The 114,256-nt window shown below is 71.4% G+C and carries 107 protein-coding genes and 1 riboswitch (2 of these 108 running past the window's edge); of the genes, 45 read left to right on the top strand and 62 right to left on the bottom strand.

Going from position 1 to position 114,256, the window contains the following annotated elements:
• Together SOM35_RS01090 and nudC are read right to left on the bottom strand one after the other, a co-directional pair.
• Positions 1–1,684: the 5' portion of an ATP-dependent helicase gene (locus SOM35_RS01090; RefSeq protein ID WP_320514024.1), read on the bottom strand. The gene continues 62 nt to the left of window position 1, outside the view; 1,684 of the gene's 1,746 nt are visible here — the first part of the coding sequence; it begins with the start codon at positions 1,682–1,684; its stop codon lies off the left edge, out of view.
• Entirely contained in the window at positions 1,681–2,616 is a 936-nt protein-coding gene (gene nudC / locus SOM35_RS01085) for an NAD(+) diphosphatase (protein ID WP_320514023.1), read from the bottom strand. Before nudC ends, SOM35_RS01090 begins: the two co-directional genes overlap by 4 nt.
• An 81-nt stretch (positions 2,617–2,697) precedes the next feature.
• Between nudC and SOM35_RS01080 the strand changes: the two genes are divergently transcribed.
• The gene (locus tag SOM35_RS01080) at positions 2,698–3,696 is read left to right on the top strand and encodes a phosphotransferase (RefSeq protein WP_111075724.1); all 999 of its coding nucleotides are present in this window, start codon (positions 2,698–2,700) and stop codon (positions 3,694–3,696) included.
• Positions 3,697–3,838: 142 nt separating this feature from the next.
• Here SOM35_RS01080 and SOM35_RS01075 read toward each other — a convergent pair whose 3' ends face one another.
• Complete coding sequence (locus tag SOM35_RS01075) at positions 3,839–7,186, bottom strand: ATP-dependent DNA helicase (protein ID WP_320514021.1); 3,348 nt, start codon at positions 7,184–7,186, stop codon at positions 3,839–3,841.
• Positions 7,183–10,359, bottom strand: coding sequence for an ATP-dependent helicase (locus SOM35_RS01070; RefSeq protein ID WP_320514020.1), 3,177 nt, complete (start codon positions 10,357–10,359; stop codon positions 7,183–7,185). Before SOM35_RS01070 ends, SOM35_RS01075 begins: the two co-directional genes overlap by 4 nt.
• A 119-nt stretch (positions 10,360–10,478) precedes the next feature.
• Here SOM35_RS01070 and SOM35_RS01065 point away from each other — a divergent pair, with 119 nt between their 5' ends.
• Complete coding sequence (locus SOM35_RS01065) at positions 10,479–10,703, top strand: DUF3107 domain-containing protein (RefSeq protein ID WP_111075648.1); 225 nt, start codon at positions 10,479–10,481, stop codon at positions 10,701–10,703.
• Positions 10,704–10,713: 10 nt separating this feature from the next.
• Entirely contained in the window at positions 10,714–11,010 is a 297-nt protein-coding gene (locus SOM35_RS01060) for a hypothetical protein (RefSeq protein ID WP_320514018.1), read from the top strand.
• Between the two features lie 53 nt (positions 11,011–11,063).
• On the opposite strand, the gene SOM35_RS01055 is transcribed toward SOM35_RS01060, so the two are convergent.
• Positions 11,064–11,774, bottom strand: coding sequence for a ferritin-like fold-containing protein (locus SOM35_RS01055; protein WP_253467774.1), 711 nt, complete (start codon positions 11,772–11,774; stop codon positions 11,064–11,066).
• 88 nt (positions 11,775–11,862) lie between these two features.
• Here SOM35_RS01055 and SOM35_RS01050 point away from each other — a divergent pair, with 88 nt between their 5' ends.
• Positions 11,863–13,443, top strand: a complete 1,581-nt coding sequence (locus SOM35_RS01050; RefSeq protein WP_320514015.1) for a DEAD/DEAH box helicase — start codon at positions 11,863–11,865, stop codon at positions 13,441–13,443.
• Between the two features lie 120 nt (positions 13,444–13,563).
• Here SOM35_RS01050 and SOM35_RS01045 read toward each other — a convergent pair whose 3' ends face one another.
• Positions 13,564–14,436, bottom strand: a complete 873-nt coding sequence (locus SOM35_RS01045) for a PHP domain-containing protein (RefSeq protein ID WP_320514014.1) — start codon at positions 14,434–14,436, stop codon at positions 13,564–13,566.
• A gap of 42 nt (positions 14,437–14,478) precedes the next feature.
• Complete coding sequence (locus SOM35_RS01040; RefSeq protein ID WP_320514013.1) at positions 14,479–14,910, bottom strand: hypothetical protein; 432 nt, start codon at positions 14,908–14,910, stop codon at positions 14,479–14,481.
• A gap of 233 nt (positions 14,911–15,143) precedes the next feature.
• On the opposite strand from SOM35_RS01040, the gene SOM35_RS01035 reads away from it, so the two are divergent.
• From SOM35_RS01035 to SOM35_RS01020, 4 genes are all read left to right on the top strand, one after another.
• A complete protein-coding gene (locus SOM35_RS01035; protein WP_320514012.1) occupies positions 15,144–15,371 on the top strand; it encodes a hypothetical protein in 228 nt (75 codons plus the stop codon).
• A gap of 110 nt (positions 15,372–15,481) precedes the next feature.
• Positions 15,482–15,946: a hypothetical protein gene (locus SOM35_RS01030; protein ID WP_320514010.1), complete on the top strand. Its 465-nt coding sequence runs from the start codon at positions 15,482–15,484 to the stop codon at positions 15,944–15,946.
• A 49-nt stretch (positions 15,947–15,995) separates the two neighbouring features.
• On the top strand, positions 15,996–17,480 hold the full coding sequence (locus SOM35_RS01025; RefSeq protein WP_320514009.1) for an aminopeptidase P family protein: 1,485 nt from the start codon (positions 15,996–15,998) through the stop codon (positions 17,478–17,480).
• A gap of 10 nt (positions 17,481–17,490) precedes the next feature.
• Positions 17,491–17,964 (top strand): GNAT family N-acetyltransferase, encoded by a 474-nt coding sequence (locus tag SOM35_RS01020; RefSeq protein WP_220039231.1) that lies wholly within the window; start codon positions 17,491–17,493, stop codon positions 17,962–17,964.
• Between the two features lie 80 nt (positions 17,965–18,044).
• Here SOM35_RS01020 and SOM35_RS01015 read toward each other — a convergent pair whose 3' ends face one another.
• Positions 18,045–19,340 (bottom strand): general stress protein, encoded by a 1,296-nt coding sequence (locus SOM35_RS01015; RefSeq protein ID WP_320514007.1) that lies wholly within the window; start codon positions 19,338–19,340, stop codon positions 18,045–18,047.
• A 92-nt stretch (positions 19,341–19,432) separates the two neighbouring features.
• On the opposite strand from SOM35_RS01015, the gene SOM35_RS01010 reads away from it, so the two are divergent.
• The 3 genes from SOM35_RS01010 to SOM35_RS01000 are packed head-to-tail and all read left to right on the top strand — an operon-like array spanning position 19,433 to position 22,524.
• Positions 19,433–20,764: a magnesium transporter MgtE N-terminal domain-containing protein gene (locus tag SOM35_RS01010; protein ID WP_320514005.1), complete on the top strand. Its 1,332-nt coding sequence runs from the start codon at positions 19,433–19,435 to the stop codon at positions 20,762–20,764.
• 46 nt (positions 20,765–20,810) lie between these two features.
• Positions 20,811–21,371 (top strand): DUF1003 domain-containing protein, encoded by a 561-nt coding sequence (locus SOM35_RS01005; protein WP_260497432.1) that lies wholly within the window; start codon positions 20,811–20,813, stop codon positions 21,369–21,371.
• A complete protein-coding gene (locus SOM35_RS01000; protein ID WP_320514003.1) occupies positions 21,364–22,524 on the top strand; it encodes an Mrp/NBP35 family ATP-binding protein in 1,161 nt (386 codons plus the stop codon). The genes SOM35_RS01005 and SOM35_RS01000 overlap by 8 nt, the downstream gene beginning before the upstream one ends.
• A 45-nt stretch (positions 22,525–22,569) precedes the next feature.
• On the opposite strand, the gene SOM35_RS00995 is transcribed toward SOM35_RS01000, so the two are convergent.
• Positions 22,570–22,944, bottom strand: a complete 375-nt coding sequence (locus SOM35_RS00995; RefSeq protein WP_166779649.1) for a twin-arginine translocase TatA/TatE family subunit — start codon at positions 22,942–22,944, stop codon at positions 22,570–22,572.
• Between the two features lie 63 nt (positions 22,945–23,007).
• On the opposite strand from SOM35_RS00995, the gene SOM35_RS00990 reads away from it, so the two are divergent.
• A complete protein-coding gene (locus SOM35_RS00990; RefSeq protein WP_111075728.1) occupies positions 23,008–23,640 on the top strand; it encodes an O-methyltransferase in 633 nt (210 codons plus the stop codon).
• Positions 23,641–23,676: 36 nt separating this feature from the next.
• Here the strand turns inward: SOM35_RS00990 and SOM35_RS00985 are convergent, their stop codons facing one another.
• From SOM35_RS00985 to dapE, 4 genes are all read right to left on the bottom strand, one after another.
• Positions 23,677–24,348 carry an AAA family ATPase gene (locus SOM35_RS00985; protein ID WP_320514513.1) on the bottom strand — a complete coding sequence of 224 codons (672 nt, stop codon included), beginning with the start codon at positions 24,346–24,348 and terminating at the stop codon, positions 23,677–23,679.
• Positions 24,349–24,577: 229 nt separating this feature from the next.
• Positions 24,578–24,748 (bottom strand): DUF3117 domain-containing protein, encoded by a 171-nt coding sequence (locus tag SOM35_RS00980; protein ID WP_017887054.1) that lies wholly within the window; start codon positions 24,746–24,748, stop codon positions 24,578–24,580.
• A gap of 106 nt (positions 24,749–24,854) precedes the next feature.
• Positions 24,855–26,102 (bottom strand): mannosyltransferase family protein, encoded by a 1,248-nt coding sequence (locus SOM35_RS00975; RefSeq protein ID WP_320513968.1) that lies wholly within the window; start codon positions 26,100–26,102, stop codon positions 24,855–24,857.
• Positions 26,099–27,181: a succinyl-diaminopimelate desuccinylase gene (gene dapE, locus SOM35_RS00970; RefSeq protein WP_221849965.1), complete on the bottom strand. Its 1,083-nt coding sequence runs from the start codon at positions 27,179–27,181 to the stop codon at positions 26,099–26,101. The genes SOM35_RS00975 and dapE overlap by 4 nt, the downstream gene beginning before the upstream one ends.
• A 160-nt stretch (positions 27,182–27,341) precedes the next feature.
• Here dapE and dapD point away from each other — a divergent pair, with 160 nt between their 5' ends.
• Positions 27,342–28,316 (top strand): 2,3,4,5-tetrahydropyridine-2,6-dicarboxylate N-succinyltransferase, encoded by a 975-nt coding sequence (dapD, locus tag SOM35_RS00965; protein WP_320513965.1) that lies wholly within the window; start codon positions 27,342–27,344, stop codon positions 28,314–28,316.
• 633 nt (positions 28,317–28,949) lie between these two features.
• Positions 28,950–30,827, top strand: coding sequence for a M60 family metallopeptidase (locus SOM35_RS00960; protein ID WP_320513964.1), 1,878 nt, complete (start codon positions 28,950–28,952; stop codon positions 30,825–30,827).
• Between the two features lie 85 nt (positions 30,828–30,912).
• Here SOM35_RS00960 and SOM35_RS00955 read toward each other — a convergent pair whose 3' ends face one another.
• The 7 genes from SOM35_RS00955 to typA all read right to left on the bottom strand — a co-directional run bounded on the left by SOM35_RS00955 (position 30,913) and on the right by typA (position 39,084).
• The gene (locus SOM35_RS00955; RefSeq protein WP_320514512.1) at positions 30,913–32,211 is read right to left on the bottom strand and encodes a citrate synthase; all 1,299 of its coding nucleotides are present in this window, start codon (positions 32,209–32,211) and stop codon (positions 30,913–30,915) included.
• A 179-nt stretch (positions 32,212–32,390) separates the two neighbouring features.
• On the bottom strand, positions 32,391–33,509 hold the full coding sequence (gene dapC, locus SOM35_RS00950) for a succinyldiaminopimelate transaminase (protein WP_253467741.1): 1,119 nt from the start codon (positions 33,507–33,509) through the stop codon (positions 32,391–32,393).
• 3 nt (positions 33,510–33,512) lie between these two features.
• The gene (gene fdxA, locus SOM35_RS00945) at positions 33,513–33,827 is read right to left on the bottom strand and encodes a ferredoxin (protein ID WP_110903275.1); all 315 of its coding nucleotides are present in this window, start codon (positions 33,825–33,827) and stop codon (positions 33,513–33,515) included.
• Between the two features lie 39 nt (positions 33,828–33,866).
• Complete coding sequence (locus tag SOM35_RS00940; protein WP_320513960.1) at positions 33,867–35,123, bottom strand: PIG-L family deacetylase; 1,257 nt, start codon at positions 35,121–35,123, stop codon at positions 33,867–33,869.
• Between the two features lie 75 nt (positions 35,124–35,198).
• Complete coding sequence (locus SOM35_RS00935; protein ID WP_221849960.1) at positions 35,199–35,747, bottom strand: hypothetical protein; 549 nt, start codon at positions 35,745–35,747, stop codon at positions 35,199–35,201.
• Between the two features lie 117 nt (positions 35,748–35,864).
• Positions 35,865–37,058 (bottom strand): amidohydrolase, encoded by a 1,194-nt coding sequence (locus SOM35_RS00930; protein ID WP_111075668.1) that lies wholly within the window; start codon positions 37,056–37,058, stop codon positions 35,865–35,867.
• Between the two features lie 103 nt (positions 37,059–37,161).
• Positions 37,162–39,084 carry a translational GTPase TypA gene (gene typA / locus SOM35_RS00925; protein WP_111075669.1) on the bottom strand — a complete coding sequence of 641 codons (1,923 nt, stop codon included), beginning with the start codon at positions 39,082–39,084 and terminating at the stop codon, positions 37,162–37,164.
• A gap of 192 nt (positions 39,085–39,276) precedes the next feature.
• Between typA and SOM35_RS00920 the strand changes: the two genes are divergently transcribed.
• The 3 genes from SOM35_RS00920 (at position 39,277) to SOM35_RS00910 (ending at position 42,682) form a co-directional block, all read left to right on the top strand.
• Complete coding sequence (locus SOM35_RS00920; RefSeq protein WP_221849958.1) at positions 39,277–40,026, top strand: CPBP family intramembrane glutamic endopeptidase; 750 nt, start codon at positions 39,277–39,279, stop codon at positions 40,024–40,026.
• A 98-nt stretch (positions 40,027–40,124) separates the two neighbouring features.
• Complete coding sequence (locus tag SOM35_RS00915) at positions 40,125–42,008, top strand: alpha/beta hydrolase (RefSeq protein ID WP_320513956.1); 1,884 nt, start codon at positions 40,125–40,127, stop codon at positions 42,006–42,008.
• Between the two features lie 86 nt (positions 42,009–42,094).
• A complete protein-coding gene (locus SOM35_RS00910; protein ID WP_320513955.1) occupies positions 42,095–42,682 on the top strand; it encodes a hypothetical protein in 588 nt (195 codons plus the stop codon).
• 87 nt (positions 42,683–42,769) lie between these two features.
• On the opposite strand, the gene SOM35_RS00905 is transcribed toward SOM35_RS00910, so the two are convergent.
• The 3 genes from SOM35_RS00905 to SOM35_RS00895 are packed head-to-tail and all read right to left on the bottom strand — an operon-like array spanning position 42,770 to position 47,025.
• Positions 42,770–45,001 carry an ABC transporter ATP-binding protein gene (locus tag SOM35_RS00905; RefSeq protein WP_320513954.1) on the bottom strand — a complete coding sequence of 744 codons (2,232 nt, stop codon included), beginning with the start codon at positions 44,999–45,001 and terminating at the stop codon, positions 42,770–42,772.
• A gap of 28 nt (positions 45,002–45,029) precedes the next feature.
• Complete coding sequence (locus SOM35_RS00900; protein WP_111075674.1) at positions 45,030–46,040, bottom strand: ABC transporter permease; 1,011 nt, start codon at positions 46,038–46,040, stop codon at positions 45,030–45,032.
• A 1-nt stretch (position 46,041) separates the two neighbouring features.
• Positions 46,042–47,025, bottom strand: a complete 984-nt coding sequence (locus SOM35_RS00895) for an ABC transporter permease (protein ID WP_111075731.1) — start codon at positions 47,023–47,025, stop codon at positions 46,042–46,044.
• 144 nt (positions 47,026–47,169) lie between these two features.
• Here SOM35_RS00895 and SOM35_RS00890 point away from each other — a divergent pair, with 144 nt between their 5' ends.
• The 3 genes from SOM35_RS00890 (at position 47,170) to SOM35_RS00880 (ending at position 50,263) form a co-directional block, all read left to right on the top strand.
• Positions 47,170–48,852 (top strand): ABC transporter family substrate-binding protein, encoded by a 1,683-nt coding sequence (locus tag SOM35_RS00890; protein WP_290157233.1) that lies wholly within the window; start codon positions 47,170–47,172, stop codon positions 48,850–48,852.
• A gap of 153 nt (positions 48,853–49,005) precedes the next feature.
• Positions 49,006–49,485 (top strand): peroxiredoxin, encoded by a 480-nt coding sequence (locus SOM35_RS00885; protein ID WP_111075676.1) that lies wholly within the window; start codon positions 49,006–49,008, stop codon positions 49,483–49,485.
• Between the two features lie 178 nt (positions 49,486–49,663).
• Positions 49,664–50,263, top strand: a complete 600-nt coding sequence (locus SOM35_RS00880) for a hypothetical protein (protein WP_320513950.1) — start codon at positions 49,664–49,666, stop codon at positions 50,261–50,263.
• A 170-nt stretch (positions 50,264–50,433) separates the two neighbouring features.
• On the opposite strand, the gene SOM35_RS00875 is transcribed toward SOM35_RS00880, so the two are convergent.
• From SOM35_RS00875 to gcvT, 7 genes are all read right to left on the bottom strand, one after another.
• A complete protein-coding gene (locus tag SOM35_RS00875) occupies positions 50,434–52,176 on the bottom strand; it encodes a dipeptide ABC transporter ATP-binding protein (protein WP_221851185.1) in 1,743 nt (580 codons plus the stop codon).
• Positions 52,173–53,123, bottom strand: coding sequence for an ABC transporter permease (locus SOM35_RS00870; protein WP_221851183.1), 951 nt, complete (start codon positions 53,121–53,123; stop codon positions 52,173–52,175). The genes SOM35_RS00875 and SOM35_RS00870 overlap by 4 nt, the downstream gene beginning before the upstream one ends.
• Positions 53,113–54,042 carry an ABC transporter permease gene (locus SOM35_RS00865; protein ID WP_204608988.1) on the bottom strand — a complete coding sequence of 310 codons (930 nt, stop codon included), beginning with the start codon at positions 54,040–54,042 and terminating at the stop codon, positions 53,113–53,115. Before SOM35_RS00865 ends, SOM35_RS00870 begins: the two co-directional genes overlap by 11 nt.
• A gap of 230 nt (positions 54,043–54,272) precedes the next feature.
• Positions 54,273–55,907: a peptide ABC transporter substrate-binding protein gene (locus tag SOM35_RS00860; protein ID WP_320513949.1), complete on the bottom strand. Its 1,635-nt coding sequence runs from the start codon at positions 55,905–55,907 to the stop codon at positions 54,273–54,275.
• Between the two features lie 430 nt (positions 55,908–56,337).
• Positions 56,338–59,271, bottom strand: coding sequence for an aminomethyl-transferring glycine dehydrogenase (gene gcvP, locus SOM35_RS00855; RefSeq protein ID WP_320513947.1), 2,934 nt, complete (start codon positions 59,269–59,271; stop codon positions 56,338–56,340).
• Positions 59,268–59,645, bottom strand: a complete 378-nt coding sequence (gcvH, locus tag SOM35_RS00850) for a glycine cleavage system protein GcvH (RefSeq protein ID WP_111075682.1) — start codon at positions 59,643–59,645, stop codon at positions 59,268–59,270. Before gcvH ends, gcvP begins: the two co-directional genes overlap by 4 nt.
• 5 nt (positions 59,646–59,650) lie before the next feature.
• Positions 59,651–60,766 carry a glycine cleavage system aminomethyltransferase GcvT gene (gene gcvT, locus SOM35_RS00845; protein ID WP_253467712.1) on the bottom strand — a complete coding sequence of 372 codons (1,116 nt, stop codon included), beginning with the start codon at positions 60,764–60,766 and terminating at the stop codon, positions 59,651–59,653.
• Between the two features lie 177 nt (positions 60,767–60,943).
• A riboswitch (glycine riboswitch) is annotated at positions 60,944–61,051 on the bottom strand.
• 112 nt (positions 61,052–61,163) lie between these two features.
• Between gcvT and SOM35_RS00840 the strand changes: the two genes are divergently transcribed.
• The 4 genes from SOM35_RS00840 to SOM35_RS00825 all read left to right on the top strand — a co-directional run bounded on the left by SOM35_RS00840 (position 61,164) and on the right by SOM35_RS00825 (position 63,118).
• Positions 61,164–61,538 (top strand): BlaI/MecI/CopY family transcriptional regulator, encoded by a 375-nt coding sequence (locus SOM35_RS00840; RefSeq protein ID WP_166779676.1) that lies wholly within the window; start codon positions 61,164–61,166, stop codon positions 61,536–61,538.
• A 13-nt stretch (positions 61,539–61,551) separates the two neighbouring features.
• Positions 61,552–62,289 carry a M56 family metallopeptidase gene (locus SOM35_RS00835; protein WP_181439315.1) on the top strand — a complete coding sequence of 246 codons (738 nt, stop codon included), beginning with the start codon at positions 61,552–61,554 and terminating at the stop codon, positions 62,287–62,289.
• An 80-nt stretch (positions 62,290–62,369) separates the two neighbouring features.
• Positions 62,370–62,852 carry an FBP domain-containing protein gene (locus SOM35_RS00830; protein WP_111075686.1) on the top strand — a complete coding sequence of 161 codons (483 nt, stop codon included), beginning with the start codon at positions 62,370–62,372 and terminating at the stop codon, positions 62,850–62,852.
• Entirely contained in the window at positions 62,849–63,118 is a 270-nt protein-coding gene (locus tag SOM35_RS00825) for a hypothetical protein (protein ID WP_320513946.1), read from the top strand. The genes SOM35_RS00830 and SOM35_RS00825 overlap by 4 nt, the downstream gene beginning before the upstream one ends.
• A 32-nt stretch (positions 63,119–63,150) precedes the next feature.
• Here SOM35_RS00825 and SOM35_RS00820 read toward each other — a convergent pair whose 3' ends face one another.
• On the bottom strand, positions 63,151–64,035 hold the full coding sequence (locus SOM35_RS00820) for a LysR substrate-binding domain-containing protein (RefSeq protein ID WP_320513945.1): 885 nt from the start codon (positions 64,033–64,035) through the stop codon (positions 63,151–63,153).
• A 69-nt stretch (positions 64,036–64,104) separates the two neighbouring features.
• Between SOM35_RS00820 and SOM35_RS00815 the strand changes: the two genes are divergently transcribed.
• The 3 genes from SOM35_RS00815 (at position 64,105) to SOM35_RS00805 (ending at position 65,833) form a co-directional block, all read left to right on the top strand.
• Entirely contained in the window at positions 64,105–64,602 is a 498-nt protein-coding gene (locus tag SOM35_RS00815) for a GNAT family N-acetyltransferase (protein WP_320513944.1), read from the top strand.
• Positions 64,603–64,682: 80 nt separating this feature from the next.
• On the top strand, positions 64,683–65,582 hold the full coding sequence (locus SOM35_RS00810; protein WP_320513943.1) for an SDR family oxidoreductase: 900 nt from the start codon (positions 64,683–64,685) through the stop codon (positions 65,580–65,582).
• 44 nt (positions 65,583–65,626) lie between these two features.
• A complete protein-coding gene (locus SOM35_RS00805) occupies positions 65,627–65,833 on the top strand; it encodes a hypothetical protein (RefSeq protein ID WP_110823655.1) in 207 nt (68 codons plus the stop codon).
• A 38-nt stretch (positions 65,834–65,871) separates the two neighbouring features.
• Here the strand turns inward: SOM35_RS00805 and SOM35_RS00800 are convergent, their stop codons facing one another.
• The 3 genes from SOM35_RS00800 to SOM35_RS00790 form a co-directional block, all read right to left on the bottom strand.
• A complete protein-coding gene (locus SOM35_RS00800; protein WP_320513934.1) occupies positions 65,872–66,252 on the bottom strand; it encodes a hypothetical protein in 381 nt (126 codons plus the stop codon).
• Positions 66,253–66,254: 2 nt separating this feature from the next.
• On the bottom strand, positions 66,255–66,452 hold the full coding sequence (locus SOM35_RS00795) for a hypothetical protein (RefSeq protein ID WP_320513933.1): 198 nt from the start codon (positions 66,450–66,452) through the stop codon (positions 66,255–66,257).
• Between the two features lie 206 nt (positions 66,453–66,658).
• On the bottom strand, positions 66,659–67,846 hold the full coding sequence (locus SOM35_RS00790) for a MalY/PatB family protein (RefSeq protein ID WP_320513932.1): 1,188 nt from the start codon (positions 67,844–67,846) through the stop codon (positions 66,659–66,661).
• Between the two features lie 189 nt (positions 67,847–68,035).
• Between SOM35_RS00790 and SOM35_RS00785 the strand changes: the two genes are divergently transcribed.
• Both SOM35_RS00785 and SOM35_RS00780 read left to right on the top strand, forming a co-directional pair.
• A complete protein-coding gene (locus tag SOM35_RS00785) occupies positions 68,036–68,812 on the top strand; it encodes an isocitrate lyase/PEP mutase family protein (RefSeq protein WP_290157211.1) in 777 nt (258 codons plus the stop codon).
• A gap of 345 nt (positions 68,813–69,157) precedes the next feature.
• Positions 69,158–69,445: a hypothetical protein gene (locus tag SOM35_RS00780; RefSeq protein ID WP_111075694.1), complete on the top strand. Its 288-nt coding sequence runs from the start codon at positions 69,158–69,160 to the stop codon at positions 69,443–69,445.
• A 63-nt stretch (positions 69,446–69,508) separates the two neighbouring features.
• Here the strand turns inward: SOM35_RS00780 and SOM35_RS00775 are convergent, their stop codons facing one another.
• From SOM35_RS00775 to SOM35_RS00760, 4 genes are all read right to left on the bottom strand, one after another.
• Positions 69,509–69,946, bottom strand: coding sequence for a hypothetical protein (locus tag SOM35_RS00775; protein WP_320513929.1), 438 nt, complete (start codon positions 69,944–69,946; stop codon positions 69,509–69,511).
• Between the two features lie 290 nt (positions 69,947–70,236).
• On the bottom strand, positions 70,237–70,530 hold the full coding sequence (locus SOM35_RS00770; RefSeq protein ID WP_320513927.1) for a hypothetical protein: 294 nt from the start codon (positions 70,528–70,530) through the stop codon (positions 70,237–70,239).
• A 36-nt stretch (positions 70,531–70,566) separates the two neighbouring features.
• Entirely contained in the window at positions 70,567–71,640 is a 1,074-nt protein-coding gene (ychF, locus tag SOM35_RS00765) for a redox-regulated ATPase YchF (protein WP_320513926.1), read from the bottom strand.
• A gap of 61 nt (positions 71,641–71,701) precedes the next feature.
• Positions 71,702–71,935 carry a hypothetical protein gene (locus SOM35_RS00760; RefSeq protein ID WP_320513925.1) on the bottom strand — a complete coding sequence of 78 codons (234 nt, stop codon included), beginning with the start codon at positions 71,933–71,935 and terminating at the stop codon, positions 71,702–71,704.
• A 47-nt stretch (positions 71,936–71,982) separates the two neighbouring features.
• On the opposite strand from SOM35_RS00760, the gene SOM35_RS00755 reads away from it, so the two are divergent.
• Both SOM35_RS00755 and SOM35_RS00750 read left to right on the top strand, forming a co-directional pair.
• A complete protein-coding gene (locus SOM35_RS00755; RefSeq protein WP_111075698.1) occupies positions 71,983–72,645 on the top strand; it encodes an exonuclease domain-containing protein in 663 nt (220 codons plus the stop codon).
• Positions 72,646–72,831: 186 nt separating this feature from the next.
• A complete protein-coding gene (locus SOM35_RS00750) occupies positions 72,832–73,590 on the top strand; it encodes a GntR family transcriptional regulator (RefSeq protein WP_111075699.1) in 759 nt (252 codons plus the stop codon).
• Between the two features lie 80 nt (positions 73,591–73,670).
• Here the strand turns inward: SOM35_RS00750 and SOM35_RS00745 are convergent, their stop codons facing one another.
• The 11 genes from SOM35_RS00745 to iolC all read right to left on the bottom strand — a co-directional run bounded on the left by SOM35_RS00745 (position 73,671) and on the right by iolC (position 85,929).
• Positions 73,671–74,078: a tautomerase family protein gene (locus SOM35_RS00745; protein WP_253467653.1), complete on the bottom strand. Its 408-nt coding sequence runs from the start codon at positions 74,076–74,078 to the stop codon at positions 73,671–73,673.
• 105 nt (positions 74,079–74,183) lie between these two features.
• Positions 74,184–75,377 carry a Gfo/Idh/MocA family protein gene (locus SOM35_RS00740; protein WP_320514511.1) on the bottom strand — a complete coding sequence of 398 codons (1,194 nt, stop codon included), beginning with the start codon at positions 75,375–75,377 and terminating at the stop codon, positions 74,184–74,186.
• Positions 75,378–75,393: 16 nt separating this feature from the next.
• On the bottom strand, positions 75,394–76,506 hold the full coding sequence (locus SOM35_RS00735; RefSeq protein ID WP_320513921.1) for a transaldolase family protein: 1,113 nt from the start codon (positions 76,504–76,506) through the stop codon (positions 75,394–75,396).
• Positions 76,503–77,372, bottom strand: coding sequence for a sugar phosphate isomerase/epimerase family protein (locus SOM35_RS00730; protein WP_320513920.1), 870 nt, complete (start codon positions 77,370–77,372; stop codon positions 76,503–76,505). Before SOM35_RS00730 ends, SOM35_RS00735 begins: the two co-directional genes overlap by 4 nt.
• A 3-nt stretch (positions 77,373–77,375) precedes the next feature.
• Complete coding sequence (locus SOM35_RS00725) at positions 77,376–78,464, bottom strand: Gfo/Idh/MocA family protein (RefSeq protein ID WP_320513919.1); 1,089 nt, start codon at positions 78,462–78,464, stop codon at positions 77,376–77,378.
• Between the two features lie 43 nt (positions 78,465–78,507).
• Complete coding sequence (locus tag SOM35_RS00720) at positions 78,508–79,461, bottom strand: sugar phosphate isomerase/epimerase family protein (RefSeq protein WP_320513918.1); 954 nt, start codon at positions 79,459–79,461, stop codon at positions 78,508–78,510.
• Positions 79,462–79,494: 33 nt separating this feature from the next.
• Entirely contained in the window at positions 79,495–81,384 is a 1,890-nt protein-coding gene (iolD, locus tag SOM35_RS00715; protein ID WP_320514510.1) for a 3D-(3,5/4)-trihydroxycyclohexane-1,2-dione acylhydrolase (decyclizing), read from the bottom strand.
• A gap of 20 nt (positions 81,385–81,404) precedes the next feature.
• A complete protein-coding gene (gene iolB, locus SOM35_RS00710; protein ID WP_320513917.1) occupies positions 81,405–82,352 on the bottom strand; it encodes a 5-deoxy-glucuronate isomerase in 948 nt (315 codons plus the stop codon).
• Between the two features lie 7 nt (positions 82,353–82,359).
• Positions 82,360–83,898 carry a CoA-acylating methylmalonate-semialdehyde dehydrogenase gene (locus tag SOM35_RS00705; protein WP_320513916.1) on the bottom strand — a complete coding sequence of 513 codons (1,539 nt, stop codon included), beginning with the start codon at positions 83,896–83,898 and terminating at the stop codon, positions 82,360–82,362.
• Positions 83,895–84,884: a class I fructose-bisphosphate aldolase gene (locus SOM35_RS00700; RefSeq protein WP_320513915.1), complete on the bottom strand. Its 990-nt coding sequence runs from the start codon at positions 84,882–84,884 to the stop codon at positions 83,895–83,897. Before SOM35_RS00700 ends, SOM35_RS00705 begins: the two co-directional genes overlap by 4 nt.
• Entirely contained in the window at positions 84,877–85,929 is a 1,053-nt protein-coding gene (iolC, locus tag SOM35_RS00695; protein WP_320513914.1) for a 5-dehydro-2-deoxygluconokinase, read from the bottom strand. Before iolC ends, SOM35_RS00700 begins: the two co-directional genes overlap by 8 nt.
• A gap of 174 nt (positions 85,930–86,103) precedes the next feature.
• On the opposite strand from iolC, the gene SOM35_RS00690 reads away from it, so the two are divergent.
• A complete protein-coding gene (locus tag SOM35_RS00690; protein WP_320513912.1) occupies positions 86,104–87,363 on the top strand; it encodes a DNA recombination protein RmuC in 1,260 nt (419 codons plus the stop codon).
• A gap of 138 nt (positions 87,364–87,501) precedes the next feature.
• Here the strand turns inward: SOM35_RS00690 and glpX are convergent, their stop codons facing one another.
• Positions 87,502–88,491, bottom strand: coding sequence for a class II fructose-bisphosphatase (gene glpX / locus SOM35_RS00685; RefSeq protein WP_111075711.1), 990 nt, complete (start codon positions 88,489–88,491; stop codon positions 87,502–87,504).
• A gap of 156 nt (positions 88,492–88,647) precedes the next feature.
• On the opposite strand from glpX, the gene fbaA reads away from it, so the two are divergent.
• The 3 genes from fbaA (at position 88,648) to SOM35_RS00670 (ending at position 91,786) form a co-directional block, all read left to right on the top strand.
• Positions 88,648–89,676: a class II fructose-bisphosphate aldolase gene (fbaA, locus tag SOM35_RS00680; RefSeq protein WP_111075712.1), complete on the top strand. Its 1,029-nt coding sequence runs from the start codon at positions 88,648–88,650 to the stop codon at positions 89,674–89,676.
• Between the two features lie 163 nt (positions 89,677–89,839).
• Positions 89,840–91,111: a M18 family aminopeptidase gene (locus tag SOM35_RS00675; protein ID WP_320513911.1), complete on the top strand. Its 1,272-nt coding sequence runs from the start codon at positions 89,840–89,842 to the stop codon at positions 91,109–91,111.
• Positions 91,112–91,138: 27 nt separating this feature from the next.
• Positions 91,139–91,786 (top strand): GNAT family N-acetyltransferase, encoded by a 648-nt coding sequence (locus tag SOM35_RS00670; protein WP_320513910.1) that lies wholly within the window; start codon positions 91,139–91,141, stop codon positions 91,784–91,786.
• Here SOM35_RS00670 and SOM35_RS00665 read toward each other — a convergent pair.
• Entirely contained in the window at positions 91,768–92,493 is a 726-nt protein-coding gene (locus SOM35_RS00665; protein ID WP_320513909.1) for a DUF6264 family protein, read from the bottom strand. The genes SOM35_RS00670 and SOM35_RS00665 overlap by 19 nt on opposite strands.
• Positions 92,494–92,591: 98 nt before the next feature.
• Positions 92,592–93,656 (bottom strand): 4-hydroxy-3-methylbut-2-enyl diphosphate reductase, encoded by a 1,065-nt coding sequence (locus tag SOM35_RS00660; protein WP_221851113.1) that lies wholly within the window; start codon positions 93,654–93,656, stop codon positions 92,592–92,594.
• Between the two features lie 124 nt (positions 93,657–93,780).
• Here SOM35_RS00660 and xseA point away from each other — a divergent pair, with 124 nt between their 5' ends.
• From xseA to SOM35_RS00635, 5 genes are all read left to right on the top strand, one after another.
• Positions 93,781–95,037 carry an exodeoxyribonuclease VII large subunit gene (gene xseA / locus SOM35_RS00655; RefSeq protein ID WP_301286602.1) on the top strand — a complete coding sequence of 419 codons (1,257 nt, stop codon included), beginning with the start codon at positions 93,781–93,783 and terminating at the stop codon, positions 95,035–95,037.
• Between the two features lie 127 nt (positions 95,038–95,164).
• Positions 95,165–95,428, top strand: a complete 264-nt coding sequence (locus SOM35_RS00650; RefSeq protein WP_320513904.1) for an exodeoxyribonuclease VII small subunit — start codon at positions 95,165–95,167, stop codon at positions 95,426–95,428.
• Positions 95,425–96,063 (top strand): DUF4245 domain-containing protein, encoded by a 639-nt coding sequence (locus SOM35_RS00645; RefSeq protein WP_320513903.1) that lies wholly within the window; start codon positions 95,425–95,427, stop codon positions 96,061–96,063. Before SOM35_RS00650 ends, SOM35_RS00645 begins: the two co-directional genes overlap by 4 nt.
• 69 nt (positions 96,064–96,132) lie before the next feature.
• Positions 96,133–96,747 (top strand): carbonic anhydrase, encoded by a 615-nt coding sequence (locus SOM35_RS00640; protein WP_111075720.1) that lies wholly within the window; start codon positions 96,133–96,135, stop codon positions 96,745–96,747.
• A gap of 103 nt (positions 96,748–96,850) precedes the next feature.
• A complete protein-coding gene (locus tag SOM35_RS00635; RefSeq protein ID WP_320513900.1) occupies positions 96,851–98,263 on the top strand; it encodes a class II fumarate hydratase in 1,413 nt (470 codons plus the stop codon).
• A 343-nt stretch (positions 98,264–98,606) separates the two neighbouring features.
• Here SOM35_RS00635 and SOM35_RS00630 read toward each other — a convergent pair whose 3' ends face one another.
• From SOM35_RS00630 to SOM35_RS00620, 3 genes are all read right to left on the bottom strand, one after another.
• The gene (locus SOM35_RS00630; RefSeq protein WP_374610550.1) at positions 98,607–99,995 is read right to left on the bottom strand and encodes a PhoH family protein; all 1,389 of its coding nucleotides are present in this window, start codon (positions 99,993–99,995) and stop codon (positions 98,607–98,609) included.
• 755 nt (positions 99,996–100,750) lie between these two features.
• The gene (locus SOM35_RS00625; RefSeq protein ID WP_320513899.1) at positions 100,751–101,863 is read right to left on the bottom strand and encodes an aminotransferase class V-fold PLP-dependent enzyme; all 1,113 of its coding nucleotides are present in this window, start codon (positions 101,861–101,863) and stop codon (positions 100,751–100,753) included.
• A 209-nt stretch (positions 101,864–102,072) separates the two neighbouring features.
• Complete coding sequence (locus SOM35_RS00620; protein WP_253467611.1) at positions 102,073–102,858, bottom strand: isoprenyl transferase; 786 nt, start codon at positions 102,856–102,858, stop codon at positions 102,073–102,075.
• A gap of 76 nt (positions 102,859–102,934) precedes the next feature.
• Here SOM35_RS00620 and trhA point away from each other — a divergent pair, with 76 nt between their 5' ends.
• Positions 102,935–103,657, top strand: a complete 723-nt coding sequence (gene trhA, locus SOM35_RS00615; protein ID WP_320513897.1) for a PAQR family membrane homeostasis protein TrhA — start codon at positions 102,935–102,937, stop codon at positions 103,655–103,657.
• 121 nt (positions 103,658–103,778) lie between these two features.
• Here trhA and SOM35_RS00610 read toward each other — a convergent pair whose 3' ends face one another.
• Both SOM35_RS00610 and mca read right to left on the bottom strand, forming a co-directional pair.
• Complete coding sequence (locus SOM35_RS00610; RefSeq protein ID WP_320513895.1) at positions 103,779–104,087, bottom strand: hypothetical protein; 309 nt, start codon at positions 104,085–104,087, stop codon at positions 103,779–103,781.
• Positions 104,084–104,974 carry a mycothiol conjugate amidase Mca gene (mca, locus tag SOM35_RS00605; RefSeq protein ID WP_181439380.1) on the bottom strand — a complete coding sequence of 297 codons (891 nt, stop codon included), beginning with the start codon at positions 104,972–104,974 and terminating at the stop codon, positions 104,084–104,086. The genes SOM35_RS00610 and mca overlap by 4 nt, the downstream gene beginning before the upstream one ends.
• Positions 104,975–105,205: 231 nt before the next feature.
• Here mca and SOM35_RS00600 point away from each other — a divergent pair, with 231 nt between their 5' ends.
• Entirely contained in the window at positions 105,206–105,529 is a 324-nt protein-coding gene (locus tag SOM35_RS00600; RefSeq protein ID WP_320513894.1) for a DUF4307 domain-containing protein, read from the top strand.
• A gap of 102 nt (positions 105,530–105,631) precedes the next feature.
• The gene (gene greA, locus SOM35_RS00595) at positions 105,632–106,120 is read left to right on the top strand and encodes a transcription elongation factor GreA (RefSeq protein ID WP_320513893.1); all 489 of its coding nucleotides are present in this window, start codon (positions 105,632–105,634) and stop codon (positions 106,118–106,120) included.
• Positions 106,121–106,798: 678 nt separating this feature from the next.
• On the opposite strand, the gene SOM35_RS00590 is transcribed toward greA, so the two are convergent.
• The 4 genes from SOM35_RS00590 to SOM35_RS00575 form a co-directional block, all read right to left on the bottom strand.
• Entirely contained in the window at positions 106,799–107,299 is a 501-nt protein-coding gene (locus tag SOM35_RS00590) for a DUF6611 family protein (RefSeq protein WP_320513892.1), read from the bottom strand.
• Complete coding sequence (locus tag SOM35_RS00585; protein ID WP_320513891.1) at positions 107,296–107,880, bottom strand: hypothetical protein; 585 nt, start codon at positions 107,878–107,880, stop codon at positions 107,296–107,298. Before SOM35_RS00585 ends, SOM35_RS00590 begins: the two co-directional genes overlap by 4 nt.
• A 274-nt stretch (positions 107,881–108,154) precedes the next feature.
• Positions 108,155–109,399 (bottom strand): threonine ammonia-lyase, encoded by a 1,245-nt coding sequence (ilvA, locus tag SOM35_RS00580; RefSeq protein WP_320513890.1) that lies wholly within the window; start codon positions 109,397–109,399, stop codon positions 108,155–108,157.
• A gap of 46 nt (positions 109,400–109,445) precedes the next feature.
• Positions 109,446–110,699, bottom strand: coding sequence for an AI-2E family transporter (locus SOM35_RS00575; RefSeq protein WP_253467593.1), 1,254 nt, complete (start codon positions 110,697–110,699; stop codon positions 109,446–109,448).
• Positions 110,700–110,805: 106 nt separating this feature from the next.
• Here SOM35_RS00575 and SOM35_RS00570 point away from each other — a divergent pair, with 106 nt between their 5' ends.
• Complete coding sequence (locus tag SOM35_RS00570) at positions 110,806–112,029, top strand: winged helix-turn-helix domain-containing protein (RefSeq protein ID WP_320513889.1); 1,224 nt, start codon at positions 110,806–110,808, stop codon at positions 112,027–112,029.
• Positions 112,030–112,074: 45 nt separating this feature from the next.
• Here SOM35_RS00570 and SOM35_RS00565 read toward each other — a convergent pair whose 3' ends face one another.
• On the bottom strand, positions 112,075–112,656 hold the full coding sequence (locus tag SOM35_RS00565) for a LemA family protein (RefSeq protein ID WP_111076449.1): 582 nt from the start codon (positions 112,654–112,656) through the stop codon (positions 112,075–112,077).
• Between the two features lie 282 nt (positions 112,657–112,938).
• Here SOM35_RS00565 and SOM35_RS00560 point away from each other — a divergent pair, with 282 nt between their 5' ends.
• On the top strand, positions 112,939–114,256 hold the 5' portion of the coding sequence (locus SOM35_RS00560; RefSeq protein WP_320513887.1) for an Ig-like domain-containing protein. The gene runs 1,151 nt beyond the window's last position; only the first 1,318 of its 2,469 coding nucleotides appear in the window; the start codon lies at positions 112,939–112,941; the stop codon falls past the right edge of the window.

Raw genomic sequence — 114,256 nt, 5'->3', positions numbered from 1 at the left:
TCGCCACCCGGGGTCCGCCCCGTGACGAGCCCTGCGCCGACCACGTCATGGTCAGGGAACGACGGGCACGGGTGATGCCGACGTAGAACAGGCGGCGCTCTTCGTCGATGCCGTCGTCGGTGGTGGCGTACGAGATCGGCAGCAGCCCTTCGGCGACGCCGGCGAGCACCACGTGCGGCCACTCCAGGCCCTTCGACGAGTGCAGCGTCGCGAGGGTGACGGCGTCGAGCTCCGGCTCGTGGTGGGTGGCCGCGCGGTCGACCAGGTCCGCGGTGAACTGCTGCATCGTCGTGTCGGCGGGTGCGTTCTCGGCGAGCTGCATGATCGCCTGCAGCGCCTCCCACTGTTCGCGGACGGCGCCGGTGCCCTCGGGGGCGGTGCGGGTCCACCCGCTGATCTGCAGGACGAGCTCCACGCGGCGCAGCAGTTCGTCGTCGGTCTGCCGGACCGCCTCGCCGCGCATGTGGTGCACGGCGAGCTTGACCTCCGGCCGGTCGAAGAACCGCTTGCCGCCCTGCACCCGGTACGGGATCCCGTTGCGGGCGAGCGCCGACTCGATCGCGGCGGACTGCGCGCCGACGCGGAACAGCACCGCGCAGTCGCCGTACGCGGCACCGCCCGTGACGAGCTCGGCGATGCGTCGGGCGATGGTCGCCGCCTCGTCACCGTCGTGGACGCAGGGCAGCACGACCGGTTCGGGGCCGGGGGTGGTCTCCTGCGCGACGAGGTCCAGCGCCCCCGGCTGCCCGCGCATCAGGGCGTTGGCCGCGAGCACGACCTCCCGGGTGGACCGGTAGTTCCGTTCCAGCCGGAGCACCGACGCGCGCGGGAACTCCGAACCGAACCCGAGCAGGTAGCGACTCGAGGCACCGGTGAACGAGTAGATCGTCTGACTGGCGTCCCCGACGACGCACAGGTCGTCCCGTCCGCCGAGCCACGCCCGGAGCAGGTCGTGCTGCACGGGCGAGACGTCCTGGTACTCGTCCACCACGAAGAAGCGGTACTGCTGCCGCACGAAGGACGCCACCCGGGGCTCGGACTCCACCATGCCGAGCGTCAGCAGCAGCACGTCCTCGAAGTCCATCTGCCGACGGTCGTCCTTGAGCCGTTCGTAGGCGCGCATCAGGTCGACGACCCGCGACGGCGAGGTGTCCCGCGGCATGGTGCGCTCGGACGCCGCGGCCTCGTACTCGTCGTAGGTGAGGCGCTGCACCTTCCGCCACTCGACCTCGCCGGCCAGGTCGCGCAGCACCGGGGTGTCCACCCGTAGCCCGATCGTGTCGGCCGCGTGCGCGATCACCCGCCCCTTCGACTCCACCAGGCCGGGCGCATGGCCGCCGACGGTGTCCGGCCAGAAGTACCCGAGCTGCGACATCGCCGCCGCGTGGAAGGTCCGGGCCTGTACGGCTCCGGCGCCCAGGGCACGCAGCCGGGAGCGCAGCTCACCGGCGGCGCGGGTGGTGAAGGTCAGCGCCAGGACGTGGTTCGGCGAGTACGTGCCGGTGGCCACGCCGTACGCGATCCGGTGGGTGATCGCCCGGGTCTTGCCGGTGCCGGCGCCGGCCAGGACCGCGACCGGGCCGAGGAGCGTCCGGGCGACGGTGCGCTGCTCGGCGTCGAGCGCGGCGAGCAGCGCGTCCGGCGACGGGGTCGACGGGTCGACGGGTCCGGCTGTGGGGCTCACGGCAGGTCGAGCGGCCCGCCGTACCACTCCTCGATGATCACGCGGGCGATGGAGGTCCGGCCGGGCAGCAGCACCGTGTCGCCGGCCTGCTCGCGGATCTCGTCCCGCGAGAACCAGCGGACGTCGATGATCTCCACACCGTCCGGGCGGGCGGAGGAGGGGTCGCCGTCGACCGCGCGGGCTCGGAAGCCGACCATCAGCGACGCCGGGAACGGCCAGGGCTGCGAGCCGAGGTACTCGGGCTCCTCGATGGTGACGCCGGCTTCCTCGAAGACCTCGCGCCGGACGGCGTCCTCGAGGGACTCCCCCGGCTCGACGAACCCGGCGAGCAGCGAGTAGCGGTTCGCGTCCCAGGCGGCGTTCGAACCGAGCAGGATCCGGTCCTGCCCGTCGGTGATGCCGACGATGATCGCGGCGTCGGTGCGCGGGAAGTGCTGGTGGCCCTCGGGGTCGCGGCGGACCCAGCCGCCGACGGTGGACGCGGTCGGCGAACCGGTGCGCGGCGAGAACCCGTGCACGGCGTGCCAGTTCGCCATCGCCACGGCCTCGACCGCCAGGCCCTGGTCACGCGCGGAGAGCTCGGTGCCGAACATGCGGAGGTTCTCCCACGCGTCGGTGTCCGGCTCGATCCGGGCGGCCGCGGCGTCGTCGACGAGGGCCGCGACGAAGCGGGTGCCCGCCGGGGCGTCCGGGGCGTCGCTGACCGCGCGGCCGAGGTAGAGCAGGGTGGCGTCGTCCGGCACCTGGTCGGCGTCGACGAAGCGCAGCGTGCCGTCGGCGTTCCGCAGCATCGCGCCGCCGTGGACCGGCAGGAACCGGGTGGCCGGGTCGTCGCGCAGCACCCGCTCGAGGTCGGGCGTGGAACGGTGCTCCGCGTCGCGGTCGAGCTCGTTGCGGGCGAGCGGCAGCCGGGCGGCGAACTCCACGGTCACACGGATCTCCTGGTGGTCGACACGTCCCGGGTCAGCGTGGCGCGCACCGATCGGATGCGCCGCGGACCTACCCTGTTGGGCATGGCGGGATCGCAGTTCACTCTAGCCGCGTTGGCGACCACGGCCGTGCCCGGGCTGGTCCTGACCGGCACACGCACGCTCGGCTCGGTGGCCGGCGGCGACTACGAGTCGGCTGTCGTCCGCGACGCCGACGGCCGCTCCTCGGCGATCCGTCGTCCCCGGAACCAGCGCGCGGAAGCGCGCCAGTCCGCCGACCTCGTCGCGATCCGCGCCCTGAGCGCCGGGATCCGCACGCGCCTCCCGTTCGCCGTGCCGGAGTACCGCGGACAGGCGCCGATCGGGTCGACGCGCGCCATCCTGACGTCCTACGTCGAGGGCGCGCACCCCGCGCTCCGCGACCTGACCGACCGGCCCGAGCTGGCCACCAGCGTCGGTCGCGCGATCGCCGCACTGCACGCCCTGCCGACCAGCTTCGTGACCGACGCCGGCCTGCCGTCCCTGACGCCCTTCGAGGTGCTCCGCTCGGCCGTGTCCGTGATGGACCGCGCCGTCGCGACGAAGCTCGTGCCGGACGCACTGCAGGAACGCTGGGAGGGCGCCGCTCGCGACCAGCAGCTCTGGCAGTTCACGCCGACCGTCGTGCACGGCTCGCTCGGTCTCGACTCGGTCCTCGTCCAGGGGGACGACGTCACGGGCGTCCTCGGCTGGGGCGAACTGCGGCTCGGCGACCCGGCCAAGGACCTGGCGTGGGTGCTCGCCGGCCGCCGCGAGGCGTTCGACACCGTGCTCAGCGCCTACACCGCGGGCGGCGGCGGTCGTGACCGTCAGCTCGGACAGCGCGCCCGCGTGCACCACGAACTCGAGACCGCGCAGTGGCTGCTGCACGGCGTCCAGGTGAAGAGCACCGAGGTCGTCGACGACGCGGTCGCGATGATGCACCGGCTCGCCGAGGCCGTGCACGCCCCGACGGCCGCGCCGCTGCAGGCGGTGTCGCCGGAGACGATGGAGATCGGCGAGGTCGAGCAGCTGCTCTCCTCGACCGAGCGCCGCCACAGCTGACAGGCCGGCACGGCCGGGCCCGCGGGACACCGGTGTTCGTCCGATACATCGCGGGAACACGCGGCGCGTTCGACGAACACCGGTGTTCCGCGGAATCGACGCGTGCGCGCGGCGGCCCGCCGGCCGGGAGGCACGACCCGCGTCAGCCGATCGCCTCGCGCCAGGCGCGCTCGAGTCCGGCCCGGTCGAGCAGCGTCGACGGTCGGACCTCCAGGTCGTCGGCGACGAAGTAGAACACCGCGTCGACGTCCGTGATCGGCCGCCCGGTGAACTCGGCGTACGCGACCCGGTACAGCGCGAGCTGCAACTGCCGCCGGTCGAGGTCGTCGGCACCGCTCGGGGCCTTGCCGGTCTTCCAGTCGACGACCTCGATGCGACCGTCGATCTCGTACACGGCGTCGAGCTTGCAGACCACGCTGTGGCCGAGGAACGGGATGTGGATCTCGCGCTCGACCTCGACCGGGGTGAGCCCCGCCCACCGTGAGCGGGCGAAGGTGTCCTGGAAGTCGGCCAGCCGTCGGGCGTCGTCGTCACTGACCGGGACCTCGCCGGCCGCGGCCGGACCACCCTCGGTCGTCTCGTCGGGATCCAGGTCGAGCTCGCCGGCCCACGCGTCGAACCCGCCGTCCCAGCCGCCGAGCGCCGCCAGGGCCTCGCCGCGGGCGCGCTGCTCGACCCACTGGTGGAACAGCGTGCCGAGACGCGTCGCCCGGTAGGGGCGTTCCGGCATCGGTCGGCGCAACCGCTCGGCCACCTTGTCCGGCTCACCGAGGTAGTCCTTGAAGCCGGACGCCGGCACCCGGTGCGGGACGACGACCTGGTGCGCGGGCGACCGGGAGGCCCGACGTTCCGCGAGCAGCAGGTCGATGTCGGCGGCGTACCGTCCGGCGGCACCGGGGTTCGCGTTCCGGACCCGGTCCGCCGCGGCGAGCACCCGCGGCCCGCGGGAGCCGAAGGGCACGTGCGGCCAGGTCTGCGACGCTCCCTGGTCGCCGAGCGGGTTCGACTCGTGGGTCGTGCCGTCCGGGATCCGGTCCGCGGCGAGCACCCCGGCCTCGACCAGGTCGTGCAGGTACCGGCTCGGCGCGGTGGGCTTCACGCCGGTCGACCACGACGATCCGCTGACGAGCAGTTCGTGCTTCGACCGGGTCAGCGCGACGTAGGTCAGCCGACGTTCCTCGTCCTCGTTGCGCGCCTTGACCTCGTCCTTGAAGGCGTCGATCGCGTCGACGACGTCCTTCTGGGTCTCCTGTCCCCGCCAGGCCAGGCGTGGCAGCTCGTCGGCGTCACCGCGGAACTCGTACGGCAGCCGGCCGAAGCCGAGCCAGCCGGTCGAGCCCTCCTGCGGCCGGGCCGGCAGTCCGCCCTCGACCATCCGGGGCACGGCGACCGCGTCCCACTCGAGCCCCTTCGACCCGTGGATGGTGAGGATCTGGACGGTGCCGCCCTCGGGTTCCTCGGAGCGCGGCCCCATGTCGTCGCGGCGCGCAGCGGCGTCGATCCAGCCGAGGAAGGCGCCGAGGTCGGCCCGGTCGTCGGTCTGCACGAAGCCGCTCAGCTCGTCGACGAAGGCGTCGAGGTACGCGGAGCCGCCCTGCTCGTGCGCGCTGACCTCGATGTCGAGCCGCATCTCCTGCACCACGAGTGTGACGAAGTCGACCAGGTCGCCGCCGGCACGGGACCGCAACGAGGACAGCTGCGCACCGAGTGCCCGCATGCGCTCCCGGCCGGCCGGGCTGATCGCGTCGAGCGCCGAGTGGTCGTCGGGCGCGGTCGTGACGAAGTCGAGCGCGTCGACGACGGAACCGTGCTCCCCCGCGGCGACCGAGGCCCGGAACGCCGCGGTGACCTCGTCGTCGAGGCGTCGGTGCGTGTGGTCGCGGCCGAACAGCCAGCGGGCCAGGCCGTGCAGCGCGACGATGTCGGCCGCGCCGATCCGCCACCGTGCCCCGGCGAGCAGACGGATGAGGTCGTTGCCCGCGGCGGGGTCGTGCAGCACGCAGAGGCACGCCACCAGGTCGACGATCTCCGGCCGCTGCAGCAGGCCCCCGGTACCGAGCACGTGGTAGGGCACCGCCCGGGCACCGAGCGCCGCCGTGAACGCGGAGAGGTCCTTCCGGGCGCGGAGCAGCAGCGCCATCGACCCGCCGGGGTTCCGGGTCCGATGGTCGGCGAACCAGGCGGCCACCGCGTCGGCTTCTTCGGGCAGGGTCTCCGGGAACACCACGCCGACGGTCCCGCGGTCGGCGCCGGGGCGTGGTTCGAGGCGTTCCACCTGGACCTCGGACGCGCTCGAGAGCGGCTCGACGACGGCGTTCGCGGCGGCGAGCACGTCGATCGGGTTCCGCCAGCTGGTCGACAGGGCGTAGGTGACGACGGGATCGCCACCCGCATCGCCGAAGTCGGCCGGGAAGCGTGCGAGGTTCGCGGCGCTCGCCCCGCGGAAGCCGTAGATGGACTGGTGCGGGTCGCCGACCGCCATCACCGGGTGGTCGTGGAACAGCCGTGCCAGGAAGCGGGTCTGCACGACCGAGGTGTCCTGGTACTCGTCGAGCAGCACCACGGCGAACCGGGAGCGCAGGTCGTCGGCCACCCGCGGTGCTGCGTCCGCGGCGGCGAGCGCCAGGGCGATCTGGTCCGAGAACTCGACGAAGCCGCGGTCGACCTTCTGGCGGCGGAACTCCTCGACCAGGTCGGCGAGCGGTTCGAGGGACCCGATCGCGGCGACGGCGTCGGTGACGGCCCTGTAGGGCGTGCCGCGGCTGGACCCCGGCAGTTCGAGCAGGTCGCCGAAGTCGATCGCGAACCGGCGGAGGTCGGCCGGGTCGACGAGGTGCTCGGAGGCGGCCCCGGCGAGCGCGACGACCGCGGCGGTGATGGTGTCGACGTTCCGGTCGAGGCCCGCGAGCCGGTCGTCCCGTGCGGCGACGACGACCCGTCTGGCGAGCTGCCACGCCGAGGGTTCGGTGAGCACCTGGGACTCGCCGTCCCGCCCGACGAGCAGGGCGTTCTCGCGGAAGACGGCGTTCGCGAACGCGTTGTAGGTGGACACGGTGGGTGCGAGGAAGGCGTCGCCGGTCTCGATCAACCCGACGTCCTCGAGCGCGCCGATCCGGTCGTTGATGCGGACGCCGAGCTCACCGGCGGCCTTGCGGGTGAAGGTCAGACCGAGCACCTGGTCCGGCTGCACGAAGCCGTTCGCCAGCAGCCAGACGACCCGGGAGGCCATCGTCTCGGTCTTCCCGCTGCCGGCGCCCGCGACCACCAGGGCCGGGGCGAGCGGGGACTCGATGACGGCCCGCTGCTGCGCGGTCGGTCGGGGCTTGCCCAGGGCATCGGCGATCTCGTCGGCCCCGTACCGGCGGCGGGCCGGACGCTCGTCCGGCACCGCGCCTCCCGTCGGGGCGACGGTCGGGGCCGCAGCCGCAGCCGCAACCGCAGTCGTCACCGCGGACGCGGCGGTCTGGTCCACCGTGGTCTCGTCGCTCACCAGGTCACCTCGCCCACCACGTGGATGCGGCACTCGGTGCCGGTGCGGGCCCGGTCGCAGTGGTCGTCCACGTTCGCCAGGAACGTCCGCCCGGCCATGCCGCGTGCGACGGTGTGCAGGCGTTCGCGGTAGGCCTCGCGCGACTCCGGGTCGAGGGCCCGCTGCGTCCGCTCGGAGTACGCGTGCGCGCCCTTGGGGTTCTGCACGAAGACGAGTCGGGCGTCGGTGGTCTCCGCACCCTCCGGCACGCCCTCGACCGCTCCGTCCGCCACGGCGAGCTGGTACGCGGCGAGCTGCGGGTGTCCGGGCATGTCGTTCTTCTCGCTCGGCATGACGCGGCCGGTCTTCAGGTCGACGATGCTGATCCGGCCCTCGGAGTCGACCTCGATGCGGTCGATGCTCCCCCGCACCCGCGCCGGGCCGGTCACGAGGGCGAACGAGGCCTCGGCGCCGAGCACCCGTCGGCCGGCGCTGGCGAAGGTCCGCAGGTAGTCACTGAGCCCCTCGATCATCCGCCGGGTGCGGGCACGCTCACGGTCCGCGACCCACGGCGACTCGAAGGTCAGCTCGTCCCACCGTTCCTCGACCCGGTGCCACAGCGACTCGACGTCGACGTCGGTCGCGTGTTCCATCGCCTCGTGCACGATCGTCCCGATGCCCATCGCCGGGCTCGGGGCACCGCCGCCGAACGTCTGCGCGAACCAGTGCACCGGACACTCCTCGAACGTGCCGATCCGGGAGGGCGACACCGCCACCGTCGGCGGCACCGGCTCGGCGGCGGCCCCGTCCTCGTCCTCGCCGACGTCGGGCACGACCGGTTCCGCGTCGAGGTCGACCAGGGGCGCGTCGGTCGTCGGTTCCACGATGCCGTACCAGTCGTCGGGCGACGCACCGGGGACGTCCTCGGCCGCCAGACGGGCCAGCGCCGAGGCCGCCTCGTGGTCCCCGGTCGCCACCACCCGACGGCGCAGCGACCCGGCCAGCCCGCGCAACGACAGCGGGTGCGCAGACGTCTGCCGGTCCGGCGGCACCGGCACCAGCCGCACGAACGGCGACGGTGACTCGTCGTCGTTCGCGACGGTCGCGATCACCACCTGGGTCGTCGCGCGGGACACCGCCCGCACGAACAGCCGGAGCTCGTCACCGATCACCGCCGCCCGGTCGTCGGTGGGCGAGTGCGGGATCCCCGCCGCCGCCCGGACCAGCCCGTCCGGGTCGAGCAGGCTGCCGCGCACCCGCGTGTTCGGCCAGACGCCGTCCTGGAGGCCCGTGACCACCACGACGTCACACTCCAGCCCGACCGTGGCCGAGGGGGTCAGCACGCGGACCCGTCCGGCGGTCCGGTCCGGCCCGATCGAGTCCTCCGGCAGGTCGGCGCCGAGGAGGTCGTCGACGAACACCCGCGCCGGCGCGTCCGGAGTCCGCTCGACGAAGCGCTTCGCGGCGGTGAACAGCCCGACCACGGCGTCGAGGTGCCGGTCCGCCTCGGCCGCACCCACCCCGCCGGCGACGGACTGCGAGCGCCAGACCCCGGCCAGGCCGCTGCGTTCCCAGAGGCCCCAGAGGATCTCCTCGATGCTCGCCCCCGACTCGGCGTCCTGCCGGGCGGTCATGAAGCTCGTGGCCAGCCGCATCGCACGGCGGGCGAAGGCGGCGTCGATCGTGGCCAGGCGTTCCGGGGCGCCGAGCGCGTCGACGAGCAGCTCGTCAGCCGTCCGGGTGCCGCCGCCGGCCAGCTCTTCCCGGCGGAGCGCCAGCCGCAGCCGACGGATCGCCAGGGTGTCCAGCCCACCGAGCGGCCCGGTAGCGAACGACGTCGCCAGGTCGGCGTCGAGCGGGAGCACCCCGAGCGCGACGGCCGCCGCGTCGACCAGGGTCCGGGAAGCCGTGTCGTCCCGCGGGCGGGTCGGTGCGGCCCCGGCGGTCGCGGGGACCTCGGCCACCGAGAGCGCCCGGACCAGTTCGGGGATCGCGGCACCGCTGCGGGTGACGACGACCATGCGGTGCCACGGGACGCCGTCGAGCAGCCGGTGTTCGCGGAGACGTCTCGCCACGGCGGCCACCATCGCGGAACGGCTGGGGGCTTCCAGGTGCAGGACGGCGTCGGAGCGGCCACGGGCCTCCCGGGCGAGGGCCGCCCGCTGTCGACCGGCAGCCGCGGTGCCGATGCGCCCGGTGATGCCGGTGACGAGCGCGCGGATCGGGGCCGCGTGCCGGTGCACGGTGCCGAGGACGATCTCCTGGACGTGTGGGACGCCGAGCCGTGGCCCGAGGCGGCCGAGGACGTCCGGGACGCCGCCGCGGAAGGCGGAGGCGGCGATGTCCGGGTCCCCGAACGCGACGACCTGCACGCCGGAGCGGGCCAGGGCGCCGAGCAGGGCGATCTCGCCCTCGACGAGTTCCTGCACGTCGTCGACGACCACCAGACGGAGTGCGGCGACGGCGGGCGGCAGGTCCCCCCGGAGCACTGCCGCGGTGGCGAAGGCGACGAGTTCGGCGGCGTCGAGGCTGGTCGACCGGAAGGCGGTGACGGCCGCGCGGTACTCGTCGACGAAGTCGCCGACCGCTCGCCACTCGGGGTGTCCGGTGTCGTCGCCGAGCTCGCGCATGTCGTCGGGTTCGATGCCGGCGGCGACCGCCCGCATCATCAGGTCACGGAGCGCCGTGCGGAAGCCGGCCCGCTCGCGGACCACGTCGGTGATCGGCGCCGGCCAGTCCGGTCCGGTGCCGTCGAGTTCGTGCCCGTCCAGGAGGTCCGCGATGATCCGGTCCTGTTCGCCGCCGGTCAGCAGGGTCGGTGCCTCCTGCCCCTGGACCGAGGCCGCGTGCGCCACCACCTGGAAGGCGAGGGAGTTGACCGTGCGTGCGAGGGCGCCCGGCGTGACCCGGTCGACGGCGGCCGCCAGACGGTCGCGGAGTGCGGTCGCGGCGACACGCGCCGAGGTCAGCGCGAGGACGGTGCCGTGCCCGGAGGGGTCGATCGCGCCGGGGCGGGCGGACCGGTCGGCCACGAGCCGCGTCAACGTGCTCGTCTTGCCGGTCCCCGGAGCGCCGATGACCGCCGCGTGCACCCCGTCGGGCAGGGCGAGCACCGCCTGCTGCGCCGGGTCGTCGACCAGTGCGCGCGCGACCGAGCCGAGGTCCGGCGCGGGCGTCAGGGTGGTCGGTGGCACGGTCGTACGGTACCCACCGCAGCCGACATCCCGGGCCGCCCGCGCCGGGGTGCGGGCGCGGCCGTGCGCCCGCGGCGAACGCTCCGGGCCGCCCGGGGACGCTCGACTAGGGTGAGGTCGTGGACATCAAGATCGGCATCATCAACAGCCCCCGCGAGATCAGTTTCGAGACGGCGCAGACCGCCGACGAGATCGAGACCGCCGTGGCTGACGCGCTCGCGGCCAAGGCGACGCACATCTCCCTCACCGACGACAAGGGCCGCCGGTTCATCGTGCCGGTCGGATCGCTCGCGTACGTCGAGGTGGGCGCCGAAGAGTCGCGCCGCATCGGCTTCTTCGCCTGACGCTCCCCGCATGGAGCTCCTCTTCGCCGTGCTCGGCGGGATCCTCCTCGGGGCGGTCGCCCACGTCGTCGTGCCCTGGCGCACGACCCGTGGGGTGCTGATCGGCCCCGTGGTCGGCGGCATCGTCGCGGCCGTCCTGTGGGAGGCCCTGACCTGGGCCGGCTGGTCGTACGGCGGGACCTGGATCTGGGTCGTCGCCCTGGTGGCTGCTGCCGCCGCCGCGCTCGTCGTCGAGGTGGTGCTCGGCCGACGCCGCACCGCAGCGGACGACGCGCACTACGAGCGGATGGTCAAGCAGGGCGCCTAGCGCAGCTGCGGACCACGCCGCCGGCGTCGGCGCTCGCTCAGGCGGCCAGGCCGTCAGGCGGTCAAGCCGAGGGCGTCCATCCGGCGGGTGTGCGCCGCGATGAGTTCGGTCCAGACCGGCTCGAGCCGCTCCTGGTCCTCCCGGGCGTGGGACGCCAGCGCCGACCGGGCCACGAGCAGCGTGTCGCCCACGAGCCGTCGGCCCCACATCGCCAGACGGGACGCCACGACCGGGTCCTCGTCGATCCGGGCGGTCAGTTCCTCGACCACCGCGGGCTCTTCGCGGGTGTCGAACACCGTGCGCAGGCGCTGCCGCACGTCGATCGGCAGCGACCGCAGCAGGTTGGCGAACAGGTCGTTGAGGATGCCGGCGGTGACGTACCCGGTGAGCATCGACTCGTACCAGTCGGCACCGCTCGTACGCTCGAGGAAACGGTCGATCGCGTCCCGGTGCGGGGCCATCAGATCGGCTGGCTCCTTGCCGCCACGCTCGATCTCGGCCACGATGGCACGGTGCCGCTCGAGAGCGGTCGTCGCGAGCACCCCGGTGACCAGACGGCCCGAGAGCGTCGGCGCACCGGCGCCGGCACGGCCCATGGTCTCGTACAGCGACAGCTGCAGGTAGGCCGCCTGGCCGAGGTAGACGTCCAGCTCAGGGCTGACGTCGTCCAACTGCAGACGCTCGACGGTCCCGCTGCGCGGGTTCCGCGACGCGAGCCAGGTTGCAGCGAGTTGCCCAGCACGCTTCCGGTTCCACCACGACACCACCCGCCCAGCATACGGGTCGGGTGATACCCCTCCGGCACGTCGGTAGACTGGCCCGGACTCCTCCCCACGAACAGGGTGAACTTCTTTGACTTTCTCAGAACTCCAGATCGAGCAGGACATCGTCGATGCGCTCGCGAGCAAGGGCATCATCGAGCCCTTCCCGATCCAGCAGCAGACGATCCCGCTCGCCCTGACCGGCCAGGACATCATCGGTCAGGCCAAGACCGGCACCGGCAAGACCTTCGGGTTCGGCCTGCCGCTGATCCAGCGCATCGGCGCTGACCCCGCACCGGGTGTGAAGGCGCTCGTCGTCGTCCCCACCCGCGAGCTCGCCGTGCAGGTGAGCGAGGACCTCGAGTCCGCGATGGTGAACCGTCCGACCAAGCTCGTCTCGATCTACGGCGGCAAGGCGTACGAGGGCCAGGTCGAGCAGCTCAAGGCCGGCGCGCAGATCGTCGTCGGGACGCCCGGTCGTCTCATCGACCTGCAGCGTCAGCGTCTCCTCGACCTCTCGCACGTGCAGGAGATCGTCCTCGACGAGGCCGACCGGATGCTCGACCTCGGGTTCCTCTCCGACATCGAGCGGATCTTCCAGGCCGTGCCCGAGGTGCGGCACACGATGCTGTTCTCGGCGACGATGCCGGCACCGATCGTCGCGCTCGCCCGCCGCTTCATGTCGCGACCGGTGCACATCCGCGCGACGGACCCCGACGAGGGTCTGATGCAGGCGAACATCAAGCACGTCATCTACCGCGCGCACTCCCTGGACAAGGACGAGGTCATCGCCCGCATCCTCCAGGCCGAGGGTCGCGGCAAGACCGTCATCTTCACGCGCACCAAGCGTGCCGCCGCCCGCATCGTCGAGGAGCTGAAGGACCGCGGCTTCAACGCCGCCGCCGTCCACGGTGACCTCAACCAGGAGCAGCGCGAGCGTGCGATGGCCGCCTTCAAGGCCGGCAAGCGCGACGTCCTCATCGCGACCGACGTCGCCGCCCGTGGCATCGACGTGGACGACGTCACGCACGTCATCAACCACACGATCCCGGACGACCCGGACACGTACCTGCACCGCGCCGGTCGCACCGGCCGCGCCGGCAAGACCGGCATCGCGGTCACGTTCGTCGACTGGGACGACCTGCACAAGTGGACGCTGATCGACAAGGCGCTCGAGTTCGGCATCCCCGAGCCCGTCGAGACGTACTCGTCGTCCCCGCACCTCTTCACCGACCTGGACATCCCGGTCGGCACCAAGGGCCGCCTGCCCGGCACGACCTCGCACGCCGCCACCGCCGGCACCGAGAAGTCGTCGGCCGGTTCGCGATCGGGCTCGCGCTCGGGCTCCGACTCGCGCTCCGACTCCGGCTCGCGTTCCGGCAGCGCCGGCGAGTCCCGGTCGCGGAACCGCACCCGGTCCGCCGGGTCGGAGTCGTCCGGCTCGCGTCGCGGCTCCGGTGACCGTCCGGCAGCGGAGCGCACCGCGCCCGCCGAGGACGCGCAGGACGTCACCACCGCCGCTGGCACGGTCGAGGGTGCTCCGGCCCCCGCCGCCGGTGACGAGTCGGGTGACGGCACGCAGAAGCGTCGTCGCCGCCGTCGCCGTCGTGGCGGCAGCGGACCGTCGGAGGCGACCGCCTCGGCACCGCAGGGTTCCTCGGACGGCGAGTAGCGCCTCCAGGTCGATCGGCCCCGTCACCTCGGTGACGGGGCCGTCGTCGTCCCACGGTCCGGAGAGGTCCGGTCCGCGTCGTGCGGACGGGAGGCCCGTGGCCGGCCATGCAGGACGGCGTCAGGCTAGGCGGGACCCCGGCCCGACCACCGGCTCGCTGCCGGTGGCCTGCTCGACGATCGCGTCGAACGACCGGCGGCACGTGCGGTGCTCGCCGAGGCGGTTCGGCTTGCCCTCGCCGTGGTAGTCGCTCGACCCGGTGACGAAGAGCCCGAACTGCTGGGTCCAGTCCAGCAGGGTGCGCTTGCCGTGCGCCTGGTTCTCGCGGTGGTCGACCTCGAGGCCGGCGAGACCCGCGTCGACGAGTTCGCGGAGCATCGGCTCGTCGATCACGATCCCCCGGGACGAGGCTGCCGGGTGGGCGATCACGGGCACCCCACCGGCGGCACGGATGAGCTCGACGCCGCGCAGGGGCGACGGGGCGTCGTGCGGCTGGTAGTAGCCGGAGGACGGGTGGAGGATGCCGCGGAACGCCGCACTGCGGTCGGACTCGAGGCCGAGCCGCACCAGCGCGTCGGCGATGTGCGGGCGGCCGATGGTCGCCCCCTCGCTCGACTCGGCCAGGACGTCGTCCCAGGTGATCGGGTGGTCGCGGCCGATCGCGTCGACCATGCTGCGGGCCCGGGTGAGGCGGCCGTCACGGATCGCGGTGGTCTCGGCGACGAGACCCGGGTCCTCCGGGTCGACCAGGTAGCCGAGGACGTGCACGCTCCGCCAGCCGATCCGGGTGCTGAGCTCGAGCCCCGGCACCAGCGTCATCGGCAGCTGCCGGACGGCTTCGGCGGCCTCGTGCCAGCCCGCGGTGGTGTCGTGGTCGGTCAGGGCAACGCCGTCGAGGCCACTGGCCGCGGCGGCCCGGACCAGCTCCCCCGGGCGCTCGGTGCCGTCGGAGACGCTCGAGTGAGCGTGCAGGTCGATGAACGGATCAGGCACCCCGTCATGCTACCGACAGGTCACCAGCCGGTCGGACGCCGTTCACAGACGCGGTTCGCCGGCCGTGCGCTCGGCCGCTGCGGACCAGCCGTGCCCCGCGGACCAGGAGAGCGTCACCCAGCATCCGGGGGCTCCACGTGTGACGGGGTGGACGATGACGCCGATGGTCTCCGGGACGACGACGGCGTCGAACGTCACCCGCGCCTCCGCGTCCGGCCGCACGGCGAGTGCCGGAGCACACGTGCGCCACGCCGTCGCCGCGGTCGCCCGCTGTCCCCGGCTGACCGCCGCGTCGAAGCGACGCTCGTCGTGGTGCCGGAGCCCGTCGACGGCAGCGCGCCGGGCGTGCAGCCCGGACGCCGTCGACGGCTCGCCGCCGACGTCGGCCGGCGTGCTGTGGACGGCGCACCCGGCCAGGAGGACCGTGGCCACGCCCGCCACGAGGGCCGCGGTGACGCCTCGGTCTCGTCCCACGTGTGTCCTCGTCACCGCACGTCCCGTGTGCGGCGGAGCGGCGGGAGCAGGTGCATCGACGCGAAGGCGAACACGCCGAGTGCGGGCAGGAGGGCGACAGCGTGGGCGGAGGTGTGCCAGGCGATGCCGGTTGACGCTGCGCAGGTGGCCCGAGGTCGGGCCCACCGGTCGCCAGGGACGTCCCCGTCACCGCGGTGTGGACTGCGTGCCGTCGAGGTGGGATGATCCGACCCATGCAGCGGGGACAGGTCATCTGGGGTTGGGTCACGAGCATGGTGGGCTCGGTCATCGTCCTGCTGATGGCGTGGCAAGTGCTCATCGAGGGCATGTGGCTCGGCAGACAGGTCGACGTCGCCGGAAGCTACTCGTACGGGCCCATGTACGTGTCGGCCGCACTCGGTCTGGTGCTCGTGATCGGCGGAGTCGCCACCGCGATCTCCGCACGACGACTCGAGCACTGACGCGGGCGACGCCGGGGGCGACGCGCCCGCCGGTACGCTGGGCGCGCGGTGATCTCACGAGGCCGGGGCCGGCCGGATCGCCCACCATCGAGCAACCAGGGGGAACGGTCATGTCCACAGCACAGCGCGCAGCGGTACTCGCTCTCGGGATCGTCGTCCTCACCGGACTGACCGGTTGCAGCGGTGGCGGCAGCGGCGACACCGCGACGACCGCGGCCCAGCCCGAGATGTCCCAGTCCGAGCGGAAGGCGACGATCCCGGACCTCGAGAAGGAGGCCACCACCGTCGCCGAGGGCATGGTCGACGCCATGGCCGACGGCGGGACGGAGACCGGCTCGGAGTACGTGGCGGCGCACCCGCTCGCCGACCACCACTTCCTCGGCAAGTGGGAGATCGGCAAGCCGGACGCCACCGGTGCGAGCATCGGCACGGTCTGCATCGAGTACCGGCCGACGAAGGACGCCGACCCCGTCGCGATGGCGACCGCGACCGCCCAGTACGCACCAGCGAACGGCAGCGTGCGCGAGCTGCGCTACACCTCTCCGGGCGGGAACGGTCTCAACGTCGGCTGCTGAGCCCACAGCGCGCGGTGACCGGAAGCTGCACGGTGCGATGATGGGACGCATGGCCGACACCACTCCCCGCGCGACGAGCAACCGCTCCACCACTCCCGGCTCGTCCGTGTTCAAGGACCACATCGCGTCGAACTGGGCGGAGCGCGAGCGTCCGCTCCCGGCGCCCCGCGAGCAGTCCGCCTTCGCTGCCGAGCGTCGGGCGCGGCTCTCGGAGCTGCACACCGGTCGGACGCTCGTCGTCCCCGCCGGGCAGGCGAAGGTGCGCTCGAATGACTGCGACTACCCGTTCCGCCCGCACTCCACGTTCGCGCACCTCACCGGCTGGGGCACGGACACCGTCGTCGGGTCCGTCCTGGTCCTGACGCCGAACGGCAGCGGGCACGACGCCACGCTGTACTTCCGTGCGACCGCCGGCCGTGACTCCGAGGAGTTCTACGCAAACCCCGAGATCGGTGAGTTCTGGGTGGGACCGCGGCCCTCGCTGGCCGAGGTGTCCGCCGACCTGGGCCTCGCGACCGCCGACCTGGGCGAGCTCGACCGGGTCCTCGACGGCCTCGACGCCTCGGTGCTGGTCGTCCGCGACGCCGACACCGACTTCACCCGCGCCCTCGACGAGCGGCTCGGTACGACCGTCGGTGGCGCCGAGGAGCAGGACGACACCCCGGCGACGGCGGACGTGCTCTCCCGCGACCTGTCCGAGCTGCGCCTGGTGAAGGACGCGTTCGAGGTCAGCGAACTCCGCAAGGCCGTCGACGCGACCCAGCACGGGTTCGACGACGTGATCGCCGACTTCGACGCGGTCCTCGCCCACCCCCGTGGCGAGCGCATCGTCGAGGGCACCTTCAACCGCCGTGCCCGTGCGGACGGCAACACGGTCGGGTACGACACGATCGCGGCCGCCGGCCACCACGCCTGCATCCTGCACTGGACCCGGAACGACGGTGCCGTGCAGCCGGGCGACCTCATCCTCATCGACGCCGGGGTCGAGGTCGACTCGTTCTACACGGCCGACATCACCCGGACGCTGCCGGTCAGCGGCACGTTCTCCCCCGTCCAGCGGATGGTCTACGAGGCCGTCCTGGAGGCTGCCGATGCGGCGTTCGCGATCGTCAAGCCCGGCATCACCTTCCGTGAGGTCCACGCGACCGCCATGCAGGTCATCGCCCGCAAGACGGCCGAGTGGGGCTTCCTGCCGGTCTCGGCCGACGAGTCGCTCCAGCCGGAGAACCAGTTCCACCGCCGGTACATGGTGCACGGCACCAGCCACCACCTCGGGCTCGACGTGCACGACTGCGCGAAGGCCCGCCGTGAGATGTACCTCGACGGCATCGTGCAGCCCGGCATGGTCTTCACCATCGAGCCCGGACTGTACTTCCAGCAGGACGACCTGACCGTGCCGGAGGAGTTCCGCGGCATCGGCGTCCGCATCGAGGACGACATCCTGGTGACCGAGGACGGCGCCGAGAACCTGTCCGTGCACATCCCCCGGACCCCCTCGGAAGTGGAGGGGTGGATCGCCCGCACTCAGCGCTAGCCTGGGCCTCGTGAGCGCTGAAGCCCCCTCGAGCACCTTCCTGATCGACGTCGAGCACTTCGACTCGCCCGATGCCCAGCGGCTGCGTGCCGCCCAGCGCATCGAGATCGACAGCACGTACGGCGCGGACACCGAGCCCGGACCGAAGCCCACGGCCGACTCGATCGCGGTGTTCTTCGTGGCGCGGGACGGCGACGGCACCCCGGTCGGCTGCGGTGGTCTGCGGATCGTCGACGACGGCATCGCCGAGGTCAAGCGGATGTACGTCCGGACGGAGTCCCGCGGGTCGGGTGTGGCCGCGGCGATGCTGCGTCGACTCGAGGAGGCCGCGCTCGACCTCGGTTCGCCGGCCCTCGTCCTCGAGACGGGCACGGAGCAGAAGCGAGCGATCGCGTTCTACGAGCGCGAGGGCTTCAGCCGCATCGCCAACTTCGGCCCGTACGTGGGCGCCGACCGCTCGGTCTGCTACTCGAAGATCCTCTGACCAGCAGAGCGGACGACGACGGGGGCTCCTGGACCATCCGGTCCGGGAGCCCCCGTCGTCGTCAGTGTCGCCGGCCGCGCTCAGTCGCGGTGTCCGTCCTCCCGGCGAGGCGTCTCGGGTCCGTCCGTCGTCGAGTCGTCCCTGGGCTGCTGCTCGGGTTCGGGGCTGGTCGCCCGTTCCCCGTAGCGGGGGCCGTCGGTCGTGCCGAAGCGCGGCGGGGCGTCCGGCCGCTCGGGCGTCGACCCGGCGCCGTCCGTGGTCGACGCGGTACGCGGGCCGCCCTCGTTCGTGCCGTAGCGCGGTGTCGTGCCCTCGGGACGCTGGGGCGGGTTCGCACCGCGGTCACCGGAGGCGTCGCGGGCCGCACCGTCGTTCGTGCCGTACCGCGGGCCTCCCGTCGTGTCGCGGCGAGCAGTGTCCTCGGGAGTCCGACGGGTGGAGTCGTCGTCGGCGCCGTAGCGGGGGCCGTCGTTCGTGCCGTAGCGGGGGCGGCCGTCCGGTGTCGGCGCCGCCGGTGAGCCGGAGCCCGGCTGCTGGTGCGGGGTGGCATGCCCGCCGTACGGCGAGCCCTGCGGCGGCTGACCGTACTGGCCCGGCTGACCCTGCGGCGCCTGACCATACTGGCCCGGCTGACCCTGCGGCGCCTGACCGTACTGGCCCGGCTGACCCTGCGGCGGCTGGCCCTGCTGGCCGTACTCCCCGTACTGCGGCGGACGCCCCGGATTCGCACCGCCCTGGCCCGGGCCGCCCTGCGGGGAGTTCGGACGCCACGGCTGCTGGCCGACCTGGCTCTGCTGGCCGTACTGCCCGGGCTGCTGGCCGTACTGCCCCGGCTGGCCGCCCTGCTTCGCGCTGCCCGCACCCGGCTGGTCCCACGACGTGTGCTGGATCGCGCCGGCCTGCCCGAGGATGCGCTGGGCCTGCCCGGAGAGCTGCGGCTCGACGACGATCTGGTAGTTCGTGGCGAGGACCTGGTGGACGCTCGTGAAGTCCCGCTGACGCTTCGTGATGGCGAACGAGACGATGCCGTACAGCATGCCGAAGCCGGCACCGATGACCGCGGCGGCAGCGAAGAGGCCACCGGCCGAAGGTGAGAACAGGGTCAGGACGATGCCGAAGAAGAACCCGAGCCAGAGGCCGGACAGGGCGCCGGCGAGGGCCGCGCGACCGTAGGTCATCTTGCCGGTGACGCGTTCGACGGTCTTCAGGTCGTTGCCGACGATCGCCAGCTTCGCGACCGGGAAGTCCGCCTCGGCGAGCTTCGCGACCACGCGCTGTGCTTCGGGGTAGCTGTCGTAGGTGCCGAGGACGTCACCGCGGGGCAGCGTGGGGAACGCCTGTGCCGTGCGGCCGCCGAAGGGGCTCTGAGTGCTCACACAGTCATCATCCACCGGGCTCCTTGCGATCACACGAGAACCACCAGGGAAGGCGCGGCGAGTGCGCCGGGGCGAACGACTACGCTGGACGGGTGAGCGCCTCGAAGGTCTTCGTCGCCCGCTTGGCCGGGTGCTCCGTCTTCGACCCCGCGGGCGATCGGGTGGGTCGGGTCCGCGACGTCCTGGTCGTCTACCGCCGGGTCGATGCCCCACAGGTCGTCGGGTTGATCGTCGAGGTCCCCGGCAAGCGCCGCATCTTCGTCAGCATCGGCCGGATCACCTCGATCGGTGCCGGGCAGGTCATCACGACGGGCCTGGTCAACATGCGCCGCTTCGAGCAGCGCGGTGGCGAGGTCCGGGTGATCGCGGAGATCCTCGGCCGCAAGGTGCTCATCAAGAAGGAGCAGATCCGCGCGACCATCGAGGACGTCGCGATCGAGGACCACGGCCAGGGCGACTGGTCCGTCGCGCAGCTCTTCCTCCGCAAGCCGAAGACCACGCCGTCCCCGTTCGGCAAGGGCCCGACGACGTTCGCCGCCTGGAACGAGGTCACCGAGGACGAACTGCCCGGTGAGTCCCAGTCCGCCGAGCACGTGATCGCCGCCTACTCGGACCTGCTGCCCGCCGACCTCGCCTCGACCCTGCTCGACCTGCCGTCCGAGCGTCGGTTCGAGGTCGCCGAGGAACTGCCCGACAACCGCCTCGCCGACGTGCTCGAGGAGATGCCGGACCAGGAGCGGATCGAGATCCTCTCGGCGCTCCGCGACTCCCGCGCCGCCGACGTCCTCGACCAGATGCAGCCCGACGACGCCGCCGACCTCCTGGCACAGCTGCCGGACGAGCGCAGTGAGGCCCTCCTCGAGCTCATGGAGCCGGAAGAGGCGCAGGACGTCCGGATGCTGCTCGAGTACGAGCCGGACACCGCCGGTGGCCTGATGACGACCGAACCGGTGATCCTCTCGGCGGACTCGACCGTCGCCGAGGGCCTCGCACTGATCCGCCGCCACGAACTCGCCCCGGTGCTCGGCGCCGCGGTCTGCGTGACGCTGCCGCCGTACGAGCCGCCGACCGGACGCTTCCTCGGCCTGGTGCACTTCCAGCGGATGCTGCGGTACCCGCCGAACGAGCGCCTCGGTACCTTGATCGACCAGCAGACGGAACCGGTGAAGGTTGACGCGAGTGCCGCCGAGGTGACGCGCGTGATGGCGACCTACAACCTCCTGTCCGTCCCCGTGGTCGACGACGCCCACCGACTCGTCGGGGTGGTGACCATCGACGACGTCCTCGATCACGTCCTGCCGGACGACTGGCGCAGTCAGGACGAGGCCGACGCCAACCCCGGCGCGGTCTCGCGCCCACGCTCACTGACTCGCAGAGCACCGGTCACCCCGGGAAGGAGGACGACTCGTGGCACGCACGGATGAGAACCGCAGGGAACGACCCGAGGAACGTCTCGACTCCCCCAAGGGCATGCGCACCCGCGTCCTGCCGACCCGACGCCGGGGTCGTGGCGACGCGTTCGGTCGTGCGACCGAGGGCATCGCACGCGCGATGGGCACCCCCTGGTTCCTCATCGGTCTGACGCTCTTCTGCGTGCTCTGGATGGGCTGGAACATCCTGACGCCGAAGTCGTGGCAGTTCGACTCCGCCGCGATCGGCTTCACCGCGCTGACCCTCGTGCTGTCGCTGCAGGCCTCGTACGCGGCGCCGCTGATCCTGCTCGCGCAGAACCGGCAGGACGACCGTGACCGCGTGCAGTTCGAGCAGGACCGGCAGCGCGCCGAGCGGAACCTCGCCGACACCGAGTACCTCGCCCGCGAGGTCGTCGCCCTCCGCCTGGCGATGCGCGACATGGCGTCGAAGGACTTCATCCGCGCCGAACTGCGGTCCCTGCTCGAGGAACTCGACCGCCGTGACGGCGACCCCGAGGACCTCGACGAACTTGACGACCGCGAGCGGGACCGCGCGCGCAGCCAGGTGCACGACCGCGGTCGTGACCGCGGCCACGACCGTTCGGTGACGCGTGGCTGACGCCTCCCACCCGGAGGACGCGCTCGGCACGGCGGTCCTCGCTGCGCTCGGCCGCGTCATCGACCCGGAGATCCGCCGCCCCGTCACCGAGCTCGACATGATCCGTGGCGTCGACGTCCAGCCGGGAGGCACGGTGCGCGTCGACCTGCAGCTCACGATCGTGGGGTGCCCGGCCGCCGACACCATCGAACGGGACGTCCGGGCCGCCGCAGGTTCCGTCGCGGGTGTCGCGGCGGTCGACGTCGACGTGTCCGTGATGGACCCCGCCGTGCGTCGTGCCCTCACGGAGCGGCTGCGCGAGGGCCGGCCGAAGGGCGTCCAGTTCACCCCGGACTCGCTGACCCGCGTGATCGCGGTGACGAGCGGCAAGGGCGGCGTCGGCAAGTCCACGGTGACCGCGAACCTGGCGGTCGCCCTCGCCCGCCGCGGGCAGCGCGTCGGCATCGTCGACGTCGACGTGCACGGCTTCAGCATCCCGGGCCTGATGGGCCTGACCGACGAGCACGGTGTGGCGCCACGCCCGACCCGCGTCGACAGCATGATCCTGCCGCCGGTCGCCCACGAGGTGAAGGTCGTCTCGATCGGCATGTTCGTCGACGACGTCTCCACGGCGGTGTCCTGGCGCGGGCCGATGCTGCACCGCACCGTCAACCAGTTCCTGTCCGACGTGTGGTTCGGCGACCTCGACGTGCTCCTGCTCGACATGCCGCCCGGCACCGGTGACGTGGCGATCTCCGTCGGCCAGCTGCTGCCGCACGCCGAGGTCCTCGTCGTCACCACCCCGCAGGCGGCTGCGGCGGACGTGGCCGAGCGGAGCGGGATCGTCGCCCGGCAGACCGGTCAGCGGGTGATCGGCGTCGTCGAGAACATGGCGGGGCTCGTGCAGCCGGACGGCACCGTGCTGCACCTCTTCGGCGAGGGCGGCGGGGACGAGACGGCCCGGCGGCTCTCCCGCGGGCAGGACTCCCCCGTGCCGGTGCTCGGCCGGGTGCCGCTCTCGGTGCCGCTGCGTACCGGGGGCGATGCGGGCCTCCCGGTCGTCCTGGGTGACCCGACGGACGCCGCAGCGGTCGCACTCGACGCGGTGGCGGACCGACTCACCGCGATGGGTCGCGGGCTGGCCGGCCGGAAGCTCGGACTGTCGCTGTCCTGACGGTCGGCGTCTGTCGCCTCGGCGTCGGGTCCGGTCGGGTCGGCGTCAGGTCGCTTCGGCGTCGTACGGTGCGGCTTCGCCGGCGGCCAGCGGCACGATCGGCGCGGGCGCCCGGACCTTCGCCGCCGTCACGGTCGCGGCGGCCGCAGCCGCCTCGGCACCGGAGGACGGGGAGTCCAGCAGGGCGTCCCGGATGATCCGACGCGGGTCGTACTGCCGCGGGTCCAGCTTCTGCCAGTCCACGTCGTCGAAGTCGGGGCCCATCTCCTCGCGCATCCGGTCCTTCGCGGTGTCCGCGAACCGGCGGACGGCCTTGACGAAGTCGGCGAGCTTCTGGGCGTACACGGGCAGCCGCTGCGGCCCGAGCAACAGCACGGCGATGATCCCGATGAGCAGGATCTTGTCGAGCTGGATGTTCACGGGAGCGAGCCTAACGCGTGGAGTCGACGAGTCACCCGTAGAGTTGACCGACGAGGAGTGTGCGTGTCAGAGAAAGACTCGAACTGGAAGTTCGCGGAGGACATCGTCTCCGAACCCGATGGTGTCGCCCGTGCCCGTGAGCGCTCCCTCGAACTCGGGGTCGAAGCCGTCTCACCCGCGATCGGTGCGCAGATGAGCGTGATCGCCGCCGCCTCGCGCGCGACGAGCATCATCGAGATCGGCACCGGACTGGGCGTCTCCGGCCTGTACCTCCTGGCAGGTGCACCGGATGCGACCCTGACGACGATCGACGTCGAGATCGACCACCAGCAGGACGCCCGCGACGCCTTCCTCGCCGCCGGCACCGCACCCGGACGGGTCCGCCTGATCCCGGGCCGTGCGGCGCAGGTCCTGCCGCGGATGAACGACGCCTCGTACGACGTCGTCCTCATCGACGCCGACCCGGAGCACGTCATCGAGTACGTCGAGCACGGGCTGCGGCTCGCGAAGACCGGCGGCACCGTCCTCGTCCCGCACGCCCTGTGGCGCGGCAAGGTCGCGGACCCGGTCAAGCGAGACCGGGCGACGACGGACTTCCGGCTGCTCCTGACCGAGGTGTCGACCTCCGGTGCGGTCCGCAGCGCCCTGTCCCCCGCCGGCGACGGGTTGCTGCAGATGACGAAGCTCACCGACTGACACTGGTCCCCCGGCGTGCCGGCCGGGAGGCGCGACTCACCCCAGGTGGCGCAGGTACCGTTCCGGGGCCTCCAAGAACGCCCGCTGGTTCCGCACGAGGTCCAGGTCTGCCCAGTCGCTCCGCCGGATGCCCCACTCGCCGACCTCCAGCACGGTGGCGTCCGGGAACGCGGCGAGCACCGGCGAGTGCGTCGACAGGATCACCTGCCCGACGCCGTCCTCGACGATGGACTGCAGGAGCGCGATCAGCGCCAGACAGCCCGAGAACGACAGCGCCGACTCGGGTTCGTCGAGCAGCCACAGCCCGGGCCACCGCGCCCGGTCGATGACGAAGTCCAGGAACGACTCCCCGTGACTGCGCTCGTGGAACTGCGGCTCGGCACGCTTGGGGTTCGGGTTCTGCTCCAGGTAGGTGAAGAAGCCGTGCATGGTCTCCGCGCGCAGGAAGAACCCGCTGCGTGCTGCGCCGAAGTCGCGGACCAGTCGGATGTGTCGCCAGAGATCCGACTCGGACGGGCGTGTCGTGTGCCCGGACCCGGTCGATCCGCCCTCCGGAGCCATGCCGAACGCCAGCGCGATCGCCTCGACCAGCGTCGACTTCCCGACGCCGTTCTCGCCCACCAGGACCGTGACCGCGCCGAGTTCGAGGCCGTCGTCGAGGAGCTGCCGCACCGGGGCGAGCGTCGCCGGCCACTCGTCGCGCGGCATCGGGTCCGGGTCGAGGTACTCCTCGATGCGGCGGACCGGCTGGTTGCGGACGCGGTCGCGGGGCACGTGACCCATCATGCCGGGTGGGACCGACAGCCTCCAGTCCGCCGTGCGACGCGACCACCCTGCGGACGGAACGGGCCTGCAGGCGCACGGGGACGGGCCTGCAGGCGCACGGAAGGCCCGGGACGTACGCGTCCCGGGCCTTCCGTGGTGGTGCGTCGACGAACTAGGCCGAGACGACCTCAGCCAGTGCGTCGTGGAGTTCCTTGGCCTCGGCGTCGTTGACCGAGACCACCAGGCGGCCTCCACCTTCGAGCGGAACCCGCACGATGATGAGTCGACCCTCCTTGACAGCCTCCATCGGCCCGTCGCCGGTCCTCGGCTTCATTGCTGCCATCAGATGTCCCCTTTCGTGCAGTACGAACAGGGGCCATTATCCCGTAGACAGGCGTGACTGCGAAACCGCCCAGCTCGGGGGTGTTCGCCGTGGGCAGCCGGACGGGTCACGGCGGGGTCCAGTCGTACCCGTCCACCCACCAGCAGTAGTACAGCCAGGTCCACTGCAGGACGACCGCCAGGACCACCATCGCAACCCGGTAGACCCGCGATCGGGGCAGGGCGACGACGCCGAGCAGCGGGGCGATCGGCAGCAGGATCCGCCACGTGCTGGACTGCGGGAAGAACACCGCCAGCAGGTAGACCAGGTAGGCGAGACCCCAGAGCCGCAGCTCGAGTCCGATGCGCCGAGCAGCCGGCTGGAACACCACGGCCACGAAGCCGACGAGCACCACGACCAGCAGGATCGTGCCTGCCGGCTGGTGGAACCACCAGCCGAAGCCCTGCACCCAGGGGGCGAACGGCACGAGCTCACCCCAGCCGATGTACGACGACCGCCAGGCGAGTTCGGTGTCGGTGTACGCGCGGGGCACACCGGTGGCGGCCCAGGCGATGGCGGGCCAGGCCAGGCCGACCAGCCCGGACACCACCGCGACGACCGCCGGGGCCACCGCCGTCCGCAGCGTCAGTCGCTCGGGCATCCGCAGCCAGGCCGGGCGGAGCACCCCGACGACCACGAACAGCCCCATCAGCAGGGCGAACGCCAGACCGGTCGGACGAGTGATGCCGAGCAGCAGGACCACGGGCAGCATCGCCCAGTACCGCCGCTGCACCAGGAGCAGCAGCGCCACCAGCAGGAGCAGCAGCCCCATCGCCTCGGCGTAGGCCACCTGGAACATCACCGAGACCGGCGCGAAGCAGAACAGCACCGTGGCGAAGGTCGCCCGCGCCGGATCGAGGAAGCGCCCCATCAGCCGGCGGAAGACCAGCGCCGCACCCCAGCCGGCGAGCAACGACACCGCGACGGCGACCAACTCGAACGAGGCACCCGTGACCGTCATGAGCGCCCGCACCGTGAACGGGTACGCGGGCATGAACGCCCACGCGTTCTCGGTCACGTGCCCGGCCGCGTCCACCGGCAGCGTCGACGGGTAGCCGGACGCTGCGATCACCCGGTACCAGGCGCCGTCCCAGATCGACGCGAACGACAGGTACGACGGGCGCTGCACCGTGAACGAGTTCGCGGTCTGGATCTGGGCGAAGCCGGTCATCAGCACCGTCGTCACGACGCGGGAGAGCGTGTAGACGACTGTGATCCGCAACCACCAGGGCAGCAGCCGCCACCGGACGACCACCCACGTCAACGCCGCTCCTGACGACCGTGCACGCTGCGCGGCCCAGGAGGCGGTGGTCACGCCGTCAGCCACCGCCGCAGTCCGTCCTCGACGGCCGTGATCTGGGCGACGGGCACCTGCTCGTCGTCGTGGTGCGCGAACACCGGCTCGCCGGGACCGTAGTTGACCGCCGGCACACCGAGCGCCGAGAAGCGGGCGACGTCGGTCCAGCCGTACTTCGGGCGGGGTTCGGGGCCGCCGACAGCGGCGACGAACTGCTGCGCGAGCGGGGCGTCGAGGCCCGGGCGGGCACCGGCGGCCAGGTCGACGATCGTCACGTCGTAACCGTCGAACAGCTCGCGGATGTGCGCCACCGCTTCGTCGGCGGAGCGCGAGGGTGCGAAGCGGTAGTTGACGTGGACCATCGCCTCGTCCGGGATCACGTTGCCGGCGATGCCGCCCGAGATGCCGACGGCGTTGAGTCCTTCGCGGTACTCGAGGCCGTCCACCGTCACGGTGCGCGGCTCGTACGCGGCGAGGGTGGCCAGGATCGGGGCGGTCTTGTGGATCGCGTTGTCGCCGATCCAGCTGCGCGCACTGTGGCTGCGCTTGCCGGACGTGCGGACCTCGGCGCGGAGGTTGCCGTTGCAGCCGCCCTCGATCTGCGCTCCCGACGGCTCCCCCAGGATCGCGAAGTCACCGGCGAGCAGCTCCGGCCGTGTGCGGGCCAGACGCCCCAGGCCGTTCAGTGCGTCGCTGACCTCTTCGTGGTCGTAGAAGACCCAGGTCACGTCGACGTTCGGCGCGACCAGGTCCACGGCGAGCTTGAGCTGCACCGCGCAACCGGCCTTCATGTCGACCGTCCCGCGGCCCCAGAGGATCTCGGTGCCGTCGTCGGCGGTGCGGAACTCGGTCGGCAGGTTGTCGTTGAGCGGCACCGTGTCGATGTGACCCGCGATGACCACCCGGCGGTCACGGCCGAGCTGCGTGCGGGCGACGATGGCGTCCCCGTCGCGGACCACGTCGAGGTGGTCGAGCGGGGCGAGGGCGGCCTCGATCGCGTCGGCGAGCGCGCCTTCGTTGCCGGACACCGATTCGATGTCGCAGATCGCGCGGGTGATGTCGATGGACGAGGCAGAGAGGTCGAGCGGCTGCGGCATGCGGGCAGCCTACCGATCGTTCCCCGCAGGTCGGCGGTTCTGCACAGGCCCACAGGTCAGTTCCCGTCATCCGTTCTCCTCCTGTCGCGCTCTGGTCGGAGTTCTCCACAGGAGTCCGGGTGGACGGTCTCCCGGACGGGCCGCTCGGTACCCTCGGAGGGTGACCGAGACGACTCCGCAGCCTGCCCCGCCCCGCCCCACGCACGCCTGGGGTCACGGCCTCGCGACGATCGCCGCCGACGGCACCGTGCTCGACACCTGGTTCCCCGCGACCTCCCTCGGGTCGCTGCCGTCCGATGCCGCGGTCCCGGCCGAGCTCACGGCGGCTGCCGGCGACGACCCCCGCCGCGACGTCCGCATCGAGACGACCACCGTCGAGATCGTCATCGACGACGCTCCCGCCAGCACGCCGGACGCGTACCTGCGCCTGCACCTGCTGAGCCACCTGCACGTGCGCCCGAACGAGATCTCGCTCGACGGCGTCTTCGGACACCTGCCGATCGTCGCGTGGACGAACGCCGGCCCGGTGCACCCCGACTCCTTGACACGGCTTCGTCCGGGCCTGCAGCGCGCCGGCATCGCCGTGCACGCGATCGACAAGTTCCCACGCCTGCTCGACTACGTCGTCCCGGACCGGGTCCGGATCGGTGACGCCAACCGCGTCCGCCTCGGCGCCCACCTGGCACCGGGCACCACGGTCATGCACGAGGGGTTCGTCAACTTCAACGCGGGCACCCTGGGCGACGCGATGATCGAGGGCCGTGTCTCGCAGGGCGTCGTCGTCGGCGCGGGCACCGACGTCGGCGGCGGCGCCTCGATCATGGGGACGCTCTCCGGCGGCGGCACCCACCGCGTCCGACTCGGCGCGCGGGCCCTGCTCGGGGCGAACGCCGGACTCGGCATCTCCCTCGGCGACGACTCCGTGGTCGAGGCCGGGCTGTACGTCACCGCGGGCACCAAGGTCGTCCTGGTCGGTGCGGCCCCGAACCCCGCCGGCACCCCGCGCACTGTGAAGGCCGCCGAGCTGTCGGACGCGCCGAACGTCCTGTTCCGTCGCAACTCCCTGACCGGTGCGGTCGAGGCGCTGCAGCGGAAGGGCGAGGGGATCCAGCTCAACACGGCGCTGCACGCCTGACCGGGGGCGCCCAGCAGGACCGCACGTCGGTCTCGGGCGTACCAGCGCGACCGACGGGAGGCCCGTCACACGTCCGACGGGCGGGTGACGGGCCTCCCGTCCGTCCGCGCACCTGACGCGCGCCGAGCGGGAGCCGCGCGCCCTCCCGCGAGCGGGCGGAATGCCAAGGCACCGCACGAACGGACGCCTTCCGGAGCGCGAGCGGGCGAAACACCAGGGCAGCGCGCCGCCGACCCCTGGTGCTCCGCCCGCTCGTACCCACCCGCACACTCACGAACGGGACGCCCCCCACCCCGGAGCGCGAGTGGGCGAGATGCCAGGGCACCGCGCCGCCGAGCCCTGGTGTTCCGCCCGCTCGCGCACCCACCAACCCGACCAGCCCATGAGCGGCCGACCGCTGGCAGCGCGGGCAGCGCTGGCAGCGCCGGCAGCGCGGGCGGGCCTCTCGGAGCGCGAGCGGGCGGAATGCCAGGGCACCACGCCTCCGGACCCTGGCATTCCGCCCGCTCGCGCGGTCCGAAGCTCCGGCACGCCCCCACCCCAGGACCACGCAGTGTCACCGATCGGAGACGTCCCGCGGCCGACGGCCCGTGACAGGCTCCCGACGGCCCTGTCCCGACCGAAGGAGTCGTCATGACCCCGCTCTCCCCCATCTCCCGCCGCGCCGCTCGCATCGGCACCTGTGGACTCGTCCTCGCCTCGACCGTGTTCGGCACGGTCCTCGTCCCGGCAGCCGCGCAGGCCGCACCCTCCCCTGACGTCACCGCGTCCCTCCGCACCACGGTCGTCTCCGCCGCCGTCACGGACGCGGTGTTCACCTTCCACAACGCCGGGGCGACTCCGGCCACCCCGTCCGTCGAGTTCGACCTGGCGACGGGGATGGTGCACAACCGCCTCGGTGCCCGGGTCGACATGGCGACTGACGGCACCCACGTGCGGATCGCGCCCTCGGGAACGCTCGAACCGGGCTCGACGGTCGAGGTGCCGCTGTACCTGCTCAACGCCGCCGGTGCCCTGCCGGAGCGCTGCTCCGTCGACGGTGCCGCCGTGACCGGGTGCTCGGCCGACGACGCGAGCGAGACGCCCGGAACCGAAACGCCCGAAACCGAAACCCCCGGCACCGAAACCCCGGGCACAGAAACGCCCGAAACCGAAACCCCCGAAACCGAAGCCCCCAGCCCCGAAACCCCCGGCACCGAAACCCCCGCCGAACCCGAGGACGGCGACACCCAGCTCCCCACCCCCGAGCACACCTGGCCCACCGTCACGAGCGGCCACACCGACGTCCCCGTCATCCCCCTCGGCAGCGCCGCCGCCGCACAGGAACGTGACGGCACCCAGGCGGCACGGAGCGACCTCCGCCAGGCCGGCCGCTGGATCCGCGCACACCAGACGTTCGTCGTCGAGGTCCCCGAGGGCGTCACCGACGCCGAGGTCGCGATCGGGCAGCACGGAACCTACTTCGGCGTCAACGGCTGCCGCGACCTGGGCGTCGCCACCCAGGCGCTGCACCCGGGCCAGAACCTGATCACCGCGCCGCACGACGGCCTGGTCGGCATCATCGACCGGAGCACCAGCGACCGGGGCACGATCGTGGTCCGTGGCGGGGCGCCCGTCCCGACCTTCGTCGCCGGGGTCACCGCCCGCGCGGACTTCGACACGCAGCTGCAGAACTGGGACCGTTCGCCGTTCTTCTCCCTGATCGGCGAGCGCGTGCAGGCGGACGTCCTCCGTGCCGACGCGACCTCGCCGAGGAGCGACCAGAACGAGGAGCTCATCGCCGGCGACGACCTGGACGTCCGGATGGCCCGCTGGGACGCGACGGTCCGAGCGAACGAGCGGTTCTGGGGCGTCGAGGACACCGGTCACCGCGTGCACATCGAGACCCCGAGTTACGGCGTCGCCGGTGCGAACGCGCCGACCGACGTCCACCCGGGCTGGGTGGCGTTCCCGACCGACTCCGCGTCGCCGCACCACCTGTTCACGAGCGACGGCTCCGCGGCCGGCGAGCAGGCGCTCCGGAACGCGTTCGGTCGGGTCTTCCAGCAGGACGCCCTGCGGTGGACGAACGACCGGGGGCAGACCGACGGAACGATCTCCCAGGACCTGGCGAGCGTCGTCCTCGAAGAGCAGGTGCACCAGCGCAACCCGCTGGACTCGTGGCGCGCGAAGGTCGAGCAGTTCCGTCAGCAGCCGGTCGCCGAGCGTGACTTCTGGTCGAACCAGATGAACGGGATGACCCGGCACCTGGTCTTCGACCAACTCCGCCGCGCCTACGGCGAGGACTTCATCGCCACCGTCTCCGCGCGCGTGCGTTCGGACGTCGCGGCGGGCAGCGACCGGGAGGCACGCCGCGCCTTCGTCCTGCAGGCCACGCACGTCGCGGGGCACGACCTCACCCCGTTCTTCGAGCAGTGGGGCGTCCAGGTGGAGGACGACCTCCGCCCGCACCTCGCGGAGTACCCGGCGCTCGAGACGCCGATCTGGGACGACTTCGACGCCCTGGACTGAACGGACGGGAGGCCCGTGGCCGGTCATGCAGACCGGCCCCGGGCCTCCCGTCCGTCAGCGCGCGGCGACACGCACGGTGACCGCCTCAGCGCTGCGGCAGGTCCCGCTCCGGGTACCCCACGTACAGCTGCTGCGGGCGGCCGATCTTGTTGAGCGGGTCGTTGTTGAGCTCGCGCCACTGGGCGATCCACCCGGGCAGCCGGCCGATGGCGAACAGCACCGTGAACATCCGCGGCGGGAAGCCCATCGCCTTGTAGATGATGCCCGTGTAGAAGTCGACGTTCGGGTAGAGCTTGCGGCTGACGAAGTACTCGTCCTCGAGCGCGATCTGCTCGAGCTCCTTCGCGATGTCGAGCAGGTCGTCCTGCACGCCGAGGGCCTCGAGGACCTCGTCCGCGGACTCCTTCACGAGCTTCGCGCGGGGGTCGTAGTTCTTGTAGACGCGGTGTCCGAAGCCCATGAGCTTCACCCCACGCTCCTTGTTCTTCACCCGCTCGACGAAGCGCGTGACGGGCTCGCCGGAGTCCTTGATCTGCTGCAGCATCTCGAGCACGGCCTCGTTCGCGCCGCCGTGCAGCGGGCCGTAGAGGGCGTTGATGCCGGCGGAGATCGAGGCGAACATGTTCGCCTTCGTCGACCCGACCAGGCGCACGGTGGCGGTCGAGGCGTTCTGCTCGTGGTCCTCGTGCAGGATGAGCAGCCGGTCGAGCGCCTTCGAGAGCACCGGGTTCGGCTGGTACGGCTCGGCCATCGTGCCGAAGTTGAGCCGGAGGAAGTTGTCGACGAAGGACAGCGAGTTGTCCGGGTACAGGAACGCCTGCCCGATGGCCTTCTTGTGGGCGTACGCGGCGATGACCGGCAGCTTGGCGAGGAGCCGGACGGTCTGCAGCTCGACCTTTTCCGGGTCGTCGACGTCCATGTCGTCCTCGTAGTACGTCGACAGGGCGCTGACCGCGCTGGACAGGACGGACATCGGGTGCGCCGAGTGCGGGAGCGCGTCGAACAAGCGGCGCAGGTCCTCGTGCAGCAGCGTGTGCCGGCGGATGCGGCTGTCGAACGCGTCGAGCTCGCTCGCGCTGGGCAGCTCGCCGTAGATGAGGAGCCATGCGACCTCGAGGAAGGTGCAGTTCGAGGCGACCTGGTCGATCGGGTAGCCGCGGTACCGCAGGATGCCCTGGTCGCCGTCGATGTACGTGATGGCGCTCTTCGTCGAGCCGGTGTTCACGAAGCCGTAGTCGAGCGTGTTCAGCCCGGTCTGCTTCTTGAGCGTCGAGATGTCGATCGTGGAGGCGCCGTCGACGCTCTGCAGGATCGGGAACTCCGCCGTTCCCCCCGGGTACGTCAGCGTGGCCGTCTCGGTCGCCTGTTCGGCGCCGGGGCTCACGGGGACGGGCGTCGTGGGCGGTGTGGCCGTCTTCTGAGCGTCGTTGGCAGTGTCAGTCACGCTGGACAGCCTAATCGCGGCGACTGTCGGTCCGGTACATGCAGCTGCTCATAAGTTTGGGGGGAACCGCTGTTGTGCACAGGCGTCGCCGGTGGGCGGGTGGCCGGACGGGAGGCCCGTCAGCCGTTGGCGACTCGGCCTGCGCTGGCGAGACGCTGGGCTGCGGCGGCGATCCGGTCGTCCGTCGCGGTCAGCGCGACGCGCACGTGGCGGGCGCCGGCGGCCCCGTAGAACGTGCCCGGGGCGACGAGGATGCCGTGCTCGGCCAGCCAGGCGACGGTGTCGAGCGCGGGCTCGTCGCGGGTCGCCCAGAGGTACAGGCCGGCACCGCTGGCGTCGATGCGGAAGCCGGCGCGTTCGAATGCCGTCCGGAGCACGTTCCGTCGGTTGCGGTACCGGGTCTTCTGCTGGTGGACGTGGGCGGTGTCCTCGAGCGCGACGATCATCGCGTGCTGGACGGGCAGCGGCGGCATCATGCCGGTGTGCTTGCGGATCGCCAGGACGTCGGCGAGCAGCGCCGGGTCGCCGGCGACGAACGCGGCGCGGTAGCCGGCCAGGTTCGACTGCTTCGACAGCGAGTAGACGCTGAGGACGCCGTCGAACGAGTCGCCCACGACACGGGGGTCGAGGATCGTCGGGGTCGGCGTGGTGTCGTACGGGGCGTCCCAGCCGAGTTCGGCGTAGCACTCGTCGCCCACGATCACGGCGCCGAGTTCGCGGGCGCGGACGACGGCGGCGCGCAGCTGCTCGATCGAGAGCACGCGTCCGTCGGGGTTGCCCGGCGAGTTCAGCCAGACGAGCTTCGTGCTCGACGGCCACGCGGCGGGGTCGTCGGCGGCCAGGGCGTCGGCGCGCACCAGGGCGGCGCCGAGTTCGTAGGTCGGGTACGCCGCTTCCGGGAACACGACCGTGTCACCTGGGCCGAGGCCCATCCAGAGCGCCAGGCCCGCGATGAACTCCTTCGACCCGATCGTCGGCAGCACGTGGTCGGCGGTGAGCTCGACGCCCTGTCGCCGGCCGTACCAGGCGGCGATCGCTTCACGGAGGGCCGGGGTGCCGGCGACCTGCGGGTAGGCGTGCGCGTCGGTGGCGTCGGCCAGGGCGCGTCGGACGACGTCCGGGGTGGGGTCGACCGGCGACCCGACACTGAGGTCGACGATGCCGCCGTCGTACGCCGCGGCGCGCTGCTTGTACGGGGCGAGCTGGTCCCAGGGGAAGTCGGGCAGGTCGAGCGGCACGGGTCAGGCCCGCGGCTGCGCCATGACGACCGGGTGGTCCGCGTGGATCACGCCGACCTTTGCTGCGCCACCGGGCGAACCGATCTCGGAGAAGAACTCGACGTTCGCCTTGTAGTAGTCCGCCCACTGCTCGGGGAGGTCGTCCTCGTAGTAGATGGCCTCGACCGGGCACACCGGCTCGCAGGCACCGCAGTCGACGCACTCGTCCGGGTGGATGTACAGCGACCGGTCACCCTCGTAGATGCAGTCGACGGGGCATTCGTCGATGCACGCGCGGTCCTTGACGTCGACACAGGGCTGGGCGATCACGTAGGTCACGAGCGAGTGCTCCCTTCCGGGGGTTGAGCGACTGCCAGCCTACTCGTGCGGGGCTGCGACCACGGACCGCGCCCCGTCCGTCGGCGGCTGTCCGTCCGTCGGGCGCTGCCCGTTCGTCAGCGGGTGGGCCCGGAGCCCGGTGAGGTCGGGCCAGGCGAGGACGAGCATCGCGACGACCGCCGGACCGAACGTCCACACGTAGCCGGCGGCGTTCGCCAGGACCAGTGGGGAGGTCGGTCCGGCCACGGCGACGAGCACCTGGGTGGCGAGGATGATCCCGATGCCGACCGCCGCGACGAGCAACCGCGACCGGTACAGCAACCGGACGCCGACGACGATGCCGATCACGATGAGGCTGGTGATGACCATGCCGATCGGGGCGGTGCTCCACGAGCCGATCTCGACGGTCTGCTGGTGGGTGATCGTGCCGAGGGCGCCGACGAGGACACCCACGACGGCGGCCACGACGACCGCGGTGGCCTTGCCCTGCCCGGACATCTCGGCGTAGGTCTGCGGGGCGGCCGGAGCCGGGGGTGCGTCGTGCCGGAAGGCCTCGACCGCGGGTACCTGGTGCCGGACGCCGTGCGGCATCACGTACGACAGCGACGCGGGGTCCTGCGGGTCGGCGGGGTCGACGGCGACCTGGCTGCGGTACTGCTCGAGCGCCGCTCGGACCCGCCCACGCACCGGCAGGACGTCGACGGTGAGGTCGGCGAGCCCGGAGTCGGCGTCCACGATCATCGAGAACGCGACCTCTTCGGCCTGCGCGGCGTACCGGGCTGCGGCGTGGATACGGAGGTGGTCCGGGTGCCCGTACCCGCCGTCGTCGCCGTAGCTGACGACGGCGTCGGCGCCGGTCGAGCGGATGGCGGCGCGGACGTCGTCGACGACCTCACCGAGGTCGGCGCGGGTGAGCGAGTCCGCAGGGGCGTCGCCGGCCGAGGTGGCCCGGCCGTCCGGCCCCCACTGCATGCCGGAGTCCGTGTAGCGCCGTGCCGGGAGGTCCGTGGGACGGGCACCAGGACCGCCGAGCCAGAGGTGCGCGGGCCCGCCCAGGGCAGCCAGGGCCGCGGCGATCTCCGTCTCACGGTGCGCGGCGACCCGGAGGCCGTCCCCCGCCAACGGCGCGAGCTCGCTGGTGAGCATCTCGCCGCGCTCACCACGGGTGGCCGTCAGGACGGTCACGTGGGCGCCGAGTTCGAGCAGCGTCGCGATGGTGCCGCCGGACGCGAGCGTCTCGTCGTCGGGGTGCGCGTGGACGAAGAGGACGCGCTCGGGGCGTGTGACCGTGGACATCGCCTGCAAGCGTACGGGACGCCGTCCGGGCGGCGGCCGGACGAAGCGGAGGTGAGCGGCCGGACGGAGCGGAGGTCAGCGGGGCGTGACGATGTACGTCGCGGTGGCGCCACCGTCGTGGTCGGACGAGAAGGTCACGACGACCCGGTGGTCGTCGCTCCGGAACAGCCCGAAGGCACTCGACGAGTCGGCACGCTCGGCCGACTTGGTGAAGCCGGCGTCCGCGAGCTGCTGCGCGGCCCGGGCGAAGTCGTCGACCGAGGACGTGTGCACCTGGACGACCCACCCGGAGCCCGCGGGTCCGGCTCCCCCGCCGAGCACCGTGCCGTCGACGAGCGGGACGGCCGCGGACGGGAAGCCCGCGGGCACCTGGCCGTCGCTCGTCACCTTCGTGCCCTTGAGCGCGGTGTCGAGGGCGCCGTCGATCCCACCGGCGACCTTCGCCATGCCCTGCTGGATGGCGGCACCGTCGATGCCCTGCACGGACTCGGAGACACTCGACGCCACGGACGAACCGAGGTCGGTCGCCTGGGTGAGCGTCTCGGTGGAGCAGCCGCTCAGGCCGGCGAGGGCGACACCGGCGGCGACGGCGGCGGTCAGGGAGGTGCGGATCGGGTGACGCATGCCGGTACCGTAACCGCCCCGACCTCGAACTGGTCGAGCATCGGCTGGGTGATCACCCGCACTGGGGTCATCGGCGCTGGGTCATCCGCGCCGGGGGCAGCCGGACGCCGCGGCGCGTCAGTCGAGCGTCGCCCGGGCTGCCGCGACCAGGGCGTCGACCCCGACCGGGATCGCAGTGTCGGCCTGCGGCGCGTAGAACGGCGAGTGGTTGCTCGGGATGTCCTCACCACGACGGAACAGCTCCGGGTCGGTGATGCCCGTGAACCAGTACACGATCGGGGCTCCGGCGGCGGTCGCGAGCTGTCCGACGTCCTCAGACGCCATCGCCAGCCCGGACTCCATGTCGACGGCGTGCGGCACGACGGCCCGCACCGCCTCGAGCACGACCGCGGCCTGGTCCGCGTCGTTCACCAGGACGTCGGCGCCCGGGGCCCGCTCGATCGTCGGCGCAGCCAGTCCCCCGGCGTCGCTCTCGGCACGGACGATCCGCTCGATCGAGGCGATGATCGCCGCGCGGGTCTCCTCGTTGCGCGCCCGGGTGGAGATCTCGATGACGGCCGTGTCCGGGATGATGTTCGGCCGCGTGCCGGCGTGGAACGAGCCCACGGTGACGACACCGGCGTCGCTCGGACCGACCTCGCGCGAGACGATCGTCTGCAGTCGGACCACCGCCGACGCCGCCGTGACGATCGGGTCGAGGGACGCCTGCGGCGCGGACCCGTGGGCACCGCGACCGTTGAACGTGACGGTGAAGCGGTCGCTCGACGCCATCACGGCGCCGGACCCCACGGCGACGACGCCGACCGGAGCCGGGGCCGAGTGCTGTCCGAGGACCACGGTCGGCTTCGGGAAGCGCTCGACCAGTCCGTCGTCGATCATCGCGCGGGCGCCGGAGATGACCTCTTCCGCCGGCTGGAACACTGCAACGACGGTTCCGCTCCAATCCGCCCGGGTCGCGACCAGGCGCTCGAGGGTGCCGAGCAGCCACGTCACGTGGATGTCGTGCCCGCAGGCGTGCATGGTCGGACCCTCGTTGCCGTCCTCGTCCGTCGCGCGGGCGGTGCTGGCGTAGGGCAGGCCGGTGCGCTCCTGCACGGGCAGCCCGTCCATGTCGGCGCGGAGCCAGACCACCGGGCCGTCACCGTTCTCGAGGACCCCGACGACGCCGGTCCCGCCGACACCCGTGGTGACGGTGATGCCGCCGATCTCGGTCAGGCGGTCGACGACGACGCCCGCGGTGCGGTGCTCCTGGAAGCCGAGTTCCGGGTGGGCGTGCAGGTCCTGGTAGATGGAGAGCAGGTCGAGAGTCACCCGTCCACCGTATCTCCCGACCGTGTCTCCCGACGCCGACGGCCCGGCCACCTGCGAGCGGTGACCGGGCCGTGGGACGGAGGACGGGCCTCCAGGGTGTGGCTTACGCGTCCTGGCGCTTGAGGCGCGCGTAGGAGCGCTGGCGAGCCGACGCGTCCAGCTCGACCTTGCGGATGCGGACCGCGTCCGGGGTGACCTCGACGCACTCGTCCTCGCGGGCGAACTCGAGGCACTCCTCGAGCGACAGCTGCCGGGACGGCGTCATCGACTCGAACGTGTCGGCGTTGGCCGAACGCATGTTGGTGAGCTTCTTCTCCTTGGTGATGTTCACGTCCATGTCGTCGGCGCGCGAGTTCTCGCCGATGACCATGCCCTCGTAGACCTCTTCCGTCGGCTGGACGAAGAACGACATGCGCTCCTGGAGGTTCGTGATGGCGAACGGGGTGACCACACCGGAGCGGTCGGAGACGATCGAACCGTTGATGCGGGTCTGGATCGCACCGGCCCACTCGTCGTAGCCGTGGAAGATCGCGTTGGCGATGCCGGTGCCGCGCGTCTCCGTGAGGAAGGACGTGCGGAAGCCGATGAGGCCACGCGACGGCACGATGAACTCCATGCGGATCCAGCCGGTGCCGTGGTTCACCATGTTCTCCATGCGGCCCTTGCGGGCAGCCATGAGCTGGGTGATGGCGCCGAGGTGCTCCTCCGGCGTGTCGATGGTCATGTGCTCGTACGGCTCCTGCAGCTTGCCGTTCTCGTCACGCTTGGTGACGACCTGCGGCTTGCCGACGGTGAGCTCGAAGCCCTCGCGACGCATCTGCTCGACCAGGATGGCGAGTGCGAGCTCGCCACGACCCTGGACCTCCCAGGCGTCCGGGCGGCCGATGTCGACGACCTTGAGCGAGACGTTGCCGACCAGCTCGCGGTCCAGGCGCTCCTTGACCATGCGGGCGGTGAGCTTGTGGCCCTTGACCTTGCCGACGAGCGGCGAGGTGTTGGTCCCGATCGTCATCGAGATCGCCGGCGCGTCGACCGTGATGGTCGGCAGCGGACGGACGTCCTCGGGGTCGCTCAGGGTCTCACCGATGGTGATCGTGTCGAAGCCGGCGACGGCGACGATGTCGCCGGGGCCCGCGGACTCGGCCGGGAAGCGGTTGAGTGCCTTGGTGATGAGGAGCTCGGTGATGCGGGCGTTGACGACGGTGCCGTCGTGCTTGACCCAGGCGACCGTCTGGCCCTTCTTCATCTCACCGTGGAAGATGCGGAGCAGGGCGAGGCGACCGAGGAACGGCGACGCGTCGAGGTTGGTGACGTGCGCCTGCAGCGGGTGCTCGTCGTCGTACGTCGGGGCCGGGACGTGCTGGAGGATCGCTTCGAAGAGCGGCTCGAGGTCGTCGTTGTCGGGCAGCGTGCCGTCTTCGGGCTTGTTGCGCGACGCGGCACCGTTGCGGCCGGAGGCGTAGACCACCGGGACGTCGAGGATCGCGTCGAGGTCGAGGTCGTCGACCTCGTCCGACATGTCGGAGGCGAGACCGAGGAGCAGGTCCTGGCTCTCCGAGACGACCTCGTCGATGCGCGAGTCCGGGCGGTCCGTCTTGTTGACGAGCAGGATCACCGGGAGCTTGGCGGCGAGCGCCTTGCGGAGCACGAAGCGCGTCTGGGGCAGCGGGCCCTCGGACGCGTCGACGAGCAGGACGACACCGTCGACCATGGAGAGGCCGCGCTCGACCTCACCACCGAAGTCGGCGTGGCCCGGGGTGTCGATCACGTTGATCGTGATGGGGCCGCCCGCGCCGAACTCGGCGGCGTGCTTGCCGTTGTAGAGGACCGACGTGTTCTTCGCGAGGATGGTGATGCCCTTCTCGCGCTCGAGGTCGTTCGAGTCCATCATGCGGTCTTCGCCCTCGAAGTGGGCGTCGAACGAGTTGGTCTGCGTCAGCATCGCGTCGACGAGGGTGGTCTTGCCGTGGTCGACGTGTGCCACGATGGCGACGTTGCGCAGGTCGGACCGAGTGGCGAGCGCCATACAGGACATCCTTTTGTGTTCGGAAGATGATCGGGCGAGTGCCCGGGGTTCGGGCCGTTCCCGAGGGTTCCCGGGCCGAGCCCGAGGTGTTCTCGGGACCAGCCCGAGGTGCGGGACCGTGCCCGACGGATTTCGGGACCATGCCCGACTCGCCAGTCTACCGGTAGTTCGCAAGCAGAGGGAGTACAGCGTATGAGCCGTCGGCGAACGTGGACCGAGATCACCATCGTGCTCATGCTGTCACTGGGCGCGAGTGCGCTCTACTCGGTCCTGCAGATCATCGACGACCTGTCCCAGACGACACCGCTCGGGCAGCAGTCGACGGCACTGAACACCTCGACGACGACCGTGCAGTACGTCGACCTCGCCCGCCAGCTGCTGGGCATCGCGGCCGACCTGGCGCCGGTCGCGCTGGTCTGCATGCTGCTCTGGAGCTCGTCACGCCCACACCTCGGCCGACTCGGCATCGACCGCTTCCGCGTCCGTCCGGACCTCGGCGGCGCGGCGCTCATCGCCCTCGGCATCGGCATCCCCGGACTCGCCCTGTACTTCACCGGTCGGGCACTCGGCATCACGGTCGCCGTCGACCCCGCCGCCCTCGGCTCGTACTGGTGGACGATCCCGGTACTCCTGCTGTCCGCCGTCCGCTCAGGGCTGCAGGAAGAGGTGATCGTCGTCGGCTACCTGTACTCGCGGCTCGGCGACCTGGGATGGGGGCGGTGGCAGGTCATCCTGTCCACCGCGGTCCTCCGCGGCAGCTACCACCTGTACCAGGGCTTCGGCGCGTTCGTCGGCAACGCGGTGATGGGCGTCGTCTTCGGCTGGATCTACACGAGGTGGGGCCGCCTGCTCCCCCTCGTCATCACGCACGTGCTCCTCGACGCCACCGTCTTCGTCGGGTACCCGTTCGTCGCGCACGCGTTCCCGGCCCTCTTCTCCTGACACCGGCAGCCGACTTCTCCACAGACATCCCGAGTTCTTCCGGGTCGCCCGGCTGAAATGCTACGTTCCACACACTGCTCCGAGCGATGTGGGGAACGATGGGGATCGAGTTCGACGACGTGGCCGTGTCACGGCTGGTCGCGTGCCTGACGGACGTGGCGTTGCGCCTCCGAGCCAGCGGCGCGGGCCGACGAGCGAGCGCGGAACGCGCGCTGCAGGACTTCCACGGTGCGTACGCCCGGTTGTTCGCGGCGGCGCGCACGATCGAGTCGGAGGACCGGGGCCGGTTGACGAGGGCGCTCGAGGACCTGACGGTCCAGCTCCACGTCGTCAGCCGCCAGGCGGACGAGGAGCGTCGCCGACTGGAGGCCCGGATCGCCTGGCAGGAACGCGAACGGCGACGAGACCACGCGTTGGTCGCCGTCGGCGTCCCGCCGGGGTCGGTCCTGGACTGGGCGAGCGGCGCCTGGGACCCCGAGCCGTCGGCGACCCCGGTGCGCCCGACCCCGGTGTCCGCGGCCTTCCGCGCACGGCCACGGCAGCGCAGCGCCAGCGGCACCGGCAGCGGCAGCGGCAGCGGCAGCGGCAGCGGCGACGCGGGCGGCGGTCGGAGTGGCGCTGGTGGTCGGAGTGGGGCTGACCCGCGGCGGCTGCGCGAGTTCAGCGCCTCCGCCGGCGTGCAGGACGCTGCGACCGAACAGGACCTCCACCGGGTCCGGAACGCGTGGGCCGGCTTCACCGCGCGGTGTGCCTGGGTGCCGGTGGACGAGGCCACGTTGGTCGCCGGGTTCGGGGACCACCTCGCCGAGAACGTCGAGGACACCGCCTGGGTGCGTCGGATCGCGAACGCCTTCGCGGCCGCGGGCAGCGGGGTGTTCCTGGCGGACGGCGTGCTCGACGTCGCCGGGACGTCGACGCTGCCCACCGGACTCCAGCAGGTGTTCGACCCGTCAGCCACGTCGGCCGAGGTCGCGGCGGCGTGGTCGGAGCTCGGGCTGTCCGAGCACGACCTGCGCGCACTCCCCCTGACCACGACGCTGCAGGTCGCGAACCTCGACGGTGTCCCCGCCGCGGCGCGTGACATCGCCTCGCGCGCGGTGCTGCGGGCAGCGCTCGGGAACCCGGAGCGGGTGTACCGGATGCTCGGCCTGCGGTACACGCACGGCGCCGTGACGATGGACGAGTTCCGCCAGCAGGTCGCGGCGCTGTGGAAGGGCGTGCGGCGGGCGGACCGTCTCGCGCAGGAGCTGGAGTCACCCTCCGCCGCGGTCGCGCAGCTCGTCGGCTTCGGCGCCACGGACGGCGCACTCGTGGCAGCGGTGTCGCTCGGGGACCTCGACACGGCCTCGAACGTCACGGTGAACGTGCCGGGCGCGACCACGACGCTCGACAGCACGGACGGGCAGGTCCGTGCCGCCGCCGGTCTGCTGCGCGGCGCCGTTCGGCTCGCCCCGGCGTCGTCCTTCGCCGTCGTCTCCTGGATGGGCTACCGGGCACCGGAACTCGTCGAGGTGCCCGCGCACCGACGCGCGGTCACCGGCGGCGTCGAGCTCGCGTCCTTCGTCGACGGTGTCCGCGACAGCCGGCACGGCAACGCTCCGGGACGCCTCACGGTGCTCGGACACTCGTACGGTTCTGCGGTGGCGGTCGAAGCGGCTGCGCAGACGCGGCACCGGGTCGACGCCGTCGTCACCTACGGCTCGGTCGGGTTCACGAACGACACGCGGCCCGAGCACCTCAACGTCCGCCAGGTCTTCGCCACGGAGGGCGAACAGGACCACACGGCGCGCCTCGGCCGGATCGGCCGGACCGACCCTCGTGACCTCCCGGGCGTCCACGTCTTCTCGTCCGAGGCCGGGCCCGGGACGGAAGCGGTCACCGGCCACGACATGTACCCGCCGACCGGCGTCGGGTACCTGTCACCCGACGCCACGGCGCAGCGTCACATCATCGAGATCATCGCGACCGGGAGGCCCGGATGACGGCCTGGAACAGGACGGTCCGCACGATCGTCGCCGTCGTCCTGACTGTCGGACTGGCTGCCGGGTGCACGTCCGGAGGAGGAACCATGGAGCACGACGCCGGAGGACTCACACGGCAGGAGGTCGCCGCGCTCTCGTTGCACGAGGAGTACGACCGGTACCGCGAGCACTACCGGACGATGCAGCAGGTCCTCGCGGACGCGCAACGGCAGCTCTCCGTTGGCGAGTGGCACTGGAACGGCGGCGATGCCATCCCGCAGATCGGCGGTGACGGGATACGCCCGTTGGCCGGGGCCGACACGCAGAACACGTACGCGCTGGAGTCAGGCCGGTCCTGGGACCCGGACGGTGCGCACGGATCACGGTCCGATCTCGAGCCGTTGATCGACTACTTCGCCGCGAAGGGCTGGGGCCACCACGTCGAGCGGATCACGGACACCTACTACCTCGACGGGTACACCGACGACGGCTGGCGCATCCAGTACCTCGTCCAACCGAGTGGTCACTACTCGCTCGACGTCTTCAGCGACCTGTTCTGGACGAACGACGCCGACGCACTCTCCGAAGCCGTGGGCGGCCGCGCCGGCGGACGGCACCCGTCGTCCTCCCGACCCGGCGAGTACCCGGAACCGCCGACGTGGGACTCGCCGATCATCAGCCCACCGAAGATCTGAGCGGTGCCACGGACGGTCGCGCACCCGACCACGGACGGACGGAAGGCGGTGCGCACGTCGTGCGCACCGCCTCCCGTCCGTCGCTGGCTACGCCGCGATCGAGGCGACCTTCTCCGGGTAGTGGCACGCCGCCCGGTGGTCGACGTCCTCGCCACGACGGGGCGCCTTCTCCGGTTCGTCCGTCTCACAGCGGCGACGTTCCGCCTCGGGCAGGATCGCGAAGAGCGGGCAGCGCGAGCGGAACCGGCAGCCGGTCGGCCGCTCGGTCGGACTGGGCGGGTCGCCCGGCAGCAGGATCGTCGTGCGGGCCCGCTCGACGACGGGGTCCGGCACCGGCACGGCGGACATGAGCGCTGCCGTGTAGGGGTGCATCGGGCGTTCGAACACCTCGTCGACCGCACCCTCCTCGACGGTGCGGCCGAGGTACATGACACTGACGCGGTCGGCGACGTGCCGGATGACGGACAGGTCGTGCGAGACGAACAGGTAGGACAGCCCGAGGCGCGCCTTGAGTTCGGCGAGCAGGTTGAGCACGCCGGCCTGGATCGACACGTCGAGGGCCGAGACGGGCTCGTCGAGGACGATCAGGTCGGGCTCCACCGCGAGGGCTCGGGCGATGGAGATGCGCTGCCGCTGCCCGCCGGAGAACTCGTGCGGGTAGCGGTCGGCCTCGGCGGCCCGCAGTCCGACCAGGCCGAGCAGTTCCGGCACGCGCTCGTCGATCCGGGAGGCCGGAGCGCCGATCGCCCGGAGCGGCTCCGCGACGACGTCGTAGACCGACATGCGCGGGTCGAGGCTGGCGGACGGGTCCTGGAAGACCATCGAGATGCGCTGCCGCAGTGCCCGGGTTCCGGCTGCGCCGCGTGCGGTGGCGTCCGCGAGGGACTCACCGAACAGCTCGACGGTGCCCGCTTCCGGACGCTCGAGGTCCATCAGCTGGTGCAGGGTCGTCGACTTGCCGGAGCCGGACTCGCCGACCAGGCCGAGGGTCTCGCCCCGGCGGATGTCGAGGTCGACACCGTCGACGGCGAAGACCTCGCCGACCTTGCGGCGGAAGACGGCGCCCTTGACGAGCGGGAAGGTCTTCGTGAGGCCTTCGACGTGCACGACGGGCTCGCGGTCGGTGCGGGACGCCGCCACCGCGGCGGCGTGCTCGGGGATGACGGGCAGGGAGAAGATCCGGCCGGCGTCCGCGTGCGCGGCGGCGACCTCGGCGGTGCGGTGGCACGCGGCGGTGTGGCCGGCGGCGTGCGACGGCGCCCCAGCGGCGGCCGCGCCGGAGCCGGCAGCTGCGGCGTCGGCGGTGTCGAGGCCCGCAGCGGCGTCGACGGCGGTGACCCCGATGCCGACCGGCGGTGCGAGGACCGGCTCGGTCGACCGGCAGACCTCGCTGACGAGCGGGCAGCGCGCCGCGAAGGGGCAGGCGTCCGGCAGGCCGATGAGCGACGGCGGCGACCCGGGGATCGGCACGAGCGGCGACCGGTCGGTGGCGTCGAGCCGCGGGAGCGCCCCGATGAGCCCGATCGTGTACGGCATGCGTGGCCGGGCGAACAGCTCCTCGGCGGTCGCGGTCTCGACGATCCGACCGGCGTACATGACGGCGATCCGGTCGGCGATGCCCGCGATGACACCCAGGTCGTGGCTGACGAACACCAGGGCGGCGCCGGTCTCGCGCTGGGCGGTCCGGAGCACCTCGATGATCTGCGCCTGGATCGTGACGTCGAGTGCTGTGGTGGGCTCGTCGGCCAGGATCACGTCCGGGTCGTTCGCCATCGCCATCGCGATCATGGCGCGCTGCCGCATGCCGCCGGAGAACTCGTGCGGGAAGGCGTCGACGCGGCGGGCGGGCTCGGGGATGCCGACGAGCCCGAGGAGCTCGATGGCACGGGCCCGGGCCTCGGCCTTCGAGGCACCGCGGTGCAGGCGGACGGTCTCGGCGATCTGGTCGCCGATCGTGTACACCGGCGTGAACGCGGACAGCGGGTCCTGGAAGACCATCGCGACCTTGTCACCGCGCAGGCGGCTCATCTGCTTGTCGGAGCGACCGAGCAGTTCATCGCCGTCGAGTTGGACGGAGCCGGTGACCTTCGTGGTGTCGGGCAGCAGGCCGAGGACGGCCAGGCTCGTCACCGACTTACCGGACCCGGACTCGCCGACGATGCCCAGGACCTCGCCACGGCGGAGTTCCAGGTCGACGCCGCGGACCGCGTGCACGGTCCCCCGCGGGGTCGGGAAGCGGACGTGAAGGTCACGGACCCGCAGGATCGGCTCGGTGCTGGTCGTCGGCGTCGCGGCCGACCCGTTCGTGATGGTGCTCATGCTGCTTCCCCGGTCGTCAGTGCGGCGGTCATGCGCCGGAACCGGCCTGTGTGTTCAACGCGGCCACGTCCACGGCCGCCTGGTTCTGGTCACGACGGCGGTTGCGCTTCTCACGCTTGCCGGTCGTCGAGGTCGGGTCGAGGGCGTCACGCAGCCCGTCGCCGATCAGGTTCGCCGCGATCGCGAAGACCACGAGCGCGCCGGCCGCGAAGTAGAACAGCCACGGGCTGGTCAGCGCGTTGTCCTGGTTCTGGGCGATCAGCGTGCCGAGCGAGACGTCCGGCGACTGCACGCCGAAGCCGAAGTAGCTCAGGGTGGTCTCACCGAGCACCGCGGTCGCGACCTGGATCGTGCCGTCGATGATGAGGAAGGACGCCACGTTCGGCAGGACGTGCCGGAAGATGATCCGGAACGGGCCGATCCCCATGTACCGGGCGGCGCGGACGAACTCGCGCTCCTTGACCGACAGGGTCATCGAGCGGACGACGCGGGCGGTGATCATCCAGCCGAACAGCGTGATGAGCACGACCAGGACGATCCATCCGGCGTTCTGGATGCGCGGGCTGATGATCGCGATGATGAGGAACGACGGCAGCACGAGCAGCATGTCGACGAAGAACATCACGATGCGGTCGACCCAGCCGCCGAAGTACCCGGCGGCGGCGCCCGTGATCGCGGCGATGGCGGTCGAGAACACGGCGACGAGCAGGCCGATGAGCAGGCTCTTCTGCATGCCGCGGGCCGTCTGGGAGAAGACGTCCTGGCCGATGCCGTTCGTGCCGAACCAGTGCGTGGCGCTCGGCGGCCGGGTGAACGCCGTGTAGTCGATCTGCGAGTACTGCCAGGGGCTGACCAGCGGGCCGAGGAACGCGAAGGCGAACAGCAGCACGATGACGATGACGCCGATGCCCGCGCCGCGGTTCATGAACAGCCGTCTTGTTGTCTGCAGGAACCGGTTGCCCTGCCGCTTCGGGCGGGCCGGGGTGTCGCTCTTCGCGATGAGCGAGGGGTCGACGGGTTCGATCCGGGTGTCGGTCATGTCATGCCCTCCTGACGCGCGGGTCCAGCGCTGCGGTCGCGACGTCGGCGAGGAACCCGGAGATGAGCACCACCACCGCGGCGAACAGCGTGTACGCCGTCACGACGTTGACGTCGTTGCCGTTCACCGCGTCGATGAACCACGAGCCGAGCCCGTTCCACGCGAAGATCTTCTCGGTCAGGGTCGCGCCGGTCAGGATGCCGAGGAACCCGTAGGCGAAGAGCGTGGTCATCGGGATGAGCGCAGTACGCAGGCCGTGCTTGAACGTGGCCCGTCCCCGCGTCAGCCCCTTCGCCCGGGCGGTCCTGAGGAAGTCCGAACCCAGGACGTCGAGCATCGTCGCTCGCTGGTACCGGCTGTAGATGGCGATGAGGCCCAGCGCGATCGAGATCGTCGGGAGCAGCAGGTGCGCGCCGCGGTCGACGAGCAGCGTCCACGCCGACCCGTCGAGTCCGGGGGTCGCCTCGCCCGTGAAGTTGATGAGCTGGCTGCCGGCGTCCTGGTTCAGCTTCGTTGCACTGATCTTCAGGATGACCGCGGTCAGGAACACGGGTGTCGAGAACAGGACGATCGAGATCGCGGCGCTGACCCGGTCCGAGATCTTGTACTGCCGGATCGCGTTCCACACGCCGACGAGGACGCCGAGCACGATGCCGGCGATCGATCCGACGACCAGCAGCCGGAGACTCACCCCCAGCCGCGGGAAGAACTGGTCGTTGACCGAACGGTCCTGGATCGTCTGGCCGAGGTCGCCGTGCACGACCCCGTCGAGCCAGTGCCCGTACCGGATCACCACGGGGGTCTTGTCGTTGACGCCGATGTCGTCGAGCTTGGCGTCGATGACCTGTGCCGAGGGCGCAGGGTTCCGCTGCGCGTAGACGGAACGGGGGCTGAACGTCGCTGACGCGAGGAAGTAGGTCAGCGAGGTCGCGAGGAACACGAGCACGACGTAGTACACGAATCGACGCGCCAGGAAGCGGATCATGGAGGCCACCATAGGGCCTCGTTTGTTTCCGGTACATGTCGTCGCTCCGCCGGGCTCGTAACGAAAGTACGTCGGATACGGAAAATGCCAGTCGCCCCCACTCGGGGGCCCTAGGCTCAGCGACAACTTCCAGAGGGGAACGAAATGAAGCACAGGAACGTCCTCGCGGTGACGGCGACCCTCGCCGGGATCGCACTCGCCGTGACCGGTTGCTCGGGCGGATCAGGTGGATCCGGTGGGTCCGGATCCGACGACTCGGGCAAGAAGACGCTGCCGACCTCGGCACAGATCAACCCGAAGCCCGTCTCCGACCTCGAAGACGGTGGCACGCTCCGTCTGCCGATCTCGCAGTGGGTGTCGCAGTGGAACTACAACCAGGTCGACGGCCCGCTCGTCGACGCGGCGACGATCGAGCAGGCGACGATGCCGTACGTCTACACGATCGACGGCAAGGGTGCCCCCACCCTGGACACCGACTACGTGTCGAAGGCCGAGGTCACGAGCGACGACCCGCTCACGATCTCGTACACGATCAACGACAAGGCCAAGTGGAACGACGGCTCGGAGATCACCTGGCGTGACTTCGAGAACGAGTGGAAGACCACCAACGGCACGGACAAGGCCTACCTCATCGCCGGCTCCACCGGCTACGAGGACATCTCCTCCGTGACCAAGGGCGCGACCGACAAGGACGTCGTGGTCAAGTTCTCCACCCCGTTCTCGGACTGGAAGTCCCTGTTCAGCCCGCTGTACCCGGCCAGCCAGACCAGCACGCCGGACCAGTTCAACAACGGCTACAAGGGCAAGGTCCCGGTGTCGTCCGGTCCGTACAAGATCACGGACCTGAACGAGACCGCCGGCACCGTCACCATGAAGCCGGACGAGAACTGGTGGGGCGACAAGCCCAAGCTCGACCAGGTGATCTTCCGCTCGCTGGACGGCAACGCCGACGTCGACGCCTACCTGAACAAGGAGATCGACTCCGTCCTGACGACGACGTCGGAGCGCTTCGACCGGGTGAAGAACGCGAAGAACACGAAGATCCTCGCGTCGACGTCCGCCCAGTACACGCACGTCGACTTCTCGACGAACGGTCTGCTCAAGGACAAGCAACTCCGTCTGGCGATCCAGCACGCCGTGAACCGTGACGCCTTGGCCCAGGTCATCGGCGGGACGCTGCCCTACAAGCTCGGCACGCTCGACAACCACCTGTTCCTGTCCACGGACAAGGGCTACAAGTCGAACATCAAGCCGAACGCCACCTTCGACGTCGAGAAGGCGAAGAAGCTGCTGGACGACGACGGCTGGAAGACCGACGGGACCTACCGCTCGAAGGGCGGCAAGCAGCTGGCGATCGCCATCACGATCCCGTCCGGTGCCCCGACCTCGCAGCAGCTGGCCCAGGTCATGCAGCAGCAGCTGAAGGAGATCGGCGTCAAGCTCACCCTGAAGTCGGTCGCCACGGACGACTTCTTCGAGCAGTACGTCACCCCGGGCAACTACGACATGACGATCTTCGTCTGGGGCGGCACCGGCTTCCACTCCAGCTCGGCGACGATCTACACCTCGGGTGCCACCGGCCAGAACTACGGCCGTGTCAGCTCGGATGCGATCGACAAGCTGACGAAGCAGGCACTGTCCGAGCCGGACTCGGACAAGGCCAACGTCATCTGGAACAAGATCGACAAGCAGGTCTGGTCGATCGGGCACTCGATGCCGATCACGGCGAAGCCCGCGCTGGTCGCGCAGAACCCGAAGCTCGCCAACTACGGCGCGTTCGCGGGTGCGCAGAACATCGACTGGACGAAGGTCGGCTTCACCAAGTAGCCACCGACGGACAGACACGGAGGGCCGGACGCGTTGCGTCCGGCCCTTCGTGTATCCGGAACCGTGCGTCTTCGGCGAGCCGGTGTGCGCTCTCGCAGGACACGGACGGTGCGGTCCCCGTCACATCGAGTGCGCGGACCGTACTGTTGCCCCATGGCCATCCCCGAGACGGGCACCGCGGCGCCGGACTTCACCCTCCCCGGCATGATCGTCCGCGACGGCGTGCGCACGGACGCGGAGTACGCACTCACCGCCGAGCTCGGTCGCCCGGTTGTGCTCGCCTTCTACCCCGGCGACGCCACCCCCGTCTGCACCGCACAACTGTGCTCGTACCAGCAGGAACTCGACGACTTCCGCGACCTCGGTGCCGTGGTCTGGGGCATCAGCCCGCAGGGCCTCGACTCGCACGAGGGCTTCGCCCGGAACGCCTCGCTGTCGTTCCCCCTCCTCTCCGACGTCGCCGGTGACGTCGTCCGCGCCTACGGCGTGCACGTGCCCGGACTGGGACTCCGTCGATCGGTCTTCGTGATCGGTCCGGACGGCCTGGTGCGCTGGCGGCACGTGGGCCTGGTCGGCCTCCGCTTCCCGCGCGCCGAGGTCATCCGGGCCCAGATCGAGCTGCTCGTCGAATGAGGCGTTGACAGGAGCGGCCGACGGGGTGACGATGGACGCCCTGAGACCTCCGGGTTCGCCTCTCCGGGACATCGGGTCTCCTGCCGGTACGCGCTCGGCCTGTCTGGTCCGCTCGGTGGGTGGTCCCGGAGAGGCGCTCTCGTCGATCGGGCACCCGCCGTCTCCTAGGCTTGCCCCCATGCCCGAACCGACCGCGCCCGCCCGGCCGACCGTGCCCGTCCGGCCGACCGAGCCCGTCCGGATCGTCGCGACGAACCTCCGACGCTTCGCCGTCGCCCTCTGGGTCGTGGCGGTCGCACTCGTCGTCATCGGACTCCTCACGAACGGCCTCCGCGCCGCGTTGCTGGTGCCGGTGCCGTCCCTCTTCACCGCCTGGTTCGCCTGGGTGGTCCTCTGGCGTCCGCGCATCGAACTGACCGAGGACGAGCTGGTCGTGGTCGACGTCCGCCGGACCACGCGCTTCGCCTGGCGGCGCGTGCAGGACGTGCGGTCGAAGTACGGGCTCGAGGTCGTCACCGACCAGGGTGAGCAGCGGGTCTGGATCGCGCCGCGTCCGACGGCACGGCTCGCCCTCGAACGGCCGGGAGGCACGGTGCCGGTCACCGTCGCCGCTGCGGCCGACGAGATGCGTGCGCGGGTGCCCGCACCGCTCGAGTACGACGGCGCTCCCCCGGCGACCGTGACGGCTGCACCGATCGTCCACCGTGTGCACGGCTGGGCGGTCGTCGCCCTCGTCGTCCTGGGCATCGCCGGCAGCATGGCCGGCGCACGCCTCTGATCCGCTCCTGACGGAGCCTGACGGGGCCCCGCGCACCCCGACGCACCCTGACGCCGGACCGGTGCAGTCCTGCGCAACGCGGGGCGTGCCTCCCGTCCGGTGCCCGCAACGACGGAACGCGCCGTCCCGGAGCCGGGGCGGCGCGTTCCGTGTGTCGCTGGTGGTGCGGGTCAGCGACCGAACTCGAAGCCGGCGCCGGGGATGGCGGCCAGCAGGTCCTTCGTGTACTGCTCACGCGGGTTGGCGAAGACCTCGTCGGTCGTCGCCTTCTCGACGATCTGGCCCTTGCGCATCACGCACACGTTGTCCGCGACGAGGCGGACGACCGCCAGGTCGTGGGTGATGAACAGGTAGGTCAGGCCGAGCTCCGACTGCAGCTCGGTGAGCAGGTCCAGGATCTGGCCCTGCACGAGCACGTCGAGGGCGGACACCGCCTCGTCGAGGACGATGACCTCGGGCTTGAGCGCCAGGGCACGTGCGACGGCGATGCGCTGTCGCTGCCCACCGGACAGCTCGCTCGGGTACCGGTTGACCATCGACTTCGGCAGGGCCACCTGGTCGAGCAGCTCGAGCACCCGGGCGCGACGCGAGGCCTTGTCGCCGACCTTGTGCGTGCTGAGCGGCTCGGCGATCGTGTTCCCGACGTTGTACATCGGGTCCAGCGAGCCGTACGGGTCCTGGAACACGGGCTGGACGCGACGACGGAAGTCGAACAGGTCCTTGCCCTTGAGCGCGCCGATGTCGATGCCGTCGAACTGCACCGAACCGGACGTGATCGACTCGAGCTGCAAGACGAGCTTCGCGACGGTGGACTTGCCCGAACCGGACTCGCCGACGAGCGCCGTGGTGGTGCCCTTCGGGATCGCGAACGAGACGCCGTCGACGGCCTTGAGCTCGCGGGTCGCGATGCCCTGACCGCGCAGCTTGTAGACCTTCTGCAGGTCCTTGACGATGATCAGGTCCTTCGCCGGCGCGCTCTCACGAGCGTGGGCGCGGGCCAGGAGTTCGTCGTCCTCGCTGCCGTCCGCCGAGATCGAGACGGTCTGGTGCTGCACCTTCGACTGGATGCGACGGCTTGCGAGCGACGGTGCCGCGGCGACGAGGCGCTGCGTGTACGGGTGCTGCGGGTTCGCCAGGATCTCCTTCGACGGACCGGCCTCGACGACCTGGCCCTTGTACATCACCACGAGCTTCTCAGCGCGCTCGGCGGCGAGGCCGAGGTCGTGGGTGATGAACAGGACGGAGGTGCCGAAGTCACGCGTCAGGCTCTCGAGGTGGTCGAGGATGACGCGCTGCACGGTGACGTCGAGGGCCGAGGTCGGCTCGTCGGCGATGAGCAGCTTCGGGCGGCTCGACAGACCGATGCCGATGAGCACGCGCTGGCGCATGCCGCCGGAGAACTCGTGCGGGTACTGCTTGAGGCGGCTCTCGGCGTCACCGAGCCCGGCCTCCTGCAGGACCTCGATCGCGCGGGCACGGATCGCGGACTTGCCGGTCGCCATGCCGTTGGCCTTGATGGCCTCTTCGACCTGGAACCCGATCTTCCAGAGCGGGTTGAGGTTCGACATCGGGTCCTGGGGGACGTACCCGATCTCGGTGCCGCGGATCTCGGCCATCTGCTTCTCGTTCATGCCGACGAGCTCGCGCCCGTTCAGCTTGATCGAGCCGCCGGTGATCTGGCCGGTGCCGGGGAGCAGCTTGATGATCGCCTGGGCGCTCGTGGACTTGCCCGAACCGGACTCCCCCACGATCGCCAGGCGCTCGCCCTGCTCGAGGGTCATGTTCACGCCACGGACGGCCTGCACGAGACCGCTCTGCGTCTTGAACCCGACGTGCAGGTCGGTGATCTCCAGCAGCGGGGCGCCGGGGGTGCCGGACGCCTTGGCGTTCGGCGAGGTGAGTGTCTCGCTCATCGGCGGGCCCTCGCCTTCGGGTCGAGTGCGTCGCGGACCACGTCACCGAGGAGGAGGAACGCGAGCACGGTGATGGAAAGGGCGGCGGAGGGCCAGAAGATCGTCGACGGGCTGGTGCGGATCGACGACTGCGCGGCGTTGATGTCGAGGCCCCAGCTGAGCGCCGACGCCGGCAGACCGATGCCGAGGAACGACAGGGTCGCCTCGGCGACGATGAACGTGCCGAGCGAGACCGTCGCGACGACGATGACCGGTGCCAGCGAGTTCGGGATGACGTGGCGCACCAGCGTGGTGAACCGGCTGACGCCGAGCGCTGAGGAGGCGGTGACGTAGTCGGCCTGTTTCGCACTGAGCACGGCACCGCGCATGATGCGGGCGATCTGCGGCCAGGCGAACACCGCGAGCACGAGCGACACCGTCACGGCGTTCCGCGCCGGGAGCACCGACATGAAGACGATCGCGCCGAGGACGGTCGGGATCGAGAAGAACACGTCACCGATGCGGGAGACGATCGTGTCGAGCCAGCCGCCGTAGAACCCGGCGAAGGCACCGATCACGATGCCGACGATCGTGACGAGCACGGTCGCGAGCAGCCCCACGATGAGCGAGTTCTGCGCACCCCAGATGACGCGGGCGTACACGTCGTACCCCTGGCGCGTGAAGCCGAGCAGGTGGCCGGCACGCGGACCCTCGTTGCTGTCGTTGAGGTTCGCAGCGCGCGGGTCCACGTGGGTGAACAGCCCGGGCGCGATCGCCACGACGATGATCAGCAGGATGAGGATCGACGAGATCCAGAACGTGGGACGGCGGCGCATGGACTCCCAGGCGTCGGTCCACAGCGAACGGGTCTTCTCGTCCTCGTTGACCTGGTCGACCGCCAGGAGCGGAGTCTCCTCGATCGGCGCGACGTAGTGCGTCGCCGAGCGGGGTTCAGTGTTACTTGGCATAACGGATCCTCGGGTCCAGGACGGCGTACAGCAGGTCGACCAGGAGGTTGGCGAGCATGAAGATGATGACCATCACGGCGACGAAGGAGACCACCGTGGGGCCTTCGCCGAGCTTGACGGCCTGGAACACCGTGCCACCCACACCGTGGATGTTGAAGATGCCCTCGGTCACGATCGCGCCGACCATCAGGTTGCCGATGTCGACACCCAGGTAGGTCACGACCGGGATCAGCGAGTTGCGGAAGATGTGCACCCCGACGACGCGGCGGCGGGACAGGCCCTTCGCGGTGGCGGTCCGCACGAAGTCGGCGCTCATGTTCTCGGCGACGCTCGCACGGGTCAGGCGGACGATGTACGCGAACGACACCGACGCCAGCACGATGGCGGGCAGCACGAGCTCCGACCAGGGCGCCTGACCGGAGACCGTCACGCGGAACAGCCCGAGGTTGATGCCGAGGACGTACTGCAGCAGGAACCCGACGACGAAGGTCGGCACCGAGATGAGCAGCAGCGAGACGACGAGGGCCGTCGCGTCGAACAGCTTGCCCTTGCGGAGACCGGCGATGACACCGACGACGATGCCGGCGACGGCCTCGAAGACGAGCGACAGGATCGCCAGGCGCGCGGTGATCGGGAACGCCGCGGCGAGCTGCTGGCTGACCGGCAGGCCCGAGAACGTCGTGCCGAGGTCACCGCGGAACAGGCCACCGATCCAGAGCAGGTACTGGACGAAGAAGGGCTTGTCGAGGTTGTACTGCTGCCGGATCGCCTCGATCACCTGCGGTGACGGCTGGCGGTCGCCGAACAGTGCGGCGACGGGGTCCCCGGGCAACGAGAACACCATGAAGTAGATGAGGAACGTGGCCCCGAAGAAGACGGGGATGAGCTGCAGGAGGCGCTTGCCGAGGTACCAGAGCATCAGATCCCTGCCTGGTTCACAGCGCGCATGTCGTTCAGGTTCATGTCGTGAGGGGTGGACGGTCCGAGGGTCGGCACGGGTGTCCGGTGCGGGCGGCGGCGCCCGCGTTCGTGGGGGAAGGTGTTGACCGCCGTGGTACGGGGGCTCGGGGACCATGGTCCCCGAACCCCCGTCCGGTTGGCCGCGGAGCAGGATACCTGTCCGCGATGTGTCTCCGAGGAGACCGAGTGTTACTTGGTGACCTCGACGTCGTAGTACAGCGGGACGGAGTCCCAACCGAACTTGACGTTCTTCACGTTGTCTGCAGACCAGACACCGGTCACGTTGGAGTACCAGAGCGGGATCTCGGGCAGGTCCTTGAGCAGCAGCTCCTGAGCCTGGTCGAAGAACTTGTTGCCCTCTTCGACGGACGAGGCCGAACGGCCCTTGGCGAGCAGCTCGTTGTACTCGGACGAGTCGTAGCGCGAGTAGTTGTTCGACGAGCCCTTGCCCATGGTCGGGCCGAGGAAGTTGTACAGCGACGGGTAGTCGGCCTGCCAACCGGTGCGGCTACCGCCCGTGAGCTTGTCGTCCGTCTGCAGCGCAAGCGCCTCGGCGAACGTCGGGAGTGCCTTGCCCTCGGCCTTGATGCCCAGCGTGCTGGAGATCGAGTTGGTCACCGCGGTGACCCAGGCCTCGTGTCCACCGTCAGCGTTGTACGCGATGGTGAGCGTGTCGTTGTACGGCGAGATGTCGTCGGCCTGCTTCCACAGCTTCTTGGCCTCCGACTTGTTGTACTCGAGGACGTCGGAGCCCTTGAGGTCCGCGGTCCAGCCGTCGATCACCGGGGAGGTGAAGTCCTTGGCCGGGGTGCGGGTGCCCTGGAAGATCTTGTTCGTGATCTGCTTGCGGTTGATCGACAGGGAGACCGCCTCGCGACGGAGCTGGCCCTCTTCGCCCTTCCAGTGGTCGAGGTAGTAGGGCAGGTAGATCGCCTGGAAGATCGCGGCGGCCTGGTTGACGTTCGAGTCGGGGAAGTCCGACTTGTAGGTCGAGAACGCGGCGTCCGGCACGGCGTCGAGGACGTCGAGGTTGCCGCCCTGGGCGTCGGAGTACGCGGTGTCCTGGGACGTGTAGAACGTGATCGTCAGACCACCGTTCTTCGGCTTGCGCTTGCCCTGGTAGTCCTTGTTCGTGACGAGCTTGATGTCCTGGTTGTGCGTCCAGGCGCTCTTGCCGTCGAGCTTGTACGGACCGTTGCCGATCGGGTTCTCACCGAAGGCCTTGGTGTCCTTGTAGAAGACCGAGGGGAGCGGCACGAAGGCGTTGTAGCCGAGCGACAGCGGGAAGTCCGACTGCGCCGACTTCAGCGTCACCGTGAACTCGTCGTCGCTCTTGACCTTGAGGCCGGTGAGCTCGGAGTCCTTGTCGGCGTCGTAGCCCTCGATGTTCTCGAAGAAGTAGCTCGCGCCCTGTGCGTTGGACTTCTGGGCTGCCCAGTTCCACGCCTTCGTGAAGGACTCGGCGGTGATCGCCTCGCCGTTGGTGAACTTCCACCCCGAGTTGATCGTGATGTCGAAGGTCTTCGAGTCGGTGGTCTCGACGTTCTTGGCGAGTTCCTTCACCGGCTTGCCGTCGGCGTCGTAGGTGAACAGACCATCGAACAGCGACGTGATGATCTTGCCGCCACCGGTCTCGGTGGTGTTCGACGGGATGAGCGGGTTCTGCGGTTCGCTGCCGTTCGTGGTGACGATGCCGGCGGCGTTGGCGGAGCCGGAGCCGGAGCCCGAGCCGCTTCCGCCACCGTTGCCGGAGCAGCCGGTCAGGGCAATTGCTGTGGCCCCGAGCACGGCGAGGGCAGTGAGCCCAGCGCGCTTCTTGATCAAGAGTTCCTCCTGGTGCATGGGACGCGCCGGGCACAGAGGTCCCTCCCGGCACGTTTGACTCCTGAACTGTAGGCAGTGCAGAGAGGACCGACCAAACCCTGGGCCCATCGGTTACACGCCCGAAACCAAGTTGCAGGATCGTTGCGGCATCCTGCAACATCCCCGCGTCTGGGACCGAGCGCCGCCGATCCATTGCGTTTGCATCAACGTCCGTGCAGCGTGGAGGTGACGCCCGGGTGAACCACAGGTGTTGTCCGCAACCGCTTGCATTCGGAGCGCTCCACCCCGCATGATTCGCGATCGTCGGTCGTGACGACCGCACCACAGACGGACGGGAGGCCCGTGGCGATCCCGCCACGGGCCTCCCGTCCGTCGTGCTCTGCCGACCTGCTGGCCGGCCTCCCAGCCTGCCGGCCGGCCGGCTGGCGTCCTACGCGAACGCCTCCACCGGCGGGCAGGCGCAGACGAGGTTGCGGTCCCCGTACGCCTGGTCGATCCGTCGCACCGGCGGCCAGTACTTCCGACCGACCTGTCCGGCCGCCGGGTACACCGCCTGCTCACGCGTGTAGGCGTGCTGCCACTCCCCCGTGATCACCGACGCGGCCGTGTGCGGCGCGTTGACGAGCGGGTTGTCCTCGGCCGGCCAGTCACCCCGGGCGACGGCGTCCGCCTCGGCACGGATGGCGAGCATCGCGTCGACGAAGCGGTCGAGCTCAGCGAGGTCTTCGCTCTCGGTCGGCTCGACCATGAGTGTGCCCGCGACCGGGAACGACATCGTCGGCGCGTGGAAGCCGTGGTCGATGAGGCGCTTCGCGACGTCGTCGACCGTGATGCCGGTGGCCTCACGCAGAGGACGGAGGTCGAGGATGCACTCGTGCGCGACCAGCCCGGACTCGCCCGTGTAGAGGACCGGGAACGCCTCGCGCAGGCGTGCCGCCAGGTAGTTCGCCCCGAGCACGGCGACCTCGGTCGCGCGGGTGAGCCCCTCGACGCCCATCATCCGGACGTAGGTCCAGGTGATCGGCAGGATGCTCGGGCTGCCGTAGGGCGCGGCCGAGACCGGGCCGCCGGCGTGGGCCAGACGACCGCCGTCGGCGTTCGCGTCCGCACCGGTACGACGGTCGGCGTCCTGCGCCATCGGGTGCCCGGGCAGGAACGGGGCGAGGTGCGCCTTGGCCGCGACCGGACCGACGCCCGGTCCGCCACCGCCGTGCGGGATGCAGAACGTCTTGTGCAGGTTGAGGTGCGAGACGTCCCCGCCGAAGTCGCCGAAGCGGGCGTGGCCGAGGAGCGCGTTGAGGTTGGCGCCGTCGACGTAGACCTGGCCGCCGGCATCGTGCACGGCGTCGCAGATCGCGGTGATGTCGTGCTCGTACACGCCGTGGGTCGACGGGTACGTGATCATCAGCGCGGCGAGGGCGTCGGCGTGCTCGGTCGTCTTCGCGCGGAGGTCGTCGAGGTCGACGTTGCCGTCCTCGTCGCACGCCACGACGACGACCCGCATGCCGGCGAGGACCGCCGACGCCGCGTTCGTGCCGTGCGCGCTGGACGGGATGAGGCAGACCGTGCGGGCCTCGTCACCCCGTGAGCGGTGGTAGCCGCGGATCGCGAGGAGCCCGGCGAGCTCCCCCTGGCTGCCGGCGTTCGGCTGGACCGACACGGTGTCGTACCCGGTGACCTCGGCGAGCCAGGTCTCGAGGTCGCCGATCATGTCGAGGTAACCCTGCACGTCCTCGCGCGGGGCGAACGGGTGCAGGCGGGCGAACTCGGGCCAGGTGACGGCGGCCATCTCGGTCGCCGCGTTGAGCTTCATCGTGCAGCTGCCGAGCGGGATCATGCCGCGGTCGAGCGCGTAGTCCTTGTCGGACAGGTGCTTGAGGTAGCGCATCATCCGGGTCTCGCTGCGGTGCGCGGAGAAGACCGGGTGGGTCAGGAACGCGCTCTCGCGGTCGAGGCCGGACGGCAGGCCCGTGCCCGCGTCACGGACGGCGGTCTCGGTGCCCGGGACGGTCACGTCCGCGGCACCGAAGACGGCGGCCAGGGCGACGACGTCCTCCGGCACGGTGGTCTCGTCGACGGACACCTGCAGGGTGTCGGCGTCCACGAGGTGCAGCAGGTACCCGGCGTCGTGTGCGGCGGCGACGACGGACTCGGCGCGGCCGGCGAACCGGAGCGTCAGGGTGTCGAAGAACCCGTCGTGCACGACCTCGGCGCCCGCGGCACGGGCGACGTCGGCGAGTGCCGTCGTCGTCCGGGCGACCCGGTGCGCGATGAACCGCAGCCCCTCGGGCCCGTGGTAGACCGCGTACATCGAGGCCATCACGGCGAGGAGCACCTGCGCGGTGCAGATGTTGCTCGTCGCCTTCTCGCGGCGGATGTGCTGCTCGCGGGTCTGCAGGCTGAGGCGGTAGGCCATGCTGCCGTCGGCGTCGAAGGACACCCCGACGAGACGACCGGGCAGCTGGCGCTCGAGGCCGGCCCGGACGGCGAGGTACCCGGCGTGCGGGCCACCGAAGCCGAGCGGGACGCCGAAGCGCTGGCTGGTGCCCACCGCGACGTCGGCGCCCAGGTCACCGGGGCTGGCGAGCAGGGTCATCGCGAGCAGGTCGGCCGCGACGACGGCGATGCCGCCGCCGGCGTGGACGCGCTCGATGGTGCGGGTGGGGTCGACGATGCGACCGGAGGCTCCGGGGTACTGCAGGACGACGCCGAACGCGCCCTCGAGCTGCTCGTCGGTGGGGCCGTCGGCGGCGTCGAAGCCGCGCAGGGTGATGCCGACCGCGTCGGCCCGGTGGCCGAGGAGTGCTGCCGTCTGGGGCAGCAGGTCGGCGTCCACCAGGAACGCGTCGCCCTTCACCTTCGAGGCGCGGCGGGCGAGGAGCATGCCCTCGACCACGGCGGTGCCCTCGTCGAGCATGGACGCTCCGGCGGTGGCCATGCCGGTGAGGTCGGACACCATCGTCTGGAAGTTGATCAGGGCTTCGAGGCGGCCCTGGGAGATCTCCGGCTGGTACGGCGTGTAGGCGGTGTACCAGCTCGGGTTCTCGAGGACGTTCCGCTGGATGACGGCGGGCGTGTGGGTGTCCGCGTAGCCCAGGCCGATCATCGCGCGGCGGACCGTGTTGCGGCCGGCGACGGCACGGAGTTCGGCGAGCGCCTCGGTCTCCCCCACCGCGATCGGGATCGACGAGTCGGTCACCGGGGCGGCGTGGATGGACTCCGGGATCGCTGCACGGACGAGGGCGTCGAGCGAGGGCTGCCCGACGACGTCGAGCATGGCGCGCTGGTCGGCCGGGGTCGTCCCGATGTGCCGGTCGGCGAACGTGGTCTGCAGGTTGTCGTCCTGCCGCAGGATGCTGGTCATGCGATGGACGCCCGGTAGGTGTCGTGGTCCATCAGGTCCTCGGGGAAGGACGTGCCCTCGACGCGGAGCTTGACGAGCCAGCCGGCACCGAACGGGTCCTGGTTGACGGTGTCGGGCGTCGCGACGACGGCGTCGTTGACCTCGACGACCTCGCCCTCGATCGGCGCGAAGAGCTCGCCGACGCTCTTGGTGGACTCGATCTCGCCGAGCTGTTCGCCCGCGGTCGTGGTGGTGCCCACGGCGGGGAGCTCGACGTAGACGACGTCACCGAGCTGTTCGGCCGCGTGGTCGGTGATCCCGACGGTGACGACGTCGCCCTCGACGAGGATCCACTCGTGGTCCTTGGTGTACTGCAGTGCGGTCTGGTCGGTCATGGGGATCAGCCTCTCGAAGCGCGACGGTAGAAGGGGAGAGCGGTGACGGTTCCGGGGATGGCGGTACCGCGGACGTCGATGTGGAGGACCTGTCCCCCGTCGGCACAGTCCGGGTCGACGAAGGCCATCGCGACGGGGTGGCCGAGCGTGGGCGACAGGGCGCCGGACGTGACGCTGCCGACGACGACACCGTCACGGAGCACGGCGTACCCGGCGCGAGCGGCACGGCGGCCGTCCATCGTGATGCCGACGAGCACGCGGGCGTCGGCGGCGGGCTCGACGCCGGCGTCCCCGACGAAGGAACCCGAGGTGGCGACGACCCGACCGAGTCCGGCCTGCGCGGGACGCACCGAGGTGTCGAGCTCGTGCCCGTACAGCGGCATGCCCGCTTCGAGCCGGAGGGTGTCCCGTGCGGCGAGTCCGGCGGGCACGACCCCGCGCTCGGCTCCGGCGGCGAGCAGGGCGTCCCAGATCGCCGGCGCGGTCTCGGTGTCGCAGTACAGCTCGAAGCCGTCCTCGCCGGTGTAGCCGGTGCGGGCGATGAGGACCTCGCTGCCGTCGAAGAGCGCGTGCAGGACCCGGTAGTAGCGGAGTTCGTCGAGCGGGGTCTCCGGCTGCAGGCGGTCGGTGACGACCAGGTCGTCGAGCGTGCCTGCGGCCGCCGGACCCTGGATCGCGACGAGGGCGGTCCGGTCGGAGTCGTCCGTGACGGTGACGTCGTGTCCGGCCGCCCGCTCCTGCATGGCCTGGACGGCGACGTCCCGGTTGCCGGCGTTCGCCACGACGAGGAACACGTCGTCGCCGGTGCGGTACACGACCAGGTCGTCGAGGATCCCGCCGTCCGGGGTCAGGAGCAGCGAGTACTTGGCCCGGCCGACCGGCATCGCGCCGAAGGACCCGGCGAGCGCCGCGTCGAGGTACGGGACGGCGTCCGGCCCCTGCACACCGATCTCGGCCATGTGCGAGAGGTCGAACACGCCCGCCGCGTCGCGCACCGCGTGGTGTTCGGCGAGGTCGGACGAGTAGCGGACCGGCATGCGGTGGCCGGCGAAGTCGGTGAACGTGGCACCGGCGGCTTCGTGCGCGGCTTCGAGCGGCGACGAACGCAGCGGTTCAGACATGGACGGAGTTCTCCTGGCATCGGCAGGGCCCGACGGCGATCGTCGGGTGCGGAACTCCCCCTCTGTCATGGGCCTGAGAGTTTCACCGCGGCCCGTGAGGTCCGGCGGCTTTCACCGTGGGCGAGACGACGGTTCCGTGGGATGCGCCCACGGCTCGTGTCTGCTTTTCAGAGTGGCCTGCCCGCTGCGGTGTTGGACCTGAGAGATTGGCGGGGAGCTTGCTCCTTCGGTGCCCGGACCCGGATGGACTGCGTCCGGGTCACAGGGCTCTCCCGCGGCGGGTGGTCGGCCGTACGTGTTCTGTTGTCCGGCGAGCATACCGAGCCCGCGTTACGGGCATGTGTCACGGTTGCGGGCAACGACCAGGCCGTCCTTCGACATCACGTAGAGTGGCGCCGTGGCAGGACAGCGATCGCGCCCCCGTGGGCAGCTCGAGCAGGCGGTGCTCGAGGCGCTCTGGACCGCGGACGCCGGCCTCACCGCCCGCCAGGTCCTCGAGGTGTTCGACGAACCGCGCCCCGCCCTGACGACCGTCCTCACCGTGCTCGACCGGCTCGGCCGCAAGGGCACCGTGGTCCGCGAGCAGCACGACGACGCCCCGCTCACCTTCCACGCCGCGCACTCGCGGGAGGACCACACCGCCTCCCTCATGGCGAACGCGCTGGCCGCGTCCTCCGACCGTGAGGCAGCGCTCCTGCAGTTCACCGGCTCGCTCGCCTCCGGGGACCTCGAGGTCCTCCGCCGCGCGATCGACTCCCGAACGCGTCCCTGACCGGACCGGCCCCGTGGTCGTCACCGGCGTCTGCCTCGTCGTCCTCGCCCTCGCCGTCGTCGCGTTCGCCCCACGGGTGCTCACCCGGGCCGCCTGGACGATCGACCGCCCGCTGACCGCCATCGCCGCCTGGCAGGCCGCCGTCGTGGTCGGGGTCGCCGGCTTCGTCGTCGGGATCGCCCTGGTGGTCCTCGCCGGCCGGCCGCTGACCGACCCGTTCGGCATCGACGACTCCCCCAGCCACGGTCTGAACGTCGGGGTCGCCGTCCTCGCCGTCATCGCGTTCGCCGTCGCCGTCCGTGTCCGCCCGGGCCCCGAGCACGAGGCCGTCCGCGAGGCGATCCGCACCGGTGCCGCCCCGCACCGCGAGGTCGACGGCACCCTGGTCGCCGTCCTGCAGGCCGACACCGCCCTGGCCTGCGCGGTCCCCGGCCGCTCCGGCGGGGTCCTCGTCAGCACCGGGCTCGCGGAACAGCTGCGCACCGACGAGCTGGAGGCCGTGGTCGCCCACGAACGCGCCCACCTGCGCCAGCACCACACGGCCGTGGTCGGCTTCGCCGAGTCCGTCGAACGTGCCGTCCCGTGGGTGCCGGGAGCGCGGGCGATGGCCCGGTCGACCCGCGTCCTCGTCGAGTTCGCCGCGGACGACGCCGCCGCTCGCCGGGTCGGCCGCGACGCGTTGCGCCGGGCGGTCCTGGTGGCGGACGGGACGGGCGCACTCGGTGCGGTCCGGGCCTCCAGGCTGTCCTGAACCGGACGGGAGGCCCGCCCTGCGCCCGCCTGTCGGCGCACGGGGCTAGCCTGGTCCGGTCCGCCACCGCGAGGGGAACCGTGCAGCCGCTCACTGAATCCGACATCCGATCGTCCTTCGTCAACGCGATGCCCGACGAACTCGCCCAGCTCCCGATCCCGGGGCTGCACGAGACCCTGTGGAACGAACGCGAGTTCCTGGGCTGGCGCGACCCGCAGGCCGCCCGCCGCGGCTACATGGTGTCGTGGATGGACGACAAGCCGGTCGGCATCGTCGTCCGCGCGGCCGGCGGGTCCCTCCGTCCGGGCATCGCCGCGATGTGCTCGTTCTGCCACTCCCCGCAGCCGGCCACGCAGGTGCGGCTGTTCTCGGCCGCCCGCGCCGGGGAAGCCGGACGGAACGGCAACACGATCGGCTCGTACATCTGCGAGGACCTCGGATGCCCGATGCTCATCCGCACCGCGCCGCCGCACCTCAACCCGCCGGCGACGATCGCGATGCGCTCCGAGTCGCTGCTGGCACGTCTGCACAACTTCACGGCCGACATCATGAAGACGGCGTGAGCTCGGACCGGTTCCGCTCGGCACGCTGGGCCGTCGTCGAGGAACTCGGGGACGGCCGCTGGCGACTGACGATCCGCGACGAGGCGGACGACGAACTCGGCTCCTTCGGCCTGGGGGTCGAGGGGCCGTGGGACCCGGACGTCGATCCGCACGTGGGGTTCGTGCTCACGCAGATCGGACTCGCGCTGACCGGTGCGCGGCCGTGGCGTGCGGACGAGCTCGGTGACCAGCGGGCGCCGGTGCTGCCGCTGGCCCTGACAACCTGATGCGCTGACGGGCCGGCCCGCCGGTCCGCCGTTCAGTCCGCGGCCGCGAAGTTGCGGAGGACCTCTCGGTCATCGTCCGTCCGTGACGCCCACACCAGCTCGCTGCGGTGTGCGCTGCCCTCGAGCGGCAGGAGCACCACGGTGTCCGGGGCCGCGAGCGCCGCACTCTCCGGCAGGACCGTGACGCCGAGGCCGACACCGACCAGGTGCAGGACGGTCGCCCAGGTCGTTGCCTCCTGCACGATGCGCGGCCGTCGACCGCCGTCGGCCACGGGTGCGGTGTTCCGTTCGGTGGCGACCGTGCCGGCCTCGGCGGGGAAGAACACGAACGGGTCGTCGAGCAGCTCCGGCCCTCGCACGGACGAGCGGCCGGCGAACCGGTGGTGCCGCGGCACGGCGGCGACGAACGGTTCGCTGCGGAACCGGGCGAAGCGCACCCCGTCGACCGGGTCCGGGTCGCGCACCACCGCCAGGTCGAGTTCCCCACGCTGCACGGCCGCGACGAGTCGTGACGAGAAACCCTCCGTCAGTTCCACCCGGACCAGCGGGTAGCGCTGCCGGAACCGCTGCACCCGCTCGATCGGCCCGAGCGGCAGGGCCGACACGACGAACCCGACGTCGAGCCGACCCGCCTCACCACGGCCGACGCGGACGGTCTCGTCGAGGTCCCGCCGAGCCTGGGCCAGCAGCGACCGGGCCCGCCCCTGCAGCACCCGACCGGCCGGCGTGAGGGCGACGCTCCGGGAGGTCCGGGCGAACAGGTCGACGCCGAGGGCGACCTCGACCCGGCGGATGAGCTGCGACAGCGCCGGCTGCGCGATGCCGAGGTCCGCGGCCGCCCGGCCGAAGTGCAGCTCGTCGGCGAGCGCCAGGAACGCCCGGAGCTGTCGGAGGTCGACCTCGGGTGCACGATCCATGCACTGATCGTATCGATCCGTCCGAACGAGTATTGGACAGCACTGCATCCATGTCCCGAGGATGGACCCATGCCCACCACCACCCGCACCACCGGCGACCAGGTCGTCGTCGAGGACCTGTCCACCGCCGCCGACGCCGCCGCGTTCCAGTCCCTCAACGAGCGGTGGATCACGACGTTCTTCACGCTCGAGGACGAGGACCGCCGGCTGCTCGGCGACCCGGTGCAGCACATCGTCGTCCCCGGCGGCGTCGTCCTCGTGGCCCGCCTCGGCGACGTGGTCGTCGGCTGCGTCGGACTCGCCCCACACGGGGTCGACGAGTTCGAACTCGTCAAGATGGCCGTCGACCCCGACCACCAGGGACACGGCACGGGCCGTCGCCTCATCCGCGCCGCGATCGACCGGGCTCGCACGCTCGGCGCCCGCCGGGTGCTGCTCGAGACGAACAGCTCCCTCGTCAGCGCGATCCACCTGTACGAGACGACCGGGTTCCGGCACCTGGGCGCCGACGAGCACCCGCCGAGCCCCTACGTCCGGGCGGACGTGGCGATGGCACTCGACCTCTGACGACCCGGCCACCTGTCGGGCCAGGCCGGAGTGCGCACCGCTTGACGGGCCTCCCGGCCGGTCCGCGTACCGTCCGTCGCATGCCCCGCGACCAGTACGAGTTCAGCGACCCGACCACCCGGTACCCCAACACCAGCCCCGAGCCGCAGCAGCAACCGGAACCGGGCCTGGAGTCGCGGATGGACCCGAAGCCGGACCACGGCGAGGACTCGTACCGCGGCACCGGACGGCTCACCGGGCGCCGCGCACTGATCACCGGCGCGGACTCCGGCATCGGCGCAGCCGTCGCCATCGCGTACGCGCGGGAAGGTGCGGACATCGCCCTCGCCTACCTGCCCGACGAGGAAGAGGACGCCCAGCGGATCGTCGCCCTCATCGAGGCCGAGGGCCGGAAGGCCGTCACCATCCCCGGCGACCTGACTGCCCGGAACTACCCCGCCGTGCTCGTCGAACGCGCCGTCGCCGAACTCGGCGGGCTCGACGCCATCGTCGCCTGCGCCGGCAAGCAGCACTGGCAGGCCGAGATCACCGACATCAGCGACGACCAGCTCGTCGACACCTTCACGGTGAACGTCCTCTCGCTCTTCCGCCTCGTCCAGGCCGCACTCCCCCACCTGGAGCCCGGGTCGACGATCATCACCACCGCGTCGATGGAGGCCTACCAGCCCGCCCCCGACCGCCTGGACTACGCCGCATCGAAGGCCGCGATCAACAACTTCTCGAAGGGTCTCGCGCAGCAACTCATCGGCCGCGGCATCCGGGTGAACGTCGTCGCTCCCGGGCCGACCTGGTCCGTGCTGCAGGTGTCCGCCGGGGTCGACCCGGATACCCTGCCCGACTTCGGGTCCAGCGAGTCGCCGATGGGGCGCCCCGGACAGCCCGCCGAACTGGCGCCCGCGTACGTGTTCCTGGCGTCGCACGAGTCCAGCTTCGTCGCTGGCGAGACCCTCAACGTGAACGGCGGCATGGTCACACCCTGACCCGCCCGGGTGTTCCTCGTGCGTCGCGTTGCTACGCTCACGGCATGGCGACGCACGAGGTCCAGGCCGTCCGCGAACAGGGCATGTGGCAGGTGTTCATCGACGGGTTCCCCGTGACCGAGGTCCGACGGTGGCCGTCGGTCGCCTTCGTGGCGCGGGAGTGGATCTCGTTGACCGACCAGGTGCCCTCGCGCGAGGTCGACCTGCACGTGACGGTCATCGGTCGCAACCACTTCGCCCCGGTCGCCTGAGCGCAGCGATCTCGGGCTCACTGCTCTGATCGGAGCGGTCAGTCGGCGGCTGCCACCAGCTGCTGCGCCCGCTGGTACGACACGTCCAACAGCGGGCCGATCTCGCGGAGCGTCAGACCGGCGTCGTGGAGCTCCTTCGCAGCGGCCGCGGTCTCGCGTCCGGCTGCCCGCCGAGCGCGGTCCGCGTCGGCACGGAGTTCGCCCGCGCGGTCCAGGTGCGCCCGCACGGAGTCGGGCAGCACGATCTCGATCCGCACCGTGAAGTCGGCGGCTGGCCGGTCGTGCATGTTCGCCAGCCAGTCGCGCGCCATCGGCTCGATCTCGCTCTGCCGCCGCGCCTGGGTCCGCAGTGCACCGTCGATCCAGACGAGCCAGTAGCGCCCGTCCCGCTGTGCGCGCACGGTGTGTGTCGTCATCATCGTCAGTCCTTCCCGTCGTCACACGCGCGGATGATCGCGCGAGCGAGCATCTCCCGGACCTCCCGGTGCCGTGGGATCTCGATGCGTTGACCGCCGAAGAGGAAGACGTCATGTCGTCCGCCGTGCCGCAGGAGCACGAAGGGGACGCCGAGTCGATCTGCCCGTTGACGGAGGTCGCGGATGAGGTCCGCACGCTTCACGATAGAAGTCCAACTCGGATTGGACAAGTTTGTCCAGCGGCGTTGGACGATTCGATGCGATCGTGTTCGGTGGGGCTCACATGAGCACGATCGCTGCTCGCTGTGGCTCGGTCGTCGCCGGCACCGATGCCTGTGGACGAGGGGGCGCCGGGCCGTCATCGTGGAGGACGGTGGCCCGTCGCTCGGTGTGCCTGACGGCGGAACCGTCAGGCCACGTGCCAGACGACCCCCTCCTGCGTGCTCGACGGGTAGGCCGCAGCGATGCGGAACACCGCCTCGCGCAGGGTCTCCGGCGAGCACGCCAGGTTGATCCGGGCGAACCCCTTGCCCTCGGCCCCGAACGGCAGCCCCGAGTTCAGCGCGACGAACGCGTGCTCACGGAGGGGCACCGCCGGGTCCTCGCCGAGCCCGAGCCCCCGGAAGTCGAGCCACGCCAGGTAGCCCGCACGGGGCCGCGCGTAGACGACACCGGGCAGGTGCTCGGCCAGGAGCTTCGCGAGCAGCCGGTCGTTCGCGACGATCCGGTCGATGACGTCGTCGAGCCAGCCGACCGCCAGGGTGAACGCCGCCAGGTTCGCGTGCAGCCCGAGGATGCTCGTCCGGCACGCGACCTCCTCCCACAGCGTGTCGAGGAGTGCGGCGGTGCGAGCATCCCCGGCGACGATGACGGAGCACTTCACGCCGGCCAGGTTCCAGCCCTTGCTCGCCGACGTCACACAGACGCTCCGTGCCCCGAGCGGCTCGGCGATCATCGCGAACGGGGTGAACTGCATGCCCGGATGGGTCAGCGGGGCGTGGATCTCGTCGCTGATGACCAGGACGTCGTACTGCGCCGCGAGTTCAGCCAGCGCGGTGAGGTCAGCACGGTCGTGCACCAGGCCGATCGGGTTGTGCGGGTTGCAGAGCAGGAAGACCCGGACACCGTCGGCGAACGCCCGCTCGAGGCCGTCCAGGTCCAGCCGGTAGACACCCCACTGCTCACGGAGCGGGACCTCTTCGACCTGACATCGGGCCTCGTCCACGAGCTCGAAGAACGGCGGGTACACCGGCGGCGTGATCGCGACCCGGCCGCCGTCGGGCAGTGCGAGCCGCAGCGTCTCGACGATCCCCACGCTGACGTCCGTCGCCAGGTACACCCGCGCCGGGTCGACGTCCCAGCCCCAGCGGTCGCGCGCGAACCCGGCGAACGCGGGAGCGAGCGGCCCGGGCCCGTCGAGGTACCCGAGGTCCGACTGCTGCACCCGCTCGACCAGGGCCTGTCGGATCTCCGGCGCGACCTCGTGGTCCATCTCGGCGACGAACAGGGGCAGCACGTCGGGCGCGTACCGCGTCCACTTGATGCTCGTGCGGACCCCGCGGAGCGTGCCGACCGGGTCCTGTTCGTCGCTCGCCATGCGTCCCAGCATGCCTCGGCCGGGAGGCCCGGGGCGAGTCGGCGCGTCATCCTGCGTCGTGGGGCCCGCCGCCGAGCCTCGCGCAGGCGGACACTTTCCGCCCGCCACCTGGCGCAGGATGCCCGCAGAGCCGAGCCTCGGCCGACCGCGTGCGGACCGGGCACCGCGCACCCGCCTACTGTCGGCGGCATGACCACGAGCACCGCCGAGAAGGCGACCACCCTCCAGTCCCTGCACTCCGCCCCCGAGATCCTCCGCGTCGTGAACGTCTGGGACGCCATCAGCGCCAAGACCGTCGCCGCGCTGCCCGAGACCCGCGCGATCGCCACCGCCGGGCACTCGATCGCCGCGATGTACGGCTACGAGGACGGCGGCATGTCGCTCGACCTCGCCCTCGCCGGCGCGAAGACCGTCGTCGACGCCGTGGACCTGCCGGTGACCGCCGACCTGGACGACGGCTACGAGGACCCGGCCGAGACCATCCGTCGCGCGATCGGCATCGGCGTCGTCGGTGCGAACGTCGAGGACCGGCTGCGTCCGTTCGACGAGTCCGTCGCCCGCGTGGCCGCGATCATGCGTGCCGCCGAGCAGGAGGGCGTCCCCTTCCAGCTGAACGCCCGCACCGACGCCATCGCCCGCGGCGGCGACCGCCCGATCCAGGAGAGCATCGCGGACGCCATCGCCCGCGGCAAGGCGTTCCTCGACGCCGGCGCACCGCTCGTGTTCGTCCCGGGCGGCCACCAGCGCGACGTCGTCGAGCAGCTGGTCGAGGGCCTCGGCCGCGGCAAGCTCAGCGTCATCGGCCTGCCGGGTGCCCTGCCTGCGTCCGAGTACCAGGCGCTCGGCGTCGCCCGAATCTCGTACGGCCCGCTCACGCAGCGCGTCGCCCTGCGTGCGCTCCGTGACCTCGCCGCGGACCTCTACCTCGGCGGCGTCGTGCCGGAGGACACCCCGACGCTGAACTGAACGGCAGCGGTGGCGGACCCGCCACCTGACGGACGGGAGGCCCGGTACCAGCTGGTACCGGGCCTCCCGTCCGTCGTCGGGCCGTCTCCGTCGACGCCAGGTGGACAGAACGGCGATCGTGGCGTACTGTTGTTTGTTGGTGCATTGCAGCGAACCCATCTGACTCGCGCACACCGACCGTCTCGAACCGATCCCCCTGGGTCGCATTCCAGCGAGACCACCGCTCCCCGACTGGCGAGCATGCACGTCGAATGCCGACGTGCGCGTCCGCGCTCCTGCGGCCGACGAGACCACGGAGTCCGTCCGGCCCAGCGCGACGCCGAATGACTGAAGAAAGACAGCACCATGACCACGAACGAACGCACCATCATCACCGGGACCGCCATCGCGGCTCCCACCGTCTCCCCCGACCGCATCGCCGAGTTCCCCGTCCGCGAGGACCGCTCGCAGCGCGAGTACCTCGTGCGGATGCCGGCCGACGACCTCGGGCTGTTCCTGACGCCCGGTGTCCGCGTCGCCGTCGACGGCGAAGCGGGCTGGGTCGTGCCCGGCCGCTCCTGGCGGGGCGAGGCCAGCCGCACGATCCTGCAGGCTCGCGCCGTGCAGGCTCCGGAGCTGGCCCTGGCCGCCTGACCTCTGCAGCCCAACGGAACGCCGTCCCTTCGGGGGCGGCGTTCCGTCGTTCCGAGGCAGGGCCTAGAGCTCCCGGTCGCCCTCGGCCGCGGCGACGAACCGTCGCCCGCCGTCGGCGTTCACCGGCTGCCGCCCGCCACACAGCGCTGCTGCGTCCCGGAGTCGGCGGATGAAGGCGGGGTCCTCAGGCTCGAGTTCGTCGTCCGGCGCCTGCCGCACCACGATCTCGCTCGACGGTCCGACGAGCATCGTCGTCCGCTCGACCGAGCCGTCCTCCCCGACCGTCGGCACCGCGATCGTGTCCGTCCGGGTGTTCGCCCCGAGCACCGCCGCGTAGTCCGCGACCGCGTCGGCGATGCGGTCCCCCGTCAGGATGTCCGTGCCGTCGTAGTGGATGTACTTCACGTGTCGACCTCCCTCGTGGCGACGGTAGGCACCGGGGTGGAGCACGCAGTACAGGATCGGGTGGGAGGCGCGGGCGGTGGACAACTGGCGGCGCATGTCGGCCTCATCCACAGTTCGGTAGCGCGATGAACGGCAGTAGCTCGATGCCGCCAGGAATCGGCGACAAGTTGGCTCGTCGCCGATCGCGAGCCCCCGTCGGACCAGAAGGGCAGCCTGCTCGGTCCAAGACAGACTCGGCTTCACGCGCGCAGCCCCCCGGGAACGAAAAGGCCCCTCCCATTTGAGCATCGTGGAGAGGCTTGGGAGGGGGTCGATTGCTTCCACTCTAGCCAAAGCGCCGTCCTGCGCGGGTGGCAGGAGTGCTCCGTCGTCAGGTCAGGCTGACGTCAGAGCACGTCACCTGTCGGGTACAGCACCCACGGGCCGGCACCGGTCTCCGGGCACTGCTCGTCCATCACCCGTTTGACCACCGAGTAGTCCGCGGGAGCGCGGCGGTACATCAGCGTAACGAGGTGGACGTCCGTCTCGACGCGACCGTCGGGCCAGCGGGCGTCGTAGCGGATGACACGCTTTGGCCGCCGCAGCCATCGCGAGGGACGGATCTCCGCGACGGCACGGAAGACCGTCGGCAACTCGTCCGACTGGTCTGAGCGCCCGGCTGCAGCTCTGCGTTCCCCCACGCCTGTGATCCTAGGAGCGCGACGCGTGCCCGAGCGTCAGTTGTTGAAGCGGAATTCCACCACGTCGCCGTCCTGCATGACGTACTCCTTGCCCTCGATGCGGGCCTTGCCCTGCGACCGAGCCTCGGCGATCGAGCCGGTGGCGACGAGGTCGTCGAACGAGATGACCTCGGCCTTGATGAAGCCCTTCTCGAAGTCCGTGTGGATGACGCCGGCAGCCTGGGGAGCCTTCCACCCCTTGCCGATCGTCCACGCACGGGACTCCTTCGGGCCTGCCGTCAGGTAGGTCTGCAGCCCGAGGGTCTCGAACCCGATGCGCGCGAGCTGGTCGAGGCCGGACTCGGTCTGACCGGTCGACTCGAGGAGCTCCTTGGCGTCCTCCGCGTCGAGGTCGATCAGCTCAGACTCGACCTGGGCGTCGAGGAACACGGCCTGCGCCGGTGCGACGAGGGCGGCGAGCTCGGCCTTGCGGGCGTCGTCGGTGAGGATCGCCTCGTCCACGTTGAACACGAAGATGAAGGGCTTGGCGCTGAGGAGACCGAGCTCCTTGATCGGCTCGAGGTCGACCTTGCTCGCCGAGAGCAGGACGCCCTTCTCGAGCTCGGCCTTCGCGGCGTTCGCCGCCTCGAGCACGGCGGGCTCCGCCTGCTTCAGCTTGAGCATCTTCTCGTAGCGGGGCAGCGCCTTCTCGATGGTCTCGAGGTCGGCGAGGATCAGCTCGGTGTTGATGACCTCGAGGTCGTCCTTCGGGGACACCTTGTTCGCCACGTGCACGACGTCGTCGTCGGTGAAACCGCGGACGACCTGCGCGATGGCGTCGGCTTCGCGGATGTTCGCGAGGAACTTGTTGCCGAGTCCCTCGCCCTCGCTCGCACCCTTGACGATGCCGGCGATGTCGACGAACGACACCGGCGCGGGCACGGTCTTCTCGGAGTGGAACAGCTCGGCGAGCTGGTCGAGACGCGGGTCGGGCAGGTTCACCACGCCGACGTTGGGCTCGATGGTGGCGAACGGGTAGTTGGCCGCGAGCACCTGGTTCTTGGTCAGGGCGTTGAACAGGGTCGACTTGCCGACGTTCGGGAGACCGACGATTCCGATGGTGAGAGCCACGGGAGGACAGCCTACCGGCGGCAGCCCGCCGGGGCCGACCCGCGCCTCCAGTCCGACACCGTCAGATTGTCGCGACGCGCTCCTCGACGACGGCCAGGACGTCGGCCTGGAGGCGCTGGGACGCCCGCCAGTCACCCGCCACCTCGAGCGCGTGGTCGGCCTGGTCGACGGTCTGGAGGCGCGCCCGCGTCCCACGCACCAGTTCCGGCCGCCAGACGGGATCCGCGGATCCGCCGAGCGAGAAGTGCGCGCCATCGGCAGCGGAGAGTGGGGAGCGCCGCGCGGGGTTCTCCATCTGTTCAGGGTAGGAGCGGGGGCACCACGCCGGGCCCGGTTCCGGTGATGTCGGTTCTCCGTGCAACGATCGATGGCGTGCTGAACTTCACCGCCATCGACTTCGAGACCGCGAACAACTCGCCCGCCAGCGCGTGTTCGGTCGGACTCGTCAAGGTGCGCGGCGGTCGTGTCGTCGACCGGGCCTCCTGGTTCATCCGCCCGCCGGCCGGGCACGACGACTTCCTGGAGTGGAACACCCGCATCCACGGGATCGTCCAGTCGGACGTGACACACGCCAAGTCGTGGGAGCAGCAGTACCCGGACCTGGTGGCGTTCGCGGAGGGTGACGTGTTGGTCGCGCACAACGCCCGGTTCGACATGGGCGTGATCGCCGGCGGGTGCGCGGCGACGGGCATCGAGATCGCTGAGCACCACTCGATGTGTTCGCTGCAGGTCGCCCGCAAGACCTACACCCTCGACTCGTACCGCCTGCCGATGGCCGCGATGGCCGCCGGGTTCTCGGGTTTCCAGCACCACGACGCCGCCGCCGACGCAGAGGCCTGCGCCGCGATCGTCGTGCACGCTGCCGGGTTCCACGGGGTGCCGACGGTCGAGGCCCTCGGTGCCGTGACCCGGGTGACGATCAACCCCGTGCGCGCCCGTGTCGAGAAGCCGAAGTCGGCCGCGCAGCCCCGGCTCTCGCGTCGTCCGATGGTCTTCTCCGACTGACGCTGTCCACGCTGCCCGGTGGTCCGGGTCGCTCGGCGGTCCGGGTCGCTCGGTGGTCCGGGTCGCTCGGCGGTCCGGGCCGCCGCCACGCCCGGTGGTCCGGGCCGCCGCCACGCCCGGTGGTATTGTCACGACAATCCGCCCGGCACAGGTGTTCGGGCTCGTTCTCCCCTGCGAAGGACCGCGATGACCAACGATGGCCAGCTGCCGTCCGACCTGTTCATGGACCTGGACCGGTCGGGGCCGATGCCGCTCTACCACCAGGTCGCCTCGCGCATCGAGGAGTCGATCCGCAACGGCGCGATGCCGCCCGGTGCCCGCCTGGAGAACGAGATCGCCCTCGGTGAGCGCCTCGGCCTGTCCCGCCCGACGATCCGCCGCGCCATCCAGGACCTCGTCGACAAGGGGCTGCTCGTCCGCCGTCGTGGCATCGGCACCCAGGTCGTGCACGGTCCGGTCACCCGCAAGGTCGAGCTGACCAGTCTGTACGACGACCTGACGCAGGGGTCGCAGCAGCCGACGACGAAGCTCCTCGACCGCTCCGACGTACCGGCCACCCAGGCGGTGGCCGAGGCTCTGGGCGTCGAGGTCGGGACCACCGTCGTGCACGTGCTCCGCGTCCGGTTCGCCGAGGACGTCCCGATGGCGGTGCTCGAGAACTACCTGCCGCCGGAGTTCGCCGACATCACCGACGAGGACCTCCGCGCCCACGGGCTGTACCAGCTGCTCCGGTCACGCGGGGTGACGATGCGGGTCGCGAAGCAGCGGATCGGTGCTCGTGCGGCGACGGACGACGAGGCCGGACTGCTCGAGATCGAGGACGGCGACCCGGTGCTGACGATGAGCCGCACGGCGTACGACGCCTCGGGTCGGGCGGTCGAGTACGGCCTGCACTGCTACCGGCCGGACCGGTACTCGTTCGAGGTCACGCTCGTCGACAAGTAGGGCCCGGCCGGCTGACGTCCGGCGTACCGGTCCGCTGGCGTCGGGGACGCCGAGCTGATCTGGCGTCGGAGATGCCGAGCTCAGCTGGCGTCGGGGACGCCGAGCTCGCCGGTCAGGTACTGGGCGCGACCGAAGCCGAACGACCAGTCCTGCGGACCGTTCTCGACGTACCCGATGAAGACGTCCTCGGACGCGACGCCGACCCCGGCGAGCGCGTCGTGGATCGCGGCGTAGAGCGCCTGCTTCGCCTCGTCGGACCGGCCGCGCTGGGTGAAGACCTGGATCATGACGACGCCCTCGGTCCGCTCGAAGCCCAGGCCGGCGTCCTGCGCGATGATCTGCGTCGCCGGGTGTTCGGTGATGACCTGGAAGCGGTCGCGCTCCGGGATCCCGTAGACGTCGACGATCGCCTGGTGGGTGGCGTCGGCGATCGCGCGGACCGCCTCGGGGGTGCGGCCGGTGGCGAGGTCGAATCGGACGAGCGGCATGGTGCCTCCTGCTTGTGGTTACTTTGTCAGGACATACTACCGCACCAGTCGTGGCGCTCGCGATCCGGACAGTGACGCGCCACCAGACGACGGTGGTCCGTCTGGTCAGATCACCGGAGTCGGGACGTCGGAGGTCAGCGGTCCGTCGACGCGCGCCACCTCATGCCACGCCCCGTCGGCGAGCGACGCTTCGGCCGCTTCCACGATCGACGCTGCCGCGAGCCCGTCCGCCACCGACGGCGCGAGCTGCCGGCCACTCCGGACGCTCGCCAGGAACTGCGCCGCCTCGATCGTCTTCAGGTCGTCGTACCCCATCGCGGTGCCGGCGCCCGGTTGGAAGCGGGCGAACTCACCGTCCCCGGGCGCGACGTAGACGGTCGTGTAGCCAGCGACCTCCTGCCCGTCGAGGCAGACCTGCAGTTCGTTCATCCGTTGGAAGTCCCATCGGATCGACCCGGCGGTGCCGTAGACCTCGATCGTGTACTCAGCGTGCGGGCCGTGCATGACGCGGCTGGAGTCCATCGTGCCGACCGCGCCGTCGTCGAAGCGGAAGAGCAGGGCGGCGTAGTCCTCGTTCTCGACGGGCTTGCGGTCGCCGGTCGCGGCAGCACTGCGGTCGACGATCCCCGCGCCGGGGAGCGGTCGCTCGGTGATGAACGTCTCGCCGAGTGCGGTGACGCTCGCGATCCGGCCGACCAGGTACTGCGCCAGGTCGAGGCCGTGCGAGAGCAGATCGCCGAGGACACCCGAACCGGCGCGTTCCCGTTCGAACCGCCAGGTCAGCGGGGCAGCTGGGTCGGACGAGTAGTCGGCGAGCAGGGAGCCACGGACGTTCGTGATCCGTCCGAGTCGCCCGCTGCGGACGAGCTCGCGGGCGCGTTCGACCGCGGGTGCGTGTCGGTAATTGAACCCGACGCTCGTGATGACCCCGGCCCGTTGGACGGCCTCGTGGATGTCGCGGGAGTCGCTGGCGTACCGGCCCATCGGCTTCTCGATCCAGAACGGTTTGCCGGCCCGCGCTGCGGCGACCGCCATCTCACGGTGCAGGAAGTTCGGTGAGCAGATCGAGACGACGTCGACGTCCGGGTCGGCGAGGACCTCGTGCCAGTCGGCCACGGCACGTTCGTACCCGAGCCGTTCCGTGGCCTGCTCGCGGGCTTCCGGAACCGGATCGGCCGCGACCACCAGGCGTGGGCGGAGCCCGAGTTCCGGGAAGTGGTCCGGCAGCGCCCGGTACGCGCGGGAGTGCAGGCGCCCCATCCACCCGACCGAGATGAGGCCGACCCCGATCGTGTCCATGACCATCGGCGTCGCCCTACTCGGCCGGGACGATGATGTCGCGGACGAGGGCGTCGAGCTTCGCGTCGGCGTCCAGGAACTGCCGCAGCGTCTTGACCGTGGCGCCGAACCGGTCGAACTCGTCGATGGTCATGCCGTCGACGTCGTGGCCGCGGGCGAACTCCGGCGTCGCCCGGCGGAGGGCGTCGACGACGTGTGGCGGGACCTCGTCGTCGATGGCGTCGGGGCGGAACGGGAACGCGTTGTCGTTGATGTCCTTCGTCCACTGGAACGGCGGCGACACGACGAGGTCGCCGCCCTGGAACTCCGACCACTGCAGCGCGTTGCGGAAGGCCGCGACGAGGACCCGCGAGCGGAACCCGCGCTCCTGGAACACCTGGTACGCGTTCTTCACCGCGGCGACGCCGGCCCACTCCAGGTACCCGGGGTCGATCATGACGTGGTCGCGCGCGACGACGGTCTTCAGCCAGTCGTCCAGCCGACCGGCCATCAGCGTGACGACGTGTCCGAACTCCTGCTCGGGCAGGCCGTCGGCGACGCGACGGTCGAGGGCGCGCTCGATGGCCTCACCGACGGCGACGACCTGGGCCACCGTGAACGAGACGGTCGCGTTGATCGAGACACCTCGGTAGGCGGCTTCCTCGATGGCCGCGATGCCGACCTTCGTTGCGGGGATCTTCACGATGATGTTCGGCGCGAGGCCCGAGAACCGCACCGCCTGCTCCACGAGGGCGTCGCGGTCGCGGTGCAGACGCGGATCCGTCTGCATCGAGAGCCGACCGTTGCGGCCACCCGAGGCCTCGAACGCCGGCAGCAGCTGCGCGGCGGCGTTGACCGAGAGCTCCTCGACCGCCATCCACCCGAGTGCCGACTCCCCCGCGGTCGGGTGCTCCTCGGCGAGCTGTCGGATGCGCGGCACCCACACCTCGGGGTCCTGCTGGATGCACGTGTAGGCGATGACCGGGTTGCAGGTCGCTCCGACCGCCCCGTACTCAGCTATCGCCGTCGCCAGCTCGTGCGGGTCGGCCGAGTCGTTCCACAGCGCCGTCGGGGTCTGTTCCGTCGCCTGCAGGGTGACCGCACGGGTGTCGACCACGGCCGCCCCTCGGGTCTCGAGTGTGCTCGTCATCGGTGGAGTCCCTTCGTGATCTGGTCGAGCTGGAACCGCGACACCGCGTCGGCGTTCTCGTCCTCGGCGAAGACGCTCGACACGGCGACCGTGTCCTCGCGGCCAGAGAACCCGACGCGGTCGAGCGCACGCCAGAACGCGTCGAAGTCGACGTCGCCCTGCCCGACCGGCAGGTGCTGGTGGACACGGACCGGGTTGCCCGGCGGGTTCGTGATGTAGCGGAGGCCGTGCGAACGACGGTGGTCGTAGGCGTCGGCGACGTGGATCAACTGCAGCGAGTCACCGGCGGCGTCGATGACCGCGTCCATGTCATCGCCGTAGTGGAAGGTGTGGCAGGCGACGTAGACGAACCCGATGTTCTTCGAGTTGAGCCCGCGGATCACCCGGAGTGCCTCGAGCCCGTCCTCGACGAAGTCGTCGGGGTGCGGGTCGATCAGCACCCGGAGGTCCGCGTCCTCGATGATCGGCAGCAGTTCCTCCATCGCCCAGTAGAACTGCGCCTCGGAGTCCTCGGCACGCTCCGGACGACCGGAGAACTCGGTGTTGATGGTGTCGACGCCGAGTCGCTTGGTGATCTCGATGACCCGCTTCCACTGCTTGACGGCGGTCTCACGCGTCTCACGGTCGGGCCCGGACCAGCGGAGCACCGGCAGGACGGACGCCACCTGGACTCCGGCGTCGGCACAGGCGGCCGCGAACGCGTCGACCAGGTCGTCGTCCGCCTTCGGGTGCCGGTGGAACGGGATGAAGTCCCGGTGCGGCGTCAGCTGCAGGTACTCGTAGCCGAGGTCGGCGACCTTCCGCGGGAACTCCAGCAGACCCAGGTCGTGGTGGAACGGGGTCGGGTCGAGCGCGATCTTCGGCACGGACTACACCCCGGTCAGCGCGTCGGCTGTCGCGTCGGCCGCTGCCGTCGAGTCGGCCGCTGCCGTCGCCGCGTAGAAGGCCGGCTTCGTCACCGCGTACTCGACGTGCTCGGTCGCGCCGGACTGCTGCGCGCGGACCGCGACCTCCGCGACGACGGATGCGGTGTAGCCGTCCCAGGCGCTCGGGCCGTCGATGCCGCCGTCGCGAGCCGCGTCCACCCAGCGCTGCACCTCTTCGTCGTAGGCCGCGGCGAACCGTTCCTTGAACGACGGCGTGACGCCCTGCCCGGAGACCCCGGCGGACACGATCGTCTGCGAGGTGTCGCGACCGATGTAGGCGACGCCGGACTCGAACACGGCGTCGGTGGTGACCTGGTAGCCGAACTGGGCGTTCACGTTGATCTCGACGATCGCCATCGTCCCGGACTCGGTGGTGAACAGCACGAACTGCGGCTCGGGCAGGTCGGCCGGGGCCAGCGAGTTCTTCCGCGGCTTCTTGACCTCGACACTCGTGATCGCCTCACCCGTCAGGAACGGGATGATGTCGATCTCGTGGATCACCGAGTCGTGGATGAGCATCGACTCGCTGAAGTTCGGCGGGGTCGTCGGGTTCCGGTGGGCGTGGTGCAGGGCGAGCAGCGCGCCGTTCGCGCCCGACTCACGCAGGGCCTTGAGCTCCTGGTACCCGCTGTCGAAGCGGCGCATGAACCCGACCTGGATGATCGGCCGCCTGGCGTGCTCCTGCTCGAGCTCCACGATGCGCAGGCTGTCCTCGGCGCTGGTCGTGAGCGGCTTCTCGCAGAGGACGGCGAGGCCCCGCTCGAGCGCGGTCACCAGGATCGGCTCGTGCAGGAACCCGGGGGTCGCGATGATGACGCCGTCGATCTCAGTGGCGTCGAGCGCCTCTTCGAAGGAGGCCGCGGTGATCGCCCCCGGCGCCAGGGCCGCAGCGGCAGCGGCCCGGCTGCCATCCGGTTCGACGACCGCGACGACGTCGGCGTTCGAGATCTTGGCGGTGATGCGGCGGACGTGGTCGGCGCCCATCATGCCGGCGCCGACGACGGCGACGCGGAGGTTCTGCGTGGTGGTCATGGTGTTCTTCTCCTGGGGTTGCTGACGCTGCGTGGACGGCGCGTCAGGAGGCGCGCGCGGCGGAGGTGGCGCCGAAGATGTGCTGGAAGGTGCGCTCGGCGATCGGGCCCGGAGCATCGACCGAGCAGCCGTACATGTCCTGCTCGACGATCCCGAAGACCTCGGGGTTGATCGCGGCCACGGCCTCGATGATCGGGGCGAGTTCCGGGGTGCCGTGCGGCGGCTCGGTCATGATGCCCTGCGCCACGGCGGTCGCGAACGGCACGTCGTTCTTCAGCACGTCGAACAGCAGGTCGGTGTCGACCTGCTTGAGGTGCAGGTAGCCGATGCGCTCCGGGTGGGCGGCGATGAGCTTGAGGTTGTCGCCGCCGTAGTACGCGAAGTGCCCGGTGTCGAGGCAGAGGTTCGTGTACTCGGGGTTCGTGACCTCCAGGAACCGCACGGTCTCCTTGTACGTCCCGACGTGGCTGTCGGCGTGGGTGTGGAACTGCTGGTGCACGCCGTACTCCTCGAGCAGCGCCTTGCCCAGCTGGTCGTGCCCGCGGCCGAGTCGCTCCCACTGCTCGTCGGTGAGCGTTCGGGCCTCGAGCACCTCTTCGGTGGCGTCGGAGCGCCAGAGGTCCGGGATCGTCACCAGGTGCTGGGCGCCCAGCTTCGCCGCCAGGCCCGCGACGGCGACCGCCTGGTCCCAGGCACGCTGGAACTGGTCCTCGCCCTTGTGGAACCCGGTGAACACGGTGCCCGCCGAGAGCTTGAGCCCGCGGGACTCGAGCTCGTCGGACAGCTGCGACGGGTCGGTCGGCAGGTACCCGTACGGTCCGAGCTCGATCCACTCGTACCCGGCAGCGGCGGCTTCGTCGAGGAAGCGCTGCCACGGGACCTGGTCCGGGTCGTCGGGGAACCACACGCCCCAGGAGTCCGGGGCGGTGCCGATGCGGATCGAGGCGGGCGCCGCGTCGGTGGCGGGGGTGCCGATGGGGGTGGCGGTGTCGGTCATGACGTCGCTGTCGCTTTCTGTCTCGGATCGGGTTCAGCCGAGCAGCGGACGCTGCGCGGCGACCTGCTGCTCGTACTCGGCGCGGGCGGCCTGGGTGCTGGGGAGGGTGGCGGTCTGCGCGACCGGCACGTCCCACCAGCCGTCGCCCTCGGGCGCGTAGACCAGTGGGTCGGAGTTGATGTGGACGAGGGTGGTGTGGTCGTTCGCCTTCGCCTGACGGACCGCTGCCGTGAGGTCGGCGATGCTGTCCGGGCCGGGTTGGACCTCGATCACGTCGACGCCGTAGGACCGGGCGTTGGCTGCCAGGTCGACCGGCAGCGGCTCGCCGTCCTCGAACGACCGGGTCTCGTCCAGGTAGCGGTACTTCGTGCCGTAGCGCTCCGAGCCGACGGTCTCCGACAGGTGGCCGATCGACGCGTACCCGTGGTTCTGGATGAGCACGACGATGATCTTGATGCCCTCGGCGACCGCGGTCACGAGCTCGGTGTGCAGCATCAGGTACGAGCCGTCACCGACCATGACGATCGCGTCGCGGTCCGGGGCCCCACGGCGGACGCCGATGCCGCCGGCGATCTCGTAGCCCATGCACGAGAACGCATACTCGACGTGGTAGCCGAGCGCATCGCGGACCCGCCAGAGCTTGTGCAGGTCACCGGGCAACGACCCTGCGGCCTGGATGACCACGTCACGTGGGTCGCTGGCCGCCTGGACGGCGCCGATGATCTCGGCCTGTCCGGGCAGTTCGGCCCTCGACGGCGTGAACGCGTCGTCGACGACGGCGTCCCACTCCCGCTTCCGGCCCCGGACCTCGGCGGCGTAGCCGGCGTCGACCGCGTACGACGCATCGGTGGTGAGCACCGTCGTCAGCGCGACCAGGGCCTCCCGGGCGTCGGCGATCACCGGCAGCTGCGTGCCGTGCTTGTAGGCGTCGAAGGACGCCACGTTGACGTTGACGAAGGTGACGTCCGGGTCCTGGAAGGCCGTGCGTGACGCGGTCGTGAAGTCGCTGTAGCGCGTGCCGATGCCGATCACGACGTCGGCCTGCGCCGCGACGGCGTTGGCGGCGGCGGTGCCGGTCGCGCCGATGCCGCCGAGGTACTGCGGGTGGTCCCAGACCAGCGATCCACCGCCGGCCTGCGAGGTGCCGACCGGGATCCCGGTGGCCTCCACGAAGCGGCGGAGCTCGTCCTCGGCACCGGAGTAGAGGACACCGCCACCCGCCACGATGACCGGACGCTTCGCCTGCCGGATCGCCGCGACGGCACGATCGAGCGGACCGGTCTCGGGCAGTGGGCGGCGGATGTGCCACTCACGGGGCTGCAGGAACGCGACCGGGACGTCGAGCTGTTCGGCCTGCACGTCCTCGGGCAGGGCGATCGTCACCGCACCCGTCTCGGCCGGGTCGGTGAGGACCCGCATCGCCTGGAGTGCGATCGAGAAGAGCTGCTCCGGGCGGACCACCCGGTCGAAGAAGCGCGAGAGCGGTCGGAACGCGTCGGTCACCTGGATCGAGGTGTCGTGCGGCATCTCGATCTGCTGCAGCACCGGGTCCGTGGTGCGCGTGGCGAAGGTGTCCGACGGCAGCAGCAGCGCCGGCAGCCGGTTCGTCGTGGCGAGCGCCGCCGCGGTGAGCATGTTGGCGGCACCGGGCCCGACCGAGGCGGTGGCGGCGAAGGTCGCGCGACGGCGGTGCATCCGCGCGAACCCGACGGCCTCGTGCACCATCGCCTGCTCGTTGCGGGCCTGGTGGTACGGCAGCAGTCCGGGGTGTTCGACGTGGAGCTGCTTGATCGCCTGCCCGAGTCCGGCGACGTTGCCGTGCCCGAAGATGCCGAAGATGCCCGGGATCGTGCGCTCGCGGACGTCGCCGTCCACCGTCCACTGGTTGGCCAGGAACTCGACGAGCGCCTGGCCGACGGTCATGCGACGGGTCGTGGTGGTGGTCACACGTGCTCCTTGAGGTAGGGCAGGCGGGGGTCGAGGGACTCGGACTCCCAGAGCTGACGGACCCACCCGTGGGCGGGGTCGTCGGTGATGTTCCAGACGCGTTCCGGTCCGGGTCCGGCCATCACGTTGAGGTAGTACATGTCGTAGCCCGGAGCCGCGACCGCGGGGCCGTGCCAGCCGTACGGCACCAGGGCGACGTCGCCGGTCCGGACCTGGCGGAACTCGTCGATCGGTCGGTCGTCCGAGGCCGAGGTCCGGTGCAGCGCGAACGGGTCGGCGGCGTCCGGGGCGACGTGCTCGGAGCCGCGGGCGACGGCGGACTCGTAGTAGTAGATCTCCTCGAGCTCGGATTCCTGACCGGGCCGTTCGGTGTCGTGCTTGTGCGCCGGCCACGAGGACCAGTTGCCCGCGGGGGTGATGACCTCGCACACGATCAACCGCGCGGCGTCGAGTGCCGCGGGGGTGCCGAAGTTGTGGACCTGCCGGCTCGACTGCCCGGCTCCCCGCAGTTCGACGGGCACGTCCTGCCGCGGGATGTACGTCGTGGGCTTGACCGTGTCGGTGGGGGCTTCGGCGACTGCGACACGACCGGTGCCGGTGATCACCGCGGCGGTGCCGGAGCCGAGGTACAGGACGTCCGTGGGGCCCTCGAACACGCTCGCGCGTCCCTCGAGCTCCTGCACGCCGCCGCCCGCCGTGACCGCGTCGCCGCCCGTCACCGCGTCGTCGTCCGTCACCGCGTCGTCGTACGTCACGGTGAAGCTGCCGGCGAGCGGCACCACGATCCGTTCGACGGCGCCGGCGGCCAGGCGGAGCGATCCGCCGTCGCGCAGCTCGCCCGTCCGGAGCCCGGTGTGCGCCCACCCCGGCACGCGCCCGTCGATCACGTCGGTCCAGCCGTCCTCCGGCCGGGACCCCCGTGGGTTGAACCAGTTGTCGGTCATCGTCGGATCAGCCGTTCGACGGGAAGCCGAGGTCGACGCCGCCGTGCGACGGGTCGAGCCACCGGGAGGTGATCGCCTTCTGCCGTGTGAAGAAGCTGACGCCGTCCGCGCCGTACGCCTTGTGGTCACCGAACAGCGAGTTCTTCCACCCGCCGAACGAGTAGTAGGCCACCGGCACCGGGATCGGGACGTTGATGCCGATCATGCCGACCTGCACGTCGCGCTGGAACCGTCGGGCGGCCCCGCCGTCGTTCGTGAAGATCGCCGTGCCGTTGCCGTACGCGCCACCGTTGATCAGCGCCAGTCCTTCTTCGTATGACTCCACGCGGACGACGCTCAGCACCGGGCCGAAGATCTCCTCGGTGTAGACGCGGCTCGACGTCGGCACCTTGTCGATCAGCGTCGGGCCGAGCCAGAAGCCGTTCTCGTCCCCGTCGGGACGGACGGTGCGGCCGTCCACCACGATGACCGCACCGTCCTGCTCTGCGACCTCGATGTACGAGGCGACCTTGTCGCGGTGCTGCTCGGTGACGAGCGGCCCCATGTCGCAGCCGCGGCGACCGTCACCGATGCGCAGCGTGGCGGCCCGTTCGGTGATCTTCGCGATGAGCTCGTCGGCGACGGGTTCCACTGCGACGACGACCGAGATCGCCATGCAGCGCTCACCGGCGGAACCGAATCCCGCGTTGATCGCGTTGTCCGCGACCAGGTCCAGGTCGGCGTCGGGCAGCACGAGCATGTGGTTCTTGGCACCGCCGAGGGCCTGGACGCGCTTGCCGTGTTTCGTCCCGGTCTCGTAGACGTACTGCGCGATCGGCGTCGACCCGACGAACGAGATCGACTCGACGTCGGGGCTGGTCAGGAGTCCGTCGACCGCGACCTTGTCGCCGTTCAGGACCGTGAAGACCCCGGCCGGCAGTCCGGCTTCGGTGAACTTCGACGCCAGCCAGATGGCCGCGGACGGGTCCTTCTCGCTCGGCTTCAGCACGACGGTGTTGCCGGCGGCGATGGCGATCGGCAGGAACCAGAGCGGCACCATCGCCGGGAAGTTGAAGGGGCTGATGATGCCCACGACACCGAGCGGCTGGCGGATCGAGTAGACGTCGATACCGGTCGACACCTGGTCGGAGTACTCGCCCTTGAGCAGCTGCGGGATGCTCGTCGCCAGCTCGACGACCTCTTGCCCGCGGGCGATCTCGCCCATCGCGTCGGAGACCACCTTGCCGTGCTCGCTCGTGATGATCTCGGCCAGCTCGGCCTTGTCGCGGTTCAGGATCTCGCGGAACGAGAACATGATCTGCTGCCGCTTGCTCAGCGACAGCTCGCTCCACGCCGGGAACGCCGCCTTGGCGCTGGCGATCGCTGCCTGCACCTCGCGCTCGTCGGCGAGCGCGACCTGCTTCGTCACGATCCCGCGGGCCGGGTCGTACACGGGCGCGGTCCGGCCGGAGGTCGAGGGGACGTGGGCGCCGTCGATCCAGTGCCCGACGGTCGCGCCGTCGGTCGGGTCGCCGGTGGTCGTGGTGGGGGCGCTCGTGGTGGTCATGCGTTGCTTCCTTCCGAGACGGGCTCGTTCATGCTCGCGGAGCCGACGGGGCCCGTGGGGGCGTCGTGCAGGTCGGTGGACAGATCGCGGGAGGGCGTCCCCCTGTGGACGAGCCCCGCGGCCACGTCGACCGCACCCGCCACGTCGTCGTCCGACGGGTAGAGGAGGGTCCGACCGACGACGAGCCCACGGACGCCCGGCAGGGCGAGGGCATCGGCCCACTTGGCGTACGTCTCGAGCGGACGGGACGCCGGGTCGCCGCCGAGCAGGAGCGTCGGCAGCGTCGTCGCGGCCATCACGCGCTCCATGTCGTCGACGACGGGGATCTTCAACCAGCTGTAGGCGCTCGATTCCCCCAGGCCGGCGGCGATCGCCATCGAGGTGATCACGGCCTCGGCCGACAGGTCGTTCACGACGCTGCCGCCGCGGTGCTCGGACATGAACGGCTCGAGCATGATCGGCAGGCGGCGCGCGGCGGCTTCGGTCACGGCCTTGGCGGTGGCCTCGAGCGTCGGCGCGGTGCCGGCGTCGGACAGGGCCACGCGGATGAGCAGCTTCGCGAAGTCGAACCCGGAGTCGGCGATCGACGCGGCCGAGTACGCCGTGTACCGGTCGTCCATCTCGAAGGTCGCACCGCGGAGTCCACCCCGGTTCATCGAGCCCACGACCACCTTGCCGTCGAGCGCGCCGAGGAGCGCCAGGTCCTCGAGGATGTCGGGCGTCCCGAGCACCCCGTCGACACCGGGTCGGCCGAGGGCGACGACGAGCCGCTCCAGCAGGTCGTAGCGGTTGGCCATCGCGGACGGGTCGTCCCGCACCGCGAGCGCACCGCGGGCGGGGTGGTCCGCAGCCACGATGAAGAGCTTGCCGTCCTCGCCCAGGAGGGGGCGCCTCCGTCGCGAGGCGAGGATCGAGGCGATCCGCTCGGGGTGACCAGCGCGGGTGTCGCGCAGGCGGTCGAAGTCGGAACTGGTCAGCTCAGGCATGGAGAGCCTCCTCGGCGTTGGTTCCCTCGGTGTCGGTCCCCTCGGCGTTGGTTCCCTCGGTCGCCGTGCCCTGAGTCGGGTTGCCCCGCAGGAAGGCGTCGATCTCGTCGCTCGTCGGCATCGCCGTCGAGCACTCGAAGCGGGTGGCGACGATCGCGCCGGCCGCGTTGGCGAACGACAGGACCCGCTCGAGTCCCCAGCCCTGCAGCAGCCCGTGCGTGAGCGCGCCGCCGAACCCGTCGCCGGAACCGAGGCCGTTGACCACGTCGACGCGGTGCGGACGGACCTCGACGAACTCGTCGCGCGTCTTCGCCAACACGCCCTTCGGTCCCTGCTTGACGATCGCGATCTCGACCCCACGCTCCAGAAGCGCGTCCGCGGCGCGCACCGGGTCGGTCTCCCCCACGGCGACCTCGCACTCCTCGCGGTTGCCGACCGCGACGGTCGCGTGCTCGAGGGCGACGGCGACCTCGCGGGTCGCGGCGGCGGGCGTCGACCAGAACATCGAGCGGTAGTCCAGATCCAGCACGGTGTGCACCTTGGTGGCGTGCTCGGAGGCACTCCGGGCCGCGTAGGCGACGTGGTGCGCGGTCCGGCTCGGCTCTTCGCTGAGCCCGGTGACGGTGGTCCAGAAGACGCGGGCCCGTTCGATCTCGTGCAGCGGCAGGCTCTTCGCCGTGATCATCAGGTCCGGCGCCTTCGGAGCGCGGTAGAAGTAGAGCGGGAAGTCGTCCGGCGGGAAGACCTCGCAGAACGCGACCGGCGTGTTCAGACCGTCGACCGTGGCGACGAAGTCGTTGGCGACTCCGAACTCGGGGAGCGTCCGGGCGATGTACCGGCCGAACGGGTCGTTGCCGGTGCGGGTGATGACGGCGGTGTCTGCACCGTGCCGGGCCGCCGCGATCGCGACGTTCGTGGCGCTGCCACCCACCGACTTCGAGAACGTCTCGACGTCTTCGAGGGGGCCGGTCTGCTGCGGGTAGATGTCGACGCTGACGCGTCCCATCGTGATCACGTCGTAGGCGTGCGGTGCTTCGATCGTCATGCGACAGCAGGACCTTCCGTGCGGCTTCATCGTCGGACGAGCACGACTGTACACGACGCTTGGCCTAATGTCATGACATGGTTCGATCGGCCGTCCTGTCGCGGTGGTCTGTCCCCGCTCGGCGCGGTCACGGACGGGAGGCGCGGTGTCGGTGGGTCCTGCCAGGGTCGCGTCATGCAGATCCTCGCCCTGGTCATCGGCCTCGTGCTCGGCGCCCTCGTCGGCGCACTCGTCGCGTGGACACTCGCCAAGTCGCGCGCCGGGGTCGACGCCGCGGTCGCCCGAGCCACGGCCGAGGCGCTCCGGTCCCAGCTCGAGGAGTCACGGAACGACGCCGACGGACGGCTCGACGCGCAGGACACGCAGTACCGCCGGCAGGTCGACTCCCTCGAACGCCGAGCGGCCGAGCTCGAGCACCTGGTGCAGCGTCTGCACGGCGCGGAGTCCGCTCGGGCGCAGGACGAGTCGAAGGTCCTGACGGCTCTGAGCCCGGTCGCCGACACCCTGCAGGTCATGCGCGAGAAGATCGCTGAACTCGAACGCTCCCGCAGCGAGCAGTACGGCGCGATCTCCGCCCAGCTCCGGTCCGCGGCCGAGTCGGAGGAACGCCTGCGCGCCACCGCCGAGACGCTCGCCGGCGCACTTTCCTCGAACAGCACGCGCGGGGTCTGGGGCGAGACGCAGCTGCGCAACGTGGTCGAGGCCGCCGGACTGCTTGAACGCGTCGACTTCGACGTGCAGTCCGCCGTGACGACCTCCGCCGGCGCCGCTCGTCCGGACATGATCGTGCACCTGCCCGGCGGCAAGTCGATCGCCGTCGACGCGAAGGTGCCGTTCGCCGCGTACCTGCAGGCCTCCGAGATCCCGGCGAGCGCCACGGGAGCCGAAGCCGCCCGTCGTGAGCAGCTGATGGCCCAGCACGTCAAGGCGCTCCGGGCACACGTCGACGCCCTGGCTGCGCGGGAGTACTGGTCCGGCTACGACGCCTCACCGGAGCTGACGGTCGCGTTCATCCCGTCCGAGTCGCTCATCGCCAGTGCCCTGGCCGCCGACCCGGGGCTGCTCGACCACGCGTTCCGGAAGCGTGTGGCGCTCGCCTCCCCCGTCACCCTGTGGTCGGTGCTGAAGACCGTCGCGTTCTCGTGGCAGCAGGACGTCGTCACGCAGGAGGCGCGCGAGCTCTTCACGATCGCCCGCGAACTGCACGGGCGTCTGGCGACGATGGCCACCCACGTGGACAAGCTCGGCCGGTCGATCCGGGGCAGCGTCGTCGACTACAACCGCTTCGTGGGGTCGCTCGAGCGGCAGGTGCTGCCGAGTGCGCGGCGGCTGTCGCTGCTCGACGAGTCGAAGGTGATCGCGGACCCGGCGAGCATCGAGGACGAGCCGCGGCTGTTGACCGCGCCGGAACTCGTCAGCGCGACCGAGGACTGAGCGCGGCCGCCGCCCGCGGCGTCAGCGGGTCCCGCACAACAGGAACCCGCCCGAACCACGGGATGCCGTGGTCCGAGCGGGTTCCTGTTGTGCACAGCCGATCGGCACCGGACAATCCGGCGCCGTCAGCTCAGCGGATCAGAACCACTTCTCGGCGCGGTGGTCCGCCTGGATGCGACGGATGGTGTTCGAGCGCGACCGCAGCACGAGCGAGTCGGTGTGGATGACGCCCCGCGACCGACGGACACCGTCGACGAGCACGCCGTCGGTGACACCGGTGGCGACGAAGAACGTGTTGTCGCCGGTCACCAGGTCGTCCTGGTCGAGGACCTTGTCCAGGTCGTGGCCGGCGGCGATGGCGCGCTCGCGCTCTTCGTCGTCCTTCGGCTGGAGCTTGCCGAGCAGGACTCCACCGAGCGCCTTGATCGCGCACGCGGTGATGATGCCCTCCGGGGTGCCGCCGACGCCGACGCACATGTCGATCGCCGAGCCGGGGAGAGCCGCCGCGATGCCGCCGGCGACGTCACCGTCGAGGAGCAGTCGGGTGCCGGCACCCGTCGCGCGGATGGCGCGGATGAGTTCGTCGTGACGCGGACGGTCGAGCACGGCGACGACCATGTCCTCGAGGTCCTTGCCCTTGGCCTTCGCCAGCGCACGGATGTTGTCGCCGATCGGCTTGTCGAGGTCCAGGACACCGCGACCCTCGGGGCCCGCGGCGATCTTGTCCATGTAGAAGACGGCGGACGGGTCGTACATCGAGCCGCGGTCGGACACGGCCATGACCGAGATGGCGTTCTGGCGGCCGGCGGCGGTGAGCGAGGTGCCGTCGATCGGGTCAACCGCGATGTCGCAGGCCGGGCCGTGGCCGTTGCCGACGTGCTCGCCGTTGTAGAGCATCGGGGCGTTGTCCTTCTCGCCCTCGCCGATGACGACCACGCCGTCGAAGTTCACGGTGCCGAGGAACTTGCGCATCGCGTCCACCGCGGCGCCGTCGGCGAGGTTCTTCTCACCCCGGCCGACCCACGGCTGGGCACGGATCGCGGCAGCCTCCGTCGCGCGGACGAGCTCGAGCGCGAGGTTGCGGTCGGGCTGGAGGAACAGGGAGCCGGTCTCAGTCGTGGGAGTCACACCCCCCAGCGTACCGAGCGCCGACCGTCCGGCCTCCCCGGCGGACGGATGTGCAGAACGTGATCCGTCCACAGGCACCCGCGACACCGAACGCGCACCGACCGGCCCTGACTAGCATCGAACAGGACATCACCGAAGAAGTCGAAGGAGATCCCAGTGCCCATCGCAACGCCGGAACAGTACGCCGAGATGATCGACCGCGCGAAGGCCGGGAAGTTCGCCTACCCCGCGGTCAACGTGTCGTCCTCGCAGACCATCAACGCGGTCCTCCAGGGGCTGACCGAGGCGGGCTCCGACGGCATCATCCAGGTCACGACCGGCGGTGCCGACTACTTCGCCGGCCAGACCGTGAAGAACCGCGCCGCCGGTGCCCTCGCGATGGCGGCCTTCGCGCACGAGGTCGCGAAGAACTACCCGATCACCGTCGCGCTGCACACGGACCACTGCCCGAAGGACGCGCTCGACGGCTTCGTCCTGCCGCTCATCGCGGCCAGCGAGGAAGAGGTCCGTCAGGGCCGCAACCCGATCTTCCAGTCGCACATGTGGGACGGCTCGGCCGTGCCGCTCGACGAGAACATCGAGATCGCCAAGACGATGATCGAGAAGACGCGCAACATCAACGCCATCCTCGAGGTCGAGATCGGCGTCGTCGGTGGCGAAGAGGACGGCGTGCAGCACGAGGGCACGAACGACGCCCTCTACACGACCCCGAACGACGTCGAGCGCGTGGTCGAGGCACTCGGCATGGGCGACCACGGCCGCTGGATCGCCGCGCTGACGTTCGGCAACGTGCACGGCGTCTACAAGCCGGGCAACGTCAAGCTGCGTCCTGAGCTCCTCGGCGAGATCCAGGACGCCATCGCGCAGAAGCACGGCACCGGTCAGAACCCGCTCGACCTCGTCTTCCACGGCGGCTCCGGCTCGACCGACGACGAGATCCACGAGGCCGTCCGCAACGGCGTCATCAAGATGAACATCGACACGGACACGCAGTACGCGTTCACCCGCTCGATCGCCGGCTCGATGTTCTCGAACTACGAAGGCGTCCTGAAGCTCGACGGCGAGGTCGGCAACAAGAAGCAGTACGACCCGCGTGCCTGGGGCAAGGTCGCCGAGTCCGCGATGGCCGCTCGTGTCGTCGAGGCCACGAAGGTCCTCGGGTCCGCGGGACAGTCCCAGAGCTGAGACCAGCGCAGCACTGAGACCAGCGCAGCGCTGAGTTCAACGCAGCACTGCGACCGGACGGGAGGCCCGGGGTCGCGTCCGTCGGACGCGCCCCCGGGCCTCCCGTCCGCCTGGGCGCACGCCCACTGCACGTCCGCCCACGACGACGTGCCACGATGGTCGGATGACCGTCGACGCCATCGCCAGCGAGTTCGCCCACTTCGTCACGGAGTCCCCCACCGCGTTCCACGCGGCCTCGGTCGCCCGTGACCGCCTGGTGGCCGCCGGGTTCACCGACCTGGACGAGACCCAGGCCTGGCCGACCGAGCCGGGCGCGTACGTGGTCGTCCGTGACGGCGCGGTGATCGCTTGGCGTCTGCCCGAGGGCGCGTCGGCGACGACGCCGTTCCGCATCCTCGGTGCCCACACCGACTCCCCCGGGTTCCGCATCAAGCCGAACCCGACCGTCCGCGTCGGCGGCTGGGAGCAGCTCAACGTCGAGGTCTACGGCGGCCCGGTCCTGTCGACGTGGTTCGACCGGGACCTGCGCATCGCCGGCCGGGTCGTCCACCGCGACGGCCCGACCTCGCTGTTCGACACCGTCGACGCGGTCGCCCGGATCCCGAACCTCGCGATCCACCTCGACCGGGGCGTCAACGACGGCCCGGCCCTCGACAAGCAGCGGCACACCCTGCCGATCGTCGGGACCGACGGCAGCGCGGGTGTCGGCACGGGTGGCAGCGACGCGATGGAGTGGCTGCGCTCCCGCCTCGGTGAGACGGCCGTGTCGTGGGACCTGTTCTTCGCCGACACCCAGGCACCGTCGCGGATCGGCATCGACCGGGCGTTCCTGGCCTCCGGCCGGATGGACAACCTGACGAGCGTGCACGCCGGACTGCGCGGCCTGATCGAGGCCCCGGGCGACGGCGACCACATCCCGGTGTTCGCGGCGTTCGACCACGAGGAGATCGGTTCGTCCTCGCCGTCGGGGGCGGGTGGGCCGTTCCTCGAGGACGTCCTGGCCCGCGTGCAGGAAGGCCTCGGTGCCAGCCGCTCCGAGTCCGCCCGCGCCTTCCGTGCCTCGTGGCTGCTCTCCAGTGACGCCGGACACCTGGTGCACCCGAACTACGCCGAGAAGCACGATCCGACGAACCGACCCCGACCGGGCGGTGGCCCGCTGCTGAAGATCAGCGCGAACCAGCGGTACATGACCGAGGCGAAGGGCACCGCGGTGTTCGCTGCCGCCTGTGAGACGGCCGGTGTCGACCACCAGCCGTTCGTGAACGTGAACACGATCCCGGGCGGCTCGACCATCGGGCCGATCGCAGCGACCCGGCTGGGCATCCCGACGATCGACATCGGCGTCGGCCTGCTGTCGATGCATTCGGTGCGCGAGCTCGTGCACGTCGACGACCTGGCCGACCTGCACGCGGCGGTCGCGGCCTTCCTGGCCTGACCCCGGCGGACGTGCCATGGTCGGACCATGACCTGGACCACCAGCGCTGACGCCCGACGGTACGGATCGACGCTCCTGCAGGGCGACCGGGTCCGGTTCCGTGCGCTCGAGGACCACGACCTGCCCGATCTCGTCCGGTGGTGGCGGGACCCGGAGTGGTCGGTGCTGCAGCAGATGATCGTGCGTCCGCGGCCCGATGTGCCCGTGACGGAGATGTTCCGGTCGTGGAGCAACAGCGAGCGCAGCGGCGACGTCGGGTTCAGCGTCGTGGACCGCGAGTCGGGCGTGCTGGTCGGACACGTCACCCTGTTCGGCGGGGCGCTGCCGGTCCGGGCCGCGACCCTCGCCGTGATGATCGGTTCGGAGCACGTCGGCCAGGGCTTCGGCACCGACGCCGTCCGGGTGCTCACCGACTACGGCTTCCGTGAGATGGGCCTGAACCGCATCGAGATCCGGGTGCACGCGTTCAACGACCGAGCGCAGGCGGTCTACCGGAGGATCGGGTACCGACAGGAGGGCGTGCGCCGGGACGCGACGTGGCACGACGGACGCTTCCACGACGAGGTCCTCATGTCCGTCCTCGCCCGTGAGTGGCCCGGCCGGCCGCAGGAACCAGCGGCTGTACCAGCACCGGCACCGGCACCACCGGCGGGAAGTCAGCCGCCGGAGGCCTGACGCATCATCGCCGCGACGAAGCCGTCGTCCTGGAACACCACGATGACGAACACGACCGAGCTGAACAGCGTCGCGACGGCTCCACCGAGCAGCGGCACCCAGAACGTCCGCTTGCCGGCCCGGAGCCGGACGACGGACCGCCAGAGCACGAGGGCGAACACGACGAGCATGCCGACGGCGCTGATCATCGCGGCACCGTTCAGCGATCCGGGGTCCTGCAGTTCGGTGTAGTTCGTCTCGAGGGTCTGCCGGACGGTGGACGCGACCGAGCCGATGGACAGTGACTGCACGACGCTGACCAGGCCCATCGCCAGGAGCACGAGGGTCAGGAGCAGGTCGACCGGCGAGGCACCGAGTCGGCGGACCGGCGCACCGTCGTGCGGGGTCGACACCCCACGACGCTCCCCCTGGGGCATCCGTTCCGCCGTGCGGTTCGTGCGAGCCGTCGTCCGGTTCGTGCGCTCCGCCGTGCCGTTCGAGCGGGCGGCGGAGGCGACGGCCGAGGCAGCGGCGTGCTCGCGGTCCCGCTGCTCCTGCCGTTCCTGCTCGGCGAGGACGGGGTTGACCCACCCCTCGGGCGCGTACTCCCCGTACTGCGGAGCCGGACGACCGACAGGACCGGCCGGACTGGCCGCACCGGCACTGCCCGCACCGGCACTGCCCGCACCGACGATGCCCGAGCCGGCGCCACCACCTGCAGAGTCCACGGACCCGTCGGAGGTGATAAGGGCCTCCCGGCCGTCGACCGACGTCGTCGCCCGCGGCGGCACCCCGGTCCAGCCGTCCGTCTGCGGATCGGGGGCCGTCATCGGGTGCGCCCGCCGAGCGGACGCGTCGACTTGCCGTCGGCGTCGGTGCGGAGTTCGCGGGGCAGCGAGAACATGAGGTCCTCGTGCGCGGTGACGACCTCTTCGACGGACCCGTAGCCGGCGTCGGCGAGCTGTTCGAGCACCTCGGCGACCAGCACCTCCGGCACGGAGGCGCCGCTCGTCACGCCGACGGTCCGCACGCCGTCGAGCCATTCCTGGCGGATCTCCTCGGCGTAGTCGACGCGGTGTGCGTCCTTCGCGCCGTACTCGAGGGCGACGTCGACGAGCCGGACGCTGTTCGACGAGTTCGCGGAGCCGACGACGATGACCAGGTCCGCAGCCGGCGCGACCTTCTTGACGGCGACCTGCCGGTTCTGTGTGGCGTAGCAGATGTCGTCGGAGGGCGGGTTCTCGATCGAGGGGTACTTCTCACGCAGGAGCCGCACGGTCTCCATCGTCTCGTCGACGCTGAGGGTGGTCTGCGACAGCCAGACGAGGTTGTCCGGGTCGGGGACGTCGAGCGCGGCGACGTCGGCCGGCCCGTTGACCAGGATCGTGCGGTCGGGCGCGTGGCCCATCGTGCCCTCGACCTCTTCGTGACCGGCGTGGCCGATCAGGATGATCGTGCGCTCGGCCTTGGCGAACCGGGTGGCTTCGCGGTGCACCTTGGTGACGAGCGGGCAGGTCGCGTCGATGGCGTGCAGGTCGCGGTCCGCGGCGCCGGCCACGACCGCCGGCGAGACCCCGTGCGCGCTGAAGACGACGTGGGAGCCGCGAGGTACTTCCGCGACGTCGTCGACGAAGACGGCGCCGCGCTGCTCGAGGGTGGAGACCACGTGGACGTTGTGGACGATCTGCTTGCGGACGTAGACCGGCTCGCCGTACTGCTCGAGGGCCTTCTCGACCGCGACCACGGCCCGGTCGACGCCGGCGCAGTACCCACGGGGCGCTGCGAGCAGGACGCGCTTGGGCCCGCTGACCGGGACGTCGCGCAGTCGACCGCGCGCTGCGGGGACCCGCGGCGGGGCGAGCGGGACCGAGTGGCCGTTGGTGATCGTCACGTCCCCGATGATAGGTGAGCGGGACCCGCGCAGCCTGGGCACCGACGAGCCTGTGGAGGAGCGTCGCCATCCGGGATGTCACCGGTGTCCGGCAGCATGGTCCGCACGACGAGAGAGGGGCACGATGGCGATCGAACAGGGGCCGCCCACGGCAGAGGACCCGTGGCCCGTCGCGCTGCTCGGCGCGAAGCTCCGCGACTGGATCGACCGGCTCGGGGTCGCCTGGGTCGAGGGCGAGATCACGCAGTGGAACGTCGCCGGCGGCAACGTCTACGGCAAGCTCAAGGACATCGAGGTCGACGCCACCGTCTCCTTCTCCATCTGGTCGAGCGTGCGCTCCCGGGTGCCGGCGGACCTCAAGCAGGGCGCCCGCGTGGTCGCGGCGGTCAAGCCAAACTACTGGGTCAAGGGCGGCTCGTTGACCATGCAGGTCGTCGAGATGAAGCACGTCGGGCTCGGGGACCTGCTCGAACGCCTCGAGCGGCTGCGCCGGAGCCTGGCGGAAGAGGGACTCTTCGACCCCGCCCGCAAGAAGCGTCTGCCGTTCCTGCCGCACCGCATCGGCCTGATCACCGGGAAGGACTCCGACGCCGAGAAGGACGTCAAGCGGAACGCGCAGCTCCGGTGGCCCCAGGTCGAGTTCCGCACCGTGCACACCGCGGTGCAGGGCGACCGCGCGGTGGCAGAGGTCACGGCGGCGATCCAGGAGCTCGACGCCGACCCCGAGGTCGACGTCATCATCGTCGCGCGCGGCGGCGGCGACTTCCAGAACCTGCTCGGCTTCAGCGACGAGGGACTGGTCCGGGCAGCGTCCGCCGCGACGACGCCGATCGTCTCGGCCATCGGGCACGAGGCCGACCGGCCGATCCTCGACGAGGTGGCGGACCTCCGCGCCTCAACCCCGACGGACGCCGCGAAGCGCGTGGTGCCGGACGTGGCCGAGGAACTGGCGAACGTCCGGCAGGCCCGGGCACGGCTCGGACTGCGGCTCTCGCACACGCTCTCGGTCGAGGCCGACCGGATCGCGGCACTGCGCTCGCGCCCGGCGCTGGCGTCCACCGCCTGGCTCGTCGACACCCGTGCGGAGGAGGTCGCCCGTGACCTCTCGCGCGCTCGGGAGCTCCTCGACCGGCAGATCGAACGCTCCCACTCCGAGGTCGGTCACCTGACCGGTCGGCTGCGCGCGCTGTCGCCGCGGGACACCCTCCGCCGCGGGTACGCGATCGTGCAGACGAGCAGTGGCGCGGTGGTCCGCGGGGCGGACGAGCTGGACGGCGCGACGCCGGTGCACGTCACGCTCGGCACGGGGACCGCGGTCGGCACGCTCGAGGCGGACGGGCCCGGCCCGGACGGGTCTGGCCCGGACGGGTCCGGGTCCTAGCCGGGAGGCCCGTCCCGGCCCCGGCAGGTCGCCTCGCCTCGTCCTCCACGAGCACCGCGTCTTCCGGTGTTCTCCACAGGCATCCGGCACAGCGGTCGCGTCGGTGGCGGCTCGGTAGGATCGGAGCGTGTCTTCCGAGCAGCAGTCCGAGCAGCCCGACGTCCGCTCGCTGAGCTACGAAGCGGCGCGTGACGAACTCGTCCGTGTCGTCTCCGAGCTCGAGCAGGGGTCGGCGACCCTCGAGCGGTCCCTGGGCCTCTGGGAGCGCGGCGAAGCCCTGGCCGCCCGGTGTGAAGAGTGGCTCGTCGGCGCCCGCGCCCGTCTCGATGCCGCACGCGCCGCGACCGAGAACGGCAGCGCGGACCAGACAGCCGCGGGCGACGTCCGATGAGCGACCCGGAGACCGGCCGCCCGATCGTCGCCGAACTCGGTCGCCCCGAGACGGCGGAGGAGACCTGGGCACGCAAGGACACCGCGCGCCGAGCCCGTCGTGAACACCAGACGGCGTTCAACCTCGTGCTCGCACTCATCGCCTCCCTCGGCATCGTGCTCTTCCTGGTCGCCGTCGTGGTCCGACCCGACCAGGCCGTCGACCGCTCCGTCGACTACCGGCAGGTCGCCCAGCAGGCCGACGTCTCCGGGGCCGAACTGCTCGTGCCCGACCTGCCGTCGTCGTACACCTCGAACAACGCCGAGTACCAGTCCGGTTCGGCTCGCGGGGTGGCCGTGTGGACGATCGGTCTCCTGACGCCGGACAAGCAGTACATCGGCATGCACCAGGGCATCGACGCCAACGACACCTGGGTCGCGGACCAGCTCGACCAGAAGCAGGCGACCGGTTCCCGCTCGATCGCCGGGACGAAGTGGACCGTGTACGACCGACGTGACGAGGGCAAGGGCGCCGGCAACAACCTCTACGCACTCGTGACGACCTCCGGCAAGGACACCGTGGTGCTCGCCGGCACCGCCGACCAGAAGTCGTTCACCACGGTGGCGACGGCGGTCGGCGAGGAACTCGACCGCTAGCCAGCACCAGCACCACCGCAGACAGCAGCACGTCCGACCGAACCCGATCAGCCCGAGGAACGACACACGATGACCGACCGCGCCGCCTCCACCCCCGCCGACGCCCTGCGACTCCTGGTCGAGGGCAACGCCCGCTTCGCCGCCGACAAGCGCCGCACCGGCCGCATCGACCCCGAGCGCCGCTCCGAGCTGCAGGGGTCCCAGGCGCCGTTCGCGACCGTCCTCGGTTGCTCGGACTCCCGCGTGCCGTTCGAGCACGTCTTCGACGCGGGCATCGGCGACGTCTTCGCGATCCGCAACGCCGGGCAGATCGTCGACGACGTCGTCCTCGGCTCGATCGAGTTCGCCGTCGTCGCGCTCGGTACCCCGCTGGTCGTCGTGCTCCGCCACACCAAGTGCGGTGCCGTCGCTGCCGCACGTTCCGGCGAGCCGGTCCCCGCCCCGCACCTGCAGGCCCTCGTCGACGCGATCGCCCCGAGCGTCGAGCGGGTCCGCGCCACCGACCCGGACGTCGCACAGGAGTCCGTGGGTGCCGCGCACCTCGAGTCGAGCCTGAAGTCGATCCTCGACCGGTCGGGGGCCGTCTCCGACGCGATCGCGGACGGTAGGTTGGCCGTGGTCGGCGCGACCTACGACCTCACCACGGGCGAGGTCTCGATCGACACCGTCGTCGGACAGGCCTGACCCGACGACGTGACCGCTCCGGCAGCGACGAGCCGCCGGAGCGCCACCGACACCGCCGCGACCGCGACCCGGTGTGAGCACCACGAGGAAGGACCACGACGACGTGACCGACACCACCACCCCCGCTGACGGCGAGTTCCGCATCGAGCACGACACGATGGGCGAGGTGCGGGTCCCCGCGTCGGCCCTCTACCGTGCGCAGACGCAGCGGGCCGTGGAGAACTTCCCGATCTCGGGCACCGGCCTCGAGCCGGCGCAGATCGTGGCCCTCGCCCGCATCAAGCGTGCCGCGGCGCTCGTGAACGGCCGGCTCGGCATCCTCGACGACAGCGTCGCGCAGGCCATCGCCACGGCGGCGGACTCCGTGATCGCCGGGGAGCACCACGAGCACTTCCCGGTCGACGTCTACCAGACCGGTAGCGGCACCTCGTCGAACATGAACATGAACGAGGTCCTGGCCACCCTGGCCTCCCGCGTCGCCGGTGCCGAGGTCCACCCGAACGACCACGTCAACGCCTCGCAGTCCTCGAACGACGTGTTCCCCACGTCGGTGCACGTCGCCGTGACCGATGCCCTCATCCGGTCGCTCGTGCCGTCGCTCGAGCACCTCGCCGAGGCCCTCGAGCGCAAGGCCGTCGAGTGGGCCGACGCGGTGAAGTCCGGTCGCACGCACCTGATGGACGCCACCCCGGTGACCCTCGGGCAGGAGTTCGGCGGCTACGCCCGCCAGGTCCGCCTGGGCATCGAGCGGGTGAACGCCACGCTCCCCCGCGTCGCCGAGGTCCCGCTCGGCGGCACGGCCGTCGGCACCGGCATCAACACGCCGAAGGGGTTCCCGCAGCAGGTCATCGCCCAGCTCGCCGAGGACACCGGGCTGCCGATCACCGAGGCGCTCGACCACTTCGAGGCGCAGGGTGCCCGTGATGCCCTGGTCGAGGCATCCGGTGCGCTCAAGGTCATCGCGGTCAGCCTGACGAAGATCAACAACGACCTGCGCTGGATGGGCTCCGGGCCGAACACCGGCCTCGGCGAGCTGCACATCCCGGACCTGCAGCCGGGCTCCTCCATCATGCCCGGCAAGGTCAACCCGGTCATCCCGGAGGCCACGCTCATGGTCGCCGCCCGGGTCATCGGCAACGACGCCACGGTGACGTGGGCCGGCGCGTCCGGGGCCTTCGAACTCAACGTGGCGATCCCGGTCATGGGCACCGCGCTGCTCGAGTCGATCCGGCTCCTCGCCAACAGCACGCGGGTGCTCGCCGACAAGACCGTCGACGGGCTGCGGGCGGACCTCGAGCGGGCCCGCGCGTACGCCGAGTCGTCGCCGTCGATCGTGACCCCGCTGAACCGGGTGATCGGCTACGAGTCGGCCGCGAAGGTCGCGAAGTACGCCGTCGCCGAGGGCCTCACCGTCCGCGAGGCCGTCGTCGCCCTCGGGTTCGTCGAGCGGGGCGAGGTCTCCGTGGAGCAGCTCGACGCAGCCCTCGACGTCCTGAGCATGACGCACCCGAACTGACCCGTCCGCCAGACACCGGCGTCCGCCCGAGACGCCGTCCCGCGGGGCGGCGTCTCGCACATCCCGCGGCGCCTTGCCAGCCGGGGACCGCCTCGCCCGCACCGCGACGGACTGGAGGCGCGGCACCGGCCCGCACCGCGCCTCCCGTCCGTCCCCCGGTCGCCACCGCGTCCCGCGCCCCGTGCGAAGCGGCGGCGCACAACCGAAACCGCTCCGAACCACGGCAGCCCGTGGTTCGGAGCGGTTTCCGTTGTGCCGGTTCGGCCGACACCGGCTGGCCGCGCCAGCCGTGCCGCCCGGCACCAGCTGGCCGCCGCTGGCCGCGCCGGCCGCGGCCGCCCCGCTACGCGAGGTCCGGCGAGTCCAGCATCTCCGTCACGAGCGCCGCGATCGCCGAGCGCTCCGACCGCGTCAGCGTCACGTGGGCGAACAGCGGGTGCCCCTTGAGCCGCTCGATCACCGAGGCGACCCCGTCGTGCCGCCCGACCCGCAGGTTGTCGCGCTGCGCGACGTCGTGGGTCAGCACAACACGGGAGTTCTGCCCGATGCGCGACAGCATCGTGAGCAGGACGTTCCGTTCGAGGGACTGCGCCTCGTCGACGATCACGAACGCGTCGTGCAGGGAGCGTCCGCGGATGTGGGTGAGGGGCAGGACCTCGAGGATGCCGCGTTCGACGACCTCGTCCAGGACGTTCTCCGAGACCAGTGCGCCGAGCGTGTCGAACACCGCCTGCGCCCACGGGTTCATCTTCTCCGAGGCGTCGCCCGGCAGGAACCCGAGCTCCTGCCCACCGACGGCGTAGAGCGGGCGGAACACCATGATCTTCTTGTGCTGTTGGCGTTCCAGGACGGCCTCGAGTCCGGCGCACAGGGCGAGCGCCGACTTGCCGGTGCCGGCGCTTCCACCGAGCGACACGATGCCGATCTCCGGGTCGAGCAGCGCGTCGATCGCCAGGCGCTGTTCGGCGGAGCGGCCGCGGAGGCCGAAGACCTCGCGGTCGCCACGCACGAGCGACACCGCGCCGGCGGCGTGCACGCGACCCAGCGCCGAGCCGCGTTCGGAGTGGATGACGACGCCGGTGTTGACGGGGACGCCGTCGAGTTCCGGGGTGCGGATCTCCTCCTTCTCGTAGAGGTCGGCGACCTCGTCCCCGGACACCTGCAGGGTCGTGATGCCCGTGTAGCCGCTGTCGACGGCGAGTTCGGCGCGGTACTCCTGTGCGGCGAGGCCGATCGAGGCGGCCTTCACGCGGAGCGGCAGGTCCTTCGACACGACGACCACGTCGAGGCCGTCGTTCGCCAGGTTCGATGCCACGGCCAGGATCCGCGAGTCGTTGTCGCCGAGCTGCAGACCCGAGGGCAGCACGGACTGGTTGGAGTGGTTGAGTTCGACGCGCAGGGAGCCGCCGTCACCGACCGCGACCGGGAAGTCGAGGCGTTCGTGTTCGATGCGCAGCTCGTCGAGGATCCGGAGTGCCTGTCGAGCGAAGTACCCGATCTCCGGGTCGTTGCGCTTCGACTCGAGTTCGCTGACGACCACGACGGGCAGGACCACGGCGTGCTCATCGAACCGGAACAGGGCGCGCGGATCGCTGAGCAGCACCGACGTGTCCAGCACGTACGTGCGCTGGGCGACCGGCGTGGACGAGTCCGCGGCCCGGCTGCTCGCAGCGGTGGGCTGCGGCGAGTTGGACGACGTTCCGCGAGAGACGTTCTGAGAGGTCACGACCACTCCATCCCCAGGCCGCGCTCGGCCTGGTCATGTCCTTCGACGCGGCCACTGGAGCGGTCCCGGAGCACCGACCGTGGCCGCTCCGACCGGGCGCGTTGCCCGATGTCGCCAAGCTACGACGCGCGGACGAACGGCACCAGCGACACGCCTGTTCCGGCGGTTACGGTCGTGTGTCGTCCCGCTGAACGTCCGGGAGGCGCAGTGCGGCCCCGCCACGCCCGCGCACCCTGCGCCGAGCGGTCACGGGACGTCGCTCCCGCCGCCCCGGAGCGACGGACCGTGACCGGTCGGCGGAACGCACACGGGGTGTCGCGACCGCTCGGCGGAACGGACGGGAGGCGCAGCACCAGTCCGCCACGAGCCTCCCGGCCGCCCCGCCACGCCCACGCGCCCCGCGCCGAGCGGCCACGAAACGTCGCTCCAACGACGCCGGAGCGACAGAACGTGACCGCCCGGCGGAACGCACGCGGGGTGTCGCGACCGCTCGCGGAACGCAGACGGGGCGTCATGACCGGTCGGCAGGGCGGACGGGAGGCGCAGCACCAGCCCGCCACGAGCCTCCCGCCCGGCCCGCCGCGCCCGCGCGCCCCGCGCCGAGCGGTCTCGAAACGTCGCTCCCACGCCCCCGGAGCGACCATCCGTGACCGCTCGGCGAGGCGCAGACGGGGCGTCGTGACCGGTCGGCGCGAGCCGAGCCGGGCGGGGCCAGCCGAGAGCAGGGGCAGGAGCGGGAGCAGGAGCCGGAAGCGCCGGCGTCAGCCCATGGTGGCGTACGAGATGCACGCGTCACGGAACATGCCGAGCGTCTCGTCCGTCGTGGAGGCGAACGCCGAGACCCGGACCTCGCCCAGGCGGGCGGTCGCCGTGACACCGTGGTTGTGCATGGCCGCGGTGAGCGCCGTGAGCCGTCCGGCCGCGGGGCGGAGGACGACGATGCCGGCACGCTCCCGGGGGTCGCGGCTGGACGCGACGGGCAGCCCGAACTCGTCCGCGATGTCGATGACCCGGTCGATCCGGTCGGCGATGCGCTCCTGCACGGCGGCGACCCCGACGGCGGTGAGGCGCTCGAGTGAGACGGCCATGCGCGCCTGGGACACGGGGTCGACGCGTGACATGGCGAAGGCGGCGGCGGCCGGGCGGACGCTCGGCACCTCGGTCGGCCAGCCGGTCGTGCCGTGCGGCCCGGACAGTGCCGGCTTGACGCGCTCGAGGGCCCGGTCGCTGAACGCGGTGAAGCCGGTGCCCCATCCGGCGTGCAGCCACTTCTGCCCGCCGGTGGCGACGACGTCGGCCACCTCGTACGGGGCGTCGACGATGCCGAAGCCCTGGATGGCGTCGACGATGAGCAGGCGGTCGCCGATGACGTCGCGGATCGCGGCGAGGTCGGCCAGGTAGCCGGTGCGCCAGTCGACGAGGGACAGTGCGACCGCGGTGACGTCGTCGGACAGCCGCTCGCGGATCAGGTCGGGGGTGAGCCAGCCGGCGCCGGACTCGATGACGACGGGCTGCACGCGACCGCCGGTGGCCGAGGAGGCGCTGGCGAGGGCGAGCGGCAGCGACGGGTACTCGTCCGCGGCGACGAGCACGCCTCCGGTCAGGCCGAACGCGGTGTGCAGCAGGCCGGGGGTGGTGGCGGTCTGGGAGACGACCTGGTCCTCGCGGCGACGGACCAGTCGGGCGGCGACGGCACGGACGCGGGCGTCCTGCTCGTCGAGCGTCTCGATCGCCCCGAAGCGCATGTGCTCCTGGATGTGGCCGAGGACGCGCTGCTCCTCGAGGACGGCGGTCTGCACGGGACCGAAGGCCGCGTGGTCGAGGTAACCGGGCTCCTCGGCGAAGCCGGCGACGTACTCGTCGATCGTGGTCACGGGGACACCTTCCAGTGGGCAGAACCCTGTGAGCCTACTGGGACCCGGAGGTCAGGGCGAATGCAGTCCGGGAAGCGCCAGGAGCGGGAACGGGCCCCCGGCAAGCCCTGAGCAGACCTCGCTTCCTGTGGAACAGCACAGGCAGCGCAGCGGGAACTGCACAGCCAGCGCAGCGGGAACGCCACCCGCAGCGCGAACGCGCCCCGCCCTCAGCCCCCGAAGCGCCGCGACCGCAACCCGAAGTCGCGCACCGCGCGGAGGAAGTCGACCTCGCGGAGGTCCGGGTAGAACGCCTCGACGAAGTAGAACTCGCTGTGCGCGCTCTGCCACAGCAGGAAGTCCGACAGCCGCTGCTCCCCCGAGGTCCGGATCATCAGGTCCGGGTCCGGCTGCCCCTGCGTGTACAGGTGGTCGCCGATGAGCTCGGGCGTGAGGACCTCGGCCAGGGTGTCGAGCGTCCCGCCGCCCTCACCGTGGCTGCGGACGATGCTCCGCATGGCGTCGGCGATCTCGCGCCGCCCGCCGTACCCGACGGCGAGGTTGATGTGCAGCCCGGTGTGGTCGGCCGTGCGGGCCTCGGCGGCCGCGAGCGCAGCCACGAGCTCCGCGGGCAGGCCGTCGTTCGAGCCGACGTGCTGGACGCGCCAGGTGCGGTGGTGTGACAGCCGCTCGGCCAGGTCCGCGATGATCCCGACGAGCTGGTCGAGTTCTTCGCCCCCGCGACCCTTGAGGTTGTCGGCGGAGAGCAGGTAGAGCGTGACGACCTGGATGTCGAGGTCCTCACACCAGGACAGGAACTCGGGGATCTTCGCCGCGCCCGCCCGGTGTCCGTGCGCCGCGGTCTCGAGGCCCAGCTGCCGCGCCCACCGCCGGTTGCCGTCCACGATCATCGCGACGTGGCGGGGCTTCTGCGCACCGTCGATCTCGCGTCGGATGCGCTTCTGGTAGGCGCGGTAGAGGAGCCCACGCCCCGCCCATCCCAGCCTGCCCGTCACGGCGTCGACTGTAGTGCAAGCACCCCTCGTGTCGACTCTCAGCCACCGCCCCGTCCCCCGGCCGTACGGTCGGAGCATGCAGTCAGACCAGGGCGCACCGGCCCTCCCGCACGTGCCGTTCACGGAGGAGGCCGAGACCACCCCCACCATGGTCGGCGCCGCCGACACCCGCCCGGCATGGCGCGGCTGGATCCACGCCGGCACGTTCCCCCTCGCCGCGGCCATGGGGATCGTGCTCGTCACCCTCGCGGCCACCCCGGCGGCGAAGGGGGCCAGCGCGGTCTTCATGGCGACGTCGCTCATCATGTTCGGCGTCTCGGCGACCTACCACCGCTTCCCCTGGCGCCCGGTCGTGAAGCGCGTGCTCAAGCGCATCGACCACACGAACATCTTCCTGCTCATCGCCGGCACGTACACGCCCGTCGCGGTCTGCGCGCTGCCGCACGAGCTGATGGTGATCGTGCTGTGGGTGATGTGGAGCGGCGCACTGCTCGGTGTCGCGTTCCGCGTCTTCTGGATCGGCGCTCCGCGGTGGCTGTACGTGCCGCTCTACCTGGCGCTCGGCTGTGCGGCGTTCCTGATCCTGCCGCAGCTCTTCGCCGCGAGCGTCCCGATGACGGTGCTCGTGCTCGCCGGCGGGTTGGCGTACATCCTCGGTGCCGCGGTCTACGGCTTCAAGCGGCCGAACCCCTCGCCGACGTTCTTCGGCTTCCACGAGGTCTTCCACGCCCTCACCGTCGTCGCGTTCGCGGCGCAGTGGGCGGGCATCCTCGTGATCGCGCTGCACCCGGTCCGCTGAACCCGGTCCCGGGCACCCCGGTCCCGGAGACGGGCCGGACCGGATGACGGACGGGAGGCTCCCCATCAGCTGGTGGGGAGCCTCCCGTCCGTCATCCGGTCGCGTCGACCGAGGGGGTGCGTCAGCCGCGCTCGGTGTCGTCGCCGACGTCGGCCCGGCCGTCCTCGTCAGCGCGGCGGCGCGGTTCGTCCGTCACCGGGCCGTCGGCGGAGTCGCCGGACACTTCGGCTTCGAGTCGTTCGCGGATCTCGGCGCGGTAGCGGGTCCGGCGGATACGTCGGGTCATGTCGACGACGAGCAGGATCGTCACGATCGCGACCAGGGCGATCGCGACGAAGCCGGCGACCCCCGGCGTGACGTCGACGTCGGGGACGCCGCTCGGGCTCGGGCTGGGGGTGGTGGCGGCCAGTACTGCAGCGATGGTGCTCACGCGTGCGCGTCCTCTTCGGATGGGATGCCTGCGAACAGGTCGGACTCGGGGAGCTCGGTGGGGACCCTGGACTCGACGAGCTGGTAGTCCTCGGTGGGCCAGACCTCGGCGAGCAGGTCGTTCGGCCAGTAGAAGAACGGGCTGTCCGGCGGCACCTGGCTGGCGTGCGCACGGAGAGCGTCGTCACGGGCCTCGAAGTACTCGTGCACGTCGACGTGGGACGTGGCGAGGTCCGGCCGGTCCGCGAACCGGGCCACCCACTCGCCGAGCTGCTCGAGCAGGGGGTTCTCCGGCTCGCGCTCGCGCAGGGCGTCGTGGAAGGCGGAGAACCGACGCGGGTTCATCGTGCGTTCGTAGTAGAGCTTCGCGACGGACCAGGCCGGGCCGGCGTCCGGGTACTGCTCGGGGTCGGCGGCGGCGTGCCAGGCGGCGACCGAGACCTCGTGCGTCCGGATGTGGTCGGGGTGCGGGTAGCCGCCGTTCTCGTCGTAGGTGACCAGGACGTGCGGACGGAAGCGCCGGATCACGCGGACCAGCGCCTCGGTGCTGTACTCGAGCGGGACGGTCGAGAACGTGCCGGGACGGACGGTCTCGCCCTTCTCGGCGTCGGGCAGACCGGAGTCGTGGTAGCCGAGCCAGATGTGGTCGATGCCGAGGGCTGCCTGCGCGGCGGCCATCTCGGTCCGCCGGAAGCCCGCCATGTCTCGGTGTGCCCGGGCCTTGGCGGTGTCGGAGAGCTGCTCGTTGAGGATGTCCCCCGCTTCACCGCCGGTGCACGAGACGACCAGGACCTGGGCGCCGTCGGCCACGTACTTCGCCGCCGTGGCCGCTCCCTTGCTCGACTCGTCGTCGGGGTGGGCGTGCACGGCCAGCAGACGATGGGGCACGGCGATCCTTCACAGCTCACGGACTTGCGGTCGCGGGTGGCGCACGGCGAGCGTGAACTACCCTGGGATCAGGATAATCACCCCGGGAGCCCCGAACTGTCCGATCAGCACCACGCCCCAGCAGGCGGAACCGCACGCGGCACGTCCACCGTCCTCGACGGCCGGACGTCACTCGACGACCGGTACGGACGCAGTGCTGACACCCGGCGCCGCGGCAAGCTGCTGGCCGTCGTGATCGCGGTCACCATCGCGGTGGTGTTCGCCGTCTGGGTGATCTGGGCGGGCCCCGGTCAGACCACGCACGGGCTCGACACCGACGACGTCGGGTACGAGGTCCTGTCCGACCACAGCGTCGTCGTGCACACCCAGGTCGCCGTCGACCCGGGCACCAGCGTGCAGTGTGCGGTGCAGGCGCTCGACAAGTCGTACACGATCGTCGGCTGGCGGGTCGTGACGCTGCCGGCCGAGGAACAGCGTGACCGCTCGATCTCCACGCAGGTGAACACGACGACCCGGGCCGTCACCGGGTTGATCCACTCGTGCTGGGTTCCCTAGACTGCTCGGAATCACGGATCGAGACCGGCCGCTGGCCGGTCTCGATTCTTTTGCGCCACACGCTGTGACCGGTCCCGACCGCCGCGGCCGAAGGGAAACGACATGAGCAACGACACGCAGGGCACCTGGCTGACCCAGGAGGCGTTCGACCGTCTCACCGCCGAGCTCGAACAGCTCTCCGGCCCGGCCCGCATCGAGATCGCGAGCCGCATCGAAGCTGCCCGTGAAGAGGGCGACCTCAAGGAGAACGGTGGCTACCACGCCGCCAAGGACGAGCAGGGCAAGATCGAGGCCCGCATCCGCGCCCTCACCGAGCTCCTCAAGCACGCCACCGTCACGGAGGCGCAGTTCGACGGCACCGTCGAGCCCGGCACCGTCGTCACCGCCACGATCGCCGGGGACGCCTCGACGTTCCTGGTCGGCAACCGCGAGATCGTCGCCGAGGGCTCGGACCTCACCGTGTACAGCCCGGTCAGCCCGGTGGGTGCCGCGATCGTCGGCCTCCGCGCCGGCGAATCGACGACCTACACGGCGCCGAACGGCAAGGAGATCGCCGTCCAGGTGACGAACGTCGAGCGCTACGAGCCGTGAGGCACGAACCGTCGGCACGAGCCGTCGGGCCTCACATCGGACAGCACCGGACACTCCAGCCCGGCGTGCGGCGCCTCGCGCACACGCCGGGCTGTTGCGCGTGTGGGGTCGTGCGCACTGGCCAGCCCGCGCTCGCGCGAGTGGTCACGACACCCCGCTCACCTCCGCCGACTGGTCACGAATCGTCGTTCTCCGCGCCCCAGACCGACGGGACGTGACCAGTCGGCAGCCCAGGCTCGGCGAGTCCTCCGCCGGTCGGCACCCGGGGGCTGGGGACGAGGGACCGGGACCGTCTGGAGGCACGACCAGCGTTCGCCAGGTCGGCACGCGCCTCCCGTCCAGACCGCGGGTCCAGGCCGGACCGGCCCTGCACGGAGCGGTCACGACGCACGGCGGACAGGCCGCCGACTGGTCACGTTCTGTCGGTCCGAGCTCCGCAGAACGACAGATCGTGACCAGTCGGCACGGCACGCACGGCGGGTCCGACGGTCGGCAGCGAACGCACTGGCTCTGCAGACCGACAGGACGTGACCAGCCGGCACCGCACGCACGGCGGGTCCGAGAGCCGGCAGCGCACGTGCGGCGGGTGCGACAGGCGGCAGCGCACGCGCGGCGGGTGTGCCTCAGCCCGCCCGCCACGATGCGACAACGCGGCGGTACAGCGCGACGAGGCGGCGGTCACCGCGCCGGCAGGGCGTTCCAGACGTGCCCCCAGGCCGCCTCGAACGCGACCGCGTCCACCCTGCCCGCACGCAGCGCGTCCTCGAACGCCGACAGCGCGTCGAGCGACACCGCGAACAGGTGCACCTGTCCGTGCACCTCGGGTCGGCCGCTGCCGTGGAACGTCGTCACGGTGAGGGCCCGGACGAGCGGACGCAGCCGCCGCGTCGCCGACCGCAGCACGAGGAACCCGAGCGCGTACAGGGCGAACCCGACGAGTGCGCCGAGGACGGGTGCCGAAGTCCAGGCGACCGTGGCCGCTCCTGCCACCACGACGCCCGCCAGCGGCCAGGCGTGCGCGAGGCGCAGCAGCAGCCGTTCGTGTCGGTCGGTGCCGGGCGGGTAGACGACGAGCGTCCGCGTCTCCCACATGGTGCGGCCGACCGGTCGGACGTCGAGCCGACCCCAGCGATGTGGGCCGTCGACGATCCGGGTCCGGACGCCCTCGACGGCTGTCATCGCGATGACCCGACGGAGACCGGAGCGGGGACGACGGACGACACCGCCGCCACGACACCGGTGCCGGCCACGACCTCCCGGCGGGCCACCACGACCTCCCGGTGGGTCAGCGCCCGCCCGCACGGGAAGCACACCAGGTCCCCGACCTCGACGTCCGCCGGCACGACGAGCACCGCGGCGTCCGCGCCCTCGCCGTCCGCCAGGGCATCGCGCACGACCGCCGTCGCCCGGGGAGCGGTCGTCCGTCGTCCGATCAACCGTGCCTCGTCGAGCACCGCGCACGCCGGCAGCACCGCGTCGAGTTCCAGCACCAGGCCGCCGTCCGTCCGCCGAACCCCGGTCACGGCAGCGACCGCGACGCTCATCCCGCGTGGTGTCCAGTCCCGCGAGCGGTAGCGGGGCGGTGCTTCCTCAGCCGTGTGCACGCACGGGGTGCCGGCGACGTCGGCCAACCGGGCCATCGACACCGCACTGACGCGCACGTCGTCGATCGTGGGCTCGGTGTGCGCCGGCCAGGCCGACGGGTCGAGCGGGTCGGGGATCGAGGCACGGAGCGACGGGAGGATGGCGGTCAAGGTCATGCCGACGAGCCTCGCCCCGGCAGCACCCGTGCGGGCCACTCCTCACGGCTCGCTGACGCCCGGCGCGCGGATCCGTGCGCTGCGCTGACGCGTCCGGCAGGGACGCACACGGTGCGCCGGCCGGCATGCCCCTCGTGTCGCGGACGGCCAGCCCGTGGTGCGCTGACCGGGAGGCGCGTGGTGCGCCCGACGCGCGGCGCACGTCGGAGCCGTGGCGGGCCTCCAGGACCTTCCGAGTGTCCCGGTTGCCGCGCGGCTGCGCGCGGAGGGCTCGTCAGTTGATGAGCTGCTCCGGACGGAACCCGGCCTCCTGCAGGCGGGCCATCACCTCGTCCGCGTGGTCGGGGCCGCGCGCCTCGATGGACAGGTCGAGTCCGACCTCGTTGATGACGAGCCCCTGGCCGTGCCGGGTGTGCAGGACCTCCACGACGTTCGCGCCGGCGTCCGAGATGATCTGGGACACGCGGGCGAGCTGCCCGGGACGGTCCGGCAGCATGATCCGGATGCCGATGTAGCGCGACGCGGCGACGAGCCCGCGGGTGATGATGCGCTCCATCATGAGCGGGTCGATGTTCCCGCCGCTGAGCAGCACCACGGTCCGCCCGGTGTCGTGCACGGCGCCGGACATGATCGCGGCGACGCCGACCGCTCCCGCTGCCTCGACCACGAGCTTGGCGCGCTCGAGCAGCACGAGCAGGGCCCGGGCGGTGTCGTCGTCCGAGACGGTGACGACCTCGTCGACGAGGTCCCGGATGATCGGGAAGTTCATGTCGCCCGGACGCGCGACCGCGATGCCGTCCGAGATCGTCGGCGAGGTCGTGATCGTCAGCGGCTCCCCCGCGGCGATGGACGACGGGTAGGCGGCGGCGTTCTCGGCCTGTACCCCGATGACCCGGATCGTCCGACCCAGGCGTTCGGCGAGGCCCTTGACGGCGATCGCGATGCCGGAGATGACCCCGCCACCGCCGATCGGGACGACGACCGTGTCGACATCGGGCACCTGGTCGAGGATCTCGAACCCGAGCGTGCCCTGGCCGGCGATCACGGCGGGGTGGTCGAACGGCGGGATGAAGACGGCTCCGGTGCGGGCCGCGAACTCCTTCGCGGCGGACAGTGCCTCTTCGACGGAGTGGCCGCGGAGCACCACGTCGGCCCCGTACCGACGGGTGGCCTGCAGCTTCGGCAGGGCGACCCCGACCGGGGTGAAGATCGTGGCGGGGATGCCGAGCTCGCGGGCGGCGAAGGCGACTCCCTGGGCGTGGTTGCCGGCGCTGGCGGCGACGACCCCGGCTTCCCGCTCGGCCGCCGACAGGGTCGACAGGCGGTTGTAGGCGCCGCGGACCTTGTACGCGCCGGTGCGCTGCAGGTTCTCGCACTTCAGGTGCACCGGGGAACCGAGCAGCCCCTCGAGGAACTTCGACGTCTCCATCGGCGTGACCCGGGCGACGCCGGCGATCGTCTCGCGCGCCGCTTCGATGTCGGCGAGCGTGGGGATCGGCGATGCAGTCGTGTCGGTCACGGTCCCATCATCGTCGGTCGCGGAGCGTCCGGCTGTCACGTGACGCTCAGTTGGTGCTGGCGGTGCCCGGCTCGGCGGCCGGCCCGTCGTCGGAGCCCGGCGCCGGGACGTCGTCGCCGACCTGGTGCCGCCGTCGCCGCAGCTGGATGCGCCCGTGTTGGCCGCGCTTCGGGGTGGCCTCGAGGACGTGGTCGGAGTCGAGCCCCCGCCAGCGCCCGCTCGCGATGGTCGTGACCATGGCGTTCAGGGTGGCGATGAGCGGGACGGCGAAGAACGCACCGGAGATGCCGGCGAGACCGGAGGCTGCGGTCACGCCGAGCACGACGGCCAACGGGTGCACCTTGACCGCGTTGCCCATCACGAGCGGCTGCAGGATGTGGCCCTCGATCTGCTGGACGAGCAGGACGACGCCGAGCACCAGGACGGCGGCGAGCGGCCCGTTGAAGATGAGCGCGACGAAGACGGCCAGGAAGCCCGTGACGATCGCACCGACGACCGGGATGAACGCGCCGAGGAACACGATCGCGGCGATCGGGATCACCAGGGGCATGCCGCCGAAGAACAGCCCGACGATGAAGGCGCCGAGACCGATGCCGACCGCGTCGACGAACGCGACGAAGATCTGCACCCGGATGAAGCTCGTCAGGGTGATCCAGCCGGCGACACCCGCACCGTCGACGGTCGCGCGGGCCTTGCGCGGGAAGAGCCGGACGGTCCAGCGCCAGACGTTCTTGCCGTCGATGAGCAGGAAGATCGTGGTGAACAGGATGATGAACAGCGCCTCGAAGACGTGCGTGGCGCTCGACCCGGCGCTCGCGACGCCGGACAGGATCGTGCCCGAGTGGTCCTGCACCCACTTCGTGGCTTCATCGAGCCACTGGTTGACGTCTTTCTGTGAGATCCCGAATCCGGAGTTGAGCACGAACTGCCGCACGTTGCCGTACTGGGACACCGTGCGGTCGCGGAGGGACGGGTACGAGGCGATGATCTGGTCGATCACGAGCCACACCAGGGCGGCCACCGCGGCGAGCCCGCCGAGCAGGCTGATGATCACCGCGAGCCACTTCGGGACGTGCCAGCGCTGCAGCCGGTTCGAGATCGGCACGAGCAGGGCGGAGATCACGACGCCGATGAGGAAGGGGACGAGGATCTCGCTGAAGATCGTCATCAGCCAGATGAAGAGGGCGATGACGCCCGCGACGACGAGCACGCGCCACGAGAACGCCCCCGCGATGCGCATGCCGAGCGGTACCGAGTCCTCGACCACGGGGTCGGGATGAGTCTTCTTTCCCCATGCCATTCCGCCACTGTATCCACGCGGAACCGGGGAGGTGCCGGTCGCGGCATGTGTGACGTCCGACGCCGGGCTGATCCGGGCGTCGGCGGGGCTCGGTAGCGTTCCCGTCATGGTCAGGACCACGCTCTCCGCCGCCGAGGCCCGCCGGGTCGCCCTGGCCGCGCAGGGGTTCGGCCGGGCGCCGACGACCGGTTCGACCGCCCTCGCGCCGACCCGGGCGGTGTCGGCCGGCCTCGCCCGACTCGGGGTCCTGCAGATCGACTCGGTGAACGTCTTCGAGCGCAGTCACTACCTGCCGCTCTTCGCTCGCCTGGGTCCCTACGACAAGAGCGCCCTCGACCGGTTGACGCTGACGCAGCGCAGCCCGTGGATCGAGTACTGGGCGCACGAGGCCGCCTTCGTCCCCCGCGACGACCTCCTGCTGTTCCGGTGGCGGATGGACGCGTACCGGCAGCGCGACACCACGAACCCGCTGCGCATCGCCGGGGTCGAGCAGACCGCTCGGGTCCGGACCGAGCTGCTGACCCTGCTCGCCGCCGAGGGGCCGATGCCCGCGAGCGCCGTCGAACACGAGTCGAACGTCCGACGGGGGCCGTGGTGGGGCTGGAGCGACGTGAAGCACGGGCTCGAACAGCTCTTCCGCTGGGGCGACGTCGTCAGTGCCGGACGCGCCGGGTTCGAACGGGTCTACGCGCTGCCGGAGCAGGTGCTGCCGTCGGGGTACTTCGCAGCCGCCCCCGACCGGGCCGACGCCGTGCGGGAGCTCGTCCGCCGCTCGGCCCGTGCCGTGGGTGTCGGCACCCGTGCGGACCTGGCCGACCACCACCGGCTGCGCTCCGACGACACCGCTGCCGCGATCGCCGAGCTGCAGGACGCCGGCGAACTGGTGCCGGTGTCGGTCGAGGGGTGGCGCGACCGGGCATGGATGCACGTGGACGCCCGGGTGCCCCGCCGGGTCGAGGTCGACGCCGTGCTCAGTCCGTTCGACCCGGTGGTGTGGTTCCGGCCGCGCGCCGAGCGGCTGTTCGGCTTCCACTACCGGATCGAGATCTACACACCGGCACCGAAGCGGGTGTTCGGGTACTACGTGCTGCCGGTGCTGCAGGACGACGCCCTGGTCGGTCGGATCGACCTGAAGAGCGACCGGCAGCGCGGTGTGCTGCACGTCCGGACGGCCTGGCACGAGCCCGGGGCGCGGATCGACGTCGAGCGGTTGGCCGCGTTGCTGCGGCGGACGGCCGCGTGGCAGGGGCTCGACGGGGTCGAGGTCACCGACCGCGGGACAGCGGCCGGGGCCCTGGGGGCAGCGCTCGGGGTCGTGCCGATCGGGTGACGGCCGATCGGGTGACTCCCGACCAGCTCACTGCGGGGCGGCTCGCTAGAACTGCACCCGCGGCGGTTCGGCGATAGCAGCCGGTTCGGCGGTCTCGAAGAACGGCGCCTGGCCGACACCGCGACGCTTCGCGATGCTCGAGGCCGGGAACGACTGCACCTTCGTGTTGAGCTCGCGCACGCCTCCGTTGTAGTGCCGACGGGCGGACTGGATCTTGTCCTCCGTGGACACCAGCCGCGACTGGAGCTCGAGGAACGACTGGCTGGACTGCAGCTGTGGGTACCCCTCGGCGATGCGGAACACACCCTTCAGCGCCTTCTGCATGTGCCCTTCCGCAGCCGAAGCGGCGACGGCATCACGCGCGGCCAGGGTCTCAGCGCGGGCGTCGGTCACAGCCGTGATCGCCGACTTCTCGTGCGCGGCATGACCCTGCACGGTGTCCACGATGGTGGGGATGAGTTCGGCGCGTTCCTGCAGGTGGGCGGCGATCTCGGCCCAGGCGGTGTCGACGCGGTGCTGCAGCGCGGTGAGGGACTTCTGGCTCGACCAGAACCAGATCCCGATCACCACGAGGACGACGACCACAACGCCGATCACGATGAGTGTCGTGACGACTCCGGTGTCCATTCGGGCGTACTCCTTTGCGCGTCGGGCCGCAGTTGCATGCGGACCTCCGCAGCCCGCTGGATGGGACCTCAGCGGTCCGGATCGATCCTACCGAGAGCCTCTGAGCGCCCTCGCCGAGGACCGATCTTCACGGCCGATTCCCGAGTGATGCACACCCGGTTCGCGGGGCGCATCCGGAACGGACCCGGACAACGACCCGGAACGGCCACGGAGGCGCGGAAGCGGGGTGTTCCTCCGCGCGGGGTGTTGACCGGAGCGCCCGGATCGCGTGGGATGGACAGGATGGACACGGCCGGGGACAACGTGCAGCACCAGGACGTCAGGGGTGACGCCCGGCGTCGACGACCCCGGAGGACCGCGGCGCGCCTGCTGGTCGCGGCACTCGGCCTGACGCTCCTGCCCCTGGCATCCGTGCCCGCACTCGCGACCACGCTCCCCGGAGCCGACACGACCACGGGCAGCGGCACCACCACGGCGACCGGCACCACGGGCAGCGGGACCACGACGGGCACCAGCACCTCCACCGAAGACGGCACCGGCACCGATCCGGGCACCAGCGACGCCGCGAAGCCCGCCCCCGTCTTCTCGAACCCCGTGCCGGCCCCCGGTGCCGGGGACGCCGCGAGCCCCGCCCCGACGACCTCCCCCACCCCGCCCTCCGGCAGTACCCCGACCGCGCCGACGATCGTCGACCCGGGGGACATCACCACCGCCCTCGCCCGCTTCTCCGGACGGGCGACCCCCGGGCACCAGGTGCGGGTCGCCGAACCCGCCGTCCCCTCGGCCTCGGTCTGCCGTGCCCTCACGAGCACCGCCGGCTCGTGGTCCTGCGTCGGGACGGTGCACTCCGGCCCCGCGCAGGTCTTCACCGTCCTCGACACGACGGCCTCCGCCCTGCCGAGTGCCGACGCCGCTCCGTCGGACGTCATCGTGCCGCCGACCATCGACGCCCGACGGCCCACCACGGGGACGGTCACCGGGACGGGCCACCCCGGCGCCACGGTCACCGTCAGCCGGTCCGGTTCCACCGCGGTGCTGACCGCCGTCGTCACTGCTGCCGGCACGTGGACTGCCCGGTGGGGATCCGGTGCGAGCGCCCCGGCCGAGGGCACCGTCAGCGTCAGCGCCACCCAGACCGCGAGCACCGCCACCGGGTACCGGTCGGACCTCCGGAGCGCCGCTTCCGCCGCGCGGACCCTCGTCGTCGACCGGACCGCGCCCGCTGCGCCACGGATCACCGCGCCGGCCGGATCCGGCGCCGTCGGTCCGCAGCGCGTGCGCATCGCGGGGACCGCCGAACCACAGACGGTCGTCACCGCGTACGTCGACTCGACCGCGGTGTGCCGGGCGTCGGTCGCTGCGGACGGGACGTGGTCCTGCCGGGTCGCGGACAGCCTCCGCGCCGGCACGCACGATATCCGGGCGGTCGCACAGGACGAGGCGGGCAACACCTCGGCGGCCGCGAGCGCCACCATCTTCCGGGTCACCGGCGACGCGTCCGCGACCCCGACGACCAGCACGCCCGGGGCGACCCCCGGCAGCGGAGCCGGTAGCGGCACCCCCGGTGGCGGGACGCACGGCGGTGGGACGCACGGCAGCG

It is taken from the genome of Curtobacterium sp. CFBP9011 (assembly GCF_034045095.1).
Taxonomy (GTDB): domain Bacteria; phylum Actinomycetota; class Actinomycetes; order Actinomycetales; family Microbacteriaceae; genus Curtobacterium.
The sequence above is the reverse complement of the archived record's forward strand: the minus strand, read 5'-3'. Positions and strand labels throughout refer to the sequence as shown.

What these genes read in the sequence shown, in the direction of transcription:
- SOM35_RS01080 (WP_111075724.1), top strand. Translation starts at nt 2,698, where the DNA reads ATGGCGGGATCGCAGTTCACTCTAGCCGCGTTGGCGACCACGGCCGTG.
- SOM35_RS01060 (WP_320514018.1), top strand. Translation starts at nt 10,714, where the DNA reads ATGGAGCTCCTCTTCGCCGTGCTCGGCGGGATCCTCCTCGGGGCGGTC.
- SOM35_RS01035 (WP_320514012.1), top strand. Translation starts at nt 15,144, where the DNA reads ATGCAGCGGGGACAGGTCATCTGGGGTTGGGTCACGAGCATGGTGGGC.
- SOM35_RS01030 (WP_320514010.1), top strand. Translation starts at nt 15,482, where the DNA reads ATGTCCACAGCACAGCGCGCAGCGGTACTCGCTCTCGGGATCGTCGTC.
- SOM35_RS01025 (WP_320514009.1), top strand. Translation starts at nt 15,996, where the DNA reads ATGGCCGACACCACTCCCCGCGCGACGAGCAACCGCTCCACCACTCCC.
- SOM35_RS01005 (WP_260497432.1), top strand. Translation starts at nt 20,811, where the DNA reads ATGCGCACCCGCGTCCTGCCGACCCGACGCCGGGGTCGTGGCGACGCG.
- SOM35_RS00985 (WP_320514513.1), bottom strand. Translation starts at nt 24,348, where the DNA reads ATGCCGCGCGACGAGTGGCCGGCGACGCTCGCCCCGGTGCGGCAGCTC.
- SOM35_RS00980 (WP_017887054.1), bottom strand. Translation starts at nt 24,748, where the DNA reads ATGGCAGCAATGAAGCCGAGGACCGGCGACGGGCCGATGGAGGCTGTC.
- dapE (WP_221849965.1), bottom strand. Translation starts at nt 27,181, where the DNA reads ATGCCGCAGCCGCTCGACCTCTCTGCCTCGTCCATCGACATCACCCGC.
- SOM35_RS00960 (WP_320513964.1), top strand. Translation starts at nt 28,950, where the DNA reads ATGACCCCGCTCTCCCCCATCTCCCGCCGCGCCGCTCGCATCGGCACC.
- SOM35_RS00940 (WP_320513960.1), bottom strand. Translation starts at nt 35,123, where the DNA reads ATGTCCACGGTCACACGCCCCGAGCGCGTCCTCTTCGTCCACGCGCAC.
- SOM35_RS00935 (WP_221849960.1), bottom strand. Translation starts at nt 35,747, where the DNA reads ATGCGTCACCCGATCCGCACCTCCCTGACCGCCGCCGTCGCCGCCGGT.
- typA (WP_111075669.1), bottom strand. Translation starts at nt 39,084, where the DNA reads ATGGCGCTCGCCACTCGGTCCGACCTGCGCAACGTCGCCATCGTGGCA.
- SOM35_RS00920 (WP_221849958.1), top strand. Translation starts at nt 39,277, where the DNA reads ATGAGCCGTCGGCGAACGTGGACCGAGATCACCATCGTGCTCATGCTG.
- SOM35_RS00915 (WP_320513956.1), top strand. Translation starts at nt 40,125, where the DNA reads ATGGGGATCGAGTTCGACGACGTGGCCGTGTCACGGCTGGTCGCGTGC.
- SOM35_RS00910 (WP_320513955.1), top strand. Translation starts at nt 42,095, where the DNA reads ATGGAGCACGACGCCGGAGGACTCACACGGCAGGAGGTCGCCGCGCTC.
- SOM35_RS00905 (WP_320513954.1), bottom strand. Translation starts at nt 45,001, where the DNA reads ATGAGCACCATCACGAACGGGTCGGCCGCGACGCCGACGACCAGCACC.
- SOM35_RS00900 (WP_111075674.1), bottom strand. Translation starts at nt 46,040, where the DNA reads ATGACCGACACCCGGATCGAACCCGTCGACCCCTCGCTCATCGCGAAG.
- SOM35_RS00895 (WP_111075731.1), bottom strand. Translation starts at nt 47,025, where the DNA reads ATGATCCGCTTCCTGGCGCGTCGATTCGTGTACTACGTCGTGCTCGTG.
- SOM35_RS00890 (WP_290157233.1), top strand. Translation starts at nt 47,170, where the DNA reads ATGAAGCACAGGAACGTCCTCGCGGTGACGGCGACCCTCGCCGGGATC.
- SOM35_RS00885 (WP_111075676.1), top strand. Translation starts at nt 49,006, where the DNA reads ATGGCCATCCCCGAGACGGGCACCGCGGCGCCGGACTTCACCCTCCCC.
- SOM35_RS00880 (WP_320513950.1), top strand. Translation starts at nt 49,664, where the DNA reads ATGCCCGAACCGACCGCGCCCGCCCGGCCGACCGTGCCCGTCCGGCCG.
- SOM35_RS00875 (WP_221851185.1), bottom strand. Translation starts at nt 52,176, where the DNA reads ATGAGCGAGACACTCACCTCGCCGAACGCCAAGGCGTCCGGCACCCCC.
- SOM35_RS00870 (WP_221851183.1), bottom strand. Translation starts at nt 53,123, where the DNA reads ATGCCAAGTAACACTGAACCCCGCTCGGCGACGCACTACGTCGCGCCG.
- SOM35_RS00865 (WP_204608988.1), bottom strand. Translation starts at nt 54,042, where the DNA reads ATGCTCTGGTACCTCGGCAAGCGCCTCCTGCAGCTCATCCCCGTCTTC.
- gcvP (WP_320513947.1), bottom strand. Translation starts at nt 59,271, where the DNA reads ATGACCAGCATCCTGCGGCAGGACGACAACCTGCAGACCACGTTCGCC.
- gcvH (WP_111075682.1), bottom strand. Translation starts at nt 59,645, where the DNA reads ATGACCGACCAGACCGCACTGCAGTACACCAAGGACCACGAGTGGATC.
- gcvT (WP_253467712.1), bottom strand. Translation starts at nt 60,766, where the DNA reads ATGTCTGAACCGCTGCGTTCGTCGCCGCTCGAAGCCGCGCACGAAGCC.
- SOM35_RS00820 (WP_320513945.1), bottom strand. Translation starts at nt 64,035, where the DNA reads ATGGATCGTGCACCCGAGGTCGACCTCCGACAGCTCCGGGCGTTCCTG.
- SOM35_RS00815 (WP_320513944.1), top strand. Translation starts at nt 64,105, where the DNA reads ATGCCCACCACCACCCGCACCACCGGCGACCAGGTCGTCGTCGAGGAC.
- SOM35_RS00810 (WP_320513943.1), top strand. Translation starts at nt 64,683, where the DNA reads ATGCCCCGCGACCAGTACGAGTTCAGCGACCCGACCACCCGGTACCCC.
- SOM35_RS00805 (WP_110823655.1), top strand. Translation starts at nt 65,627, where the DNA reads ATGGCGACGCACGAGGTCCAGGCCGTCCGCGAACAGGGCATGTGGCAG.
- SOM35_RS00800 (WP_320513934.1), bottom strand. Translation starts at nt 66,252, where the DNA reads ATGATGACGACACACACCGTGCGCGCACAGCGGGACGGGCGCTACTGG.
- SOM35_RS00790 (WP_320513932.1), bottom strand. Translation starts at nt 67,846, where the DNA reads ATGGCGAGCGACGAACAGGACCCGGTCGGCACGCTCCGCGGGGTCCGC.
- SOM35_RS00785 (WP_290157211.1), top strand. Translation starts at nt 68,036, where the DNA reads ATGACCACGAGCACCGCCGAGAAGGCGACCACCCTCCAGTCCCTGCAC.
- SOM35_RS00780 (WP_111075694.1), top strand. Translation starts at nt 69,158, where the DNA reads ATGACCACGAACGAACGCACCATCATCACCGGGACCGCCATCGCGGCT.
- SOM35_RS00775 (WP_320513929.1), bottom strand. Translation starts at nt 69,946, where the DNA reads ATGCGCCGCCAGTTGTCCACCGCCCGCGCCTCCCACCCGATCCTGTAC.
- SOM35_RS00760 (WP_320513925.1), bottom strand. Translation starts at nt 71,935, where the DNA reads ATGGAGAACCCCGCGCGGCGCTCCCCACTCTCCGCTGCCGATGGCGCG.
- SOM35_RS00755 (WP_111075698.1), top strand. Translation starts at nt 71,983, where the DNA reads ATGTCGGTTCTCCGTGCAACGATCGATGGCGTGCTGAACTTCACCGCC.
- SOM35_RS00750 (WP_111075699.1), top strand. Translation starts at nt 72,832, where the DNA reads ATGACCAACGATGGCCAGCTGCCGTCCGACCTGTTCATGGACCTGGAC.
- SOM35_RS00745 (WP_253467653.1), bottom strand. Translation starts at nt 74,078, where the DNA reads ATGCCGCTCGTCCGATTCGACCTCGCCACCGGCCGCACCCCCGAGGCG.
- SOM35_RS00740 (WP_320514511.1), bottom strand. Translation starts at nt 75,377, where the DNA reads ATGGACACGATCGGGGTCGGCCTCATCTCGGTCGGGTGGATGGGGCGC.
- SOM35_RS00735 (WP_320513921.1), bottom strand. Translation starts at nt 76,506, where the DNA reads ATGACGAGCACACTCGAGACCCGAGGGGCGGCCGTGGTCGACACCCGT.
- SOM35_RS00725 (WP_320513919.1), bottom strand. Translation starts at nt 78,464, where the DNA reads ATGACCACCACGCAGAACCTCCGCGTCGCCGTCGTCGGCGCCGGCATG.
- SOM35_RS00720 (WP_320513918.1), bottom strand. Translation starts at nt 79,461, where the DNA reads ATGACCGACACCGCCACCCCCATCGGCACCCCCGCCACCGACGCGGCG.
- iolD (WP_320514510.1), bottom strand. Translation starts at nt 81,384, where the DNA reads ATGACCGTCGGCCAGGCGCTCGTCGAGTTCCTGGCCAACCAGTGGACG.
- iolB (WP_320513917.1), bottom strand. Translation starts at nt 82,352, where the DNA reads ATGACCGACAACTGGTTCAACCCACGGGGGTCCCGGCCGGAGGACGGC.
- SOM35_RS00705 (WP_320513916.1), bottom strand. Translation starts at nt 83,898, where the DNA reads ATGACCACCACGAGCGCCCCCACCACGACCACCGGCGACCCGACCGAC.
- SOM35_RS00700 (WP_320513915.1), bottom strand. Translation starts at nt 84,884, where the DNA reads ATGCCTGAGCTGACCAGTTCCGACTTCGACCGCCTGCGCGACACCCGC.
- iolC (WP_320513914.1), bottom strand. Translation starts at nt 85,929, where the DNA reads ATGACGATCGAAGCACCGCACGCCTACGACGTGATCACGATGGGACGC.
- SOM35_RS00690 (WP_320513912.1), top strand. Translation starts at nt 86,104, where the DNA reads ATGCAGATCCTCGCCCTGGTCATCGGCCTCGTGCTCGGCGCCCTCGTC.
- SOM35_RS00675 (WP_320513911.1), top strand. Translation starts at nt 89,840, where the DNA reads ATGACCGTCGACGCCATCGCCAGCGAGTTCGCCCACTTCGTCACGGAG.
- SOM35_RS00670 (WP_320513910.1), top strand. Translation starts at nt 91,139, where the DNA reads ATGACCTGGACCACCAGCGCTGACGCCCGACGGTACGGATCGACGCTC.
- xseA (WP_301286602.1), top strand. Translation starts at nt 93,781, where the DNA reads ATGGCGATCGAACAGGGGCCGCCCACGGCAGAGGACCCGTGGCCCGTC.
- SOM35_RS00645 (WP_320513903.1), top strand. Translation starts at nt 95,425, where the DNA reads ATGAGCGACCCGGAGACCGGCCGCCCGATCGTCGCCGAACTCGGTCGC.
- SOM35_RS00640 (WP_111075720.1), top strand. Translation starts at nt 96,133, where the DNA reads ATGACCGACCGCGCCGCCTCCACCCCCGCCGACGCCCTGCGACTCCTG.
- trhA (WP_320513897.1), top strand. Translation starts at nt 102,935, where the DNA reads ATGCAGTCAGACCAGGGCGCACCGGCCCTCCCGCACGTGCCGTTCACG.
- greA (WP_320513893.1), top strand. Translation starts at nt 105,632, where the DNA reads ATGAGCAACGACACGCAGGGCACCTGGCTGACCCAGGAGGCGTTCGAC.
- SOM35_RS00590 (WP_320513892.1), bottom strand. Translation starts at nt 107,299, where the DNA reads ATGACAGCCGTCGAGGGCGTCCGGACCCGGATCGTCGACGGCCCACAT.
- SOM35_RS00585 (WP_320513891.1), bottom strand. Translation starts at nt 107,880, where the DNA reads ATGACCTTGACCGCCATCCTCCCGTCGCTCCGTGCCTCGATCCCCGAC.
- SOM35_RS00575 (WP_253467593.1), bottom strand. Translation starts at nt 110,699, where the DNA reads ATGGCATGGGGAAAGAAGACTCATCCCGACCCCGTGGTCGAGGACTCG.
- SOM35_RS00570 (WP_320513889.1), top strand. Translation starts at nt 110,806, where the DNA reads ATGGTCAGGACCACGCTCTCCGCCGCCGAGGCCCGCCGGGTCGCCCTG.
- SOM35_RS00565 (WP_111076449.1), bottom strand. Translation starts at nt 112,656, where the DNA reads ATGGACACCGGAGTCGTCACGACACTCATCGTGATCGGCGTTGTGGTC.